100 protein-coding genes (2 of these 100 cut by a window edge) are annotated in these 115,343 nt (G+C 46.9%); 35 read left to right on the forward strand and 65 right to left on the reverse strand.

Going from position 1 to position 115,343, the window contains the following annotated elements; translation table 11 throughout:
• Nucleotides 1-495, reverse strand: the 5' portion of a protein-coding gene (gene rimK / locus B067_RS0106145; protein ID WP_026244461.1) for a 30S ribosomal protein S6--L-glutamate ligase. 411 nt of this gene lie to the left of the window's left edge; only the first 495 of its 906 coding nucleotides appear in the window; it begins with the start codon at nucleotides 493-495; its stop codon lies off the left edge, out of view.
• A gap of 188 nt (nucleotides 496-683) precedes the next feature.
• On the opposite strand from rimK, the gene B067_RS0106150 reads away from it, so the two are divergent.
• On the forward strand, nucleotides 684-902 hold the full coding sequence (locus B067_RS0106150; protein WP_019529194.1) for a hypothetical protein: 219 nt from the start codon (nucleotides 684-686) through the stop codon (nucleotides 900-902).
• Here B067_RS0106150 and B067_RS0106155 read toward each other — a convergent pair.
• Both B067_RS0106155 and B067_RS0106160 read right to left on the reverse strand, forming a co-directional pair.
• A complete protein-coding gene (locus B067_RS0106155) occupies nucleotides 886-1,722 on the reverse strand; it encodes a LysR family transcriptional regulator (protein ID WP_019529195.1) in 837 nt (278 codons plus the stop codon). The genes B067_RS0106150 and B067_RS0106155 overlap by 17 nt on opposite strands.
• Before the next feature lie 81 nt (nucleotides 1,723-1,803).
• Nucleotides 1,804-2,769: a hypothetical protein gene (locus B067_RS0106160; protein WP_019529196.1), complete on the reverse strand. Its 966-nt coding sequence runs from the start codon at nucleotides 2,767-2,769 to the stop codon at nucleotides 1,804-1,806.
• 297 nt (nucleotides 2,770-3,066) lie between these two features.
• Between B067_RS0106160 and B067_RS19770 the strand changes: the two genes are divergently transcribed.
• Nucleotides 3,067-4,410: a tetratricopeptide repeat protein gene (locus B067_RS19770; protein ID WP_019529198.1), complete on the forward strand. Its 1,344-nt coding sequence runs from the start codon at nucleotides 3,067-3,069 to the stop codon at nucleotides 4,408-4,410.
• A gap of 163 nt (nucleotides 4,411-4,573) precedes the next feature.
• Here the strand turns inward: B067_RS19770 and B067_RS19775 are convergent, their stop codons facing one another.
• From B067_RS19775 to B067_RS0106200, 6 genes are all read right to left on the reverse strand, one after another.
• A complete protein-coding gene (locus B067_RS19775; RefSeq protein WP_169335551.1) occupies nucleotides 4,574-4,963 on the reverse strand; it encodes a rhodanese-like domain-containing protein in 390 nt (129 codons plus the stop codon).
• A 190-nt stretch (nucleotides 4,964-5,153) separates the two neighbouring features.
• The gene (locus tag B067_RS0106180; protein ID WP_019529200.1) at nucleotides 5,154-6,506 is read right to left on the reverse strand and encodes an aminotransferase; all 1,353 of its coding nucleotides are present in this window, start codon (nucleotides 6,504-6,506) and stop codon (nucleotides 5,154-5,156) included.
• Between the two features lie 128 nt (nucleotides 6,507-6,634).
• A complete protein-coding gene (mmsA, locus tag B067_RS0106185) occupies nucleotides 6,635-8,170 on the reverse strand; it encodes a CoA-acylating methylmalonate-semialdehyde dehydrogenase (RefSeq protein ID WP_019529201.1) in 1,536 nt (511 codons plus the stop codon).
• Between the two features lie 296 nt (nucleotides 8,171-8,466).
• Nucleotides 8,467-9,936, reverse strand: coding sequence for a MocR-like pyridoxine biosynthesis transcription factor PdxR (gene pdxR / locus B067_RS0106190; RefSeq protein ID WP_019529202.1), 1,470 nt, complete (start codon nucleotides 9,934-9,936; stop codon nucleotides 8,467-8,469).
• Nucleotides 9,937-10,084: 148 nt separating this feature from the next.
• Nucleotides 10,085-10,432: a hypothetical protein gene (locus B067_RS0106195; RefSeq protein WP_019529203.1), complete on the reverse strand. Its 348-nt coding sequence runs from the start codon at nucleotides 10,430-10,432 to the stop codon at nucleotides 10,085-10,087.
• A gap of 1 nt (nucleotide 10,433) precedes the next feature.
• Nucleotides 10,434-11,771, reverse strand: coding sequence for a sulfite oxidase (locus tag B067_RS0106200; protein ID WP_019529204.1), 1,338 nt, complete (start codon nucleotides 11,769-11,771; stop codon nucleotides 10,434-10,436).
• A 319-nt stretch (nucleotides 11,772-12,090) separates the two neighbouring features.
• Between B067_RS0106200 and B067_RS19780 the strand changes: the two genes are divergently transcribed.
• The 4 genes from B067_RS19780 (at nucleotide 12,091) to B067_RS0106220 (ending at nucleotide 15,404) form a co-directional block, all read left to right on the forward strand.
• Nucleotides 12,091-12,753, forward strand: a complete 663-nt coding sequence (locus B067_RS19780; protein ID WP_019529205.1) for a glutathione S-transferase family protein — start codon at nucleotides 12,091-12,093, stop codon at nucleotides 12,751-12,753.
• A 114-nt stretch (nucleotides 12,754-12,867) separates the two neighbouring features.
• Complete coding sequence (locus B067_RS0106210; RefSeq protein ID WP_169335552.1) at nucleotides 12,868-13,974, forward strand: MFS transporter; 1,107 nt, start codon at nucleotides 12,868-12,870, stop codon at nucleotides 13,972-13,974.
• The gene (locus B067_RS0106215; RefSeq protein WP_019529207.1) at nucleotides 13,958-14,239 is read left to right on the forward strand and encodes a glutaredoxin domain-containing protein; all 282 of its coding nucleotides are present in this window, start codon (nucleotides 13,958-13,960) and stop codon (nucleotides 14,237-14,239) included. The genes B067_RS0106210 and B067_RS0106215 overlap by 17 nt, the downstream gene beginning before the upstream one ends.
• 133 nt (nucleotides 14,240-14,372) lie before the next feature.
• Nucleotides 14,373-15,404 carry a YeiH family protein gene (locus B067_RS0106220; RefSeq protein ID WP_019529208.1) on the forward strand — a complete coding sequence of 344 codons (1,032 nt, stop codon included), beginning with the start codon at nucleotides 14,373-14,375 and terminating at the stop codon, nucleotides 15,402-15,404.
• Nucleotides 15,405-15,549: 145 nt separating this feature from the next.
• Here the strand turns inward: B067_RS0106220 and B067_RS0106225 are convergent, their stop codons facing one another.
• The 3 genes from B067_RS0106225 to ald form a co-directional block, all read right to left on the reverse strand.
• Nucleotides 15,550-15,954 carry a rhodanese-like domain-containing protein gene (locus tag B067_RS0106225; protein ID WP_019529209.1) on the reverse strand — a complete coding sequence of 135 codons (405 nt, stop codon included), beginning with the start codon at nucleotides 15,952-15,954 and terminating at the stop codon, nucleotides 15,550-15,552.
• 40 nt (nucleotides 15,955-15,994) lie between these two features.
• Nucleotides 15,995-16,345, reverse strand: coding sequence for a rhodanese-like domain-containing protein (locus B067_RS0106230; protein WP_019529210.1), 351 nt, complete (start codon nucleotides 16,343-16,345; stop codon nucleotides 15,995-15,997).
• Nucleotides 16,346-16,982: 637 nt separating this feature from the next.
• Nucleotides 16,983-18,104, reverse strand: a complete 1,122-nt coding sequence (ald, locus tag B067_RS0106240) for an alanine dehydrogenase (RefSeq protein ID WP_026244465.1) — start codon at nucleotides 18,102-18,104, stop codon at nucleotides 16,983-16,985.
• Between the two features lie 140 nt (nucleotides 18,105-18,244).
• Here ald and B067_RS0106245 point away from each other — a divergent pair, with 140 nt between their 5' ends.
• The 3 genes from B067_RS0106245 to B067_RS19785 all read left to right on the forward strand — a co-directional run bounded on the left by B067_RS0106245 (nucleotide 18,245) and on the right by B067_RS19785 (nucleotide 20,826).
• A complete protein-coding gene (locus B067_RS0106245; protein ID WP_019529213.1) occupies nucleotides 18,245-18,727 on the forward strand; it encodes an Lrp/AsnC ligand binding domain-containing protein in 483 nt (160 codons plus the stop codon).
• A 10-nt stretch (nucleotides 18,728-18,737) separates the two neighbouring features.
• Nucleotides 18,738-19,697 (forward strand): AEC family transporter, encoded by a 960-nt coding sequence (locus B067_RS0106250; RefSeq protein ID WP_019529214.1) that lies wholly within the window; start codon nucleotides 18,738-18,740, stop codon nucleotides 19,695-19,697.
• 142 nt (nucleotides 19,698-19,839) lie between these two features.
• Nucleotides 19,840-20,826 carry a sensor domain-containing diguanylate cyclase gene (locus tag B067_RS19785; RefSeq protein WP_019529215.1) on the forward strand — a complete coding sequence of 329 codons (987 nt, stop codon included), beginning with the start codon at nucleotides 19,840-19,842 and terminating at the stop codon, nucleotides 20,824-20,826.
• Here the strand turns inward: B067_RS19785 and B067_RS0106260 are convergent.
• From B067_RS0106260 to htpG, 4 genes are all read right to left on the reverse strand, one after another.
• Nucleotides 20,808-21,665 carry an alpha/beta fold hydrolase gene (locus B067_RS0106260; RefSeq protein ID WP_019529216.1) on the reverse strand — a complete coding sequence of 286 codons (858 nt, stop codon included), beginning with the start codon at nucleotides 21,663-21,665 and terminating at the stop codon, nucleotides 20,808-20,810. The genes B067_RS19785 and B067_RS0106260 overlap by 19 nt on opposite strands.
• A gap of 2 nt (nucleotides 21,666-21,667) precedes the next feature.
• A complete protein-coding gene (sixA, locus tag B067_RS0106265; protein WP_019529217.1) occupies nucleotides 21,668-22,141 on the reverse strand; it encodes a phosphohistidine phosphatase SixA in 474 nt (157 codons plus the stop codon).
• Nucleotides 22,142-22,175: 34 nt separating this feature from the next.
• A complete protein-coding gene (locus B067_RS0106270; RefSeq protein WP_019529218.1) occupies nucleotides 22,176-23,192 on the reverse strand; it encodes an NAD(P)H-dependent glycerol-3-phosphate dehydrogenase in 1,017 nt (338 codons plus the stop codon).
• 135 nt (nucleotides 23,193-23,327) lie between these two features.
• On the reverse strand, nucleotides 23,328-25,250 hold the full coding sequence (htpG, locus tag B067_RS0106275) for a molecular chaperone HtpG (protein WP_019529219.1): 1,923 nt from the start codon (nucleotides 25,248-25,250) through the stop codon (nucleotides 23,328-23,330).
• 172 nt (nucleotides 25,251-25,422) lie between these two features.
• Between htpG and B067_RS0106280 the strand changes: the two genes are divergently transcribed.
• Entirely contained in the window at nucleotides 25,423-26,289 is an 867-nt protein-coding gene (locus B067_RS0106280) for a DMT family transporter (RefSeq protein WP_019529220.1), read from the forward strand.
• A gap of 48 nt (nucleotides 26,290-26,337) precedes the next feature.
• Nucleotides 26,338-26,694 (forward strand): HopJ type III effector protein, encoded by a 357-nt coding sequence (locus B067_RS0106285; RefSeq protein WP_019529221.1) that lies wholly within the window; start codon nucleotides 26,338-26,340, stop codon nucleotides 26,692-26,694.
• A gap of 42 nt (nucleotides 26,695-26,736) precedes the next feature.
• On the opposite strand, the gene B067_RS19790 is transcribed toward B067_RS0106285, so the two are convergent.
• The 4 genes from B067_RS19790 to B067_RS19795 all read right to left on the reverse strand — a co-directional run bounded on the left by B067_RS19790 (nucleotide 26,737) and on the right by B067_RS19795 (nucleotide 28,999).
• Nucleotides 26,737-27,726, reverse strand: a complete 990-nt coding sequence (locus B067_RS19790) for a PA2778 family cysteine peptidase (protein ID WP_019529222.1) — start codon at nucleotides 27,724-27,726, stop codon at nucleotides 26,737-26,739.
• Nucleotides 27,727-27,756: 30 nt separating this feature from the next.
• Nucleotides 27,757-28,155, reverse strand: a complete 399-nt coding sequence (locus tag B067_RS0106295) for a PA2779 family protein (protein ID WP_019529223.1) — start codon at nucleotides 28,153-28,155, stop codon at nucleotides 27,757-27,759.
• 93 nt (nucleotides 28,156-28,248) lie between these two features.
• Nucleotides 28,249-28,572 carry an ArsR/SmtB family transcription factor gene (locus tag B067_RS0106300; protein ID WP_019529224.1) on the reverse strand — a complete coding sequence of 108 codons (324 nt, stop codon included), beginning with the start codon at nucleotides 28,570-28,572 and terminating at the stop codon, nucleotides 28,249-28,251.
• 22 nt (nucleotides 28,573-28,594) lie between these two features.
• Nucleotides 28,595-28,999, reverse strand: coding sequence for an SRPBCC domain-containing protein (locus B067_RS19795; RefSeq protein ID WP_205619943.1), 405 nt, complete (start codon nucleotides 28,997-28,999; stop codon nucleotides 28,595-28,597).
• Nucleotides 29,000-29,304: 305 nt separating this feature from the next.
• Here B067_RS19795 and B067_RS0106310 point away from each other — a divergent pair, with 305 nt between their 5' ends.
• Nucleotides 29,305-31,416 (forward strand): TonB-dependent receptor, encoded by a 2,112-nt coding sequence (locus B067_RS0106310; RefSeq protein WP_019529225.1) that lies wholly within the window; start codon nucleotides 29,305-29,307, stop codon nucleotides 31,414-31,416.
• A gap of 11 nt (nucleotides 31,417-31,427) precedes the next feature.
• Nucleotides 31,428-32,534 carry a PepSY-associated TM helix domain-containing protein gene (locus B067_RS0106315; protein ID WP_083921369.1) on the forward strand — a complete coding sequence of 369 codons (1,107 nt, stop codon included), beginning with the start codon at nucleotides 31,428-31,430 and terminating at the stop codon, nucleotides 32,532-32,534.
• Nucleotides 32,535-32,642: 108 nt separating this feature from the next.
• Here the strand turns inward: B067_RS0106315 and B067_RS0106320 are convergent, their stop codons facing one another.
• On the reverse strand, nucleotides 32,643-33,815 hold the full coding sequence (locus B067_RS0106320) for an MFS transporter (protein ID WP_019529227.1): 1,173 nt from the start codon (nucleotides 33,813-33,815) through the stop codon (nucleotides 32,643-32,645).
• Nucleotides 33,816-34,095: 280 nt separating this feature from the next.
• Between B067_RS0106320 and B067_RS0106325 the strand changes: the two genes are divergently transcribed.
• The gene (locus tag B067_RS0106325) at nucleotides 34,096-34,779 is read left to right on the forward strand and encodes a spermidine synthase family protein (protein ID WP_019529228.1); all 684 of its coding nucleotides are present in this window, start codon (nucleotides 34,096-34,098) and stop codon (nucleotides 34,777-34,779) included.
• 108 nt (nucleotides 34,780-34,887) lie between these two features.
• Entirely contained in the window at nucleotides 34,888-35,604 is a 717-nt protein-coding gene (locus B067_RS0106330) for a YebC/PmpR family DNA-binding transcriptional regulator (protein WP_019529229.1), read from the forward strand.
• Between the two features lie 38 nt (nucleotides 35,605-35,642).
• Here B067_RS0106330 and B067_RS0106335 read toward each other — a convergent pair whose 3' ends face one another.
• The 4 genes from B067_RS0106335 to B067_RS0106350 all read right to left on the reverse strand — a co-directional run bounded on the left by B067_RS0106335 (nucleotide 35,643) and on the right by B067_RS0106350 (nucleotide 39,511).
• Nucleotides 35,643-36,503: a hypothetical protein gene (locus tag B067_RS0106335; protein ID WP_019529230.1), complete on the reverse strand. Its 861-nt coding sequence runs from the start codon at nucleotides 36,501-36,503 to the stop codon at nucleotides 35,643-35,645.
• A 629-nt stretch (nucleotides 36,504-37,132) separates the two neighbouring features.
• Nucleotides 37,133-37,321: a lipopolysaccharide assembly protein LapA domain-containing protein gene (locus B067_RS0106340; RefSeq protein WP_019529231.1), complete on the reverse strand. Its 189-nt coding sequence runs from the start codon at nucleotides 37,319-37,321 to the stop codon at nucleotides 37,133-37,135.
• A gap of 60 nt (nucleotides 37,322-37,381) precedes the next feature.
• Entirely contained in the window at nucleotides 37,382-38,803 is a 1,422-nt protein-coding gene (locus tag B067_RS0106345; protein WP_083921370.1) for an OmpA family protein, read from the reverse strand.
• An 87-nt stretch (nucleotides 38,804-38,890) separates the two neighbouring features.
• Nucleotides 38,891-39,511: an RNA polymerase sigma factor gene (locus tag B067_RS0106350; RefSeq protein WP_019529233.1), complete on the reverse strand. Its 621-nt coding sequence runs from the start codon at nucleotides 39,509-39,511 to the stop codon at nucleotides 38,891-38,893.
• Between the two features lie 130 nt (nucleotides 39,512-39,641).
• Between B067_RS0106350 and B067_RS0106355 the strand changes: the two genes are divergently transcribed.
• Entirely contained in the window at nucleotides 39,642-40,511 is an 870-nt protein-coding gene (locus B067_RS0106355) for a LysR family transcriptional regulator (protein WP_019529234.1), read from the forward strand.
• 238 nt (nucleotides 40,512-40,749) lie between these two features.
• Here the strand turns inward: B067_RS0106355 and B067_RS0106360 are convergent, their stop codons facing one another.
• From B067_RS0106360 to sdhC, 11 genes are all read right to left on the reverse strand, one after another.
• The gene (locus B067_RS0106360) at nucleotides 40,750-41,856 is read right to left on the reverse strand and encodes an OmpA family protein (RefSeq protein WP_019529235.1); all 1,107 of its coding nucleotides are present in this window, start codon (nucleotides 41,854-41,856) and stop codon (nucleotides 40,750-40,752) included.
• 237 nt (nucleotides 41,857-42,093) lie between these two features.
• Nucleotides 42,094-43,311: a cyclic di-GMP phosphodiesterase gene (locus tag B067_RS0106365; RefSeq protein ID WP_026244469.1), complete on the reverse strand. Its 1,218-nt coding sequence runs from the start codon at nucleotides 43,309-43,311 to the stop codon at nucleotides 42,094-42,096.
• Between the two features lie 186 nt (nucleotides 43,312-43,497).
• Nucleotides 43,498-44,370 (reverse strand): succinate--CoA ligase subunit alpha, encoded by an 873-nt coding sequence (sucD, locus tag B067_RS0106370; RefSeq protein WP_019529237.1) that lies wholly within the window; start codon nucleotides 44,368-44,370, stop codon nucleotides 43,498-43,500.
• Nucleotides 44,370-45,536 (reverse strand): ADP-forming succinate--CoA ligase subunit beta, encoded by a 1,167-nt coding sequence (gene sucC, locus B067_RS0106375; protein ID WP_019529238.1) that lies wholly within the window; start codon nucleotides 45,534-45,536, stop codon nucleotides 44,370-44,372. The genes sucD and sucC overlap by 1 nt, the downstream gene beginning before the upstream one ends.
• Nucleotides 45,537-45,753: 217 nt before the next feature.
• Entirely contained in the window at nucleotides 45,754-47,190 is a 1,437-nt protein-coding gene (lpdA, locus tag B067_RS0106380; protein ID WP_019529239.1) for a dihydrolipoyl dehydrogenase, read from the reverse strand.
• A 76-nt stretch (nucleotides 47,191-47,266) separates the two neighbouring features.
• Nucleotides 47,267-48,466, reverse strand: coding sequence for a 2-oxoglutarate dehydrogenase complex dihydrolipoyllysine-residue succinyltransferase (gene odhB, locus B067_RS0106385; protein WP_019529240.1), 1,200 nt, complete (start codon nucleotides 48,464-48,466; stop codon nucleotides 47,267-47,269).
• 54 nt (nucleotides 48,467-48,520) lie between these two features.
• Entirely contained in the window at nucleotides 48,521-51,355 is a 2,835-nt protein-coding gene (locus B067_RS0106390; protein ID WP_026244470.1) for a 2-oxoglutarate dehydrogenase E1 component, read from the reverse strand.
• Nucleotides 51,356-51,738: 383 nt separating this feature from the next.
• On the reverse strand, nucleotides 51,739-52,446 hold the full coding sequence (locus tag B067_RS0106395; RefSeq protein WP_019529242.1) for a succinate dehydrogenase iron-sulfur subunit: 708 nt from the start codon (nucleotides 52,444-52,446) through the stop codon (nucleotides 51,739-51,741).
• A gap of 13 nt (nucleotides 52,447-52,459) precedes the next feature.
• A complete protein-coding gene (sdhA, locus tag B067_RS0106400; protein WP_019529243.1) occupies nucleotides 52,460-54,232 on the reverse strand; it encodes a succinate dehydrogenase flavoprotein subunit in 1,773 nt (590 codons plus the stop codon).
• Between the two features lie 6 nt (nucleotides 54,233-54,238).
• A complete protein-coding gene (gene sdhD, locus B067_RS0106405) occupies nucleotides 54,239-54,601 on the reverse strand; it encodes a succinate dehydrogenase, hydrophobic membrane anchor protein (protein WP_019529244.1) in 363 nt (120 codons plus the stop codon).
• Nucleotides 54,595-54,969 (reverse strand): succinate dehydrogenase, cytochrome b556 subunit, encoded by a 375-nt coding sequence (sdhC, locus tag B067_RS0106410; RefSeq protein WP_026244471.1) that lies wholly within the window; start codon nucleotides 54,967-54,969, stop codon nucleotides 54,595-54,597. The genes sdhD and sdhC overlap by 7 nt, the downstream gene beginning before the upstream one ends.
• Before the next feature lie 472 nt (nucleotides 54,970-55,441).
• Between sdhC and B067_RS0106415 the strand changes: the two genes are divergently transcribed.
• Both B067_RS0106415 and B067_RS0106420 read left to right on the forward strand, forming a co-directional pair.
• Nucleotides 55,442-56,725 (forward strand): citrate synthase, encoded by a 1,284-nt coding sequence (locus B067_RS0106415; RefSeq protein WP_019529246.1) that lies wholly within the window; start codon nucleotides 55,442-55,444, stop codon nucleotides 56,723-56,725.
• Between the two features lie 110 nt (nucleotides 56,726-56,835).
• The gene (locus tag B067_RS0106420) at nucleotides 56,836-58,107 is read left to right on the forward strand and encodes a CinA family nicotinamide mononucleotide deamidase-related protein (RefSeq protein ID WP_019529247.1); all 1,272 of its coding nucleotides are present in this window, start codon (nucleotides 56,836-56,838) and stop codon (nucleotides 58,105-58,107) included.
• A gap of 372 nt (nucleotides 58,108-58,479) precedes the next feature.
• Here the strand turns inward: B067_RS0106420 and phoU are convergent, their stop codons facing one another.
• The 8 genes from phoU to phoB form a co-directional block, all read right to left on the reverse strand.
• Nucleotides 58,480-59,196, reverse strand: coding sequence for a phosphate signaling complex protein PhoU (phoU, locus tag B067_RS0106425; protein WP_019529248.1), 717 nt, complete (start codon nucleotides 59,194-59,196; stop codon nucleotides 58,480-58,482).
• Between the two features lie 14 nt (nucleotides 59,197-59,210).
• Nucleotides 59,211-60,005 (reverse strand): phosphate ABC transporter ATP-binding protein PstB, encoded by a 795-nt coding sequence (gene pstB, locus B067_RS0106430; RefSeq protein WP_019529249.1) that lies wholly within the window; start codon nucleotides 60,003-60,005, stop codon nucleotides 59,211-59,213.
• A gap of 56 nt (nucleotides 60,006-60,061) precedes the next feature.
• Nucleotides 60,062-61,759 (reverse strand): phosphate ABC transporter permease PstA, encoded by a 1,698-nt coding sequence (pstA, locus tag B067_RS0106435; RefSeq protein WP_019529250.1) that lies wholly within the window; start codon nucleotides 61,757-61,759, stop codon nucleotides 60,062-60,064.
• A gap of 38 nt (nucleotides 61,760-61,797) precedes the next feature.
• Nucleotides 61,798-64,050, reverse strand: a complete 2,253-nt coding sequence (locus B067_RS0106440) for an ABC transporter permease subunit (protein WP_019529251.1) — start codon at nucleotides 64,048-64,050, stop codon at nucleotides 61,798-61,800.
• Nucleotides 64,051-64,200: 150 nt separating this feature from the next.
• Nucleotides 64,201-65,037 (reverse strand): substrate-binding periplasmic protein, encoded by an 837-nt coding sequence (locus tag B067_RS0106445; protein WP_019529252.1) that lies wholly within the window; start codon nucleotides 65,035-65,037, stop codon nucleotides 64,201-64,203.
• A 344-nt stretch (nucleotides 65,038-65,381) separates the two neighbouring features.
• On the reverse strand, nucleotides 65,382-66,377 hold the full coding sequence (locus B067_RS0106450; RefSeq protein WP_276201897.1) for a PstS family phosphate ABC transporter substrate-binding protein: 996 nt from the start codon (nucleotides 66,375-66,377) through the stop codon (nucleotides 65,382-65,384).
• Between the two features lie 131 nt (nucleotides 66,378-66,508).
• Nucleotides 66,509-67,810 carry a phosphate regulon sensor histidine kinase PhoR gene (gene phoR, locus B067_RS0106455; protein ID WP_019529254.1) on the reverse strand — a complete coding sequence of 434 codons (1,302 nt, stop codon included), beginning with the start codon at nucleotides 67,808-67,810 and terminating at the stop codon, nucleotides 66,509-66,511.
• Nucleotides 67,811-67,816: 6 nt separating this feature from the next.
• On the reverse strand, nucleotides 67,817-68,515 hold the full coding sequence (gene phoB, locus B067_RS0106460; protein ID WP_019529255.1) for a phosphate regulon transcriptional regulator PhoB: 699 nt from the start codon (nucleotides 68,513-68,515) through the stop codon (nucleotides 67,817-67,819).
• Nucleotides 68,516-68,738: 223 nt separating this feature from the next.
• Between phoB and B067_RS0106465 the strand changes: the two genes are divergently transcribed.
• The gene (locus B067_RS0106465) at nucleotides 68,739-71,003 is read left to right on the forward strand and encodes a YgiQ family radical SAM protein (RefSeq protein ID WP_051083834.1); all 2,265 of its coding nucleotides are present in this window, start codon (nucleotides 68,739-68,741) and stop codon (nucleotides 71,001-71,003) included.
• A 558-nt stretch (nucleotides 71,004-71,561) separates the two neighbouring features.
• On the opposite strand, the gene B067_RS0106470 is transcribed toward B067_RS0106465, so the two are convergent.
• On the reverse strand, nucleotides 71,562-72,008 hold the full coding sequence (locus B067_RS0106470) for a hypothetical protein (protein ID WP_019529257.1): 447 nt from the start codon (nucleotides 72,006-72,008) through the stop codon (nucleotides 71,562-71,564).
• A 605-nt stretch (nucleotides 72,009-72,613) separates the two neighbouring features.
• Nucleotides 72,614-74,797: a bifunctional 23S rRNA (guanine(2069)-N(7))-methyltransferase RlmK/23S rRNA (guanine(2445)-N(2))-methyltransferase RlmL gene (rlmKL, locus tag B067_RS0106480; protein WP_019529259.1), complete on the reverse strand. Its 2,184-nt coding sequence runs from the start codon at nucleotides 74,795-74,797 to the stop codon at nucleotides 72,614-72,616.
• A 382-nt stretch (nucleotides 74,798-75,179) separates the two neighbouring features.
• On the opposite strand from rlmKL, the gene rmf reads away from it, so the two are divergent.
• Entirely contained in the window at nucleotides 75,180-75,389 is a 210-nt protein-coding gene (gene rmf, locus B067_RS0106485) for a ribosome modulation factor (RefSeq protein WP_026244473.1), read from the forward strand.
• 81 nt (nucleotides 75,390-75,470) lie between these two features.
• Here the strand turns inward: rmf and B067_RS0106490 are convergent, their stop codons facing one another.
• The 3 genes from B067_RS0106490 to B067_RS0106500 form a co-directional block, all read right to left on the reverse strand.
• Complete coding sequence (locus B067_RS0106490; protein ID WP_019529261.1) at nucleotides 75,471-76,172, reverse strand: glutamine amidotransferase-related protein; 702 nt, start codon at nucleotides 76,170-76,172, stop codon at nucleotides 75,471-75,473.
• Between the two features lie 179 nt (nucleotides 76,173-76,351).
• Nucleotides 76,352-77,371: a quinone-dependent dihydroorotate dehydrogenase gene (locus B067_RS0106495; RefSeq protein ID WP_026244475.1), complete on the reverse strand. Its 1,020-nt coding sequence runs from the start codon at nucleotides 77,369-77,371 to the stop codon at nucleotides 76,352-76,354.
• 98 nt (nucleotides 77,372-77,469) lie between these two features.
• Complete coding sequence (locus B067_RS0106500) at nucleotides 77,470-77,688, reverse strand: DUF2835 domain-containing protein (protein ID WP_019529263.1); 219 nt, start codon at nucleotides 77,686-77,688, stop codon at nucleotides 77,470-77,472.
• Nucleotides 77,689-77,993: 305 nt separating this feature from the next.
• On the opposite strand from B067_RS0106500, the gene B067_RS0106505 reads away from it, so the two are divergent.
• Genes B067_RS0106505 through B067_RS0106530 form a run of 6 tightly spaced genes read left to right on the forward strand, consistent with a single transcriptional unit; the run spans nucleotide 77,994 to nucleotide 85,092 of the window.
• Complete coding sequence (locus B067_RS0106505; protein WP_019529264.1) at nucleotides 77,994-78,959, forward strand: AAA family ATPase; 966 nt, start codon at nucleotides 77,994-77,996, stop codon at nucleotides 78,957-78,959.
• A gap of 6 nt (nucleotides 78,960-78,965) precedes the next feature.
• The gene (locus B067_RS0106510; protein ID WP_019529265.1) at nucleotides 78,966-79,925 is read left to right on the forward strand and encodes a DUF58 domain-containing protein; all 960 of its coding nucleotides are present in this window, start codon (nucleotides 78,966-78,968) and stop codon (nucleotides 79,923-79,925) included.
• 1 nt (nucleotide 79,926) lies between these two features.
• The gene (locus tag B067_RS19800; protein WP_019529266.1) at nucleotides 79,927-80,424 is read left to right on the forward strand and encodes a DUF4381 domain-containing protein; all 498 of its coding nucleotides are present in this window, start codon (nucleotides 79,927-79,929) and stop codon (nucleotides 80,422-80,424) included.
• Nucleotides 80,424-81,458 carry a vWA domain-containing protein gene (locus B067_RS0106520; RefSeq protein ID WP_019529267.1) on the forward strand — a complete coding sequence of 345 codons (1,035 nt, stop codon included), beginning with the start codon at nucleotides 80,424-80,426 and terminating at the stop codon, nucleotides 81,456-81,458. Before B067_RS19800 ends, B067_RS0106520 begins: the two co-directional genes overlap by 1 nt.
• The gene (locus tag B067_RS0106525) at nucleotides 81,458-83,419 is read left to right on the forward strand and encodes a vWA domain-containing protein (RefSeq protein WP_019529268.1); all 1,962 of its coding nucleotides are present in this window, start codon (nucleotides 81,458-81,460) and stop codon (nucleotides 83,417-83,419) included. The genes B067_RS0106520 and B067_RS0106525 overlap by 1 nt, the downstream gene beginning before the upstream one ends.
• Nucleotides 83,413-85,092 carry a BatD family protein gene (locus B067_RS0106530; RefSeq protein WP_019529269.1) on the forward strand — a complete coding sequence of 560 codons (1,680 nt, stop codon included), beginning with the start codon at nucleotides 83,413-83,415 and terminating at the stop codon, nucleotides 85,090-85,092. The genes B067_RS0106525 and B067_RS0106530 overlap by 7 nt, the downstream gene beginning before the upstream one ends.
• Before the next feature lie 470 nt (nucleotides 85,093-85,562).
• Here B067_RS0106530 and B067_RS0106535 read toward each other — a convergent pair whose 3' ends face one another.
• The 6 genes from B067_RS0106535 to B067_RS0106560 all read right to left on the reverse strand — a co-directional run bounded on the left by B067_RS0106535 (nucleotide 85,563) and on the right by B067_RS0106560 (nucleotide 92,366).
• Nucleotides 85,563-86,291 carry an RES family NAD+ phosphorylase gene (locus B067_RS0106535; RefSeq protein WP_019529270.1) on the reverse strand — a complete coding sequence of 243 codons (729 nt, stop codon included), beginning with the start codon at nucleotides 86,289-86,291 and terminating at the stop codon, nucleotides 85,563-85,565.
• Nucleotides 86,291-86,659, reverse strand: a complete 369-nt coding sequence (locus B067_RS0106540) for an MbcA/ParS/Xre antitoxin family protein (protein ID WP_026244476.1) — start codon at nucleotides 86,657-86,659, stop codon at nucleotides 86,291-86,293. Before B067_RS0106540 ends, B067_RS0106535 begins: the two co-directional genes overlap by 1 nt.
• A 169-nt stretch (nucleotides 86,660-86,828) precedes the next feature.
• Nucleotides 86,829-88,253 (reverse strand): NAD(P)/FAD-dependent oxidoreductase, encoded by a 1,425-nt coding sequence (locus tag B067_RS0106545; RefSeq protein WP_019529272.1) that lies wholly within the window; start codon nucleotides 88,251-88,253, stop codon nucleotides 86,829-86,831.
• Between the two features lie 55 nt (nucleotides 88,254-88,308).
• Nucleotides 88,309-89,058: a cupin domain-containing protein gene (locus B067_RS0106550; RefSeq protein WP_035801710.1), complete on the reverse strand. Its 750-nt coding sequence runs from the start codon at nucleotides 89,056-89,058 to the stop codon at nucleotides 88,309-88,311.
• 420 nt (nucleotides 89,059-89,478) lie between these two features.
• Nucleotides 89,479-90,945, reverse strand: a complete 1,467-nt coding sequence (locus tag B067_RS0106555) for an aldehyde dehydrogenase family protein (RefSeq protein ID WP_019529274.1) — start codon at nucleotides 90,943-90,945, stop codon at nucleotides 89,479-89,481.
• Between the two features lie 197 nt (nucleotides 90,946-91,142).
• Complete coding sequence (locus B067_RS0106560) at nucleotides 91,143-92,366, reverse strand: GGDEF domain-containing protein (RefSeq protein WP_019529275.1); 1,224 nt, start codon at nucleotides 92,364-92,366, stop codon at nucleotides 91,143-91,145.
• Between the two features lie 138 nt (nucleotides 92,367-92,504).
• On the opposite strand from B067_RS0106560, the gene B067_RS0106565 reads away from it, so the two are divergent.
• Complete coding sequence (locus B067_RS0106565) at nucleotides 92,505-92,912, forward strand: hypothetical protein (protein ID WP_019529276.1); 408 nt, start codon at nucleotides 92,505-92,507, stop codon at nucleotides 92,910-92,912.
• Between the two features lie 56 nt (nucleotides 92,913-92,968).
• Here the strand turns inward: B067_RS0106565 and B067_RS0106570 are convergent, their stop codons facing one another.
• From B067_RS0106570 to B067_RS0106585, 4 genes are all read right to left on the reverse strand, one after another.
• Nucleotides 92,969-93,601, reverse strand: a complete 633-nt coding sequence (locus B067_RS0106570) for a trimeric intracellular cation channel family protein (protein WP_019529277.1) — start codon at nucleotides 93,599-93,601, stop codon at nucleotides 92,969-92,971.
• Nucleotides 93,602-93,696: 95 nt separating this feature from the next.
• Nucleotides 93,697-94,455, reverse strand: a complete 759-nt coding sequence (locus B067_RS21180; RefSeq protein WP_083921371.1) for a substrate-binding periplasmic protein — start codon at nucleotides 94,453-94,455, stop codon at nucleotides 93,697-93,699.
• A gap of 141 nt (nucleotides 94,456-94,596) precedes the next feature.
• Nucleotides 94,597-95,946, reverse strand: coding sequence for a glutamine synthetase family protein (locus tag B067_RS0106580; RefSeq protein ID WP_240472831.1), 1,350 nt, complete (start codon nucleotides 95,944-95,946; stop codon nucleotides 94,597-94,599).
• A 9-nt stretch (nucleotides 95,947-95,955) separates the two neighbouring features.
• On the reverse strand, nucleotides 95,956-96,702 hold the full coding sequence (locus B067_RS0106585) for a gamma-glutamyl-gamma-aminobutyrate hydrolase family protein (RefSeq protein ID WP_019529280.1): 747 nt from the start codon (nucleotides 96,700-96,702) through the stop codon (nucleotides 95,956-95,958).
• 190 nt (nucleotides 96,703-96,892) lie between these two features.
• Between B067_RS0106585 and B067_RS0106590 the strand changes: the two genes are divergently transcribed.
• Nucleotides 96,893-98,179, forward strand: a complete 1,287-nt coding sequence (locus B067_RS0106590; RefSeq protein WP_019529281.1) for an NAD(P)/FAD-dependent oxidoreductase — start codon at nucleotides 96,893-96,895, stop codon at nucleotides 98,177-98,179.
• Between the two features lie 126 nt (nucleotides 98,180-98,305).
• Nucleotides 98,306-98,950 carry a TetR/AcrR family transcriptional regulator gene (locus B067_RS19810; protein WP_019529282.1) on the forward strand — a complete coding sequence of 215 codons (645 nt, stop codon included), beginning with the start codon at nucleotides 98,306-98,308 and terminating at the stop codon, nucleotides 98,948-98,950.
• A 24-nt stretch (nucleotides 98,951-98,974) separates the two neighbouring features.
• Here B067_RS19810 and B067_RS0106600 read toward each other — a convergent pair whose 3' ends face one another.
• From B067_RS0106600 to B067_RS19815, 4 genes are all read right to left on the reverse strand, one after another.
• Nucleotides 98,975-99,730 (reverse strand): SDR family NAD(P)-dependent oxidoreductase, encoded by a 756-nt coding sequence (locus tag B067_RS0106600; RefSeq protein WP_019529283.1) that lies wholly within the window; start codon nucleotides 99,728-99,730, stop codon nucleotides 98,975-98,977.
• Between the two features lie 49 nt (nucleotides 99,731-99,779).
• Nucleotides 99,780-101,048 (reverse strand): Na+/H+ antiporter NhaC family protein, encoded by a 1,269-nt coding sequence (locus tag B067_RS0106605; protein ID WP_019529284.1) that lies wholly within the window; start codon nucleotides 101,046-101,048, stop codon nucleotides 99,780-99,782.
• Nucleotides 101,049-101,291: 243 nt separating this feature from the next.
• Complete coding sequence (locus tag B067_RS0106610; protein ID WP_019529286.1) at nucleotides 101,292-102,665, reverse strand: aspartate aminotransferase family protein; 1,374 nt, start codon at nucleotides 102,663-102,665, stop codon at nucleotides 101,292-101,294.
• A gap of 207 nt (nucleotides 102,666-102,872) precedes the next feature.
• Nucleotides 102,873-103,562 carry a GntR family transcriptional regulator gene (locus B067_RS19815; RefSeq protein WP_019529287.1) on the reverse strand — a complete coding sequence of 230 codons (690 nt, stop codon included), beginning with the start codon at nucleotides 103,560-103,562 and terminating at the stop codon, nucleotides 102,873-102,875.
• Nucleotides 103,563-104,013: 451 nt separating this feature from the next.
• Here B067_RS19815 and B067_RS0106620 point away from each other — a divergent pair, with 451 nt between their 5' ends.
• The 5 genes from B067_RS0106620 (at nucleotide 104,014) to B067_RS0106640 (ending at nucleotide 111,377) form a co-directional block, all read left to right on the forward strand.
• Nucleotides 104,014-104,901, forward strand: coding sequence for a hypothetical protein (locus B067_RS0106620; RefSeq protein ID WP_019529288.1), 888 nt, complete (start codon nucleotides 104,014-104,016; stop codon nucleotides 104,899-104,901).
• Nucleotides 104,902-104,916: 15 nt separating this feature from the next.
• The gene (locus tag B067_RS0106625) at nucleotides 104,917-106,131 is read left to right on the forward strand and encodes a serine hydrolase domain-containing protein (RefSeq protein ID WP_019529289.1); all 1,215 of its coding nucleotides are present in this window, start codon (nucleotides 104,917-104,919) and stop codon (nucleotides 106,129-106,131) included.
• A gap of 27 nt (nucleotides 106,132-106,158) precedes the next feature.
• Nucleotides 106,159-107,004: a response regulator transcription factor gene (locus B067_RS0106630; RefSeq protein ID WP_019529290.1), complete on the forward strand. Its 846-nt coding sequence runs from the start codon at nucleotides 106,159-106,161 to the stop codon at nucleotides 107,002-107,004.
• A 13-nt stretch (nucleotides 107,005-107,017) separates the two neighbouring features.
• Nucleotides 107,018-108,622, forward strand: coding sequence for a tetratricopeptide repeat-containing sulfotransferase family protein (locus B067_RS0106635; protein ID WP_019529291.1), 1,605 nt, complete (start codon nucleotides 107,018-107,020; stop codon nucleotides 108,620-108,622).
• A 307-nt stretch (nucleotides 108,623-108,929) separates the two neighbouring features.
• Nucleotides 108,930-111,377 carry a TonB-dependent receptor gene (locus tag B067_RS0106640; RefSeq protein WP_019529292.1) on the forward strand — a complete coding sequence of 816 codons (2,448 nt, stop codon included), beginning with the start codon at nucleotides 108,930-108,932 and terminating at the stop codon, nucleotides 111,375-111,377.
• Between the two features lie 201 nt (nucleotides 111,378-111,578).
• Here the strand turns inward: B067_RS0106640 and B067_RS0106645 are convergent, their stop codons facing one another.
• Nucleotides 111,579-112,118, reverse strand: coding sequence for a hypothetical protein (locus tag B067_RS0106645; protein ID WP_019529293.1), 540 nt, complete (start codon nucleotides 112,116-112,118; stop codon nucleotides 111,579-111,581).
• Nucleotides 112,119-112,259: 141 nt separating this feature from the next.
• Entirely contained in the window at nucleotides 112,260-114,527 is a 2,268-nt protein-coding gene (locus tag B067_RS0106650; RefSeq protein ID WP_019529294.1) for a TonB-dependent receptor, read from the reverse strand.
• 373 nt (nucleotides 114,528-114,900) lie between these two features.
• Here B067_RS0106650 and B067_RS19820 point away from each other — a divergent pair, with 373 nt between their 5' ends.
• Nucleotides 114,901-115,343: the start of an APC family permease gene (locus tag B067_RS19820; protein ID WP_019529295.1), read on the forward strand. The gene runs 949 nt beyond the window's last position; the window shows 443 of its 1,392 coding nt (coding positions 1-443); it begins with the start codon at nucleotides 114,901-114,903; its stop codon lies beyond the right edge, outside the window.

Consider the following 115,343-nt stretch of genomic DNA (forward strand, 5'->3'; position numbering starts at 1 on the left):
TTCAATAATGCTTTCCGCAGCCTTTTGGCTATCCGCCAACACCACGCCTATGCCTTGGGTACCTTCCAGCAGTTTAATCACTACTGGCGCACCGCCGACATTTTTAATTAAGTCATTAATATTATCAGGGTGATGGGCAAAGCCAGTGCGTGGTAGGCCCACGCCTTTTCTGGATAGCAATTGCAAGGAGCGCAGCTTATCTCTAGAACGGCTAATAGCCACCGACTCATTAATTGAAAAAGTGCCCATCATTTCAAACTGCCTCACCACTGCCGTACCGTAAAAGGTAACCGAAGCCCCTATACGTGGGATAACCGCATCGTAGGCGGGCAATGACTTACCCTTGTATCTAACGCAGGGCTTGCTACTGGTGATATCCATATAACAATGCATGGTGTCTATCACATCCACTTGGTGTCCAAGCGCCGTTCCTGCCTCCACTAATCGGCGAGTAGAGTAAAGCTTTGAGTTCCTGCTGAGTATCGCTACACGCATAATTATTCTCCATTATAGGGGGCAAGTTAAAATTTTGCGGAGTCTAGGGTTAAGCGCACTCCGTGACTAGTATAATAGTCCGTTTTCCATCAATATTTTTTATTTAATACCACAAAAAATAATTGTTTTACAGGGCCAGCCTATATAGCGCATATTTCAGCCACTAAACCTGATTAAGAACTGAAATTATGAGTGATTATATCGATACCGATAGCACGAATGATGATGACTATAAAAACTACGAGCCCAAAAACGATAGCCATACAGACCCTCTCACCAATGCCGATCGTATGCGCCTGCTCACAGCCAGACGCCGCAGGGTTGAGGATATTCAGGAAGAGCGCAAACTTAGGGATGAATTAGGCCTATACGACGAGGCCTTTAATACCACTAAGATTGCAGTATAGGTAACAGCTGCTCTATCAACTCCAAACGCTCATTATTTGATCGGAAAATAATAGACACCTCTCGGCCAAAGCTGGGGGCGGCATCTACTAGCTGCATATTGGCTACGGTTGTCGCCTCCACCATGGTCTGCGGCAAAAACGCCGATGAGGGGCACTCCCGCATAAACGCCTCGGCAATAGACGCCATAGTGGTATAGAGTATCGCTGGCGCAGCCTCGCTAAAACGCTTGGCGTGAAACATGTTAAACGCCGTCCCCCAATCTACATAGATATAACTTTCTTTCAGGGCATTTTTGGCGCTGACTTCGGGAATAGTACTCGCCAACACCAGCTTCAACTTACCCGCTGAAGCCACCGTCAATTCAGGCATGCTAGGCGCATCAAACAATATCGCCACATCCAATGCACGCTCCATCACCATGCGTAACAAATCATCGGCGCCATGTACTTCTGAACGCAAAGACAGCTGCGGGAAAGCGCGGTAGATGGCCGCCAACTTATCCTGATATGCGTAATTCCATAAGCCCGCGGTGGCACCTATGCCTAGTTGATCCTTTTTGGTAGTTTTTAAAGCGACATCTTGGCGCGCGCGATTCCAAGCCAGCAACATGGTTTCAGCATGGGTGATCAGGCGCTCCCCCTCTGCCGTCAACTGTATATTGTTGCGCTTACGTATAAACAGCTGCACCCCAAAATACTCTTCCATTTGCTTCACGCGGGCGCTCACCGCCGCCTGAGTAATATAGAGATTATCGGCAGCCTTACCAAAATGGCGGGTATTTTTAACTTCTAAAAACGTTTTTAACAGCTCTATATCCATAAGGAACAACCAACCCCTCAGCTTATTATCTACTTTAGTGTGGCAATATACCGGCCTATAGCCAAGTTACAAGCCCGATGACTATTTTGCAGCCATCAGCCAGTGCCTGACGCTATGCTGCTCATGGCTATAAACCCAGCGCGCCAGCACAGCCATCACCAACAGCGAAAAAAACAAGCGCACCCACAGCACCACGGCGATATCAGCCCCCAGCAGCATAATTAATAAGGTATCTTCTATAAGGCTATGGCATAGCGCCAAAAAGCCAAAGGCTAGGAATATATCTCGCGGGCTGAGCCGGCCGCTAGCCGCTTCCCGTATCAATAGCGCACCACCAAAACTCAAGCCCAGGGTCACGCCTATAATGGTGGTGTCGGCAGCGCTGTTGTTTATTTTTAATAAGCGCAGTAACGGCGACATCAGCCAGTGCATTAAACGCTCTACCCCCAGCAGCCGCAGTATTTTTAACAGCGTCATTAAAGAAGCAATAACCACAAAAATCATCAGATAGGTTTTTAGCTGCTCTAGCAACCACAAGGCTAAGCTACTCTCTACCACCTCGGGCTGCCATAGCAGCACCGCAGCCTGCTGGCAACAATCACTGCGCTGATAAAACAGATTGAGCAACACCCCCAGTAGCATGGCGCCGCCTATACGCAGCAACAGTGTTGCCCACAACTTAACGCCCGCTTTTTTAGCAATGGCCGCCTCCACCGGCAGGCTATGCGCCAACAGCATCATCGCCCCCAGAGTGGACACCTGCGCCACGCTTAAGGGCTCGGGCCCCATCAGCTCATAAAACACTATCATGCCCGCATAAATATTGGTGCTCATGGTCGCCGCCCACACCAAGCCCATAGTGTCAGGCAAACCCACTAAGGCCATCAGCGGTGATAACAGCAAAGCCAGCCACTCTATAGCACCCACTATCGTTAAGGCCTTCACCACCAGCGTGACAGGAATCATGATTTTCATTAGAGTGAGGTAGACAGCGATAATATCTACCGCTAAGCGCTTAACTTCCGCAAAAAAACTCTCTGTACCCATCAATACCCCATGCCTATGCCCATTACATACATCAAAAAACGATCAACCAGTCTACTATACAGAGCCTAAGCAGCTCATATGGCGCTAAAAAAACCAAAACCCATCGTTTTTCACTACCAGCAAGCGCCATTAGTATCAGAGCTTCGTCATAACCATCGTATCTGGTCCTACTCTCCATTAGGCAGGTACGCTAATTTAGTAGGCAGGATACTCAACTACGCACACTTTCATACAAAGTATCCTAATTAAGAGAATTATAACGACTCTATATGCTATAAAAGTGGCTAAGGAACAAAGATGATGCTGAAAGATCAAAATGACCTAAATATAACAGCTAGCGACCCCAAATATGTTGCGCTATATGATGACGCTATAACTGAACTTGCCCATTTTAGAGATCCCTCTAACATTATTGAAGGCCTACTTGAGCAATCACCTCATTTCGCCATGGCCCATATACTTAGCGCCTACCTCTATTTACTCTCCACCGATGAAAATGATGCGGCCGCAGCCAAACAACACTTAGCCCTTGCCAACGCAGCAGCCCAAGACAGCGCCATCAATGAGCGCGAACAAAAGCATCTAGAAGCCTTAAGCGTTTGGTTAGATGGCAATATGGAAAAAGCCTCCTTTATATTGGACAGCTTATTAATTGACTACCCCCAAGATATGCTGGCCTTGCTTATTGGCCACCAGTTAGATTTTTTCCTGGGGCACGCCCAAAACCTAAAAAACCGAATAGCACGATCACTACCCAGCTGGGATAAATCCCACCCTTTGTACAGCTTTGTATTAGGTATGTATGGTTTCGGCTTAGAAGAAGCTAGAGAATATAATCGAGCTGAAGATATAGCTAAACAAGCGGTAGCCTTAAACCCCAAAGACGTCTGGGGCATACATGCCGTAGCGCACGCTTTAGAGATGCTAAACCGCTATGAAGAAGGCGCTAAGTACATGAAGCAACGCAAGCAAGACTGGGGCGAGAATAATTTTTTCATCCCTCATAACGCCTTGCACTTAGGCTTATTTGAATTAGAGATGGGCGACGTTAAAGAAATATTGGCACTCTCTGACACCATGATACATAACGCCTCTACCGGTGAAAATCCAATAGTGTTATTGGACGGTTCATCGTTAATTTGGCGCTTTTACTTAGATAACGTTGATGTCGGCAAAGTAAGGCTACAAGCACTAGCCAGCTCATGGCGAAAAATTGCTGATCAAAACTTCTATTCGTTTAACGACGTGCACGCAGTCATGGCCTTTGTTGCCGCCGATGACTTTAGCTCCGCTGAAAAAGTTATACAATCGCAAAAAACGTTTTTGAAAAACAATAAACCCGGCATTAGTTATTACCACATGACCAAAGAGATCGGCCTACCTATATCAGAAGCACTCTACGCATTCGGCAAAGGCAACTACCAAGAATGCATTAATAAACTTATGCCTATAAAAAATACTATCCACCACTTTGGTGGCAGCCATGCCCAGCGTGATGTTTTTGCCAGAACCTTAGTAGAAGCCGCATTCCGCTCTAAAAACAAACTACTGGCGCAAGCGCTACTGAGCGAAAGATTAGAAGAAAAGCCACAAAGCCCATACAACTTAATGAAAAAGGAAAACCTGGCATTAATGGCATAATATAACAGTGGAATTATAAGGTGATGTTACAAGGACGTAATACCACCCGCAGTATAAATACTATACTGGCGCCAACCAAGGGCAGCAGAGCATACAAAAACTTACATCATAAAATAGCGCTATTAACTTAGCTCACCAGCTTTAAAAAAATTACTGTAAATTTTTATAGATAGTAATCCAGCCAACCTGTATCAATAACAGCCCCCGTTTTATCACATCTAAGACCGAAGAATCCGCCGCGCATATTCACCACACCGCTAAAGCCGGCATTAAGCATAAGCTCACAAGCAGCTAAAGACCTAGCGCCAGACTTACAAGCTACCACTATTAAGCTATCTCTCTCAAATACAGCTGCTATATCAGCAATAAAATCGTCATTTAATTGCTCTTCAATTGTTATAGAAAAATATAGCGGGATATTAACTGAGCCACCAACATTACCTTCGGAGAACTCTTCACGGGTTCTAACATCCAAATAACTATAATCATGACTGTTAATAAGCGTTTTTGCCTGTACTGGTGTGACACTAGATACAACATGGGGATATTTCATGATCATAAATACCTGCGGTAATTAATGTAATGAAAAACTGGAGGATAAAAAGACGCACAAGCGGAATGAGTACACTTGTGCGTAAAAATTTGTGACCGCTCGCATAGAGCATAATCACAAAAGGGAACTAGTTAATAGCAAATGGTATTTGTATACCTATTGACCTGTCGTGTTAAAAAATTATCGAAAGCTATGCCGAAAGCAGCTTATTGCTGCTGACAAAATCCATAGTGTCGTCTAGAGCCTTGGTGAATTTCTCCATCATTTCATCAATTTGCGATTCAGTGATTATCATAGGCGGGCAGAAAGCGATAGCCGAACCCGCCACAGAGCGAATAATCAAGCCGTGATTTTGGCAAGCTTGTTGAGCAAAATTGCCAACAGCTCCGCCCTCAAAAGCCTGACCAGTAGTTTTATTGGCCACTAGCTCTACCGCGCCAATCAACCCCCTGCCTCTCACCTCACCCACTAAGGGGTGGCTATTGAACTGCTGTAATCTTTTTTGCATATAGTCACCCATAGCCGCAGCATGGCCAAAAATACCATCGCGCTGGTATATTTCTAAGGTTTTTAACGCTACCGCACAAGCGACCGGGTGACCGGTATAGGTGTAGCCGTGCGCAAACATGCCAGCCTCGGCACTAGCATCGACCATGGCATCGTATATATCACCACGAACTACAGCCGCGCTAATAGGGATGTAGGCAGACGACAACTGCTTTGCTAAGGTCATTAGCGCAGGTTTTTCAATATTCATGGTAGTTGAGCCAAAGTCATTACCTGTTCTACCAAAACCTGTAATGACTTCATCTGACCAAAACAAGATATCGTGTTTGTTTAAAACAGCCTGAACCTTTTCATAATAACCACTAGGAGGAACAATAACGCCACTACCACCTGTAATAGGTTCGGCAATAAAGGCAGCAATACTATCTGCCCCTTCCGCTATAATGAGTTTTTCTAAATTAGACACTATGCGGTTAACAAACTGTTCTTCGCTCTCACCAGGTTTTGCACCGCGATAATAATGCGGCGCATCTGTGCGAAGAATACCTAAGGCTTCCGTAGGCAAACTGAAATTTTGGTGGAACAAAGGCAGGCCTGTTAATGATGCCGACGCCACTGTCACCCCGTGATAGGATCTTTCCCTAGCAATAATTTTATATTTCTTAGGTTTACCAATAGCATTAAAATAATAGCGAATTATTTTGAACAAGCTATCGTTAGCATCACTACCCGAATTGCCAAAAAAAACTTTAGCATTATCTACCGGCACCATATCTGCTATTTTATCGGCAAGATCACGGCCTATTTTATGTGTTTTCCCTAAAAACATATGAGAAAACCCTAGCTTACTCATATATTCGTGTGCGGTATCCGCTAACTCTTTATTGCCATAACCCAGCGACGTACACCAAAGACCCGCCAGACCTTCCAGATACTTATTACCTTCATTATCATAGACATAAACGCCCTCACCACGCTCTATGCTAAGCTGCTCAATATTTTTAAGATTATTTTGAGGATAAAATACAGAACTCATTGACACACCCGCCCATAAAAAATATTAGGCCTAAATTAGTTATAATCGATGAATGGCTGTGATAAACACAGCCATTCATAGTGAATTGGCATCCATGCAATAGCGCATTATTCTGACACTAAGTCAGTTTAACTTGCCACACAGCTTCTCACAGAAGAGTCACCACTAGCCTTCGGTGAATTCTCACCTTTAGGGTTGACTGTGCGAATGGTAGCCACCTTATTTTGAGTAAAAAATTCAATGCCATCTTTACCCTGAACTTTATTAGTGCCCACTAGAGAGTCTTTAATGCCACCGAAAGGCAAGTATGGGTGAGGTGCACAAACACCCACGTTAACCCCTACCATTCCAACATCGGCTTCGTCGATAAACTTCTCAATGTAATACGCATTTTGGGTGAAAATAACAGCACCATTACCCATGGTTTGTTCACCGATTAACTTTAATGCACCATTAATACAGCCCACACGCATAACACTTAACACAGGGCCAAACACTTCCTCTTTGGCCAATGTCATACAAGGGGTTACATCGGTAAAAATGGTTGGCCCTACGTAGTAACCATCTTTATTTTTACTAGCGACAGATGGGTTTCTACCATCAAGCACCAAATTAGCGCCTTCTTTAATGCCAATCTCTATATAATCCTCAATACGCTTTTGGGCAGCTTGGTTAATAACAGGCCCCATAAAGACATCGGTATCAAAAGCATCACCAACCTGTAAATCTTTTGAGGCTGCAACTAAGCGCTCTACAAATTCATCGTAAATCTCATCAACAACAGCCAAGTTAGAAACAGCTAAACAACGCTGACCTGCTGACCCATAACCCGATATCAGAATATTTTCAATCATTAAGTCCATAGGTGCGTCTTCCATCGCTACCAAGTAGTTTTTAGCACCACCTAATAACATTACACGCTTACCATTACGGCCACAGGCTTCTGCAATAGCTTTTGCCGTTGGCGTAGATCCAACTAGGCAAACGCCAACTACCGCTGGATCCTCATACCATGCCTCACAAATACTACGGTCACCATGAACAACATTAACAACACCTTTAGGCAAACCTATTTCATTCAACAAAAACATCATTTCTTGCATGAACAACGGAGAATCTGTTGACGGTTTGTAAACAAAAGTATTGCCCGTAGCAATCGCATAAGGAATAAACCAGCCGAACACTAAGGCGGGGAAGTTAAAGGGTGCAACACCACAAAAAACACCCATAGACTGTTTAACAACACGACCATTAATATTATTAGCTATACCTTGTATAGTTTCACCTTGGATCAGCGCCGGCACAGAACAAGCCATTTGCACTATCTCTATTACCCGTCTCACTTCTCCGCGAGCTTCGGTAATATGCTTAGCTTGATCTATGGCAATAGAAACAGCTAAGTTCTCAAAATTCTCTTCCATCACATCACGTATTTTAAAGATAAAATCTATACGCTTAGGCAAAGGTGTTTTCGACCAGGTTTTATAGGCTTCAGCAGCACATTTTACCGCTTCTTTTGAAGCGTCCTGCGATGACATAGGCACTTCACCTATTTGCTCACCGGTCGATGGGTTAAACAGTGGCGCGTATTTCACATCACTCTCTACTACCCATTCACCATTGATATAGTTTTTCACTTTATGGTACTGATTAACAAATTTCATGGCTTAACACCTTTTTTTCAATGACCCACGCTTAATGAATTTAAGCGTGATGTGTACACTAAGATCGTTTTTGTAAACCTTAAGCATTAAAAAAATAGTATCGTTAATCCCCAGTAATCCATAGGACCAATTATTCAGTGTTTTTGAAAAAGCTGATACCACCCTTAGGAGCGACCCTAAGGGCTTAACCATTGCCAAGAAGGAAAATGATAGGTAGTACTACCTAAGCAAGTATCACACGTAAACAGAGCGCTAAGGATGCGAGAGGGGAAAGGTAAGAAAGGAGGTCTATTTTGCTAATAAGAAACACTGTTATTGATAATTTCGGCAAGTATTTTAATGCCTGATTCAATTTTATCTTCCGCGATAGACGAATAACCTAAGCGGAAATAGTTATGCTTTGGGCTATCATCTAAAAAAAACATATCGCCAGGCTCTATTAATACATCTTGTTTTTTGGCTTGCTCGAATAAGCGCTGACAATTTAGATTGTCAGGGCCTTTAACCCAATAAGATGTGCCTCCAAAAGTAGGTGGAACCGATGAGCCCGGCATATAGCGTCTTAACGCGTATTCCATGGTTTTCCAGCGGCCTTCATAGAGATCCCTTTGCTTTTTTACATGGGCATCGTAATAGCCACGCTCAAGAAATAGCGCAGCTGAGCGCTGGTTATTTCTGGGGGTATTACGTGAAATCAAGCGGCGCATGGCCTTCAATTCAACAATCATATCTCTAGAGGCAACCACATAGCCTAGGCGTAAGCCAGGGGCTAGTATCTTTGAAAAGCTGCCTACATAAATGACCCTGTCACATTCATCCATGCTTTTTAGTGAGGGTATAGGCCTGGATTGGAAGTTATATTCAGACTCGTAATCATCCTCGATAATAATAAAGTCATATTCATTCGCCATAGCCAATAGCTTTTTACGGCGCTCAATCGATAGCGTAACTGTCGTAGGAAACTGGTGACCAGGCGTAACATAGACACAGTCACAGTCTTTCAACTCATCGGATAAAATCAAGCCCCCATCATCTATAGCCAAGGTTTTAATGGTGGCACCATTAGTTTGCGCTATGTTTGCCGCATCAATATAGCCTGGGTTTTCTACACCAAATACCGAGTCATTATTTAATGCTAGGCTAGTAACCATATAAATGGCATTTTGCGCCCCCAAAGTAATCATTATTTCGTCAGGGTCGGCCCATACGCCACGCCTAGGTAAGATATGGGTATGCAGGTAATTAAGCAGTAGTGAGTCGTCTTCACCATGTATGTCAGGCGCCCATACTTTTAAAGACGAACTAGAAGAGGAGTCTTTTACACATTCCCTCCACTTAGCTAGAGGAAAACCCTCGGCATCAAACTGCCCATAAATAAAGGGGTATTTATATTTCTGCCAATCTAGAGGCTTAACAATATTGCGCTGCTTTGAAGGGGTGGAGTAAAGCCGCGTTTGCCAATCCACTTTACAGGGCGAAGCCGCGGGCTCTTTAGCCTCTAAAAAATTCCACTCTGTAATTTTAGGGTTGACGTAATAGCCACTGCGCTGCCTAGATACTATGTAATTATCGGAAGCCAGCTGCTCATAGGCCAAAATAACCGTATTTCTAGAAATCCCCAATAACTCTGACAACTTTCGACTGGAAGGTAGTGGCACATCTTCCGGAATATGGCCTTTAATAATAGCCTGCCCCAATTGCTCACAGATTTGCCGCTGTAGCGTTGTCTTACTATCGGGATCAAGTAATAAAAGGTGCATTGCCATACTGTTTTACCTATCAGTTATTGAAAACACTAAAGGCTTATTAAACCATATCCAGTGTAATGATAACGTTTTATACAAAAAGCATTGTTAACAAGTCCTTGCTTTTTAACTGCGATAACTAAGTTACAATAGCACGATCTAATAGCAATTAATCACTAGGCAATAATTCATCGGGGATCGGTTTACGCCTTCCTCCTACGACTGGGCTGTAGTTTTTTTCCAAATAGTTAAGTATGCCCTCTTCGGCCGGGCCTAAGGGCCAAAGATTTTGCGTTTGTTGCATCCATCGTATTGTTGCCAACCACGATTTTCGTGACATTCTATTTTGAGCAACGAGCTTTGCAGAGTGACAGGACGTGCAATGCATGGCAACCAACTCAACCCCTGCACCCATAATTAAACCCGTCTCTTTATAGAGGCTTTGCGCAAACAAGGATGAAGATTGAAACAGCAACGCAATTAATAATGCTAGTACAGGACTATAGCTTTTTTTCACCCTACACCACCTTAATAGCAATACGGTGGCAAGCGTTATTCAGATAGCCCTTGGGGTTCCAGCCTGGCAGCACCATGGGCTGGCTATGGCCATTAGTATCTGTAGCCCTAACCCATAATTCGTAATAGCCCTTTTTAGGAAACGACACTTGCTGCAACCAACGTTGCCAAGCATTGTGGTTCACCGCCGTATTGAGCTTAGCTTGCTGCCAACTTTGGCCAAAATCAATAGAGGTATAAACAGAGTCTATGGCGGCATCACCTGCCCATGCATGGCCACGCACAGCTAATGGTTTGTCAAGCTTATGGCTAATACCCGATTTTGGATAAGTCACTAAAGACTTAACCGGCATTTGATGAATAATACACATATCTTCATCAAGCACGGTGCTGCCAGGCGCAACGGGTTCACAGGGAACGCGATAGGCGTGGCCTAACATTTTCGCACCATCATGCACTTTATTGCGTATAGAGATACGCTCTAGCCATTTACCCGATGTAGATGCGGGCCAGCCACCGATGACCATACGCAGTGGGTAGCCATTCATTAAAGGTATATCTTCATCGTTTAGCGCCCATGCAATCATTGACTCTTGCTGCAAGGCTTTGGCTATAGGCACACCACGCGAAATGGGTTCTTTATCAGGCGCACCACTAATATGGGTATCCGCACCGTGATAGGCGACATACACCGCATCACTTTTTATACCGCAATCATTCAGCACATCGGCTAAACGAACGCCCGTCCATTTGGGGCAGCCTACGGCACCATTACCCCATTGATTACCTTTAGCTGGCGGATTGAATTCTGAGCGACCATTGCCCCCACACTCTAAAGTGAGCTGGTAACTAACTGTTTCAAACTTGGCCTTTAGCTCCGCTATGCTATAGGTTTTGCTCTTCAGCACAGACTCGCCATCAATGGTCAAAGACCAGCTTTGTGGGTCTGGGTTTACCGGAGGGATACCATTATTACGTACAAACAACTTATCTGCCGGCGTAATAGCGTCATCCAATAAATGCACCGGCGTTTCCGCATTGATAGGCCTATCATTAAGAATAGTCAAGCCAGGGTGCTTACCCGGGATGGTAAATGCCTCCGTCGTTTCAGCAAAAGCAGCAGGTATTAAACCGGCAGGCATATAACGGCCAAAGACTATTTCGCCACCGAGTAAAGCCCCCATGGCGCCCAAACCACTAAGAAACCCTCTACGTGTAAGCGGATCCGATCGACGGCCAAACACTTTTAGGTCCGCAGCCACTGCATCTTCAGCATAAAGCTCCCTGATACCTATTTGCTGACTGCCTTGCGTTATTGTTTTATCCGCTTGTTTTTTCATAGCCGCCTACCCATTTAATTAACACGATTTCAAGTAAGTAATCTGCAATTAGCTTATTTTCACTTTTAGATGCACTTATAAAACGATTACTAGTGATAAAAACCTATATAAATCGCAGGGTTAAGTTGCACACGACATAGACTAAACATCTTAATATTCAATGTGTAGAGCCAATTACCGCAAGCAACAGTTAGCAACTGGGCCTTCTGGAACACTTTTTAGCTAGCGTACTATGAGCTCACGTGATGGCTAACCAAGGAAAAGCTAATACCCCAGCCTAAACAGAGCCACTTAAACAATTATTAAAAGGCACGCAATAATGTATACGTTATATACCTGTAGTAAGGGCTATACCGATGAGCCTACCAGCCTAGCACCACAGATAGCATTAGAAGAGATTGGCGCGGACTATAACTTAGTAGAGGTCGATTTATTTGACGTGCCTGAGTGGTTTTATAAGCTGCACCCCCGCGGAAAAATCCCGGTATTAGCGGTTAGCCCTAGCGACCCTGCAGGCGAGCCCTTACTTATTTACCCCTCTACCGCCATATTGCTTTATTTGGCCGAGCAGCACCCTAGCTGCAAACTACTACCTGCTGCTGGCACTAACCAAAGAGCGTTAGCCTACAAATGGATGATTTATTTATCAGAAGAGCTGCAAGCATGGTTCATGATGGATTCATTTCCAGAAAGGTATTGTTTAGAAGAGTCACAAAAAACCATCATCGAGTCTAAAGCTGCGCTGCTTATCGATGAAGCTTGGCAAGAGATCGATAAAGAACTGGCTACACACCCTTACTTACTAGGCCAAAACTACTCCGTCATTGACCTTTTTCTGTATATGACGACTCGCTGGATACGACCAGAAATACATAAGCGCCTAAATCATTATCCTAATATTGCCCGCACCGTTTCCTTAATAGAGTCACGCGAGGCGGTTTTACGCACATTAAAAAATAATGATATGGCAGTTATTTCATAATAAAAAGGTCTAAACATGAGCATTGACTCAGTAATCAGTGATAAAAACTTAAGCATACCTAAACATAAAAACTTTTCTTGGGTGGCACAAACACTAAGCTACACCTTTTTAGGCATGGTGGGCTACTTTCCATTTATGGTATTGCCAGTAATAGTCACTGGCTTTATTGACCAACTACAGATATCGCAATCTTTTGCAGGCTTTATTGCCTCCGCAAATCTAGTAGGCGGCGCTATATCGGCTGTAGTCATGTCGCAAATTATTCATAAATACAGTTTGAAAAAAGTCGCTATTGTGGGCTTAAGCATTCTTGTTATTATGGATTTTTTATCATCTTTTATAGCCAATCCAGAGACATTACTCGTCATACGATTTTTTTCAGGTATAGGCATAGGTGTAGTTATATCAGCCGCGCTATCAGCCATTTCCAGAAGCCCTTATCCTGATGAAGGATTCAGTATATTTATAGGTACCTTGTTTGTTTTTAGTGGCGTGGGGATACTAGCATCGCCTTATCTACTTTCTGCTGGGGGGATGCAGGCTGTTTTTTTACTACTCTCCTTAATGGCTTTAATTGGATTACTCTTCACACCATCACTTTCCAAATTTAAACAAAAAAATGATTTCTGCCCATCATTTCTATCCTTTATAAAAAGAAAATCGGTATCTAAAGCCTTTGTTGGTTATGCCTTGTTTCAAGCAGCCAACGGCTCAATCTGGGCTTATGCCTTTGAGATAGGCTTAGCGGGAAACTTAACCGGATCCCAAGTAGGGATGGTACTAGCAGGTAGTTCTTTTTGCGGCATTGTAGGTATGGCTGCGGTACTATTTTTTCGAACCCGCTATGGCCGCGCAAAACCTATAGCCATTGCTATCATGATCCAAATAGCTAGCATCTCTCTTTTATTGAGTGAGTTTTCTTTCGCTACGTTTATTTTAGCTTTATTTTTATTTCAATCGGCATGGTCTAGCGTATCGCCTTATTTTAACGGCTTATTCTCTGACCTAGATCAAACCGGTCGCTGCGTTTCATTTGGCCTATCGCTAGAGCTAATTGGCCAGTCAATTGGGCCGGCCATCGCCGCCATTGTCATCATTGGCGGACTTAACGGGTCTATATACCTAAGTATCGTATTATATATAGCCACCATAATATTAATCACCCAAGCGGAAAGATCTTTGATTATCAAAAAGGCTATACCCGATGACACGCCCTTTTAAAAACCTTACACCAGGAAAAAAAATGACAGAGATATCCATTTACGGCAGGGCTGACTGCCCTTTTTGTGTTAAAGCCGTAACCCTAAGTAAAACCAAAGGCTATGATTATACTTTTTTTAATATCATTGAAAACAATCTTACTATGGACGACCTTAAAAAAATAACAGGCCGTGACGTTAGTACCGTCCCACAAATTTATAAAGATAAAGATTATATCGGCGGCTACAGTGAATTTGAAACATTAGAGATCGATAGCGACTCTTAATAAACTCTAGTTACAAAACACATCAGCACTTGGTGCAGTTAGCTATATTTATCAAAGCAATTGGCCCTAAGAGCTAAGTCCATTCAATGAGACAGTAGGCTTAGCATTTAACACGATTAATAGGGCTATCTTGATGTACACAAAAACTGTTTCAGCCATAAAACTTATTAGCTTTGATCGTGTAAAGCATCTTTTCCCAGGCATATTAATCAGTATAACTATTGCCATGGCGGCTCAGTTTCTAGCCAAAAACTACCAAGCACCTGTTATGTTGTTTGCTCTATTACTTGGCATTTCATTTAACTTCATTATGGAGTCGGATAAATGCCGAGCAGGGGTAGAGTTTAGTGCCAAGAAGTTATTGCGCATAGGTATTGTTTTACTAGGTATACGTATCACCTTAGAAGACATTATGTCCTTAGGCTACGCACCAATAGCTATGGTTGTTATAGGCGTTTTATGCACCATGATATTTGGCATAGTCATCGCTAGAGTGGCGGGTTTAAAAACTGAATTTGGCCTTTTATCTGGCGGCTCAGTAGCCATCTGCGGTGCGTCTGCGGCGTTAGCTATTTCCAGCATATTCCCCGAGAACGAGGAAAACAAACGCCTAACTATTTTTACGGTTATTTCTGTTACGGCGCTTAGCACCTTAGCAATGATAGTCTACCCACTTATTACCCAAGCCTTACATTATAACGATATTCAAAGCGGGGTGTTCTTGGGGGGAACCATTCATGATGTCGCACAGGTTGTCGGCGCCGGTTATAGCATCTCGGATAATGTTGGCGACCTATCGACCTTCGTGAAATTATTACGGGTAGCCACCTTAGTACCTGTGATCGTTATACTCAGCCTGTATATGCTACCCAGAAACAGCAGCAGCCAAGGTGCCGACATAAAAAGTATTTTCCCTTTATTTTTATTAGGCTTTGTTATTGTACTAACCGCTAACAGCCTAGGATTTATACCCAAAAGCTTACAGGAATTTATGACTACACTATCATCTTGGTTGTTAGTTATAGCCATTTCCGCACTAGGCGTTAAAACGTCATTGAAGGAAGTTTTCTCACTAGGCTGGGCACCCATTACCATGGTGTTAATGGAAACTATATTTCTTGCGGGGTTATTTATTGCCGGCATTTATTTTTTAGATATTCAGTAGTGTAAAAGCAGAGTAATACACAAGAGAATATTTAAACACCTATTTTATGATGCTCACAAGCGCATAAAATGATGGTAGCTTGCTACCCAAAAGGTCTTAAGCTGCCATCCCAATTACTATTCAATTTACGTTAAAGCCAATGACATTATACTTTTTCTTTACGCTGTGTAGGCGCACCCGCCTCTTTCCAGGCAGTTAATCCATCTACATATTGTTTAGCATTGATAAAACCCATTTCCACCAGCGTCTTAGTCGCCAGCGCTGAGCGCCAAGCTGCTGCACAATAAACTATCAACAGCTGTTCAGGGTTGGTAAAAACCTCTTTGTGGTAAGGGCTGTTAGGGTCAGCCCAAAACTCTAGCATACCCCGGGCACAATGATACGCCCCACTAATCATGCCATCACGCTCCAGCTCACGTACATCTCGAACATCTAAAAAAATGACACCACCTTGTTGATGCAATGCTATCGCCTGAGCCGTATTCACTTGCTCAATAACAGCTTCCGCCTCAGCAAGGTAGTCTTGGTAACCTTTAATTACATTATCCATACATCCCACACTCTGAATCAGCAATTATGCCTCAGTAGTTTTACAACTTAAGTTTTCTATATTTTAGAAACCCCCCGCTAATATACTGCGCATTAATATAGCCCATATCCTTTAAAGCACTTGCCGATAACGCGCCGCGATTATTAGCATTGCAATAACACATGATTAGGGTAGTTAAGTCGGGGATTTTACCCTCTATATCCATTTCTAACCTGCCTCGGCTAATATGCATAGAGCCATCTATATGGCCGCAGTCGCGCTCCTCTTTATCACGTATATCTAAAGCGACTGCGCCTTGCGCCACCAACTGGTCCACTTGCTCAGGCTGCACCGCCTGCACACGACCACAGGCGATGTCGGCCAGCTGTTGAAACTTTTCTGTATAAGCCATTGTTACTCTCTCATTAAAAATACGATGACCCATCACGTTACAACACAGCCTCTACAGCAACAACGTCCAGATCAAAGCAAATTTTGACCCATCTGGTTACATAGACATACTAGCTAGGCCTGCTATCAGCCAGCCAATAAACCCTAGACATCGCCGCTCCTGCGCAAAGCTGGCCCCGCGAGCATACGACCGCCAAGGACACCCAAGACACTCCTTGCAGTCGCGGGGTAGGCTCTGGCGGAAGTGCAGATTTTGCATCGTGACATGGATGTCACTTAGTAGAGCAACGCAGGAGCAGTTGCCGAGGAGCAAAAATCTGCCCGCACATCCTGAACATCGCCGCTCCTGCGCAGAGCCGGCCCCACGAGCAACGCGAGTGCACAGCGTGGCCCGCGTAGTGCTTTGGCCATTGGGTCTCCATACCCAAGACGTTTCGCAAAAAAATCCTGCTGCACGGGGCAAGCTTTGCGCCCGCGACAGGGCCTGCCCCGCGTAGCGCTTTGGGTATACTGTTCATCCTGAACATCGCCGCTCCTGCGCATCCATGCGCCCGCGGCATACAGCACATCCTGTGCATAAAAAAGCCGCCGTTACTTTCGTAACGGCGGCTCGAATAGACCTGAATGGCTAATCAGACTTATAAAGTCGCTAATGCGTCTTCAGGAGCAACGTAGTCGTAACCTAATACGTCAGCAACTGGCTTATAAGTAACTTTTCCACCTAGAACGTTCAAACCGTCCATTAGGTATTTGTCGTCTAACAAGGCTTGCTTAGCGCCTTTGTTCGCTAGAGTTACGGCGAAAGGCATAGTTGCGTTGGTTAACGCCATAGTAGCCGTACGAGCAACACCACCGGGCATGTTGGCAACACAGTAGTGAACTACGTCGTCTACAACATAAGTCGGATCTTGGTGAGTAGTGGCTTTAGACGTTTCGAAACAACCACCTTGGTCGATGGCAACGTCAACCACTACAGAACCTTTCTTCATCATTTTGATGTGCTTAGCAGAAACAAGCTTAGGAGCAGCAGCACCAGGGATAAGAACAGCACCGATAACTAAGTCAGCTTCAACAATCAACTGGTCCATGGCGTCAGCTGTTGAGTAAACAGTTTTCAAACGGCCACCGAATTCAGTGTCTAATTGACGTAGACGCGGCAATGAACGGTCTAGGATAGTAACGTCTGCACCCATGCCTATAGCCATATGAGCCGCTTGCGTACCCACAACACCACCACCAACGATTAATACTTTAGCAGGAGCAACACCAGGAACGCCGCCCAACAATGCGCCTAAACCACCTTGTGCTTTCTCTAAGTGGTGAGCACCTGCTTGGATAGACATACGGCCAGCAACTTCAGACATAGGAGCCAATAATGGTAGGCCACCGAAAGGAGAAGTAACTGTTTCATAAGCGATACAGGTAGCACCTGATTCGATTAATAATTTAGTTTGCTCTGGGTCTGGAGCCAAATGTAAGTAAGTGAACAATATTTGACCAGCGCGTAGCATTTTGCACTCAACAGGCTGTGGCTCTTTAACTTTAATAATCATGTCAGCAGCGGCAAAAATTTCAGCAGCTGTATCGATCATTTTAGCGCCAGCAGCTATGTATTGGTCATTATCAAAACCAATGGCTGCGCCGCCGTTGTTTTCAACCATAACTTCATGGCCGTTAACAACTAATTCTTTAACACCAGCAGGCGTTAAGCCTATGCGGTATTCGTGGTTTTTAATCTCTTTAGGTACGCCGATCAACATAAAAAATTCCTCAAAAATAGTAAACAGCAACGCACACATTGCATTGCGCCATGGTAATCGAAAATAATCAGTTGATTTATTATTAAATTACTATATTTTTAGTGCTTTCAACTAGCACATCTCAATGAAAAAGGTTTTTTATGGCTTCTAAGAATAACGACCCCCGGCCCTTAGACAAAATTGATAAAAACATACTGCGAGAACTGCAAAAAGACGGTCGAATCGCCTACGCTCAGCTCGCAAAGCGAGTGGGTTTAAGCCCCACTCCCTGTGTTGACAGGGTAAAACGCTTAGAGGCCGACGGCGTTATTCAAGGTTATAGCGCCATTATTAACCCCGAATCGGTCAACGCATCGCTAGTAGTGTTCGTACAAATCCGGCTCAGCCGCAGCTCCAAAGATGTCTTTGAAGACTTTAGTAAAGCTGCAGGCTTATTGCCAGAAATTCAGGAATGTCATTTGGTATCTGGCGCCTTTGATTACCTTATTAAGGCCCGGGTGGCGGATATGGGTTCTTACCGCGAGTTTTACGGCGACACCCTGCTGACGCTACCGGGCGTGGAGGTTTGCACCAGCTATGTCGCCATGGATCAGGTGAAAGAAAGCCTACACGTCGCCATATAGCGCCCCTCACATGACATCAAACTACCTGCAAGCCCTAGAATTCACCTTCTCGGTCACCGCCCCGGTATTCCTAATTGTATTCTTAGGGTTATACCTCAAGCGCAAACGCCATATTAATGATGAGTTTATAGGCATAGCCTCAAGGCTGGTCTTTAATATCTGCCTGCCCACACTGATGTTTTTGTCCATACTCAACAGCGGCATTAACTTAGCAGAGCAAGGCAAACTGGCTATTTTTGCCGCTCTGGCCGCTATTATTAGTTTCTATAGCTTTTGGTGGCTGTCTCCCCTACTCACCCAAAACCCGCAGGACCGCGGCGTAGCGGTACAGAGCGCCTTTAGAAGCAACCTAGGGATAGTGGGCATAGCCCTGTGCGCCAAAGCCTATGGTGACCCGGGACTAGCCGTGGGTGCTTTACTGCTGGCGGTAGTCACCCCGATTTACAACATACTCTCTATCTACGCACTCACCAAAAGCCTGCGCCAAGATGAAAAGTTGCAATGGCATAGGCTGTTACTGGATATCGTCAAAAACCCCTTAATTGTAAGCATAACCTGCGCACTTATAGGGCTAAGCATGGGCTGGCAATTACCCGCCATACTAGACGAAACCGGCCACTACCTAGGCAGCATGACTCTGCCGCTGGCCCTAATCACCATAGGTGGTAGCTTATCCATATCCGCCTTAAAAAAAGCCAGCACCCTCTCCGCCTACACGGTCTTTGCCAAACTGGTACTATTACCCACCGTCGTGACCAGTGCTGCGTGGTGGTATGGCTTGGATGGAGTAGAGTTGGGTTGCTTGGCACTGATGTTTGCTAGCCCCACCGCTGCGGCCGGCTTTGTGATGGTACGAGCCATAGGCGGCAATCATCAACTGGCCTCAAACACCATAGCCCTGAGCATGCTGGGCAGCGCGGTTAGTATTAGCGTATTACTGTATTTGCTGCGGCTACATGCTCTCGCCTAAGCAACACTCTAAAGCACAACACAAAACCACTAAACAAACTTGTTAGGCCGCCCCTAAGCCTTTATCATTCGCCCCCACTCTCTAGCACTAGGTGCCTATGCTTGCCTCCATAACACTAATAATAATCGGCTTTTGTTTAGGCATGACGGCCACCTTGCTTATCAGCAAGGGTAAAATTCGTCAGGCAACCACACTTAAAGAACAGAAAAAAGACGAGCTAGACCGTAACCGCAGAGCGCACTACTTTGCCCAAGTCGGCACTTGGGATTGGCAAATCAATGACGACATCCTGTACTGGTCCGATGAGATCTATGCCATTTTTGGCTATCAAACCGGTGAAATCACCCCTAGCTATCAAAAATTTATTAGCGCCGTACACCCCGACGATGTCGACAGCGTGCAAAGCGCAGAGCAGGCCTGTATGCAGGGCGACAAACACTATGAAATTGAATACCGCATAGTATGGCCCGACGACAGCATACACTGGCTGTTTGAATCAGGGGATGTGTTGTTTGACCGCGACGGCAAGCCGGAAAGGTTTACCGGCATAATACGAGAGATTACCCGCGCAAAAAAAACCAACGACTATTATCGCGAGCTGGCCCATTATGACAAATTAACCGGCCTGCCCAACCGCGAGCTCTTTGACCAGCGTATAGACGAAGCCATCACCAGAGCACAGCACCACAACAGCATGCTGGCACTGGTATTTATGGATTTAAATACCTTTAAACCTATTAATGATCAATACGGCCACAGCACCGGCGACCAAGTGCTACAGGCGCTGGGGCAAAGGCTCAAGCACTCCACCCGCAGCATCGATACTGTAGCGCGGGTAGGCGGTGACGAATTTGTCGCTATTTTAGAGGACGTTAAAAGCGATGAAGTATTAAAAATTGTCGAAAACCTGCGTTCGCTGTTTTTACAACCTATAGCTATTGATAAACAGCTTTTTCACTTAGGGATTAGCATAGGTATTAGCCTCTACCCCGACGATGCCAGTGATGCTGAAGCGTTAATACATGTAGCCGATATGGCCATGTATCAGGCCAAACAAAGTGGCGAAAACAACATACGCTTTGGCCATGCCGTGCCCACAGCTAAGCCTACTCAAGCTAAAGCGGAGTAAAACTGCTGAACGCGCTGGGCGATATCCGCCGCCTGCTGCTCCATATGAAAGTGATGGCCGCCCACTAGCAACTCACAAACAAACTGCGGGTACTGCCGCAAACGCTCAACACCGCCTTCGCGCACCACAAACCCCCGCTCCGCTAATAACACCAAAGCCGGCATGCTAATAGCCTTCATCATAGCTTCTACATGCTCATGGGATAATTTAATCGCCGAAGCCATACGCAGCCTAGGGTCCGCCACCCAAGTGTATAGCCCCGCCACCTTTTTCACCCCGCGCTCAACAATTTTTTGTGCTGCCGCCTCGCTCATATCGGCGGCTTTTAAGCGCGCCTGCACCGCTTCATTGATCGTGTTATAGCTGGGCATTTTTTTATCGGGTTTACGATAGCCCTTCAAAAAATCAGCCAACAACTGCGGGCTTTTTTGCAAATCAAACTTAGGCGGAAACACGCCGTCCAATAATAACAAAGACTGCACCCGCTCGGGCATGGCCGCCGCCAGCAACACACTCATAATGCCGCCACGGGAATGCCCCATCAAATGAAACTGCTGCCAACCCACGGCATCGGCCACCGCCAAAATATCCAGCAAATCATCCCAAATATTATAGGTAGCCTGCGCTTGTTTATGATCACTGTAACCGTGGCCGGGGGAATCCAAGGCGATAATATGGCACTGTGGTAAACGCGCTGCCAGCTCATCAAAGCTATTGGCATTATCTAACCAACCGTGCAGCGCTATTACTTTTATCGCCGCGCCTGCATGCCACTCTTTAGCCGCCAATTGATAACCGTTAACGTGAAAACGCTGTTCTTGCTCTTGTACAGCCGACATGACTACTCCCTGGAAAATTCTGGCGCATGGCGCAACCAACGCAATTCACCACAGCCAGGCAGGCCGTGCTTATTCTCAACACAGGCCATACTGGCGGGAGCCATGGCTGGGCCATAGTCACTAGGCTCAGTCATATAGGCGACTAAATCACTCACCAAGGGCTGGTGACTAATCAACAATACCCGCTGCAAGCCCGAGCGATGAATAAATTCGAAGACCTGCTTAGGATTAGATTCAGGCGTCAGTAACTCTTGGGTGCTGGGCTGTAAATCGGAAAAACTTTTTAACACTTGCTGCGCCGTTTGCTGGGTACGCAAATAGGGGCTAACCCATAGCGCGTCAAAACTAAAATCCAACTCCGCTAAACATTGGCCAGCCCGCAGGGCATCGGCTTCACCTTTGGCAGTTAATTTACGCTGAGCATCGGCGGTGGCATAACCTTCAGCCTGGCCGTGTCGTAGTATGACTATTTCCACATTATTATTTCCACAGAGTCAGTCCTAACACGCTTTACTGTACGGTAAATTCCACATCGCGGTTTTGCTCTGAAAACATCATCGCGCCCACCACTTCGTTAATGGTTTTTTTGTTATAAATTACGTCATATAAGGCCGAGACCAAGGGCATATAAATGCCCAACTCATCGGACTGTTGCTTAATAAGCTTTAAGGTATTTACCCCTTCCGCTACCTGCCCTAACTCAGCGACAATATCATCCAAAGCTTTGCCCTCACCCAACTGAAAGCCCACGCGATAATTACGGCTTAAGGGTGACATACAGGTGGCAATTAAATCACCCACGCCGGCCAAACCTAAAAAGGTCATAGGGTCGGCCCCTTTATGCACCGCAAAGCGGCTCATCTCAGCCAAGCTGCGGGTCATTAACATACTGAGAGTGTTTTGCCCGGTACCCATGGCAGCTGCCATACCAGAAATAATGGCGTAGATATTTTTTAGCGCGCCGCCCAGCTCCACCCCGAACACATCGTTACTGGCATACACTCGAAAAGTTCCGCTGTGCAATAAGGCTTGTATGGTTTCGTTTAGCGCATCATCTTCACTAGCGATGACCGTGCCGGTAATTTGGCCTGCGGCTATTTCTTTCGCCAGATTGGGGCCGCTTAATACCCCTATACGTGCCTGCGGAATTTCTTCCCCCAACACTTGGCTCATCAATTTAAAATTGGCGGGCTCTATACCCTTGGTAGTGCTGATTAAAATCGTTTGATCGGCAATATGGGCGTTCAGCTCTTTCGCCACATCTCTAGAGGAACTGCTAGGCACAGCCATAAAAATAACATCGCAGCCCTGTACCGCAGCAGCCAAATCAATACTGGCTCGCAGCTGCTCATTTAAGGGATAGTCAGGCAAATAGTTGTGGTTGATATGCTGCTGATTAATTTCATCGGCGCGCGCTTCATTACGCATCCACAAACACACAGAGTGGCCGTTGTTGGCCATGATATTAGCAATAGCAGTACCAAAACTACCACCGCCCAGCACGGCTACTTTAGAAGATTTAAGCATAGTTGTTATATTAAGCCTTTAGCTCTTATTTGATGGTCACCGTATTATAGCTGCTATCTAGGCCTTAACGGTATGACTGAGGCATAAAAAAACGGCGACCTATATAGGCCGCCGTTTCATTAACCAATGTGCTGCTTATTGGCTTAGTTCAAGAATCAACTTGTTTAAGCGATGTACAAACGAGGCGGGATCCTCTAATTGTGCGCCCTCTGCCAAGTGTGATTGATCAAACAGTATTTCAACCAAGTCGGCAAAACGATCTTCGTCCTGTTCGGCATCCAGCTTTTTAACCAGCGCATGTTCAGGGTTAAGCTCAAAGATAGGCTTAGACTCTGGCACGGCTTGGCCGGCCTGCTCTAATATGCGGCGCATTTGCGCACCCATATCTTGCTCACCTACCACCAAACAAGCGGGCGACTCAGTCAAGCGATTAGTCACACGTACCTCTGCAACCTTATCGGCCAATGCGGCTTTAACTCGCTCGATTAAATCTTTGTTTTCACCGGCTAGCTTCTCTTGCTCTTGCTTGTCGTTTTCGTCTTCCAAGTCGCCTAGATCTAGCTGGCCCTTGCCTACATCGTGGAATTTTTTGCCATCAAATTCCATTAAGTGGCCCATTAGCCACTCGTCTACGCGGTCAGACAATAACAACACCTCTATGCCCTTTTTACGGAACACTTCTAAGTGAGGACTGTTTTTAGCGGTAGTAAAATGATCGCCAGCCACGTAGTAAATATCTTTTTGGCCTTCTTTCATGCGGCCTATGTAATCTTCCAGCGATTGATCCTGGGCTTCAACATTGGTATGGGTAGTACTAAAGCGGAACAGCTTGGCCACTTTTTCTTTGTTGGCAAAGTCTTCTGCCGGGCCTTCTTTTAATACCTGACCAAATTCCTGCCAAAAACCAGCGTATTGTTCAGGATCTTTCTTAGCCATTTTAGCCAGCATATCTAAAACACGCTTGGTTAAGGCCGACTTCATAGAATCTACGGCAGGGTCTTGCTGTAAAATTTCGCGCGATACGTTTAATGACAAATCGTTGCTATCGACTACACCTTTAATAAAGCGTAGATACATAGGTAAGAACTGTTCAGCGTCATCCATAATAAAGGTGCGCTGTACGTAGAGCTTTAAGCCACGGTTGGCGTCACGGTTCCACATATCAAAGGGTGCACGCTTAGGCACATACAATAGGCTGTTATATTCTAACTTACCTTCAACCTTGTTATGGCTCCAGCTCAGCGGCTCTTCAAAGTCATGTGAAACTAATTTATAGAACTCTTTATATTCTTCGTCTTTAACATCAGCCCGTGAGCGCGTCCACAAAGCCGTGGCATTGTTAATAGTTTCGAATTCAGGCGCCGTATCTTCTTTTTTCTCTGCGTCGTCGCCTTCTTCAGGAGCCGACGTATCTTGCTTCTCCATCATCACCGGCAGGGCAATATGGTCAGAGTATTTTTTCACTATAGAGCGTATGCGCCAGTTATCAGCAAAATCGAGTTCTTCATCGCGCAGGTGCAAAATAATGGTGGTGCCTCTATCGGCTTTTTCTATAGTTTCTACGCTAAAGTCTGCTTCACCTTCCGACTCCCAACGCACACCGGCAGCGTGATCTAAACCGGCGCGACGCGTTAATACTTCTACTTTATCGGCGACGATAAAGGCTGAGTAAAAGCCCACACCAAATTGGCCTATCAAATGTGAATCTTTCTTTTGGTCACCGCTAAGCTTGCTTAAAAATTCAGCTGTGCCCGACTTGGCGATAGTGCCCAAGTGGTTAATCACATCTTCTTTCGACATGCCTATGCCGTTGTCGGCGATGGTGATGGTTTTGGCATCTTTATCAAAGCTGATGGTGATTTTTAGCTCGGGGTCATTCTCGTATAAGGCGCTATCGGCCAAAGCTTCAAAACGCAGCTTGTCGGCGGCGTCAGAGGCATTAGAGATTAGTTCACGCAGGAAGATCTCTTTATTGGAATAAAGAGAGTGAATCATCAACTGTAGTAATTGTTTGGCCTCGGTTTGAAAGCCTAAGGTTTCTTTTTCTGCTGTTGCCATGGTCAATATGCTCCTAAACCACTGATTATTTATTAAGCCACTCGCCGTGCAAGGGGCGTTTTAACATGCTTGCAAGGGATATGAGGGCGGGCTATGGGATTTCAAGGGGCGAGGCTTTAAGAAAAACGCTATAATCGCCGATCGACATGACTGCAACACCGCTAGGAAACACGTGACCGCTACCTCAGCCCCCAATAACAAATTAATGTTAGGCATCAGCTTAGGCATCATCACGGTGCTTATCGCCAGCACTGTGGGCGCAGCGGGCAAATACATAGGCGCTGAGGTCAATGCCTCTGCCATCGTCTTCTTTCAGTATTTTTTCTGCATGCTATGTTGCCTGCCCTGGCTATTAAAACACCGCCTCAAGGGCCTAAAAACCGAACACCCCTGGCTACACATCACCCGCAGCCTAGGCGGATTAGTAGGTTTTTATGTGTACTGGCAGGCCCTGCAACACATCCCGCTGGTGGATAGCACCCTACTCAGAAACTCGGCACCTTTGATGGTGCCCATTATTATCTTCTTTTGGCTGGGCTTAGGCATACCCAAGGTACGCTGGCTGCCGCTGGTCATAGGCTTTATCGGTATTAGTGTAATTTTACGAGCGGGCGAGCACGGTATTAGCACCTGGCATATTATCGGCCTGTTATCCGGGGCGGGGTTGGCGGTGTCTATGGTATCAACCAGCTTATTGAGTAAAACCGAGCCAGGCGGCCGTATTCTTTTTTATTATTTCTTTGTTTCGCTATTGGCGGTAACCCCCTATTTTATCTACGACTACCAAAGCATACCCGCCAACGCTTGGCCCTGGTTATTTTATATAGGCGTTGCCATGTATCTTAGCCTCAGGCTATACACCACCGCCTTCGCCTACGTTAAGCCCTCCATACTAGCCCCTACCAGTTATTTTTCGGTGGTGTTTGCCGGTATTTTAGAGTGGTTGATATGGGACCATATTCCCGACGGCTGGACGCTATTTGGCATCGCCCTAGTGGTACTGGGCGGGCTGCTGATTTTACGCTTTGGCAAAGAATAAATTGATACTGTAGAAAAGAATAAAATTTACAATTTAAAAGGAAGCTCCATGTCTATACCCGCATTAATAACCCAACTACAACAAACACCTAACAGCGTAGAATTTAACCAAGTAATGAACGCCATTGCCAACAACTTTGATTACAGCGCCACCCGCTTTAGCAATGGCCCAGAGCTTATTAATGAAGCCGGCACTAACGAAGGCTCTTGTAAAATATTTGCCTTTGCCCAATTAATGCAATTAGACCCAACGCAAACTCTGGCCTGCTTTGGCAGATACTATAGAGACGATGTATTGCTACATCCTGAAGGCAATGACCACGCCAATATACGCGCCTTTATAAAGCACGGCTGGCAAGGGATACAGTTTGAAGGGGTAGCGTTAGTTAATCGTGAAAACGCGTAAGCGCTTAGCGATAAAACTCAGCTTTTTTTATTAGCACAGTAATTATGGCAACACACAGGGGCTAAGCTTGCAACTAGCTTCAGCGGCCGCTGCGGGGTAGCGATTAATATCGTCAAAACTCTCCAGCAGCTGCTTATTACCCGGCTGCAACTGCACTGCGCAGTGTATGGCTTGTTTAGCAGCGCTAATACAGTGACGCTTAATTAGCGTGTAAGCAAGATTATTCCAACCCTGCGCCGCTTGCGGTTGCTGTGTTATGTAATCAGTGAAATGCTGTTCGGCATGCATGTAATTACCCAAAGCATACGCCGCATTACCCGCACCAAAAGCTGCCAGCGTCGTCTGCGGCCATCGTCCTAACACGGTTTGATATGCTGCATAAGCGGCCTGTACCTCGCCCACTTGTTCCAGCTGACTAGCAGCTTGCACTGCGGCCGCCGCAGTCGCGGTTACGGGTAAGGCGTCAGGGCGAGTTAACACCACCGCCCAAGAATTTGCTCGCCGCCAAGTTTTAGCAAATAAACTAAACCCTATCTCGTGCTTTAGCTCTGTACCGGAACGCAGGCCTATCGTTTGCCGCTTAAGGTCGTACGCCATAGCGACACTAAAATGCCAGCGCGGCAGCCAATTAAAGCCCAAGTTTTGCATCACCAACACGGGATTACCCGCGTTGATTTCGGCCAGCACATCTAGCAACTCAGGGGCCAAGGGATACACCAATAAACCATAGCGTCTAGCTCTGGCAACCATTTCGGTGGTAACCGTGCCTTCTTTGCCGGGGATATAAATTTTCTCGCGTAACTGCTCGGGGCTAACCACTATGCCCTGCACACCCAGCATAGTCGCTAATGAGCTAGGACCACATTGATCTTCTATCTGAGGGTAATAAGGTAAGTTCGCAATGTTATGAGAGGGCGCTAATTGCGCATAGCGATCGCTGTCACGGTTAAGAAGGTCGCGATTAATAGGCTGGCTACTGCAGGCCGTTAATATAAGCAGTAGCAACAGCCCAAAAAATTTTGCTACCTCCATCCTAGGTATTAACGATAGAGGCAGCGACACTTACTTATTAATACAATGAACAAAAGAAAATACGTCAGTAGCACACAACATATCGGTAATAATAAACACGACAAATATTGTTAACAGCACACCCACTATACCGCCAGCAGGTTGCTCAGCTAACTCAACATTAAGCTGTTGAATTTCCGCTGGTGTTAAACTCGCCACGCGATCATTTAACTGATCGGTATCAACCCCCAACGCCTCTAACTGCTGCTTAAGCTCAGTGGACGCTAAAGCCGATTGTAAATCTTGTTGGCTATAGTTAGCTCCCTCAGCCTGTATCATGGTGGAGGTAGCCACCATGCCAGCCTGGGAATAACTCGCTAATAAGCCGGTAAACACCATCAAAATAACTAACAGGGCTTTTATTCTTTTACTTTGCAATAAAGTATTCATTGATTACATCCCATTGCGTTGGCTACCTAGTGTAACGAACGAACGAAGGAGTATAGCAGACATCCACCATTAACCATAAAAGGCCCCCGCTTACTACTGCTTATCAGCCCCATCCTCCACGAAAACCTTCAACGCCTGTAATCTCTGATCCCACTGGCTCTCTAACTGAGCAATAAGCTGCCGCGCAGCTTTTAACTTTTCTATATCTAAGACCACCGCAGTTTCTCGCCCCTTAGGGATGAGCTGCACAAGCTTAGCCGACACCAACACCTGCAATTGCTTGCGCGCGCCTTGGCGAGTAAGGTCTAAGTTTTTTGATAACTCGCCTATGGTGTAAGTTGAGCCGCTGGCAAGCCGGGTGACTATCTCTAACCTAAGCGGATCACCCAGCGCCTTGTAGACTTCAGCCTGAGTCATTATGCCGCTTCAACATATTTTATTAACCGGCCCAGCATAAAGTCCCAACCGCCGGAGTTTTCTGTGTAAGCCTCGGCTGGCGCGCAGCAAAGCCTGACTCTATCAACGTTACCTTGCATTGCCCTTCGGGCTTTTCTTCAATAATAAATTCCACCAAGGTATTGGGCACAGTGAGCACATCACCTAAATAGTTGTTAGCGCCTGGAACCCAGCGATAAGCAAAATAATCGTGAGGCTTAGCATCAACAATACACACCTGGTTTTTAGCGTATTCACCAAAACCAAAAATCGGCTGTTCACCTACTTTATAATCGCCCTCTAGCGTTTCGGGAAACCACCGCACCAGCTGCTCAGCAATGGTTATCGCATTATAAATGCGCTCTTTGGTGGCTTTAATGGTAATTTCGCGCTTAATAACATCTTGCATGGCAACCTCCCTTTGTGGGCCAGCGTTTGAAGTGGGGGAAGTAAAGCATCACACGTTTAATATGCAACACATTGGTTGCGTATTGTTTTTTGCCTGCTCTTAAATTAGTGATCTTATCTGTCGCCACCGTATTAACTGTCCGCCTAGCCAACACTTCATACCCTTAGCCAGCCCAAAACTGCTAGAACAATAACCTATCTCACAAATGCTATTGATAATCGTTCTCATTAGCATTAACATGCACGCTCATTGCAGCACACCCTTAAACCTATAGCTAAAACGACCTAGCCCAGAGAGAATTTTTTATGCGCCACTCAGCCAGCCTGCCCACCACAGCGCTAGTCCTATCCATTGCCACCCCGTTTTCTGCATCCTTTGCCTCAGCCGCCGACAATACCCTAGTGGAAGAAATGGTGGTTACGGCCAGTCGTACGGCAAGGCCATTAAGCACCATACCCAATACTGTTACAGTAATTAATCAGGCCGACCTCAACCAGCAGTTAACAGTTAACAACGACCTCTCTACGATTTTGGGTAACCTCATACCCAGCTTTACCCCCAGCCGCCAAAAGCTCACCAGCGCCGGTGAAACCCTGCGCGGCCGCAGCCCTTTGTACATGGTGGATGGTATTCCGCAATCCAACCCCCTGCGCGACGGCGGCCGCGACGGCCACACCATAGACCCCTTGGTGCTTGAACGTATAGAAGTGATACACGGCGCCAATGCCATCCACGGCCTAGGTGCCTCGGGCGGCATTATTAATTTGATTACCAAAAAGCCCACCGAAGAATTGCAGCAAAGCATACGTCTAGAAACCTATTTTCAAGAAGATGATGTAGGCGACAGCTTGGGCTACGGGGTTAACTATGGCTTTTCTGGCAGCAGCGGCAACTTTGATATGATCGCCAGCCTAGGCTATCGCTCACAGGGTTTAGCTTATGATGCCAACGACGACATCATAGGTTTTGATAACACCCAAGGCGACACCATGGACTCGGAAACCCATAATGTCTTTTTCAAGATAGGCTACAACTGGGACGACCAACGCCTAGAGCTATCAGCCAACCGCTACAAAATTTCTGGCAATAACGACTGGACCTCCGTGCCAGGTAACGTAGCCGAAGGCATAGCCACAACGGCGATAGAGCAAGACATGCAAGGCGACGCACCCAGCAATGAAGTCACCCTATTCAGTCTCAATTATTCTAACGATGACATACTAGGCCATCAGCTGCGCGTGCAGGCCTTTAACCAAGACTTCTCCGGCACCTATGGCGGTGGAGTATTCTCCAGTTTTCAAGACCCCGCCTACGGCAGCGATATTTTTGATCAATCACAAAACAATTCAGAAAAATACGGCTTAAAAATTACCGCCATTAAAGACCAAGTGGCTGGCCTGCCTTTAAACCTGGTGTACGGCATAGACTTTTTTAGCGACTCCACCTACCAGCAATTAGTACAAACCAGCCGCAAGTGGGTGCCCGATACTGAATACCAAAACTACGCCCCCTATCTACAAATGGAATTTACTGGCATTGAACAATTAACCGTAACCGCCGGTATACGCCACGAAAAATCGGAGCTTAAGGTGGATGATTTCACCACCCTGTATAGCTATGGTAGCCAAGCGGTTGTAGGCGGTAACCCCGAGTTTTCCGAAACACTTTACAACCTAGGTGCTAAATACCGCATCACCGATCACTGGCGCGTATTTGCTAACTACTCCGAAGGTTTTTCTATGCCAGATGTGGGCCGTGTCTTGCGCGGCATCAATCTAGCCGATCAACGTGTTGATAGTTTTCTAGAGCTAGACCCCATCGTGGCGCAAAACCGGGAAGCGGGTGTGGAATATATCACTCAAGTTTTTTCAGCCCACTTAACTTACTACCAGTCGGAATCTGATTTCGGCCAGCGCTTACAATTGAATGCCGATGGCCAATATTTGGTTAAACGCGAGCGCACCGAAGTGGACGGGGTAGAAGCACGCCTGCAGTGGCTGGCCACTGATGTCGATACTTTTGGTTTGCGCTATGCCCATACCGAAGGCGAATACGATTCAGATGAAAGCGGTAGCGTAGACACCGAATTAGACGGCGCCAATATTTCGCCCAACCGCATTAACCTCAGCTGGGAAAGAAACTGGACCGCGGCCCTGAGCACGCGCCTGCAAATCAGCCACTTAAAAGATCTCACCTTTAAAAATAGTGATAGCAGTACTTATGCAGAATTTGAAGGCTATACCACCGCCGATCTCAGTGCCAACATAGAGTCATCCGTGGGTACCTTTACCGTAGGCGTACAGAACCTAACGAATGAAGATTACTTCAGCTACTACTCGCAAACTGTGGGTAGTGATGAGCGTAACTTTACCGGCCTGGGCCGTAGCTTTAGCCTCAGCTACCACCGCGTCTTTTAAGGTCTCCCCCTATGCGGAAAACAATGTTCAGCTTACATAAATACAGTGGTTTACTGCTGGGGATGATTGTCGCCCTAATAGGCTTGAGCGGCAGCCTATTAGTGTTCGACCATGCCTTGGATGAAGCCCTAACACCTGAGTTAAGGGGCTTAGGTTTGGATTTAGATTTGGACGTGGCCACTGAGCCCAGCGCCACACTGCAACAAGTACTTAGCGCATCAAAAGGCGCGGTGCCCGCAGGCTCGCACGCCACCCGCATTTACCTCGCTAGGCAAGCCGGCTCACCCCATACCATTAGGTTTAACGGCCCGCCGCCCGCACAGGCGCGGTTGGAAGTAAACGTAGCCGCCGACAGCGCACAAGTACTCACCGTACGCGAATGGGGCTACTACCCCATGAGCTGGCTATACCGTTTGCATTACACCTTACTGTCCGGCCACCGCGGTGAAACCTTAGTGGGCATACTTGGTTTTGTTTTATTGTTTTATTGTATTAGCGGTTTGGTTTTATGGTGGCCTCGCCGTCGCGGCCGCTGGCGTCAAGCCTTACGCATTAATAGGCAAGCCAGCAACGCACGGTTTTTATGGGATTTACACCGGGTAGTAGGCGTGGCCAGTATGCCGGTATTAAGCCTATGCGCCATTACCGGCATAGCCATGGTGTTTGCCAAACCCACAGCGGCCATTATCGATAGCGTGGCCCCACTTGCGACTAAACCCAGTTATAGCGTCGCGCCTAGTGGCCAACCACTGCCGTTAAATACGCTGATAGCAAAAGCAAAACTTGCCGTACCTAACAGCGAAATAAAACGTATCTTCCTACCCCAACAGCCTCAGCACAGCCTACGGTTAAGCGCCAATTTTGCCGGCGAGCCTTGGTCCAACCACGGTGCCAGCAGTATTTGGTTAAACCCCTATAGTGGCGAGGTGTTAGGCCTGTGGGATGCGAGCCAACAGCCCTGGGGGAATACGGTGTTAAGCTGGGTTTTTCCCCTGCATAATGCCGACGTCTTAGGCTTGCCTGGGCGCTGGCTGTGGCTAATCGTAGGCACTATACCGGCCTTATTATTTTTTACCGGCACTTATCTTTGGTGGCGAAAATGGCGTCGTCGCCGTTAAGTTGGGCGGAAGGTTTTGGTTTATCGAAACAGAGTAATTTTATTTTCAACCGGGCTAAAAAATAAAATAGTCGCCCTGGTTTTTTAGGCTCTGTTTTTATGCCCTGTTTTAGTTCCTGTCTTTAGGCCCTTTAGCCATCCACACAAAACAAAAACATAAGATACTGATTAATGCCAACACCCAAACAAACCCCTGCGGGTCTGACCACTTCATCGCGTAGCCAGAAATGCTGGGGCCTAATAAGGTGCCACCGGCATACATCATAATAAAACCGGAGTTAGCAGCGGCTAATTCATCGCCATTAAACCTATGGCCTATACCGATAATGCCGGCAGTATAAATCCCTATTGCCACCCCGCCCCACACAAACACCATGGGCCACAGCAACCAAGGGTTGTGTATGGTAAGTGGCAATAACATGGCAGCAGCGGCACACAAAAAAGTCACCATTAAAAACACGCCACGCAAGCTAAAGCGGTCAGCACAGCGGCCTATCACGGGTTGCAACACCACACTGCCTATGACAAAGACACTGAGCATCACCATAGCATCGTGCACCGGTAAATTGATGTGTATGCCGTAAATATGTAGCAAGGCATACACCGACACCTCCACAAAACCAGCGGTAAAACCAATCACATACAACAGCGGCGATCGCCTACCTATATGCCAAAAACCATAGCTGTCGTGGCCGTTAAAATCGATATCTATATTACCTAAGTAAAACAGCGGTATCGCCGAGACTAAAATAATGGCTATGGCGATATAAAACGGCAATAAACCTTCACTGCCCACCAAGGTTAAAATAATGGGGCCTAAGGCAAAACCCACCGCAAAAAAACAGCCATACAAACCCATAATCTTGCCGCGATTATGGGACTCAGCTAAGGCGTTAATACAGGTTTCGCTAATCACCCATACCAGGCATATACCCAAGCCTAAAAAATAACGATACAGAAACCAGCTAAGCATATCCTTGCTGTGGGCTAGGCTAAACAACGACAAGGCAATAAGCGCTATTCCCACATACATTAATATCACCGAGTTTATACGCGACATCAGCTTAGGCACAAAAGGCCCTAGCGTTAAAATCGCTACTGCAGTCATGGCTGAGTGTATGCCTATCATGTCAGTGCCATAGCCACGGGCATCCATAATCAGCGAGAGCAGCTGTAAGCTCATGCTAATAGTAATACCCACCACCATCACGCTAATCAAAATAGCGATTAAGTTGCGTTTATAAGTACTGTGTTGATTTTGTGTGATTTGCGTTGTCGACATAGCCTACTGCTTTTAAACCTAAGCGAAAAAACCGAAGTATACGTCAACTTTTAATAGCTTGTGATGACTTTTTGTAACGCAATGTCATGATAATTGAGCTATTAGCTGCACCCGCTTTAGTAGTATTCCCTCGTTCTCAAAGAGACAACCCCCACGTCCCCCCTCTTAATCAACAGTTTGCTAATTATTTATAACGACCATTATGCTAAAGTGCGCCACTGCAACGATATACAACGTTATACAACAACAGCACTCACTACCACCCACTCTGGATTCCCTCATGATACCTTGGATAGCCTTAGGCAGCGCTCAAATCCCCAATAACGGCGGAGAGTTAAAATTTTCGCGGCGCGGCGATGAGTTTTCTATACGTTTGTCCGGTATACGCGGTGAGCTCATGAATAGCCGGGTGTTTAACTCGGAAGAAGTGTTATCACAATTAGGCTGCGCCCATATTAAAACCGCCGATAAGGCGCAGGTGTTAGTCGGCGGCTTAGGCATGGGTTATACGCTGGCCTCTGCCCTTAACAACGTTAGCGCCACCGCAACGGTTACCGTTGCCGAGTTAATCCCTGAGGTGGTTACTTGGAATGAAGGCCCCTTGGGTGAGTGTGCGGGCAACCCCTTGCAAGATTCCCGCACCCACGTACATATAGGCGATGTGGCAGAATTGTTATCAGGTAAAGAGCTAGCTTACGACGCCATTTTATTAGATGTGGATAACGGCCCCGAAGGATTAACTCACGCCGATAATAATTGGATTTATTCCAGCCAGGGCCTAGAAGATATTTATAAAACCCTACGCCCAGAAGGTATGCTGGCAATATGGTCAGCCGGGCCAGACTCTTTATTTGTCATACGCCTCAAAAAAGCCGGCTTTAAAGTTGAGCTGCGCACCGTGCGTGCGCGGGTGGGCAAAGGCAGCCGCCACACCATTTTTCTAGCGAAAAAACCTTGGCGTTAACTAGGCCACAGAAACGCTAAACCGCTATAGCACTAAGCTTGCGTGAAATAATTCCATCTTCGCGCTATCTTCGTTAACATTACGCCTTTATTTCTCTGGAGCACACCCATGGGCAGAGCCTATCAAAACCGCAAAGAGTCTATGGCTAAGACCTCTGACGCCAAAGCCAAGGTTTACAGCCGTTACGGCCGTGAAATTTATGTATGCGCCAAAGCGGGAGGCTGCGAGCCTGACGGCAACCTCACCCTACGCGGCTTGATAGATCGTGCAAAAAAAGACCAGGTGCCCAGCCACGTTATAGAAAAAGCACTGCAAAAAGCCAAGGGCGGCGGCGGCGAAGACTTTGCCCCAGCGATATACGAAGGCTATGGCCCCGGCAGCACTATGGTGATGATAGAGTGCCTTACCGACAACCCCAACCGTACCTTCGGTGATGTGCGCCTGTGCTTTACCAAAACCAAATGCAAAATAGGCACCCAGGGTAGCGTCAGCCACATGTTTGACCACAGCGCCATTTTTGTTTTTAAAAACGACGATGAAGAAGCCGTGTTGGAAGCCTTGATGATGGAAGATGTAGACGTCAGCGACCTAGAACACGAAGACGGTTTGATGACGGTATTTGTGCCCCACACCGAATACTTTAAAGCCAAGCAGGCCTTAGAAAACACCTTTGGAGAAATTGACTTTGAAATTTCCGAGATTCAATACCTAGCGCAAAACACCACGCCTATAGATGCCGAAGCATTACCCATGTTCGAAAAGTTTATGGATATGATTAATGATTTAGACGATGTGCAAAACGTGTATCACAACGCTGAGTTGTAACACACAAATACATATCCCTAACAAAAAAAGCTTGGGGGCTATTTGCCCTGAAGTGCAAACTCCTCATCCAGCTCTGCCCATATTTCTTGCGCCCAGCGGCGCAGGGTCAAAGCCTCTTGCCACCTATCGGAAAGTTCATAACCCTTGGCATCGGTAATAGCATAGCTAGGCGGGCCTAACTCACAAAGAAAAATGCAGGTGGCATCATTAGCGTTGCGCTGACGCCACAAGCGCATGCCCTGCTGCCACCAAACTTTAAAAACATTGACCCACTCCTGATGCTGTGGAAAATCAATTTGTATTTGCACTTGTTCGCGGCAGGCAATACGGCCTTGAAAACAATCGGTGCGCTCTAAAATACGGCGAATTAAACTTTGATCCCTTAAGCTTAATGGCAGGCTAAACTCCCTATCGACCACAAAATGCGATAAATCACCGGTAAGTTCTAGCTCGGGAATATTATCGATAACTTCCAAGGTGTAAAAAAGATCGTTGAGTATACCGTCGCGGTGGGTTTCAAACAGTAAATTAATACCCATGTCGTCGGCCTCTTGCAGCCAGCGATAAATTACCGGTATAGCACCGACAACACCGATGGGCATCACTTGTCCTATAGTGTTGACCTTGGCAGGGTTAAAGCCTTTGGCAAATTCCAGCAGAGGCTTCATTTCGTTTACTTTTTTGGGGAATAGATTAAACATGCTTTTTAGCTTGTATTTATCGAATAACTCCCGTGTTTCATCATAAAACGCTAAAGTGTTTAACGAAGGGTCTAGGCACATACCGTGGTAACCAGCCTCTGCCACCATGGCAAAGTTTTGTTCATGGCTGCGCTCATCTTTATCGGGGTGGCGTAATCCCATGGCCCATAACGATTGAAACACTTCGAGTTTTTGCATACTAATCCTATATGTTTAATGCGACATTCAAGCGGTTGTTAAAAAGAGGTTAAAAACGAAGCTGTATTACAGCCTACTATTTTAGCCTGTTGAGCTGCAATTAAAAATCTTTGCCAGCAGCATTGGGTAAGTCTTCGCTTCCATAGAGTATACGAACGACACGGCATTTGTGAAAAATAGTTCAACATCTGAACGATCGATAGATCTACCTGCCATTTTGGCATTTAAACAGTGGCTATTTACAGAGTTTGAACATTAATTTTATTAATACCTATTTTCCGGTGCAACAAAGTAATGAAAAAAATATAACGCACCGCATAAAGTAAGGCTTAATAACCACGACCTAAATAATTGTTGTTTTTTATCACACACAATAAGCAATTAATTTACGGTATTAACCCACCACAGGAGCCGGCACCTGAGTGCGTCTAGCCATATCAAAAAAGGGACCTTACAGCAGTTTTACCGATACTTTGTCATCGACGTCTTTTCTATAGCTACCCATATCTTTATCTGCAAAGGCTATCTTGATTGGAGCGTTAGCAATAGTGCGGTGCAAACCGAATGGGTAAGACGTGGGGTCTGTAACAAGGCACTAAGGCAATACAAATTAGCGCTATAGAAAGCTATTATTTCGGCTTTTTAAGCCAATGCAAGCTATAACCAAATAGAACACCCATAGAAAAAATAAGTGTTAACAGCACTACCCTAGGTAAAGACAAGCTCCAAAATAAAAAACTCACCTCTACGGCCGCTAAGTTTTGCACCAACAACACCATAAATAGAACCAATAAAAACCCCATCAGTAAACGTGGCATAGTAACTCCTTAAGCGATTAAAAAAAGAACTGGGGCCTTACTGCCCCAGTTCTACCCAGCCTATAGACGAGGCTTTATTAACAAATCTATTCTTCTATTTTTCAAACGTCCATTATCCGTTTCATTACTAGCCACCGGGCGTGACTCACCAAAGCCGGTAGAACTAATAGTATCAATCGCCATGTTCGCTTTTATGTATTCCATAACGGCATCGGCACGTTGCTGAGAAATTCTCAAATTAAGCGCATCGCCACCAAAAGAATCAGTATGCCCTTCCACTACCACCTCGGCGCCGGGAAACACTTGTAAAGCCTCAATAACCTGCTTAAGCAAACTAAAGTATTTCGACTCTATAACAGATTGGCCCGTACTAAAGTTAAGCCCTACCATACGTATTAGCACATTTCCTGACTGTCTATAAACTTGGGCCTGCTCTGAACTAAACAGCGATTCAATTTTAGAGAACTTAAGCCGCATTTGCTCTTGCTGCTTTATACGATCTGATTGTATACCCAGTTTACTTTCCAGGCGAACGACCTCTTTCTCTAACCCTAATATATCCTCTCTACGCTGACTTAACTCATAAGAATCTTTACGCAGTATACTTAGCTTAGCTATGATTTGATCTATAGGCTTATCCAGACCCTCGTCAAAATCTACGGCTAAATCTAACTCATTAGCCACTCTATCAATAGCCCGCTCTGCCTTAATAATGAAATCCTCCAAGCTTAACTTATCATCATCAACCTCTTCAACAATATCACTTAGATACAATGCGTGTTTAGCTTCATATTTTGCATAACGAGCCAACGATCTAGCGCCATCAGTATCGTAACGGTTTTCTTCCAGTTCTTTTTCAGCTTTGGCTAAAAACTGCTTGGCTTGTAATAAGGTCTTAGGGGCATAATCTTTGACATCACCATCCTCAGCCTTATCAATTAACCGCTTAGCTTCTGACAAATAGTTTGTTTTAATAGCCTGTAACTCAGCACTACGATAAAACTTTAATGCATCCTCCCCTTTTTTTCTTGCTGAACTGACACTACCTGACTCTAATTTTTTAGCCGCTGAAGAAAAGCTTTTTTCTGCTTCATTCCACTCTTTTTTTGCATATTTCCCTGATTCGGCGGCTTCTGCATCATTGCGCGCCTGTATCACTTCGGCAAAAGTCACCTCAGCTAAGCGTGTCGCCTGGATGGCAGCATTTAAATATTGCACAACATCCTGTAAATCTTCATTGATAGCATCTATATTTCTTTTTCTTTCAAGCTTCTTCTCAGCTGATCGATAGTTATCGGCGGCCTTCTCATAATTTTCAGGTGCTAATATATTTGCCCTAGCAGCATTAGCCGCGCGTAAAGCATCATCAGCTTGTGAAAACAAGGATGCCCGTAGATCTTCATCATTGGCTACAGCTGACATAGACATAGCCGCTGTAATTGCTGCTGCCATTAGTATTTTTTTCGATGTTAGTTTCATCATACATTCCTTTTTAAATTTAACTATTTTATAAAATAGATTTTTAGTGCAGGTACCACCTAATAATCCTTCGCCTGCTATTCTTGGTCGCTAAGCAAATAGTCTTTGCTCACTACTTTCATGTGCATATATTTTTTTAAACTGATCAATAGATCTATATAACCGCATTTTGCAGGCGCTAAGGCCTATTCCCAACACAACACTTATCTCCTCTAAACTCATTTCACTAAAAAAACGCAACTGTAATATCTCGCTAACCTGTAGCGGCAGATTACTCAGCGCGTTACGGACATCGTCAATAGTTAAATCGGCTAAACCCGACAAATGTCTCTGATCCATTTCATACAAGGTGATCACAGCCTCCTGTTGACCTGTCATTTCGCTGCGCTGACGCTTACGAACTTGGCTAACACATTGGTTATGTACAATGGTATGCAGCCATGTACGCACGGAAGAACGGCCTTCAAATTTGGGTAATGCTCTATACATTAAAATCACCACATCTTGTGCAGCATCATGGGCGTTGGCCTCATTAGCTAAAATATGTAAACAACGCTGCTTAATCCAGCTGTAATGGTGCTTAATAAGCACACAGCGCGCCCTCTCACCCAAAACGCTATCTATACGGGCTAAACGCACTAGCGTGGTCTCCTCGCAGCCAATATTCATCGCTAGCGGTAAGCCTGTTGGTTTTGTTTGTTCATTATTCATGCTTATCTCTCCACATTGATAACCATTACTATCTCCTGTGATAGCAATAGCAGACAGTGTAAGAACACCTGCACGACAAATAAAACGGTATTTATTGGACACATTTGTAAAAATAATTTATCGTGCTCTCATGAATTTAGAGCTATTACGCACCTTTTTAGAAGTACACCGCCTACGCCACTTTGGCCAAGCAGGCGAAGCCTTACACCTCAGCCAGGCGGCCGTAAGCTCACGCATACGCCAATTGGAGGCCTTATTAGGGGTGGCTTTATTTAAACGCCAATATCACGATTTACAGCTAACCCCCGAGGGCCACCGCCTACTTCGCCACGCCGATAAGATTTTGTCGGATTGGCGCAAAGCTAGGCAAGAAGTAGCCTTAGGCGGGGCTCAGCAGCAAATATCCCTAGGGGGCAGCCTGCGGCTATGGGATGTAGCACTACAAGACTGGTTTCACAGCTTGCGGACACAACTACCCAAACTTGCCATTATTGCGGAAACACATACCCCCGAACTGTTAACCCGGCGTGTATTAGATGGCCATCTAGACATCGCTTTTATGCTAGAACCCGCACAACTAGAAACCCTGCAAATTCAAGAAGTGGCATTAATAGAATTAGTGATGGTAAGTGCCACAGCAAAGCTCACCGCGGAGCAGGCATTAAGCCAAGATTATATTATGGTGGATTGGGGCCTAAGCCATGCACTACAGCATCGCAGGCTATACCCCGACGCCCCCGAACCACAGCTGCGAGTTGCCCAAGCTAAAATGGCGCTCTCGCATATGTTGGCAATAGGAGGCAGCGCCTATTTACCCGCAAGAATGATCGCCACAGAGATAGCAGAAAAAAAATTACATATAGTGACCGACGCACAGCCTATAGAAAAGTATGCCTATGCGGTCTATCCGGTGAGAAGTGAAAAACAGGCGCTAATTGATAAAATTCTGCCGTTCTTTGAATACAGTAAACCTATCAATATAAGGTTACCGCCAACATAGTGATTAGCCCCTGCTGACTAGGCCATGGTTTTTTTCCTTTTAGCTCCTAGCTCCTAGCTCCTAGCCAATATTTTAGCGCCGCCATCATCACATCCACATAAAGCTTATTAGTGGTGTATTAATAATAAAGGGGCGTAGCACTTACGCACTACACCCCTATTTTATTTAACAACAATAGCTTAGTTCTATTTTATTTTTTCACTAACACTACCTGTTCTTGCACTACTTATTCCACCACTTATTGCACTACCGTTTTTGTTAGCGCCGCTATTACCCGACGATTTTCTTTACGACCTTCGGCAGTATCATTGCTAGCTATAGACATAGACTCACCATAACCTTTCACGGTGACACGTTTTTCGGCAATACCGTAACGCGAGACTAAAGCGTCTTTAATAGACTGCGCACGCTTAGTTGATAACGTTTGGTTAAAGGCTTCTGAGCCTGAGCTATCCGTGTGGCCTTCTATGATCACGTTTAAGTCGCTAAACTTTTTCATAAATTGCGCTAACTTCATAACTTCAGCATCATACACAGGTAAAAATTGGGCCGTGCCTGAATTAAAGCTTACCTTTAAGCGTATTTCTTCTACACGGGTGGCTTTCACTTTGCAGCCCACTTTATCAACCTTGTCGCCTTTAAGGGTATTAGGGCATTGGTCTATATTGTTCGCAACACCATCGCCGTCATTATCTAATGCACAACCTTTAGCATCTACCGGCGTAGCCGCTGGCGTATTAGGGCAAGCATCGACGCTATCAACAACACCGTCTCTATCTCTATCTCTATCAACAGGCTTGGGCGCTACAATCATAGCAAGCGTAGCCTTGCTCGCGCCAAAGCGATAAGAAACACCCATGCCTAAGGCGGTATCATTAGTTGAGTCATCAAAACCGTGTATACCGCGTACATCGGCCCATAAACTAAACTGCTTATTTATTGCATAGTTAACACCTACGCCAATATTGGCCTGTGTTTCTTGCTCATCAAAAAAATCACTTTCAAAATCAGCATGGCCGATACCCATAGAAAAATAAGGCTGTATTTTTGAACCCTGATTAAAATAAAGATATTGGTTGATATAGGCGCCATAAATATCGACATCATTACCGGCGCTCTCTGTTTCGCCATCATTACCCCATACCTGTAGCTCAGTACCCCAGCGACCGTATTGATATTCCAAACCCAAGGATCCGCCGACACTGTCTTCTTCTAATTGGCGTTTATTATCAAAATGTAATGCTTTAAGGCCAGGTTTAACCTGCCACGATGACTCTTCAGCATGAACCCCATTAACAGTTCCTAGCCCTGCAATAACCGATAGCGCTAATATTTTATTTCTCATAACTTACCTCTTAGTTTAGTTTTTTATAACTGGATGTTTTTCATTCATCGCATAACTCTGTGAATAAAAATACTGAGTCCTTATAAACTTAAGACGAAAGCAAGCCTCTAAGAGTCACATTTAATTATATAAACTAGTTATGAAGAGGGGGAGGTGTTTGACTACTATGGAGATTGCGCGATACACAACACGGTCATTAAACAATCAACTGAATTACCGTGCAGTATCACAATAAGGCTACTGAGGCTGCCATAAATCCTCTAAATTTTTAAAACCCCACTGCTCAGCATTTTCTAGGCCTACTATGCGATCTTTACAGCGTGGCGCAGCTAAATCGACTAGTTCTATGGCGATAGGGCCTTTGGGCTTGGTGGCAAAAAACACTTTAACTAGCGGGGCCAACAACCGCCCTGATGTTTGCTCCATCACTACCGCCAAGCGCCCAGTCTCCAACCTAACCAAAGCGCCTATAGGGTAAATACCAATAATTTTCACAAAGGCTTGTAATATCTGCGGGTCAAAATGGCCCTGCCAAGAAATCATACGCTTTAGCGATAAGGCTGGGTCCCAGCCTTCTTTGTACGGTCTGGTTGAGGTAATGGCATCATAAACATCGCAAACCGCAGCCATGCGCGACAGCAAGCTGATATCTTCGCCCTTTAAGCCTTGGGGATAGCCTGTGCCATCAAATTTTTCATGGTGGTGCAGCACTATATCCAACACCTCTAGCTGCTTTGTTTTGTTAGCTTGCAGTAATTTATAGCCTTCTGCCGGGTGTGTTTTCATCACACTAAATTCTAATTCGCTGAGCTTGCCGGGATTGTTCAGTATTTCCAGCGGCATCATGGCTTTACCTAAATCATGCATTAAGCCACCCACCCCCGCTAAACTTATCTGTTTTTCACTCAAGCCCAACTCCCGCGCCAGCGCTATCATCATGGCGCATACCGCCACGGAGTGCATATAGGTATAGTTGTCACAGGTTTTAAGCCTAGCCATGGTGATTAAGGTATCGGCACTACTACTCACGGACGATGATATTTCATCCACTAGTGGCTGCGCCGCATCCACGTTCACCACCTTGCCCATGCGCACATCCTGAAACATGCTAGTCATCGCCTCTTTCGAGGACTCACAAATCGCCTTTGCACGTCGCCATTCGGCCAATTTATTTTTCTGCTTGTTGGCAGTGGGCTTAGCAGGGTCGGTACTGGCAGCAGCTACCTTAGCTGGTGTATCGGGCTGAGTAGCGGGAGAAACTTCAAGCTGCACATCTAAGCCTTTATTGGTATCGATAATAACCTCAGCCACACCGCTATCGATAATCGTCTTAATATCTTTGGGGTTTTTCAGTAAAAAAGCACTGCGCCAAAAAGGGTGTTGCACCCATGAGCCACATAACTTGTGCAGGTACATGCCGGTAATCAGTTTTTTAACAGGGATTGTTTTTAACATCAAATTCATTATCTTTTTAAACGATAAAAACAGTGTAGCAAATCTTAGCCAAGGCGAAAGTTTCCACCCCTTGTCGTACATTTTATAACCAGAAAGTATTGCCGCTAAGCCTGATAAGTATGTATAGCCAGCCAAAAAAAAGGGCGCTAAATTAGCGCCCTTTTTTATTACTGCATTAAAGCAAGCTTACCAACCGGTAATCTCAGCCAATGCTTCACCTATGTCAGCCAAGCTGCGTACGGTTTTAACACCGGCATCTTGTAAGGCTGCAAACTTCTCGTCAGCAGTACCTTTACCACCAGAGATGATTGCACCGGCGTGACCCATGCGCTTACCGGCAGGCGCTGTTACGCCAGCTATGTAAGATACTACAGGCTTGGTTACGTTAGCTTTGATGTAAGCCGCTGCTTCTTCTTCTGCAGTACCGCCTATCTCACCAATCATAACAATCGCTTCAGTAGCAGGGTCTTCTTGGAACAACTTCAAGATATCGATGAAGTTAGAACCAGGAATCGGGTCGCCGCCTATACCTACACAAGTAGACTGACCAAAGCCAGCATCAGTAGTTTGCTTGACCGCTTCATAGGTCAACGTACCTGAACGCGATACTATGCCTACTTTACCTGGCAAGTGTATGTGGCCAGGCATGATGCCGATTTTACATTCACCCGGGGTGATAACACCTGGGCAGTTAGGGCCAATTAACACTACACCTAACTCATCGCACTTCACTTTACACTCAAGCATATCCAAAGTAGGAATGCCTTCGGTAATACAAACGATAAGTTTAATGCCGCTGTTAGCCGCTTCTAAGATAGAATCTTTACAGAAAGGCGCAGGTACGTAGATAACAGAGGCATCAGCACCGGTCACTTCTACTGCTTCAGCAACAGTGTTGAATACAGGCAAACCTAAATGCTCTTGGCCACCTTTGCCAGGTGTAACACCACCTACCATTTTAGTGCCGTATGCTATCGCTTGTTCTGAGTGGAAGGTACCCTGTGAACCAGTGAAACCTTGGCAGATAACTTTAGTGTCTTTATTAATTAGGACGCTCATTATTTGCCCTCCGCTGCTTTAACCGCTGCATCTGCAGCTTCTTTTAAGCTGTTAGCGGCAATAATATTTAAGCCGCTTTCCGCTAGTATTTTTGAACCTAGTTCTGCGTTGTTACCTTCTAGGCGTACAACAACAGGCACTGTAACGCCCACTTCTTCAACGGCGCCAATAATACCTTCAGCAATTAAGTCACAACGTACGATGCCGCCAAAGATGTTAACTAAAACCGCTTTAACTGAATCATCAGAAAGAATAATTTTGAATGCTTCAGATACACGCTCTTTAGTTGCACCGCCCCCTACATCTAGGAAGTTAGCAGGTTGGCCACCGTGTAGTTTAACAATGTCCATAGTACCCATAGCCAAGCCAGCGCCGTTAACCATGCAGCCGATGTTGCCATCGAGTGCTACGTAGTTAAGTTCCCACTGAGCTGCTTGTGCTTCGCGTGCATCTTCCTGTGAAGGATCGTGCATAGCGCGAACCGCTTCTTGACGGTATAGCGCGTTGCCATCCACACCAAGTTTGGCATCTAAGCAGTGCAAGTTACCTTCTTCAGTAATAACCAAAGGGTTAACTTCGATAAGGGCTAAATCTTTGTCTTGGAACAATTTTGCCAAGCCTAAGAAGATATGTACGAATTGCTTAACTTGTACGCCTTCTAAGCCCAGTTTAAAAGCAAGCTCACGGCCCTGATAAGGCTGTGCGCCTGTCATGGGGTCGATTTCGGCTTTCAGAATTTTCTCTGGGGTTTCTTCCGCAACTTTCTCAATCTCAACACCGCCTTCAGTAGAGGCCATGAATACGATACGACGCGTAGAGCGATCAACAACCGCACCTAAGTACAGCTCTTGCGCAATATCGGTGCAAGTTTCAACTAATATTTTAGAAACAGGCTGACCTTTTTCGTCAGTTTGGTAAGTCACTAAGTTTTTGCCCAACCAGTGTTGAGCAAAGGCTTTAATGTCTTCTTTGTTATCTAGCAACTTAACGCCACCCGCTTTACCGCGGCCACCGGCGTGCACTTGGGCTTTAACTACCCACTTGTCACCGCCTATGCGATCAGCTGCCTGAGCAGCTTCTTCGGGCGTATCACAGGCATAGCCTTTTGATACAGGTAACCCGTATTCAGCAAACAGTTGCTTGCCTTGATACTCGTGAAGGTTCATGTTGATTTACCATTTTGGTCTGTGGATTGATGCAGCTACCGGTCACTTAAAATAATTAAGCTCGGGCTACTCCAGTTATTGTACTGCCCTGCATTAATTAAGGTTAAAGCGCACAGTAGCAAAATTGGGGGGCGTATTTTGGCGAATTTTCATGCTTACCGCAAATGTTTTGCTTAGAGGGCTATTGTACGCTCGCCAATAGCCCTAAGCACATGAATTACTTACGCTTTTTCTTGTTTGGAATATGTATGGCGTGGCCAGAAACCGCTAGCGCCGCCTCATGCACGGCCTCAGACAAGGTAGGATGTCCGAAAACCGTCAGTGCAATATCCTCGGCACTGGAGCCAAACTCCATAGCGATAACGATTTGCTGCACTAAATCAGCCGCGCTGGGTCCTACGATGTGACAACCCAAAATGCGATCGGTTTCGGCGTGAGCAATCATTTTCACCATGCCTGCTGTTTCATTGGCTGCCATCGCTCTGCCGCTAGCGGCAAAGGGAAACACACCTATATTGTAAGCGACGCCATCAGCTTTTAATTGCTCTTCCGTTTTACCTACAGCCGCCACTTCCGGGTGAGTATAAATAACACCGGGTATGGTCTCGTAGTTCATCGCTGCTTTTTGGCCTACGATGCGCTCGGCAACCATAACACCTTCTTCCGAACCTTTGTGCGCCAACATGGGGCCACGCACCACGTCACCTATGGCATACACACCCGGCACGGCGGTTTCACAGTAATCGTTAACAAATATAAAGCCGCGCTCATCCAAGGACACGCCGCTGTCAGCAGCCAATAAGCTTTGGCTTTGTGGCCTGCGGCCTACACAAACAATCAACTTATCAAATACTTGTTGTTTTTCGCCTTCGGCATCGCTGTAAGTAACGGTAACTTCTTTACCTTTTACTTCTGTGCCGGTTACGCGGGCGCCCATACGAATATCTAGGCCCTGCTTCTTAAGAATTTTTTGGGTTTCTTTGGCGATTTGTTTATCCATAGCCGGTAAGAAGTCGTCCAACGCTTCTAACAGCACCACTTCTGAACCTAAACGGCCCCAAACACTGCCCAACTCTAAACCTATAACACCCGCACCTATCACACCTAGACGCTTAGGGGTTTCGCTAAAATCTAATGCGCCGGTAGAGTCTACAATAACCTTTTGGTCGACAGGCGCCGGTGGAATGGCTACGGGCAATGAGCCCGCAGCTATCACGATATTGTCGGCTTCTAACACCTCTACCGAACCATCGGCTTTAGTGACTTCAACTTTTTTACCGGCCAATACTTTACCAGTACCTTCTATCACATCGACACCATTGGCTTTAAACAAACCGCCTACACCCGTGGTCAGCTGCTTAACAATATCGTCTTTCCTAGCAATCATAGTAGGCACATCTATAGAAACGCCTTTAGCGCTAATACCGTGCAGATCAAAATCGTGCTTAGCTTCGTGGTATTTGTAGGTGCTATCCAATAAAGCCTTAGACGGTATACAGCCCACGTTTAGGCAAGTGCCACCTAGGCCAACTTTGCCTTGCTTACTCTTCTCTTTTTCTATGCACACTGTTTTTAAGCCCAGCTGTGCTGCGCGTATCGCTGCCACATAACCCGCGGGGCCTGAACCAATAACTACTACATCGTAATTAGCCATAATATTTCCCATTACTAGCGCTCTATAAAGAACGCTTAAAGTTTCAAACTATTGTATTACTGCCTATCGCCGCCACTTACAACTCTAAGAGTATGCGCGCAGGCTCTTCTAGCTGCTCTTTAATGGCCACTAAAAATTGCACAGCTTCTTTGCCGTCAATTAAGCGGTGATCATAAGACAGCGCCAGGTACATCATAGGGCGTATTTTAACTTCGCCGTTCACCGCCATAACACGCTCTTGGATTTTATGCATACCCAAGATAGCGGTTTGTGGCGGGTTTAAAATAGGTGTCGATAACAAGGAGCCAAATACGCCGCCATTAGTGATGGTAAAGGTACCGCCCTGCATTTCATCGATGCCCAGCTTGCCACCTTTAGCGCGCAAGCCAAAATCACGTATGGTGTCTTCTACTTTGGCAATACTCATTTGATCAGTGTCACGTAATACCGGTACCACTAAACCTTTCTCTGTAGACACGGCCACACCTATATCTTGATAGCCGTGGTAGACAATATCGTCACCGTCTAAGGAGGCGTTTACCGCAGGGAAGCGTTTTAGTGCTTCGGTGGCGGCTTTGACAAAAAAGCCCATAAAACCTAAGCGCACACCGTTGTGAGACTTTTCAAAAATATCTTTGTATTGCTTACGCAGCTCCATAATAGCGCCCATGTCTACCTCGTTAAAGGTGGTTAACATGGCGGTGGTATGAGTGGCCTCTAATAAACGCTCAGCTATGCGCTTGCGCAGCCTAGTCATGACTACGCGCTTTTCTGGGCGCTGGCCGGGGTCTAGTTCAACCAAAGGTGCAGGGTCAGCGGTGACCGGCTTCGCCACAGGGGCTGGCGCGGGTGCCGATTTTAAATGCGCAACGACATCTTCTTTAGTGACTAAGCCACCCTTACCGGTAGCCTTGATAGTGTCAGCGTTAAGGCTGTTTTCTTTAATCAGCTTTCTAGCCGCAGGGCTAACTTTATCGCTACCGCTAGCAGTTACGGTTTCTTCTGCTGCTGCAGGCGCAGCTTCGGCAGCAGCAACTTCACCGGCGACAAAACGACCAATCAATTCGTCACTTAAGACTGTTTCGCCTTCGCCTTTAATAATTTCTGTCATTGAACCATCGGCGGGGGCCAATACTTCCAAGACAACTTTGTCCGTTTCTATATCGACGATAATTTCGTCACGCGCTATCGCTTCGCCAGGTTGCTTATACCAAGTTGCTATGGTGCCGTCGGCTACCGATTCTGGAAAAGTTGGAGCTTTTATTTCTATGGTCATATTATGTCCTTACACCCATTAATACAGTATGAGTCTGATCTATAGGTTAAAAATTCAGTGTAAATCTAAGGCTTCGGCGATGAATTGGTTCTGCTGCGCCACATGCAGGGCTAAGTAACCTGCTGCTGGCGATGCAGACGCTTCACGCCCCGCATAATCTAAATAAATTTTAGGGTTAAGCTCATGAACAGCCCTGCGCATATGATGCTGGCTGGAATACCAAGCACCCTGATTCATAGGCTCTTCCTGACACCAGCTCACCTCTGTAGCATTAGGGTAGCGTAATAGTATTTCTATCAGGTCTTCATGAGGGAAAGGGTAAAGCTGTTCTATACGTACAATAGTTATATCCGTTTTACCGCTTTCCAGTAAGGTATCACGCAGGTCGTAGTAAATACGGCCACTGCACAATACGATGCGCTTCACTGCCGCCTTATCTTCTACATCGCTACCATCCATCACGGTGTGGAAATGACCCTCCGACAATTCTTCCAAGGTTGACGTCGCATCTTTATGCCGCAATAAACTTTTCGGTGACATCACAATTAACGGCTTGCGCAATGGCCGTATACCCTGCCGGCGTATCATATGAAACACCTGTGCCGGGGTACTGGGCACGCAAACTTGTATATTATGCTCGGCACATAATTGCAAAAAGCGTTCTAAACGGGCTGAGGAATGCTCTGGCCCCTGCCCTTCGTAACCGTGTGGCAACAACATAGTCAGGCCACATAAACGCTGCCATTTGTGTTCGCCGCTGGTAATAAACTGATCGATAACCACCTGCGCGCCATTGGCAAAATCACCGAACTGCGCCTCCCAAATTACTAAGCCTGCAGGTGCGGTGGTGGCGTAACCGTATTCAAACGCCAATACCGCTTCTTCCGATAGCAGTGAGTCAAAAATAGTAAACTCAGGCTGGTCTTCGGCTAGATTTTTTAGCGGTACATAGGCGCTGCCATCATTTTGATTGTGCAGCACGGCATGCCTGTGAGAGAACGTACCACGGCCTACATCCTGACCCGTTAGGCGCACCGGGTAACCGGCCTCCAACAAAGTACCGTAGGCTAAGGTTTCAGCAAACCCCCAGTTTATAGGCAAAGCACCGGCCAACATTTTGCGGCGGTCTTCATAAATTTTTGACACCTGCCGCTGTACCGGGAAACCTTCCGGTACAGTATTCACTCTGACGGCTATTTCTTGTAGCTGCTTTAAATCTATCGTGGTATCGGCAGGGCAATCCCAGTCGTGGCCTATATAAGGCGACCAGTCTACGAACAACTCTTTATCGGGTTCGTGCACCAAGCTTTTAACCACATGCTGGCCGCTCTCTAAGCTGGAGCGATACTCGTTCATTAACTGTTCGTCTAGCTCTTTGCTGAGTACGCCTTCGGTAATCAAGCGATCCGAGTATAAATCGCGGGTGGTGCGCTGCTTTTTAATAAGCTTATACATCAGCGGCTGCGTGCCCGAGGGCTCGTCCGCCTCGTTATGGCCGCGACGGCGATAGCAAACTAAATCGACTACCACGTCTTTTTTAAACTCCTGACGGAAATCAGTCGCTATTTGGCTGACAAATAGCACCGCTTCGGGGTCGTCACCGTTGACATGAAAAATCGGGGCCTGCACCATTTTCGCCACGTCGGTACAGTATTCGGTAGAGCGAGTATCTTCACGACGACTGGTGGTAAAGCCCACCTGGTTGTTAATCACTATATGTATGGTGCCGCCGGTTTTATAGGCGCGGGTTTGCGACATTTGGAACGTCTCCATCACCACACCCTGACCAGCAAAAGCAGCATCGCCGTGTATGACTATGGGAACAACCTTATCGCCAGCTTCGTCCTTACGTCGGTCTTGACGGGCACGTACTGAGCCTTCTACCACAGGTGAAACAATTTCCAAATGTGAAGGGTTAAACGCCATCGCTAGGTGCATTTCGCCACCTGCTGTCATCACGTTGGATGAAAATCCCTGATGGTATTTTACATCAGCTGAACCATGGTATTCGGCCTTACCTTCAAACTCGGCAAACAGCTCTGCCGGTTTTTTACCAAAGATATTAACCAACACATTAAGGCGACCACGGTGTGCCATGCCTATAACCATTTCTTTGGCGGCATAGGAGCCACTGCGCTGCACCATGCAATCCAACATGGGAATCAGGCTTTCCCCACCCTCTAAACCAAAACGTTTAACGCCAGGGTACTTAGAAGCCAGCGACTTCTCCATGCCTTCGGCGGCGATTAAACGCTCTAATATATGGGTTTTTACTTCTGAACTAAATTCGGGTTTGGAACGCACCGATTCCATGCGCTGCTGTATCCACTGACGCTCTTCGGTGTTCACTATGTGCATAAACTCAGCACCTATAGAGCTACAGTAAGTATGCTCTAGGGAGTCTATGATTTCTTTGAGTGTAGCCTGGTCTTTGCCTATAAACAGGCTACCGGTTTGGAATACGGTTTCATGATCAGCAGAGGAGAGTTGGTGGTAGTGTAAATCTAAATCGGGTATGGCTGGGCGCTGCTTTAAACCCAAAGGGTCCAGCTTGGCATGTTGATGGCCACGTTGGCGATACGCACTGCACAACTGGATAACTCTTACCTGTTTGCGCTCATGATCGCTTACTGCAGTATCAGATTCTACCGATAAAGGTTTTACCCGTGTTTTGGCTAACTGCGCAAAGTGTTCTCTAACGGTTGAATGCGGCACATCTTGTTTGCTGCCCTCGTTAACCCGCGGTAGCTTTTCAAAATATTCACGCCATTCTTCTGATACAGCATTGGGGTCGAAGAGGTATATTTCATACATATCCTCAACATAGGCCGCATTGCCACCAGAAATGTGGGAACTGCTCCATAGCAATTCCATTGGGCTTTCTTGCATTACTGTCCACCTTTTTTGAAGTGTGGGGACTGGTCGTGTAAACCATGACAATCAAATAAAGAAATAATGAAATATAACGACTGAAGCCCCCTTTTCAGTATGGATATACCACTATTCCCCAGTTAAGCAGCACGTCTTTTGAACGCACTACCTTGTAAAAGCGACACCCATCCACTTTTACCAATATTGCTGCGAAGAAGATAATACCGCTAGCAATAAAGTTACTGGCGTGTAAAAAACTTAATGGATTACATTCGGTTTTTTTACACGCCAGTAGTGTAGCTGTTATATAAAAAAATTCGTAGTCATTATTTAAACTTTCATTTTAAACACGGCCTGCTTATTAGCCGTGTTTAAAATTTATACCGTTTAATACAGGCAACTTAGGTTGCGCTGCGCAATAACATATTACGAATATGGCCTATGGCCTTAGTTGGGTTCAAGCCTTTAGGGCAAACATTGACACAGTTTTGGATACCGTGACAACGGAACACACTAAAGGGGTCATCCAAGTCGGCCAAACGCTCAGCGGTAGCCGTATCACGGCTATCAATTAAGAAGCGGTATGACTGCAACAAACCTGAAGGACCTATAAAGCGATCAGGGTTCCACCAGAAAGAAGGACAAGCCGAAGAACAGCAGGCACACAAGATACACTCGTATAAACCATCTAACTTTTCGCGCTCTTCCGGTGATTGCAAACGCTCAATTGCTGGCGCTGGCGTATCATTGATCAAGAATGGCTTAATTTTTTCGTATTGCTTATAGAACAAGCCCATATCAACCACTAAATCACGAACAACCGGTAAACCTGGCAACGGACGCAGAATTAAGGTGTCACCGCCTTTTAATGCCTCGGATAAAGACATAATACAAGCTAGGCCATTTTTACCGTTGATATTCATGCCATCAGAACCACACACACCCTCACGGCATGAACGACGGAATGAAACACTAGGGTCATTGCCCTTCATTAGCTCCAATACATCTAGAACCATTAAGTCTTTGCCACCCGTATCCACTTCCACAGCCTGCATATACGGCTCTTGGTCAGTCTCAGGGTTATAACGATAAATACTAACTTTCAACATTGCAGCAAACCCCTTAGTAAGTACGAATTTTTGGCTCGAATGGTTCAACAATATTCGGCTTGAAGTTTACCGCACGCTTGCCCACACGCTTGTCTTCTGGGAAGTACATAGAGTGGCACAACCAGTTTTCATCATCGCGATCCGGGAAGTCGTCACGCGCATGTGCACCGCGGCTTTCTTTGCGCTCTTCGGCGGCTATCGCTGTTGCTTCGGCCACTTCAAATAAGTTGTTCAACTCTAGGCGTTCGATACGCGCGGTGTTAAACGCATTACTCTTATCTTCCAGATGCGCATTTTCAATACGGCCACGTAGGTCAGCCAGCTTTTTAATGCCATCTTGCATAAAGTCGCCGCGACGGAATACGCCGAAGTGGTTTTGCATAACATTTTGTAGCTCTTTACGCAGGTCAGCCACTTTTTCGCCACCGGTACTTTCGTTGGCTTTGTTCAATCTAGCCATTGAAGCTTCGATGTCGCTCTCAGACGCATCACGTAAATCGATGCCTTCACGTAACGACTTCTCGATGTGCAGACCAGAAGCGCGACCAAACACAACAAGATCAAGCAGTGAGTTACCACCCAAACGGTTAGCACCATGTACCGATACACAAGCAACCTCACCACAGGCGTATAAGCCTTCGATGATTTTTTCATTGCCGTTAGCATCCAACGTTAAGGCCTGGCCATTAACATTGGTAGGCACGCCACCCATCATATAGTGACAGGTTGGCACAACAGGGATAGGCTCTTTAACAGGATCTGCATGGGCAAAGGTACGTGACAATTCACAAATGCCCGGCAAGCGGCTTTCTAATACTTCTTCGCCCAAGTGATCTAGTTTCAAGTAAACGTGATCACCATCGGGGCCACAACCGCGGCCTTCTAAAATTTCTAAGGTCATAGAGCGAGCAACAACATCACGGCCGGCCAAATCTTTGGCATTAGGCGCGTAACGTTCCATAAAACGTTCGCCGTCTTTATTGATCAAGTAACCACCTTCACCGCGACAACCTTCTGTAACCAATACACCTGCACCCGCAATACCGGTGGGGTGAAACTGCCACATTTCTATATCTTGTACCGGTACACCAGCACGTAGTGCCATGCCAATACCGTCGCCGGTGTTGATGTGGGCGTTAGTGGTAGAGGCGAATATACGGCCGGCACCACCGGTGGCGAGTACCGTAGCTTTTGATTTAACGTGTACGACTTCGCCAGTTTCTATGCAAATGGCGATAACACCGGTTACGGCACCGTCTTGGTTTTTAATTAAGTCTATGGCGTACCATTCGTTTAAAAAAACGGTTTCGTTTTTCATGTTGCCTTGATACAAAGTATGTAACAACGCATGGCCGGTACGGTCAGCCGCCGCACAAGTACGTGCAGCCTGGGTAGGATTATCAGGGCCTTTAGACTGGCCACCAAAAGGGCGCTGATAAATACGACCCTCTTCGGTGCGCGAGAAAGGCAAACCCATGTGATCTAATTCGTAGATGGCTTCTGGGCCTACGTTACACATGTACTCGATAGCGTCTTGGTCACCGATGTAATCGGAACCTTTAACGGTATCGTACATATGCCAGCGCCAATCATCATTGGGATCCGCAGAAGCAATTGCACAGGTAATACCACCTTGCGCTGATACTGTGTGCGAACGGGTAGGAAATACTTTAGTGATTACCGCAGTTTTATAACCCGACTGTGATAACTGCAGTGCTGCGCGCATACCCGCGCCGCCACCGCCGACGATAAGGCCGTCGTAGGTAATAGTTCTAATATTAGACATAATTTTTTAGCTCCACAAAATCTGGATGCCCCAGACTACATAAGTGAATAAGACGGCCGCGCATATCGCTTGAAAAGTAAGACGGATAAAGGTGGCCTTACAACCCAGAGTGCGCTCTGTTAAGTAATCGGTAGAGACTGACCACATACCTATCCAAGCATGCATGGCGATAGCCAAAATAGCCGCAGCGCTAAAAACACGCATAGCGGTATTTTCAAATAAGGACTTCCACTCTTGGTAATCAGGGCTGCACACTAGCAACACATAAGAGATGAAAATCACGTACGCCAACAACACCACAGCAGTGACGCGTTGCATTATCCAATCAGAAAGGCCACTGCGACCTAAATTGGTAACTGAAGTTACCATATACACACCCCCACTAAGGCTATTAATACAATAGATACGGCAAAGACAATTTTAGAGCCAGCAACACCGCCCTCAAAAGACTCACCTATACCCAAATCCATGATCAAGTGCTTAACACCTGCCACAGTGTGGTAAATCAAAGCAGATAACACTGCCCAGACGATTAATTTACAAAAGAAAGAGCCGGTACTGGCCTTAATTGCATTAAAGCTTTCTTCGCTGCTTAATGAAGCATCGAGTATCCACAGTAATACGGCAACTCCAGCAACGAGTATCACACCTGAGATACGGTGCAAAATCGATACGTAGGCAGTAATTGGCAGATCTATGCTGCCAATATCGAGATTTACAGGTCGTTTATCATTCACGGTTTTTATCACACTTGTCATGGCCCCAAGGGGCGGTTCAATGGAGTGAAGCGACATTCCAAACAGCCAACGTATGTAGATTGTTGTTACTATTTAAACACTTGAACTGATATTAGAATTCGCGCGGAATTATAGGCTGATACTTTTTGAAACACAAACAGCTATGCTTGCCAATTCATAAGCCACTACAGAATAGCCTATGCATGGCTAATACGACACCGTCACTAGCGAGCTTCTGGCTGTGCAAATAGTAAGCAGACGGAAGCAGCAACTGGCCATAGGCCAAAAAAGATATAACGACTATAAATAAAACAAATACGAAAGCAGGCCCCAGACTATGGGGGCGACTGCTACCATTCTACACCACTCCAGAAAATCCAATTGACAAGACTAGGCAAAACTCTATAGTGATCCGATATCTAAAAATGAACATAAGGCAGCAGCTACAACGCACTGCTTTCAGGAGTTTTGCATGTCAGATAAAAAAGCCACGCTAACCATAGCCGGTAAAGACCCTATTGAACTTCCTATCTATTCAGGCTCTTTAGGCCCTGACGTTGTTGACGTTAGCGCCCTCACTGCCCAAGGCATGTTTACCTATGACCCAGGCTTTGTTTCTACAGCGGCCTGCGAATCGAAAATTACCTATATAGATGGTAATAAAGGCATATTACTACATGGCGGCTACCCTATAGACGAGCTAGCCGAGCACTCAGACTACCTAGAAACCTGCTGGCTACTATGGAACGGCGAGCTGCCCACTAAAGAAGAAAAAGAACGCTTTGTTGAATTAGTCACCCAGCACACCATGGTGCATGAGCAACTATCTGCCTTCTTTAAAGGCTTTAGGCGCGACGCCCACCCCATGGCCATTATGTGTGGCGTAGTAGGCGCTCTTTCCGCCTTCTATCACGACTCTTTAGATATCACTAGCGACAAGCACCGCCAAAAATCAGCGATACGCTTAATTGCCAAAATGCCTACCATTGCGGCCATGGCTTACAAGTTCTCTATAGGCCAACCCTTTACCTATCCGCGCAATGACTTGAACTATGCTGAAAACTTTTTATATATGATGTTCAGCAATCCCTGTGAAGAGTTCCACGTCAGCCCCGTGCTGGCCGACGCCATGGATAAAATCTTTATACTCCATGCCGATCACGAGCAAAACGCCTCTACTTCTACTGTACGCTTAGCGGGCTCTACCGGCGCCAATCCTTTTGCCTGTATATCAGCGGGCATAGCCGCGCTATGGGGCCCCTCACACGGTGGAGCCAACGAAGCAGTACTTACTATGTTAGAGGAAATTGGCGATGTTTCGCGCATAGACGAGTTTGTCGCCAGAGCGAAAGACAAGAACGACCCCTTCCGCTTAATGGGCTTTGGCCACCGCGTATACAAAAACTTTGACCCACGGGCCAAGGTGATGAAAAAAGCCGCTGACGACGTGCTGAATGAGCTAGGCGTGCAAGACCCTCTACTGGCTGTCGCTAAGCGCCTAGAAGAGATAGCCCTAGAAGACCCCTACTTTATAGAGAAAAAGCTCTACCCCAACGTAGACTTTTACTCAGGCATTATTTTAAAAGCTATGGGCATACCTACCAGCATGTTCACGGTAATCTTTGCTGTAGGTCGCACCCCGGGCTGGATAGCGCACTGGAACGAAATGATAGCTGCCAACTCTAAAATTGGCCGCCCTCGTCAGTTATATGTTGGCCCAACACAGCGTAAGTTTGTACCGCTGGATAAGCGCTAATCATCAGCTAACTGTTAAAAGGCCGCATTTGCGGCCTTTTTTGTACCTCACTATTGCTGACTTTGCAGTAATATTAAGCCTACTCACAGCAACTAATAGAAACACACATCATGCGTATACAACTACTACTCACCGGCAATGAACTTATGTCGGGCCACACCGTAGACTCCAACTCCGCCATGATAGCCGAGCAGCTACACAGCAAGGCCTACGAGGTTTATCGCAAAGTTACCATAGGCGACGACTTTGACTTATTAGTGGCTGAGATACGCCACATCAGCGCCCACAGCGATGTGCTGATTATTAATGGCGGCCTAGGCCCTACCGTTGATGATCTCACCGCCCAAGCGCTGGCCGTCGCCAGTGGCCAAGATATAGTCAAACATGAGGCCGCGTTAAAGCATGTTACTGACTGGTATGATCGCCGCAAAATACGCTTTAGCGACTCAGCAAAAAAACAGGCACTACTACCCGAGCACTGCCAGATTATTGATAACCCCACCGGCAGCGCCGTGGGGTTTTATTACGACTACCAAGACTGCTTGATTATTTGCACCCCCGGCGTGCCCAGCGAACTGCGCCGCATGATGGACGAGAGCATACTGGCCTTAATCAGCCAGCGCTTTCCCAATCAACTCAGCCCCGTCACCCTACGCCTACAAACCTTTGGCCTGGGCGAATCTTTTGTGCAAGAGCTGGTCAACAAAAACTACCCACACTGGCCAGCAGAAGTAGAGCTAGGCTTTAGAGCCGGCATGCCACAGCTAGAATTAAAACTGGCCATACAACAGAGCCAATACCAAGACCTGCAACAGCAATGCTACCAGTGGCTGCAACAAGAAATGGGCGATAGCATCATAGGCTTTGATAATTGCACGCTGGCTGAGGCGGTGTTGGAACCACTCAAACAACAACAGCAAACCCTGTGCTGTGCCGAGTCCTGCACGGGCGGCTTAATCGCTTCCATGCTCACCGAAATACCCGGTTCTTCAGCCGTATTTACCGGCGGCGTAGTCAGCTACTCCAACCACTGCAAGCAGCAATTACTCGGTGTCGATGCAACATTATTAGAACAACACGGTGCCGTTAGCGAACCGGTGGTGCGCGCCATGGCCGAAGGCGCGCTAGCCAAAACCGGCGCCGATTACGCTATCGCCATTTCCGGCATAGCCGGCCCCGACGGTGGTAGCGACGATAAGCCAGTAGGCACAGTATTTATAGGCTGGGGCAAACGCGATGCCATTAGCGTGATTAAGCTGTGCTATCCACAGCCTCGTATTGCTTTTCAAAAAATGATGGCGGCAGTGGCTTTAGATATGTTGCGTAGGGAGTTGCTTAACCTCGACCTCAGCCCCTCTTTTATTAAGCGTTATAGGGTTTAAAAAGAAAGTTACGATTAAGCCGTTAGAACTAGGGAACGAGTAAGCTCTGGAAACAAAGCAGCTACTGACAAGACACGCAGAGAATGCCTCCCCGTACCCAAAACACTGGTGTTACTCGTGGGCCAGGCTCTAGGCTCAGAGCGTAGCATCCAGCGCAACTCACTTACCTAACCACGTCGCTTTTATAATATTTCGAAGCGCGGAGACTTAGGGAGTAAGGCGGCTTCTTGCAAGACAGTCGCTGGCATGGATGCCAGCGCCTAGCCTACATGGATGTATTCACGGCGTGTCTTGCAAGAAGATGCCTTGCTCACGACGTACAACACAATAGGGAAAATTTAACTCCCCCCACGTAAAACACCTCAACACCCCCTACTCCTCTACATGCTTAGCCATCTCGGTTAAACCCACATGGCGTACGTTTTTACCTTTCACCAAATAAATAACATGCTCGGCAATATTGCGGGCATGGTCACCCACCCGCTCTAAAGATCGCAAAGACCACAACACGTTTAACATAGAGCCTATGCTGCGCGGATCTTCCATCATATACGTGATAGTGCTGCGCATGGCGGTGCCGTATTCCGCATCCACTAATTTATCTTCGCGGGCAACTGCTAAGGCCTTCTCTACATCCAAACGGGCAAAAGCATCCAGCGCATCATGCACCATGCGGCCCACGTGCTCGCCTATCATGCGTATTTCTACACTGCCTTTGGTGGGCTCGCCGGATTCTGATAAAGCCAAAGCCTGAGTGGCAATCTTGCCCGCCTCATCGCCTATGCGCTCTAAATCGTTTACCGCTTTGCTGATGGCAATAACCAAGCGTAGGTCGCTGGCCGCCGGTTGCCGCCTGGCCAATATACGCGCGCATTCGTCATCAACCGACACTTCCATTTCATTAATCAGCTTATCACGCTGCTTAACCATTTCAGCCATGCCGCTATCAACATTTAAAATAGATTGCACCGCATCACTGACTTGTTTTTCAACTAAGCCACCCATTTCCATCATATGGGTTTTTACCGCGTCCAGCTCGGTGTTAAATTGCTGGGAGATGTGATGACTGTGTGCGTCTTTATCTATCATGGTGTAACACTCCCTTAACCGTAGCGGCCAGTAATATAATCTTCAGTTTGTTTTTTCGACGGATTGGTAAACAAGGTATCGGTATTGTCATACTCGATCAGCTTACCCATATATAAAAACGCCGTGTAGTCAGAAACTCGCGCCGCCTGCTGCATGTTGTGAGTAACAATAACAATCGTGTATTTTGATTTTAGCTCATTGATCAGCTCTTCGATTTTCAGCGTTGATATCGGGTCCAGTGCTGAGGCAGGCTCATCCAGCAATAACACCTCAGGCTCTACCGCGATGGTGCGGGCAATTACCAAACGCTGCTGCTGGCCGCCCGAAAGACCTAGGGCACTATCGTGCAGCCGATCTTTTACCTCGTCCCACAAAGCCGCCTGACGCAGCGATTTCTCTACCACTTCATCTAACACCCGAGCTTTATTAATACCCTGTATGCGCAAGCCATAAGCGACATTTTCGTAAATAGTTTTAGGGAAGGGGTTGGGTTTTTGAAACACCATGCCTATACGTCTACGCAACGAGGCTACATCGACAGCGCGATCATAGATATTGTGCTCATCTAAGCTAATCTCGCCCTTAATCTCGCAGCCATCCACTAAATCATTCATGCGATTAAAACAGCGCAACAAGGTAGATTTACCACAGCCACTGGGGCCTATAAATGCGGTAACTCGTTGCTTAGGTATGATTAAATTAATATCGTACAAGGCTTGCTTGCCGCCTTCGTAAAAAAGGTTTAAATCATTAACCGCCAGACTAGTCTCTTCATTGGCCAGCGACATTTCTCTATGGACGCGGCCCATTTTCTCTAAAGATATTGCTTGTGTTTTCACAGTGTCACCCGTATTCAATCTTGTCATTACATTTCTAAGGATTTGTATTTTTCACGCAAGTGATTGCGTAAGGCCACGGCGCTAAAATTTAATAGCGCAATAATCACCACCAGTAATAAAGCGGTGGCGTAAACCAGTGGTCTAGCGGCTTCAACATTAGGGCTTTGAAAACCTACATCGAAAATATGAAAGCCCAAGTGCATAAATTTTTGATCTAAATGTAAATAAGGATAATTAGCATCTAAGGGTAATGACGGTGCCAACTTTACCACCCCCACCAACATCAGCGGCGCCACTTCTCCCGCCGCCCTAGCTACCGCCAAGATCAAACCGGTCATCATCGCAGGGCTGGCCATAGGCAATACCACGCGCCATAGGGTCTCGGCCTTAGTTGCCCCTAAGGCCAGGCTACCTTCACGCAAGGCTTTGGGTATGCGCGACAAGCCCTCTTCGGTAGACACTATCACCACCGGCAAGGTTAATAAGGCCAAGGTTAACGAGGCCCACAACAAACCTGGGGTACCAAAGGTGGGCGCGGGCAAGGCATTTTGAAAAAACACTTGATCTAACTCAGCACCAATAAAATAAATAAAGAAACCTAAGCCAAACACCCCGTAAACAATAGAAGGCACGCCCGCTAAGTTATTGACCGCTATCCTAACGGTGCGGGTTAGCAGCCCTTGCTTGGCGTATTCACGCAAGTATATCGCGGCGATGACACCAAAGGGGGTCACCATTACCGACATTAGTAACACCATCATAATAGTGCCAAAAATAGCGGGGAAGATACCGCCTTCGGTATTGGCTTCGCGGGGCTCATCGGTGAGAAAGCCCCAAAATTTAAGCACATAAGCCCCGCTTTTTTCCAACACATTCATGGCATTGGGCTGGTAGGCATGGACCACTTGCGCCAAGGCAATTTCTACCTGCTCGCCACTCATGGTTTCAGCAACAAAACTATCGCGATTAATTTGTTCATACAGTGCTAATAACTGCACCTGTAACAATTGATAATGACTATTGAGGCTGGCACGCTCTGCGGCTATATCAGCCAGCTGTTGCGCACGCTGACTCGCCGCTAGGCTACGGTTTAAGGTCAAGCCGCGCTCTTGTAAACGCAAACGCTCTATCTGATAGTTAACCTTGCCTATATCATTTTTTTCTATGCGCTTAATTTGCTTATGCAGGGCTTCCGCCCGCTGTATACGCGCTGCAAACTGCTGCCATAGCACGCGGCCTTCGGCTTGCGGCAAGTCTACACCGGCCTCTTTCAGCCCTATTAAGTAACCGTAAAAATTACCCCACTCATAACGCTCTACCGCCATCAACTCGGGCGGGTAACTAATATTGCTAAGGTAATCATTCAACACCCAGCTAAAATCCACGCCGCTAACATCGCGATTACCTTGCTTTATTAAGCTGCGCTTCACAAAAGGCTGCTGCGTCTCTATGGCAAAACCAGCGCCGCGTATTTGCTCTACCGGCACCTGCTCACTCTCCACCACTTCGCCGATAACCCGTAGCGCAGCGCTATTGGATAATTGATACTGCGCCTGCATGATATCGGCGGGCCAAAAATGGCCAAAGCCGCGCACCGCTAGCAGCAGCAGTAAACCGATAACGGCAACCACACTCACACTCACCGCTGCGGCATTTAGCCAAATAAAAGCCTCGCCGTCTTTAAACCACCGCCGCAGGCTAATTTTTTTATCTTGTTCAAACATGTGTATTACAACCTATTAACATCTTTTGTCGGCAACGCTTATAGCGAACCGTATTTTTTACGCAGCCGCTGACGCACGATTTCAGCAATGGTATTCACCACAAAGGTAAACATAAATAAAACAAAAGCCGCTAAAAATAATATTCTAAAGTGCGAGCTGTTCACTTCGGTTTCGCCTATTTCTACCGCGATATTAGCCGCTAGGGTACGCATACCTTCAAAAATATTGGCATCCATAATCGGGGTGTTACCGGTGGCCATTAACACAATCATGGTTTCACCCACGGCGCGACCCATGCCTATCATTAGCGCCGAAAAAATACCGGGGCTGGCGGTAGGTAACACCACGCCTACTAAGGTTTGCCAGGGGGTGGCACCCAAGGCCAAAGAGCCATAACTTAAGGATTTAGGCACCGAGAAAATAGCATCTTCAGTAATAGAAAAAATGGTAGGCACCACCGCAAAGCCCATAGCCACCCCCACCACCATGGCGTTGCGCTGATCAAAGGAAATGCCTAAGTCGTGGGTTAACCAAGAGCGCATATCGCCTTTAAAAAACCACAGCTCTAATAAACCGCTACTGGCTATGCAGGCCCAAACTATCACTATCACCACGGGGATTAATAAAATCGCATGCCAGCCATCGGGCACCGCTAAGCGTATGCGTGCCGGTAACTGACTCCACAAATAACCAAATAACAAAATACCTATGGGGAAGACAATAAAGATGGAGAATACCCCCGGCAGGTGGCGCTCAAAAAACGGCGCCAACCATAAGCCCGCCAAAAAACCCAAAATAACGGTGGGCAGGGCTTCCATTAATTCGATCAGCGGTTTGACCTTACGGCGCACCGCTGGCGTCATAAAGTAGGCAGTGTATATCGCGCCACCTATAGCCAAAGGCGTGGCCAATAGCATGGCGTAAAATGCTGCTTTTAAGGTGCCAAAGGCTAAGGGGGTAAAACTATATTTAGGTTCAAAGTCATTATTAGACGCCGAAGACTGCCAAATATAATCCGGCTCAGGATAGCTTTCATACCACACCTTCTCCCACAACACCGACCACGATACTTCCGGATGTTCATTCTCTAACTGCCAATAACTAAACTGGCCATTATTGTCGCGGCTTAAGACGTGGTTAGCTCTGGGGGAAATCGCAATATCGGTAACCCTAGGGCCGCTAACCGGCTCAGACAATAACTGCCTGCCCGAGGTGGCGTAAAACACATCCAACTGCTGTTGCTGATTGACGGTAATAAAGCCTTTGCGCCTGTGCTCCACCACTAGCTGCTCTATCGCGCTGTCATCCCCTTGAAAAGAACGTATTTTTTCTAAGCGAGGTAACTTGCCATCTTCACGTACCATAAACCACTGGCTAACTTCGCCGCGATTATCGGCGGCTAATAAAGAAATACCGCCCAATAAAAACCGCACATCCATTAACTGGCCGCGCTCTATTAAACGGCCGCTGGCGGCGACGCTTTCATCGGGTATATTGATAACTCTATAAGCGCCCTCTTGGCTAACCACATACAACCAGCGTTGGTTGGGGCCTATCAATAACCACTGCGGCACTATATCCACTTCCGGTAAGCTAAAGTCCTGCTCTACTAGGCTGAGCTCTTCCGAAAGAAAATCTTCTTCTTTGTTAAACAGCCGGCCGGTGAGATGACCATTGGCTACCGCGACTATTAATAGTTGCTCTTCGGTATCACGCACCGCTACGAGGTTCAACGCCGTGTCGGCAATGGCTAAAGGCTGTTCGCCGAAGGGGTATGCTATAGAAGGGGTAATTAAACGCTGGTCACTGGGATAACTGACCCGGTATTGCGCCTGTGCCAATAACACCTGGCCGTTGGCCATGCCCAGCGCCTGTAGTGGTTCTTGCTCGGAGTTTAAACCCCAGCTAGTTACCGCTGCCGGCAAGGGCAATTGGCTTTGTTGTATTGTTTCGCCGGTCGCGGCGTTAAAGAAATGCGCCTGCCCGGCCCTATTCACCATTAGTGCCACTTCCGCTTGCTCTTCCATGGCTAAAAACAGGCTATCACTGCTATCCACATTGCTAAGCTCATAGCTAGACTGCTGCTGTAGCTGTGCCGACTTAAACAGCGGCATAATTTCATAAAACAAATAAAAGAAAATCAGCAAGATGGCCATAAGCACACCCATGCCACCGGCACTAATGACTAGGTTAGCTAGGGTATCTTTAGCTTTGCGCCAACCACTTAAACGCTCTAAGTGCAGGCTCTTGGGGGGAGTAACGGGGGCGGATGTAGAGGATGTCGTTTTCATGCTGGCAGTATAGGCAGGCTATATGACAATAATGTTACAGCCATGCCATAAATCAGCTACTTAGCGCTGAGCTTTGCTCCGCAGTTATCGCAGCAGCCCAGCCTTAATGACTAGCCGCAACAGCTGCGCCTTTATAACTTATATTAATGGCTACTCTTTAATAGCTAGAACGGCGCTATAGTCCTCACCAAAGCGCTGATAAAGCGCCGCTAACTCGCCACTCTTTAACATGGCCGCCATGCGCCTATCGTATAGTTCGCTAAACTGCTGGCCGCGCGGGCCATTGTGAAACAGAGGATAGAGTTTACGGGCAGCCACTAATTCCTTACGCCAGACAACGGCTTGTGCAGCCTCCGTTTGCTCCAGCGACCTCAGATCACTGCGATCATGCAAAAAGCTATCAATATTGCCGCTAAGCAACATCTTAAAGCCCTGCTCACCCTTGTTCAGCATAACCAACGAGTGTTCAGTCAAGCCCAGATGGATATCGTAGTTATAACCCCTAATCCATGCCAGACGCTTGCTTTTATCGGCTTTAATCTCGGCCCAACTAAGGGTGGAGCCAGGCTGAAACAACGCCTCCACATACTCAACAAAAATCGGGTATTGAGGGAAAATGATACGCTGTAAATCATACTGCGGGCTTTTCGCTAAGTGCGGGCGCCCCCAGTCGGCCAACATAACATCGGCATGCTCACCACTATGTATACTGGCTATGCCTCGTAATATAGGGTGTATGCGTATATTGACCGCTATGCCTTCGGGCTCAAACACCGCTTTTATCAATTCAAAATACAGGCCACTGCCATCGGCATTGGAATAGCCCGGCCACTGCTCAGATACCACGTAGAGGGTGCCGCCTTGCTTGGTATCGTCATCAGCAAACGAGCACAAACCTGCCGCCATTAACAGCAGCAAAGTCATAAATCTCAGCAAGCGCGAAGCGCATAAGGTTTTTAACCACGGTGCTTGAGTCACTTTATACATAGTTATAACGGCATCACCAAAATCATTGTTGTTTTTATTAATATCGTGTCAGTCATCGCCTGCCGACTGCTCGCGCCTACTGAGCTCTAGCGCCAACACAGCTTATCTTATTGCCGCGCTAACGCACTGTGCATAAATCACACAAGGTATTAAGATAACCATTCTAATCCCCTGAAATCTGAGCCCTATAAGGGATAATACCTATCAACACTACAGAATAGGGCCGCAAAAAACGTAATGCCTCATAATAAAAAAACCCCACACAATGGCGGGGATTTTGTCTGCAACCTGAGCCGGTAATCACCGGCCCTTAGTGGGTAGCGTGCTAAGAAAATATAGCCGGCTTATAAACCCAGCTTTTCTAAGGTTCTAGCCGCCACTTTAGCGGGCAGTGGGATATAGCCATCTTTCACTACCACTTGCTGGCCTGCTTTCGATAACACCAATTTAATAAACTCGCGCTCCATAGGGGCCAAGGGCTTATTGGGCGCTTTGTTCAAATACACATACAAGAAACGTGATAATGGGTAGGCACCGCTTACCGCATTTTCAGGGGTGGCCGCTACCGGCTGATCACCTACGTTTTTCGCTAAAGGGACCGCCCGCACACTAGAGGTTTTATACCCTATACCCGAGTAGCCTATGCCGTTAATTGAGGTAGCCACCGACTGCACCACGGAAGCCGAACCAGGCTGTTCGTTAACGGTGTTTTTAAAATCGCCCTTACACAGCGCTTTCTTTTTGAAGTAACCGTAGGTGCCCGATACTGAGTTGCGACCAAACAGTTGTATGTCACGGTTAGTCCATGCGCCGCTTAGGCCAGTCTTGCCCCAAGTGCTGATGTCGTTGTTAGAACCACATTTACGGGTAGACGAAAAAATTGCATCTACGTCGGTAATACTCAAACCGGTAATAGGGTTATCTTTGTGTACATAGACAGCCAAGGCATCTATAGCTACCGGAATGGCGGTAGGTTTGTAACCAAACCTAGACTCAAAGGCCGCCAGCTCTTTATCCTTCATTTTACGGCTCATGGGGCCTATGTTGGATGTCCCCTCGGTAAGCGCCGGAGGCGCAGTAGAAGAACCCGCCGCTTGAATTTGAATATTAACATTGGGGTAAAAGCGTTTGAAATCTTCGGCCCACATGGTCATTAGATTGGCCAAGGTATCTGAACCTACACTAGACAGGTTACCCGATACACCGCTGGCTTTTTGATAATCAGACAGGCCAGCATCTACCGCGGTAGCCGCCGTAGCTACAGTAGCTACCGTTGAAGCCAACACGCCGGCACTCACTGCTAGAGCGGCGCCTATTTTTTTAAAGTTGCTCATCGTCATTCGTTTTCTCCAAACAGGGTTTATCAACATGATGGTGTCACTGTAAAAAAACTTTGTTACAGCTGTGTGACATATTTTTGAAACATTTAAGACTATGCGCTTGAGGTAAGCACTGAAGGCAGCCTAAAGGCTTAGGTCGATGAGATCTGGCACTGACTCAGGGGAAAGCTGCAGGCAAAAGTACTACCCTCATCCAAGCTACTAGTAATTTGCAGCTCGCCGTGATGACGCAATAATACATGCTTAACAATCGCTAAGCCCAAACCTGTGCCGCCAGTTTGGGTAGAGCGGCTTTTATCCACGCGATAAAAACGTTCGGTTAAACGGGGAATATGGTGAGCCTCTATGCCCAAGCCATTGTCCTCTACCTGTAAGCGGGCCTGCTCACCATCGCGAAACCAGCGCACCTGTATTTTGCCCTGTTCGCCGGTATATTTAGCGGCATTCATTATCAGATTGGTAAAGGCGCTGCGCAGTGCCTCACCTTCACCGCGCAAGCCTAGGCTGGCATCACAGTCCAACACTATTTCACGCTGTTGATTAAACACCGCCAACACTTCTTCGCGTATTTGCCGTAATAAGGGGCACACCGCAACCACACTGTGCTCGCCTTCGTCGGGTACGGTTTCTAGGCGGGTTAATACGATTAAGTCTTTAATCAGGCTTTCCATACGCCGCACCTGTTCCAACATTTGCTGAAAGGCACGCTTATAACGGGGTTGCTCAGCTAACTCACTATCGACAAACGTTTCCAGATAACCATTTACCACGGTCAGCGGGGTACGCAACTCATGGGATACATTAGCCACAAAGTCTTTGCGCATTTCTTGCAGCCTATAGGTATGGGTAATATCTCTGGCAAATAATAAGCGGCTGCCTTGGCCAAAAAAGGTGAGCTGAAACTGCAATTGTTTTTCGGGCTGATGGGGTGACGCGCAATCTAAGGGGGTTTGGTAGCTATTGGCTTCGTAGTAATGGATAAACTCAGGGCTGCGTATCAAATTAACCAACTGCTGGCCTACATCTTCGGGATAGCGCAGGCCTAGTAAGCGGCGGGCAGCAAGATTACACCACTCGATATCACCGCTTTGATCGATCATCACCGCAGCATCGGATAGCGCCGCCAAAGAATCCCGCAAATAATCCACCGCGCCCTGTAAGCGCTGCCGCTCTTCCCGGTTTTGCCTTTGCAGACGGTAAATACCGTCTAGCATATCGCCCCACAGCCCTGAGGACTCAGGCGCGTCGCTGCCATCTTCAGCCACCAGCCAGCGCTGCACCCGCAGTAATTGCCTAAACGTACTGGCTATATACAGCAGCGCCGCCAACAACAGCACCAGCAATAGATGGCCCGTTAACCAACCCAAGACTAAGGCTACAGTAAACAACTGGGCCAACTGCTTGAGCTCTACCATCCAATTGATACGCTGCATTAATAATTAACTCGCGGTAGAAAAACGATAACCGGTACCGCGCACGGTTTGCACCATATTGGCGTAGTTTTCGCAATCCAGGCTTAGGGCTTTGCGCAGGCGGCGTATATGCACATCCACGGTACGCTCCTCCACATAGACATTGCCGCCCCAAACATGGTCCAGTAACTGGCCGCGGCTATAGGCGCGCTCTTGGTGGGTTAAAAAGAATTTTAATAGCCGAAACTCAGTAGGCCCCATATCCACCGGTTTTTTATCGATAAACACGCGGTGGCTGGCGGGGTCTAGCTGCAGGCCATCCACCGCTATGGTAGGTTCGGTTTCGCCGGCACCGGTACGACGCAATACCGCTTTAATCCGTGAGATTAACTCTCTAGGGGCAAAGGGCTTGCTGATGTAATCATCTGCTCCCACATCCAGGCCTTGGATTTTGTTGTCTTCCTCAACCTTGGCGGTCACCATAATCACCGGCAGGCTGGCGGTAAGCTCATCGCGGCGCAAGCGCCGTAACAGCTCTATGCCACTGCCACCGGGTAGCATCCAGTCTAACAAGATCAGGTCAGGCTTTTTATCGATCACTAGACTGTGGGCATCTTGAATATTACCCGCCTCTAAGCAGTTGAAGCCGGCCATTTCTAAGGACATGACTATCATTTCGCGTATGGCCATTTCATCGTCGACCACTAAAATGGTTTTCTCATTCATGTAACTATAAACCTTACGATTATTTTGCGTACATCAATTAAAACCAATAAACATGACATTTTTGTTACAGGCCGTTGTTTGTTCAGCCTCTGTTTGTTCCAGCGGCCAAAGAGTGGCGGCGATTATAACCACATCGCTCTCTGAATCCCAACACCGGCAAAGACCAAGTATTTATCTCAAGTTAATGTATAATGCTCGCTCATTTGTCTACTGTTATCACACCATGTCTAAACAAGCCCTCGCCAAGGCGATTAATAGCCAATCCCAAGCCGCCACCCCACTGTTCTCCTATCGCCAGTATTGGGCGGAGTGCTTTGGCGTAGCCCCCTTTCTACCTATGTCTAGAGCCGAAATGGATGTGCTGGGCTGGGATAGCTGTGACATTATCATTGTCACCGGCGACGCCTATGTCGATCACCCCAGCTTTGGCATGGCGGTAATAGGCCGCACGCTAGAGGCACAGGGCTTTAGAGTAGGCATTATTGCCCAGCCTGACTGGCGCTCGAAAGAGGCCTTTATGGAGTTGGGTAAACCCAATTTATTTTATGGCGTGGCCTCCGGCAACATGGACTCCATGATTAACCGCTACACCGCCGACCGTAAATTACGCCACGACGACGCCTATTCCCCCAATGATGAAGGTGGCTTGCGCCCCGACCGCGCCGTTAATGTGTACAGCCAGCGCTGTAAAGAAGCCTATAAAGGCGTGCCCGTAGTCATAGGTTCTATAGAAGCCAGCCTGCGCCGCATCGCCCATTACGACTACTGGAGCGACAAAGTACGCCGCTCAGTATTACTCGATTCCAAGGCCGATATACTGGTGTACGGCAATGCCGAACGCGCCATCGTCGATATCGCCCACCGCCTATCTCAGGGTGAAGCCATTAATGAGATACAGGATTTACGCGGCACCGCCTTTATGCGCACTAGCATACCCGGCGGCTGGACGGTTATAGATTCCAGCGAAGTCGATCAAATCGGCACCGTAGACGCCAAAATCAATCCCTACCAAGTCACCGAAGAAGGTGGCAACGAGGGCTGTGAAAAATCCACTCTCGCCGAAAAAAGGGCAGCGGAAGAAGCACTCAACGTTGACGTGCAAACCGTACGCATCATAGACCCGCTCACCGCCCGTAAAGAAAAAATCGGCCGCGAGCGCAGCGTGATACGCCTGCCCGCCTACGAAAAAGTTAAAAACGAACCCATGTATTACGCCCACGCCTCACGGGTATTACACTTGGAAACCAACCCCGGCAACGCCCGCGCCCTAGTGCAAGCCCACGGTAATAGAGAAGTGTGGCTAAACCCACCCCCTATTCCGCTGGAAACCGACGAGATGGACGCGGTGTTTGGCCTGCCTTACCAACGCGTGCCACACCCCAGCTACGGCGACGCCCGCATCCCCGCCTATGAAATGATACGTTTCTCAGTGAATATCATGCGCGGTTGTTTTGGCGGCTGTACTTTCTGTTCTATTACCGAGCATGAAGGCCGTATTATTCAAAGCCGCTCGAAAGAATCCATTATTCAAGAAGTAGAAGCCATACGCGATAAAACCCCCGGTTTTACCGGCATTATCTCTGACTTGGGCGGCCCCACCGCCAATATGTGGCGCCTAAACTGTAAGAGCAAAACCATAGAACAAAACTGCCGTCGCCTATCCTGTGTATACCCCGGCATTTGCAAAAGCCTCAACACCGACCAACTCCCCTTAGTGGAACTATACCGCGAAGCCCGTGAGCTACCCGGTGTTAAAAAGGTGCTTATCGCCTCAGGCCTACGTTACGACCTAGCGGTAGAAACCCCCGAATACGTGCAAGAGCTAGTTACCCACCATGTAGGCGGCTACTTAAAAATTGCCCCCGAGCACACCGAAGGTGGCCCGCTATCAAAAATGATGAAGCCGGGCATGGGCACCTATGACCGCTTCGCCAAAATGTTTGAGAAATACTCCAAGCTAGCGGGTAAAAAACAATACCTCATCCCCTACTTTATCGCCGCCCACCCCGGCACCAGCGATGAAGACATGATGAACCTAGCGCTGTGGCTAAAAGGCAACGGCTTTAGAGCCGACCAAGTACAAGCCTTTTACCCCTCGCCCATGGCCAGCGCCACCGCCATGTATTACTCCGAGAAAAACCCACTGAAAAAAGTCGGCCGCGACAGTGAAGTAGTCAAAAGCCCACGCGGCCTAAAACACCGCCGCTTACACAAAGCGTTTTTACGTTATCACGACGCCGACAACTGGCCTATGCTGCGCGAAGCCCTGCAGAAAATGGGCCGCTCTGATTTAATCGGTACCGGTAAGAAGCATTTAATACCGCCGCATCAGCCCCGCACCTGGGTAGCGAAAAAAGGCAATATGCTAACCCAGCATACCGGTTTACCGCCCCGTGATGATGGCAGCCGGCCGGGTAAGAAAGCACCTTATAAGAGTACCAATAATCGTAAGAATACAGTGGCGGGGAGTAAGAGGCGCGGTAAGTAGGTAGTTTGTTGGCCTTAGCGGCCTGCTGCTTGTCTTGCCGGACTTGACCCGGTATCCATACGACCTAGCTAGGCTCTGTCATGCCGGCCTCCGAGCCGGCATCTAGGTAGTTGGCTTTAAGTTCTCTGTATTATTTTTTAATTGTGGTAATTTCTGCCTTTCCGCCTTGCTGGGCGGGTTCATTATTTTGATTCAAAAATGCTCTTCGCATTTTTTCACCCTACGGGCGCCTTTAGACTACAGGCGTCCAAACTGCTGTGCAGTTTGTGTTTGCCCAAAGAAAACAGAACCAAAAGAAAGGGCACCCCTAGTCCGTCGTCGGCTACGCCGATCCCCTGTGCTACTCAGAAAATAACGGCCGCTGCGCAACTCGCATTTTTTGATACTCAATCAAAAAATACTCGGACAGTGCTCGCTACGTTGTGCCGTTATTTTCCTCCGTTGCTCGGCGACTACCAAGGGGAATTGGGTGCTTCGTAGTTGGTTATAGGGTAGAGCCAGAAAAAATTCTTTTAATTACTCTGACCATTTTACTCACTCTTTTATTCAAGTGATTGCTTAAAACTTATTTGGATCATGATTCATTTCCTGCATATATTGTTTTAACAATTTGGAATTAAGTGATTCTTGTATCTCTTTTAGTAGCGAATATCTATTTTTTTCTGTTCGAAAGTGCTCATCAAGTGAGAATTTTGTAACACGCACCGCAGTTTTCCTATTATTGTTGGAGGTTATTCTTATAGCCAATAAATGTAAGTTTTCGACATAAGTAATTTTTTGGCAAAACAATGATTGCTTTCTGGCTAGTTCCTCAATGTTTTTTGAGTCAGGAGGTATTTTATCAAGCTGTGACTCAATAACCCCTATTTCCAATAGTGATTTTTCTATATCAAAGAGAAGACCCCCTTCTTCTTTTAACTGAGCATATTTAAGCTGTACACGGTAAGTCAAAATTCCTCCACCCAAAGCTAGAACAGCACCTAAGATTATATAAAGAGCTTCCATATAATTTACTCACCTAGCAGCATCATTAAATCCAATAGTTATATTTAGAAATCACATCTAAATTCACAAAGATTGGCGCACATCTAAATACTTAACCCTAAATATACACAGCTTCGAACACCCACACCTAAACATTTTTATGCAAACTATTCACACCCCCACCATTTAAACTCAAACACCCAGCAAAACCAACTACGAAGCACCCAAACTCCCCTTGGGAGTCGCCGAGCAACGGAGAAAAGTAGCGGTATTTATAGCGAGGACTGTTTGAGTGTTTTGAAGATTGAGTATCTTCAAAATGCGAGTTCCGCAGCGGCCGCTAGTTTTGGAGTAGCGCAGGGGATCGGCGTAGCCGACGACGGACTAGGGGTGCCCTTTGCTTTGGTTACTTTCATTTGGGCATGCAAATGAAAGTAACACGCCCAGCAAGGCGGAAAGGCAGAAATCATCAACATAAAAAAATAATACAAAGAACTTAAGTCAACTACTTGGATACCGGGTCAAGCCCGGTAGAGCCTGCCCCGCGAGCAAAGCGAGTGCCTTGGGTATGACGGAATGCATACCGGCTCGGAGGCCGGCATGACCAAGCGGAAACACGACCAACCCTAGCCTTTATGCTTAATAAACCAACACTGATGAATCTTAGTAGAACGCTCAAAATCCTTATCCAATGACCAACGGGTCTTATCCTCCACCTGATACTTCTCACGAATACTGTCATCTAAAGTAAACTTACGATGATTGTTAGAGAATATCATCACCCCATCCCGTGCCAACACCGCCATGGTGGCGTCGATAAACTCTTCTTGGTCGCGCTGTATATCCAGGGTGCCGTCCATTTTTTTAGAGTTAGAAAAGGTAGGCGGGTCTAACAATATTAAATCGTAAACGTTCTCACAGGTTTTTAACCATTCGCGTACGTCGGCTCTATGAGTACGATGGCTAAGCTCACTTAAACCGTTTAACGCCAAGTTCTTTTTAGCCCAGTCTAAATAAGTGGCCGATAAATCGACGCTATCGGTAAAGGTAGCACCACCCACGGCGGCATGTACCGATGCTGTGGCGGTGTAACAAAATAGATTTAAGAAACGCTGGCCTTTGGCCATCTCGGCAATTTTTAAACGCACTAGGCGGTGATCTAAAAATAAACCGGTATCTAAGTAATCGGTTAAGTTAACCAGCAATTTAGTCTGGCCTTCGGTGATTTCTTTGTAGGTTTTTTCTTCTTTGTATTTCTGGTATTGATTAGTGCCTTTTTGGCGCAGGCGTTGTTTTAGCACGATGTCTTCAGGCCGCACTTCTAAAGCCACGGGTATCGCTGCCATCACCTCTTTTAAGCGGGTGGCGGCTGCTTCGGGATTAACTGAAGAAGGCGCTACATATTCTGCCACGTGTATCTGGCCGTTGTAGTCGTCTACCGCAACTGCGTACTCGGGCATGTCGGCATCGTATAGGCGATAACAAGTAATCTCGTTTTGTTTTTTCCACTTCGCTAATTGCTTGCGGTTTTTCTTTAAGCGGTTGGCAAACATTTGTGCGCCGCTGCTCAGTACCACATCGGTTAGGGTTTTGTTATCGACGGCAGCGCCCACTTGGCGACTTTTATCGTCAACAAAATATTGTTCTTCAATGGAAAACATCAACAATTTACTAGGAATGGGGCCATTATATAGCTGGTATTGTTTGCAGCTTTTAATACCCATTTGCTTGCCCAAATCGGGGTTGCCGGTAAACACACCTGCCTGCCAACCGGGAAACTCTTTGCGCATGGTTTGGCCTAGGTGGCGGTATAAATGCACCAGCGATTCCACCTCGCCTAAACGCTCGCCATAAGGCGGGTTAGTTAAAATTAAGCCGTAATCATTGGTAATGTGAGTAGGTTTAACAAAGTTAGCTAGCTCTTTGCGCAACACCCGCACCTTGCCTTCTAGGCCTGCGTTTTCAATATTGCGCATGGCAGCATCGACTGCCTTGGGGCTGGCATCGTAGCCGCGTATCTCTGGCCATTGGCGACTGAGCGCTTCGGTTTTAATCGCTTCGGCCTCAGCCACTATGGCCTGCCACACTTTCGGCTGGTGGCCCAGCCAGCGGTCGAAGCCCCAGTACAGGCGCAACAGGCCGGGGGCGATATTGGCCGACATCAGTGCCCCTTCTATTAATAGTGTGCCCGAGCCGCACATGGGGTCGTATAGCACGCCACCTCTGGCGGCCACCGCCGGCCAATCGGCGCGCAGTAATATCGCTGCCGCTAGGTTCTCTTTTAAAGGCGCTAGGCCGCCGCTTTCGCGGTAGCCACGTCTATGTAAGCTCTCGCCCGAGAGGTCTATAGCAACGGTTACCTTGCCTTTGGCGACACGGATATTAACCAGCAAATCGGGGTGGTTGGCATCGATATTGGGGCGGCGGCCTTCGCGCTCGGTGAAGTAATCGGCGATGGCGTCTTTGGCTTTGAGCGCACCAAAGTGGGTGTGTTTGATGTCGCTCATGCCGCCGGAAAAGTCTATGGCGAAGGTATTGTCTAAGCCCAAATGTTCAGCCCACTCTACCGCTTTGACGCCATTGTAATAATCTTCCAGGTTGCGGCAGTCGCTCACCGACAACACCAACAACACACGGTTAGCTAAGCGCGACCATAGGCAGCAACGGTAAGCCAGCTCCAAGGGGCCGGAAAAAAACACGCCCCCCACCGTTTCTTTGGCCTTTTCCGCTTGCAGCTGTTTTAGCTCATCCAGCAATAATGATTCCAAGCCCTTAGGGCAGCTGGCAAAAAACGATAATTTTTGGGACATGAATAATACCTAGAGGGGCTTTAGATGAAGTTGTGCTTAACCCCGTTGATGCAATAACTACGGGCTATCGAACTGTTTTTAGCCTGCGCCAAGCTATTGTAATACAAGCCGTTTTTTTGGTTATAGCCAAAATCACTTAAAGCGGCTTGGGATAGTCAAAATAGGCAGTCGACAAGGCTATAGTCGATTTGCTTAGATTGGGGTTCGCGCGATGAGCGCATTCTAGCATTCATCAGCGCTCGCTAGAACGATTGCTTAACAGAAACTCATAACAGGCAGTAATGTAGCAGTATGACGTTTTATCCCATCCCTCTTATTTCAACCCATTTTATTACCACAGTAGTGGTGTTAAACCGTGAGATTAACTGACGAGGCGTAATCTATGAGACGACAAAAACGTGACCCATCTGAACGCGCATTCCAAAAAGGGTATATGGCCGGCGTTAATGGTAAAAACAAAGAGCAATGCCCCCACGAACAAGCGACGATACGACAACAATGGCTAACCGGCTGGCGCGAAGGGCGCACCGATCAATGGGATGGTTATACCGGTGTTTCAGGTTTACACAAAGCTGAAAACAAGATGAGCTAGCGCATCGCGCAATAAAAAAGGCCCAAACGGGCCTTTTTTATTGCCTGCTGATTGCGGGCTTATTACTAATTTATTGCCCGACTATTGTTCCACAAAATCACACATCAACTTGGCAATTTTTTTGCCGTCATGACCCAGCTCTAAAGAAGCTAAAAAGCGGTTGTACTGCTCTTCGCTTAATGACGCCTTACGCTTGTTGATAACATACTCTGAGTAACCCTCAACAAACTCAGGGTGGCCCTGGAAGCAGATGATATTATCATCAACAGTAAACGCCGCTATGGGGCAAAACTCACTACTGGCAATAATGGTTGCGCCTTTAGGCTCGGTTAATACTTGATCCTGATGGCTAACCAATAAACTAAAACCTTCGCCCTCTAGCGCTATAGGTGCATTTTCCTTATTCCAAGTATAAGACATGCTACCCATGCCCCAGCCCTGTGGCGCACGGCCCATTTCAGCGCCTAAGATTAAGGCAATTAACTGGTGGCCAAAACACACGCCTATTAGTTTTTTCTTTTCTGCCATCAGCTGTTCGGTGCGTTTTTTAAGCTCTAAGACCCACTCTTCTTGGCCAAAGGCATCGCAACGGCTGCCCGATAATAAGACCGCGTCGTAATCGTCGAAACTTTCGGGATAGTGCATATTCATCGCATCGAAAACATCGACTTCTATATCGGGCCTTGCCGAACGAAACAGGTCGGTAAACAACGCGCCGTAGCTGGGGTAACGATCGGTTACAACTTCATCGATAACATCGTTTTCTAATACACACAACTTCATGCTTATACTCCAAATCTCGACTAACCCTTGCCGTAAGGATTAAGTCATAGGTCACAATAGATCAGCAATAGATCAATAACAGGGGCTTAATAATGGCGGCTAGCTTGCCCCATTCTGCAGCGAAAACATATACCCCTTTCTTGTATATAGGGAACAACAGCGTTTTGGCTGACGGATGCTTATTTCAGGGCCTTAATCGCCTTGGCGGCCGCGGCTATCAAGGCTGGGCCTTGGTATATAAAGCCAGAATAAATCTGTACTAGGGCTGCGCCAGCATTGATTTTGTCGGCGGCACTTTGGCCATCGACTATGCCACCCACGCCTATAATCGGCAGCTTGCCATCCAAGGCTAGTGCGAACTTGGCTATCACATCGGTGGAAGCCTCGGTAAGCGGCCCGCCACTTAAGCCACCGGCCTCATCACCGTGAGGCAAGTGCGCAACTTTATCGCGGGCTATGGTGGTGTTGGTGGCGATTACACCGTCTATGCCGTGCTTAACCAAAGCGGCGGCGACAGAGCAGACATCATCATCGGCCATATCGGGGGCAATTTTCACGGTGATAGGTACGTAGCGGCCGTGTTTATCGGCCAGCAATAACTGCTCGGCTTTCAGTTGCGATAGCAGCTGCTCTAAGGGCTCTCCAAATTGTAAGTCACGCAACCCTGGGGTGTTGGGCGAGGAAAGGTTCACCGTAATATAGCTGGCATGCTCGTACACTTTGCGCATGCAAATCAGGTAATCATCCACCGCGCGCTCGGCAGGGGTATCTTTATTTTTACCTATATTAATGCCTAACACGCCGGTATAGCGGCTCTTTTTGACCTGCTCTACCAAGTAATCCACACCTTCATTATTAAAACCCATGCGGTTAATAATGGCCTGGGCAGCGGGTAGCCGAAACAAACGCGGCGCCGGGTTACCGGGCTGCGGCAAAGGGGTGACGGTGCCCACCTCTATAAAACCAAAACCCAAGGCCGCTAGGCCATCGATATAATCGGCATTTTTATCCAGCCCCGCCGCCATACCTACAGGGTTGGGGAAGGTAATACCCATCACCTCTACCGGGTTAGCTTCAGGCCTAGCTGCCACCAAACCGCTAAGGCCGCACTTTTGCAGTGCCTTAATCGCCGCTAAGGCTAGGTGATGAGAGGTTTCGGTGGGTAAACAAAATAACAGGCCGCGCATTAGGCTATACATGGGGAGGACTCTAGCTAGGGGTTACAAATATGCGCGCATAATATAGCAAAGGGCTATGGCTATAAAGCGATGGCGGTAAGCCCTAGGCTGCTCTCACGTTAGCAGCGCTCTATAGCCTGATACTTACCCTTTTCATCAAAGCGTATGCAAAAGCGGCCATGCACACCATTGCGGCTAACAAAGGGCTGCAAAATATTGGCAGGGAAATGCACCCGACGACCATCCACACTGGTAGTGGACACATTGATCCTAGGGTTTTGGTAATTTTTTAGGTATTCATCGGCGCTAATGGCCAAGTTCACAATAATTTCTTGCATAGCTTTTTCATAAGTTCAAACAAGGCAGCTAAACAGAGCATCAGAAAATCCTTGCTCTGCTGCTGGTGATAATTGGCAGCTTAACCACTGTCTGTAGTGATTTCAACGGTTAGCCCTTGAAAAGCAGGGCTACGCCCGCACTAATAAACTGGTATTCTTAATTGCTATTATGAGCCGCGTATTTTAAAGGGAACTTAGCAGGTGATGATAGTCAAAGCATGGCTTATTATAAAAGCGCTTATATTGCATCTATTACAGCACCGCATAACAAAATCCAAACGACAACAACTGGCTAATAAATAACCATGACTTTATTTCAGCAATTTGAAACCTTACAACATTGGCTAGAAAGCCAAATCATAGGCCAAGAGAGCTTGGTACAGCGTTTACTGATAGCCCTGTTGGCCGATGGCCACTTATTAGTAGAGGGCGCGCCTGGCTTGGCCAAAACCAAGGCCATTAATAATTTATCCAAGGGTATAGAGGGCGACTTCCACCGGGTGCAGTTTACCCCCGACCTATTGCCTGGCGATGTTACCGGCACCGATATTTTTCGCCCCGAAGATGGCAGCTTTCAGTTTCAACAAGGCCCTATCTTTCACAACTTAGTGTTAGCCGATGAAATTAACCGCGCGCCTGCGAAAGTACAATCGGCCTTATTAGAAGCCATGGCCGAGCGACAAGTAAGTGTGGGGCGTAACACCTATCCCCTGCCCGAATTGTTTTTAGTAATGGCCACCCAAAACCCCATAGAACAAGAAGGCACCTATCCTCTGCCAGAAGCGCAGCTGGATAGATTTTTAATGCACGTAAAAGTGGATTACCCCGATGTTGTCGCTGAGCGCAAAATTTTGCAATTAGTGCGCGATGAAGCCAATAACAGCGCCGCAATTAGCGAGCGCCCTGCCCGCGTGAGCCAAGCGGTTATTTTTGCCGCCAGACAAGAGAGCATCAACCTGCACACCGCCCCTGCCATAGAGGAGTACATGGTGCAGCTCACCATGGCCACCCGCAACCCCGGCAACTACAGCGAACAACTGGCATCATGGATAGAGTTTGGCGCCAGCCCACGCGGCACTATCGCCCTCGACCGATGCGCCCGCGCTCACGCTTGGTTATCCGGTAGAGATTTTGTTAGCCCCGACGATGTACAAGCGGTAGCCCACGATGTATTCCGCCACCGTTTAATATTGAGCTTTGAAGCCGAAGCCAATGGCATTAAAGCCGACCAAGTTATTGATGAGCTATTAAACCTAGTTCCTATTGCTTAAGCCCGCATGAGCCAACAGCATAAAAACAATTTATTCGAACAACCCATCACTGGTGCGTATATCGCACTAGAGGATTTACTTAGCGCTAGATTTTCCGCCAAAGAGCTCAAGCTTAAACACCGGCGTAAAGCCCTAAGCCAATTAGCTGGCCCCAACAAAACTAACTTTCGCGGCCGCGGTATAGATTTTGAAGAAGTGCGCAGCTACCAAGCAGGCGACGATATACGCACCATAGACTGGCGCGTCACCGCCCGTTCGGGCAAACCCCACACCAAAGTGTTTAGCGAAGAACGCGAGCGCCCGTTACTAATAGTCAACGACCAACGCCAAGGCATGTTTTTTGGCAGCCAGTATTGTTTTAAATCTACCCTAGCCTGCTATTTAAGCGCATTAATCGCCTGGGCCGGCTTGCAACAGGGCGACAGAGTGGGCGGCTTAGTGTTTGGCAATGAAGGCCAACAAGAATTGAAACCCAAGCGCAGCCGGCAAGCGGTATTAGCCTTAATGAAACGCATGGGCGAATACAACCAGCTGCTCAACAGTAGCACCGGCATACACTTAGCCGACAGTGAACGCTTAAAAACCAGCCTCACCGAGCTACGTCGCATCGCCCGCCCCGGCAGTGCTATTTATTTTATTAGCGACTTTAGCGGCTACCAAGATGAAGACGTACAAAAGCAATTATTTTTGCTATCGCGGCACTGCGAAATTACCGCTATTTATATTTACGATCGTCTAGAACAAACCCTACCCAGTGCAGGCCAATACACTATTAGCGATGGCGAACAACGCCGCCCTATTTTTACCGGCGATGCCAAATTACGCCAGCACTACCAGCAACAGTTTCAAGATAACCTAGAAAACTTACAGGCTATGATGGCAAAACTCGGTATACCATTAATAGAAATTGCCACCCACCAAGCGCCACTAAAACGCTTGCTGCGTTACTTTGGTAAGGGCCGTTAACATGAACATACCCAGCCAAGACCCACTAGCCCAACTACGCGATATACACACACCCCCGCCCATAGACTTTTGGCCGCTGGCCCCAGGCTGGTGGCTATTGATTGTGTTAAGCCTAAGCGTGCTAGTGATATTGTTTTACAGCCTACGGCGCTACCGTCGCCGCAACGCCTTTAAACGCGTCGCCACACAACAAGTGCAGCAGCTTAGCCAACAGCACAGCGACGACAGTCTCTACATACAGCAACTCAATCGCTTATTAAAACAAACCGCGTTGGCGGTTAATCCGCGACAGGACATAGCCGCCCTGCACGGTGACGCGTGGTTACATTTTTTAGATCAACACAGCAGCAAAAACACGCAAGCCTTTAGCGACGGCGTAGGCCAAGTGTTAGGCCACGGCCCTTATCAAGCCACCGTAGCAAGCGTCGATCGCCCGGCCTTAAACCAACTGGTCAGCCTATGGATCAAGCAACAAAGCGCTAAGAGGTTGCAAGCATAATGCTGGAGTTTCAACTGCCCTGGGTTTTTTACTGCCTACCAATACCACTGCTAGCTTATTGGCTACTGCCCCGCGCCAAACAACAGCAAACCGCTGTGCGGGTGCCTTTTTATCACAGCCTCGATGCCATAGAGCAACAACACAGCCAAAAAAATCAACAGCGCCCGCTAAAAATGGCCAGCCTCATACTCAGCTGGCTATTACTGCTTACCGCCGCCGCCCAACCCACGTGGATAGGTGATCCTATACACCTACCCACCGAAGGCCGCGACTTAATGTTGGCAGTAGATTTATCGGAAAGTATGCGTATGGAAGATATGCAGGCCGGTGATGATTTAGTCAACCGCTTAGTCGCAGTGAAAGCCGTTATCAATGACTTTGTCGACAGGCGCGCAGGCGACCGCATAGGTTTAATTTTGTTTGGTAGCCAAGCTTATGTGCAAGCGCCACTCACTTTCGATAGAGAAACCGTTAAACGTTTTATGACCGAATCGCAAATCGGTTTCGCTGGCCCCGCCACCGCTATAGGCGATGCCATAGGTTTAGCGGTTAAACGTTTACGCAAACGCCCCGGCGACAAACACGTAGTCATTTTATTAACCGACGGCGCCAATACCGCCGGCGAAGTGCAACCTTTAGCGGCGGCTAAATTTGCCGCCAAACACAACATCAGCATCTACACCATAGGCGTAGGTGCCGACCAACTCACTACCCCCGGCTTTTTTGGCAGCAGCTTTGGCTCACGCACCATCAACCCGTCAAAAGATTTGGATGAAGACACCCTGCAAAAAATAGCAGCCTTAACCGGTGGCAAATATTTCCGCGCTAAAAACCCGCAACAGCTGTTAGAAATTTATCGTTTAGTGGATGAGCTAGAGCCCACCGAGGACGATGCCAAAACCTTTAGGCCCAGTATGCATTTATTTTACTGGCCCTTAGCCGCGGCACTGATAATTAGTTTTATTACCGCCCTACTACAGCTACCTTGGGCGCTGTGGTTTAACCGCAACCGCACTGCGCAGGAGCCTAGCTAATGGCAGAATACAGCGCACAACTGTTGAGCAGCTTAGCCCAATTCCATTTTTTGCGCCCGCTATGGTTACTCGCTATCCCCGCAGGGCTACTGTTGGTTATTATTTTTTGGCGGCGGAAAAGCAGCGCCTTAAACTGGGGCCAGGCCATTAACCCCAGCTTGCTTAGCCACTTAATTGCCGCCGGCCAAGACAAAATTAGCAGCCCCAACCGCTGGCCATGGCTAGTATTATTTTGCGCTTGGTTAATCGCCGCGTTGGCCATGGCCGGCCCCGCTTGGCAAAAATTACCGCAGCCGGTGCATGAGCGCCAAGATGCCTTAGCCATCGTGTTAGATTTATCGCTATCCATGTACAGCCAAGATATAAAACCCTCGCGCTTGGTACGGGCCCGCCATAAAGTGACGGATATTTTAAAAGTTCGCAGCGAAGGGCTTAGCGCCTTAATCGCCTATTCGCGTGATGCCCATGTGGTATCGCCGTTTACCGACGACAACAATACCGTAGCCAATTTAGTTCCCGCCCTTAGCCCCGAAATGATGCCAGCCTTAGGCAGCAACCCTGCCGCGGCTATAGCCACGGCGATAAAGCTGTTTAAAAATAGTGGCCTAAATGAAGGCCGCATCTTATTAATTAGCGACGGTATTAGCGAGCAAGACAGCGACGCGATTAGTGAGCTATTAGCAGGCAGCGCCGTAGAGCTATCGATTATGGCGGTGGCCACCCCCACCGGAGCGCCTATTCCACTATCACAGGGTTTTGTAAAAGATCGCAGTGGCAACATCGTCACGCCACAACTTGAACGCGGCCCCTTTCAACAATTGGCCGCCAACACCCAAGGCCGCTACATAGAAACCAGTTTGGATAATAGCGACATCAATTTTTTATTAGCCACCAGCAGCAGCGATTTAAATACCGCCACCCGTAAAACCGAACGCCAGTTTGACCAATGGCAGGATCAAGGGGCGTATTTATGCTTACTGCTATTACCGCTAGCGCTACTCGCCTTTAGGCGCGGTTGGTTATTATTACTGCCACTATTTATAGTGCTAGAGCCACAGCAAAGCCAAGCACTGGAATGGCAAGACCTATGGCAAACTCCCAACCAACAAGCTATGCAAATGCTGCAACAGGGTGATGCCGAGCAAGCCGCCAAAACTTTTCAAGACCCAAACTGGAAAGCTGCCGCGCACTATAAAGCCGAGCGCTATGAAGACGCCGCCAAACAATATGAGGCTAACCAACTCACCAGCGCCGACGATTATTACAACCACGGCAACGCCCTAGCCAAAGCCGGTAAGCTGGATGAAGCCATTAAACAATATGAACAAGCGCTAAAACTACAGCCCGATTTTGAAGACGCCGCCTTCAATAAGAAAGTCGTGGAAGATTCCAAACAACAGCAGCAAGAACAACAAAACGACGATCAAAATAATCAGCAAGATCAAGATCAACAAAAAGACAAAGAAAAGAACAAAGAAGAAAAAGATAAACAAGATCAACAAGGCGACAACAACGATCAGAGTGAGTCTGAGCAGCAAGACTCACAAGATCCTAGCAAAGATCAGCCGCAAGATAAGCAACAACAGCCTAGCGATAAAGATAAGAGCCAGAATCAAGACAGCGATAACAAGCCTGAGCAAGAAAAAGAGCAAGACGGCAAACCTGAACAAGAATCAGAGCCAGAGTCAGAGTCAGAACCACAAGACAAGCCCGAACAAGACGCGGACAAGCCTGAAGCTGGCGAACCAAAGGATGAAGAACAAACAGCACAAGAACAGCAGCAACAGGCCTTAAAAGCCGCTGCCGAGCAAGAAGCCAACAAGCAAGAAAAAGCCACCGAACAATGGCTGCGGCAAATACCCGACGACCCCAGCGGTTTGCTGCGTCGTAAATTTGATTATGAATATCGCCTACGTCAGGCGGAAAAAAACACTGACAATGAGGACCAGCCACTGTGGTAAGTCACATTAAATATTTTTTTATCTTGTTAGTTAGCCTATGGACGCTTAGCGGCCATAGCGCCAGCATCACCGCTAGCTCCTCGGTGGACAGGCAAACCATTACCATAGATGACAGCCTCACCCTCAGCATACGCATCAATGATACCGGCACCTATAAAACCCCAGACCTTAGCGCACTGGAAAAAGACTTCCAAGTTTCCGGCACCAGCCAAAGCAGCCGTCACTCACTCATAAATGGCCGCAGCAGTTCAGTCACCGAGTGGACCGTCAGCCTATACCCTAAGCGCGATGGCCTATTACTAATACCCGCCATAAAAATTAACGATGCCAAAACCAACCCCATAGCCGTACAAGTTAACAAGGCCACCGCCCTGCCCCCTGGCCAGCTGGACACGGTCTTTGTAGAAAGCAGTGTTAGCCATAGCAAAGCCTATGTGCAGCAACAGATTTTATTAAATCTCACTATTTACCACTCGGTGCAGTTAGATAACCTCAACATGAGTGAACTCACCCTGGAAAACGCTACCGTTAAGCGGGTGGGACAAAATTCTTTTTACCGCACAGTGCAGGGAGTACGCCATCGCGTGCATGAAATTAACTACGTCATCTTCCCCAATAAGGCGGGTGACTTAATAATTCCCGAGCTCACCTTTTCCGGCCAAGAACTTAGCCAAAACCGTTTTTATAACGGCGGCTCGATAATACGTCGTAAATCACAAGCGCATAAAATTAAAGTACTCCCTGCCGCCACGGATTATAATGGCGAGCTATGGCTGCCCGCCCAGCAATTAACCCTGCAAGAAACCTGGAGTAAGGACCCTGCACAGCTGCGTGTAGGCGACTCTATTACCCGCAGTATTACCACCACTGCCAACGGTGTAACCGCCGCGCAATTACCGCCTATCAAATTTCAGCCTATCTCTGGGCTAAAACTGTACCCCGACCAAGCCGAAACCAATAACAGCGAATCGGCCACTGGCATTAGCGCCACCCGTATAGACAGCACCGCAGTTATTCCTACTCGCCCCGGTAAAATAACCCTGCCAGCCATAAAGGTAACGTGGTGGGATACCGACAGCCAGAGCCAAAAAACAGCCAATATAGCCGCCAGAGAATTAACGATTTTGCCGCCACTGGAAGAAAACCAAAACCAGCGCAATGCCATCGATCATTCGCAAACAGCGGCAGCAGCAACCAACACAGCTACCGAAAAAATTGTCACCGTCAGCAATCCTTTTTGGATGGTAGTGAGCTTTATACTGCTAGGGCTATGGCTACTCACTTTGTTAGCGTATTGGCGTTTACCGCGTCGCGCCCAAAGCAGCGATACTGTGCCGCCCAAAAAAGACGCTAGCGCATCCGAAAAAATCGCCTATAAATATTTGCAACAGGTGTGCCGCAAACAACAAAGCGAGCAATTAAGACCGGCGTTAATTGCCTGGGCTAAACAATATTGGACTACACAAGAGATACACACACTGGATGATATTAGCCGCGTAAGTGAACACCCCGCGTTAAAAAATATGTTGCTGCAGTTTGATAATAATCGCTACGGTAAAACTGCCGATAGCAGTGACTGGAATGGCGAAAGCCTGCTCAGTATTGTTAATGAACTGCGCCAGCAAAAAGACAAAGCGGATAGCGATAGTACTCTACCCGCTTTGTATAAATAAGTTCAGCTAGTGATACCCATTGAGTTAGCACTGTTAAAAAACTATTGGCTTCTGGCCAGCGTCTATCACTATCGAACTAACATTCATCACCTGTCATGCTGGGCCCCGACCCGGCATCCAGACTATCTACATCATCAAGCTAAACTGCATCTATAATTTACATTCGTTAAAAAACAGTTTTTAAACAAACTAATATCTAAAACCATAGCGCGCACTTGGTAAGCCCTGGGTACCGGCTCAAGGCCGGTAGAGCCTGCCCCGCGAGCATTGCGAGTGCTTTGGGTACGACAGGATGAACATACCTTTCTCACCTAAGCGAAATACATTCCATTCGTTCTGATCTCTTTAATTGCTATTTACCCCTAGCGCTAACAACCCTACGCAGGAGTAACGTAAGCGCACTAAACGAAGTGGCTAGAAATAGAGAAGGACGTAACAAAAAAGCAGAGCGATAGTGAGCCAACAAAAAACTACGCCATAGGATGCAAGAGACGATTATCTTGTAAAAAATCTTTGCGATAAAACTCATGGCCGCTTCTGTGGCGGCCAAACCAACAACTCTCCGGCGTTAGCTTTAGCTGCCAATGCTGCTGCTCGCTGGGTTCTTTAGCCGCAAAAGCCTGTGGGCTAATCACGCCAGCATTAACCCCACCCTGTAAGCGCGCCGAGGGATACCAAAAACAGGCCACCTCTAACTCGCGCATCGCCCTACCCAAGCCTTGGCTGTAAGACCAATCACCGGGCTGGCTAATGGCTGCGTGATGAGCGGCCAACTCGGGGGAGCTAAAATCCACGGCTCTATCGCTAGCGATAGTAATCGCTAAAGCCGTGCGGTGATCGTTAATCGCAGCCAAAGGGCCCAGCTCGTGCAGGGCTGATTGAAACAACCACAGATAGACGGCGGTTTCTGCCAAGGCGGTGTTTAGTTCTTTCGCCCCGTAAAAAATCCCCCGTTCCAACGTCGTGCCAAAACGCGAGCCGTAATCTAAGGGCGGATAACGAAAAGGGGTGGCTAATAAATAGGACAGGCCCACGCAATCGGCAGGTAACCGTGGCTTGGATAACTCCAGTAGTTCCTCTAGCCGCGACTGCTCGCTAGCGGAGCGGGTGATGGCACGGGTGGCGGCTATCTCTTGGGTTTCTACTATGCGCCAAATCGTTCCTTCAGCTGGCGCTATCAATCCTTTTACGTCTAGCACTACACCCGCCCTCGCATGGCATCCAGATAACGTACCACTTGGGTAATGCCCTCTACTTTTTGAATGAGGTCTATAGGGGCTTGATCAGCCAAGTGGCTGTTAGCTGTTTTCAGCCAGTGCTGCATAGACTTTGGATCGCCGCCGATAATGGCGTACAGCGCTCTATAGGCCCGCAACAATAATAAGGCCAGCTCAAAAGGCTTACCTTGCGGCACTACCGAACTCTCATTACGTATGCGGCTCATGGTGGGCTCAGACACTCCTATCACCATCGCCAATTGCTGACGTTTAAGGCCCATCATGTCGGCCGCTTCACACAGGGCATGGCTAACTAGGCTTTGGTCATCGACTTTTTGTACGGCGTGCATATCGCCCTCCATAGGAATCATGTGATTCTTTAATTTACAAAAAGTATCACAAGAAACAATAATTGCAAGCACATATTCATAGCCGCGAATAATAGATATTGCCAGCCATAAAAAAAGCGCCCGGCTTAAGCACGGGCGCTTTTTACAAAATACATCTTAAGCTATTGATTTAGCAGGTAAAACCTAAACCTAGCATATCTAAAAACTTCAACCACAGGCCGCGCTTGCCGCCATTTTGATCGGCTTTTATTAAGGCGTTTTGGGTAAAGCGCACACCCAACCAACGGAAAGGCTCTGGGAACCAGGGTATGGCTCTTTTGGTGACAAACTGCATAGTAATAACATCACTAGGTTCATAGCCCAGTAACTCTATGCCTATGCGCGCACCAAAACGTGACGCCCCCACGCCATGGCCGGTATAACCGACAGCCCAAGCCAAACGGCCGTCATACATCACCCCGGGCACCATGCAAAAACGGGTAGAGGTGGCAATAATACCGCCCCAACGATGAGTGAACTTTATCTCGCCTTCTAACTGCGGGAACATCTCAAAAAACTCGATGGCTAATTGCTCATGCCTAGCGGGCGCATCCATTAACTGTGCATCTATGCCGCGATTAAAATAGTAACGCACGGCACCTCCGCCGCCCCAAGTAATACGATTATCCTTGGTTAAACGAAAGTAGTGGAACATATTATTGTAATCGGCCAAGGCATGGCGCGACTCGGGCTTACCCCAGTTAATTTTATCCAGTTGCTTATCGGTTAATGGCTGGGTGGCAATTTGATAATCCCATACCGGCACCACGGAGTTGCGTATGCGGCTGATTTTGCTGGTATAAGCATTGGTGGCCAGCAACACTTTTTTGCTGCTGATAACGGCACCGCCGGCGCAAGTCACCTTCATGCCATCACTGCCTATCGGTTCCACATCCAGCATTTCGGTGCCTTCAAAAATACGCACACCCAGCTGATTAACTAATACATCTTTTAAGCCCCAACATAAACGGCCGGGATGTATCACCCCATCTTGACCATCGCGATGCCATAGGCCAGCAAAGAATGTGGGCGAGTTAGCCTGTGCGCGTATGGCATCTTTATCAAACCACACCACATCTTCACCGGCTTCTTTACACTCTAAATACTCAGCGTATAAACGCTGGGCTGATTCTGGGTCTAGGGCCACATCGGTTTCACCGACATGCTCATATTGGGCATCAATATTGTAACGCTCAAGAGTTTCTAAAAACTCTTTCATGCTTTGCGTACCCAGCTCGTCTAATTTATCCGCCTCACCGGGAAACTGCGCCTCGGTATTGGTTTCACCATGGGCCACACTGGTACTTAAAAAACCGCCATTACGGCCCGAGGCACCATCACCTACAAAGGTTTTTTCAATTAAAATAATATCGGCATCTGGCTTACGCTCTTTGGCCTGCATAGCCGCCCAAAGCCCGGTAAAACCACCACCCACTATCAGCAACTCGCAGCTCTCATCTTTTACAATTGGCGGCAAAGGCTCTGGCATAATGGCAGGGTCATGCCAAAGCGGCTTTAATTCTGCGTCTTTTAGTGCGTCGTGGTGCTTATGCATAATAGTTACTCTTTATTACAATTTTTTTGGCGCGGCATTAATAGCTTAGTTGGCTTTACGCTGTAGCGATAACCGTAAAGAATAGCGTTACGCTAGCTCTCACTATGGCGTGACAAACCACTGACTCAGGAATGAAGAAGGCATCACCGGCATTAAAGCGCTGCTCGTTGCCAGCCTCGTCGTATAAGCTAATAGAACCCCCCTGCACATAAGCAAATGCATTATAGGGGAAGGCTTGCGGCGCAGATTCAAACGCCTCGCTAGCCCAAGTGCCGGCAATAAACTTGCCGGTAACATCGGTATAGCAAATATGCTCTTGCGGGGCAGCACCCTGGGTTACGGCAAAAGGTGCGGCTGTGCGCATAGCCGATAAAGGCGCATCGGCTTTAGGAATAATAATACCTGCAACCGTAGGTTGTGCCGGTATCGTTTCTTGCGGGTGCTCAGAAATCACAAAAAACTTACGCAAGTAACCCGTTTGCTGCCATTGGCAATCGTAGCCCTTGGGAATAATAAATGCTTCACCGGCCTTGGCTTTTTCCATAGCGCCGGTTTTGTTATTTTTAATTTCGCACTCACCTTCTAACAACCACATAAACTCATCACAGCCATAGGGGCCGGCAGCTTCTACCATGGTGTCGGTATCCCACACACCGATAAACAAGCCCAAGGCTTCATCTTCGTAGTAAATATGGGAGTGCTGTGCAGGGATTGCAGAGGCAAACATATCTTGGCTAAGTTCGTCGGCTACCTCGCCAAAACCTGCAGGGTTGGCGCTTAAACGAATAATACTTTTATCTGACATGGGAAAACCTTTACAAAAATAAAATAAGCACACGGGCCGCACCCGCGCTAAATAGCTAGCTGGGTCTGTAAACTAACAGCCCATAGCCCCAGCGGACTAGCACTATAGCCCAGTAAAAGGCGGAATATGATTGCCATTAACTCAAGGGTGTTTTGCGATAAACGCAGCAACACTCATTGCCAGCAAGGAATTATAGGCCGACCGTACAAAAATCTCAATGTTCACGCGAATATAATTTATAGCTTATATTACGGCAACGGCCTACAGCCTGCTACGCGGCTTTGGCCTAAGCTCAAACTATTAGCGATAGTGTGTGTTGGGAAAGCCAAAAATCGACTTGTTCATCCTGAACACAAAAAACCGCCAATTAATTGCTTAACCGGCGGTTTTTTATGCTTCTGAAACTAGCGATTTATCGCTTTATTTCATGTACCAACCCCAAGGTTTGGGGCTGATGAACTCTGTAACCTGCTTAGTTTCTAGGTAGTTGTACATGCCCCAGCGTCCCAGCTCACGGCCAAAGCCACTTTGCTTATAACCACCCCAAGGGGCTTCGGTGAAAGTAGGCTGTGAACAGTTAACCCAGATGATACCGGCGTGCATGGCATCGGCAACCCGTGAGCAGCGATCTTTGTCGGTAGACATAATGGCGGCAGCCAAACCAAAGATAGAATCGTTGGCTAGCTCTATACCCTCTTCCTCAGTGCCGAAAGAACGTACGGCTAATACTGGGCCAAAGATCTCATCGGTCCATAATTTGTCATCCAAAGGTGGATCAACAAAGATGGTAGGTTTAACGTAATAACCTTTAGCGAAATCGTCACAACGGCCACCCGTCAACATAGTTACACCGGTTTCAATGCCGTGGTCGATAAACGACAACACATCACGCATTTGGCCTGCACTAACTAATGGGCCCAATAAGGTGCCTTCAGTCATGCCATCACCTATGGTGATTTTTTCTGTTTCTTCTTTCAAACGTTTTAGGAATTTGTCGCGTATACCTTCTTGCACTAACAAGCGCGACGTACCAGAACAAACTTGGCCTTGGTTCCAGAAGATACCAAACATGACCCATTCAACTGCGCCTTCAATATCGGCGTCGTCAAAAACGATAACGGGCGACTTGCCGCCTAACTCTAAGCTAACATTTTTAATATCTTGCGCGCACATAGACATGATGCGGCTACCTATCGGTACGGAACCGGTAAAGGCGACTTTATTGACTAATTTGTGCTGCGTTAATGGATCACCAATCACCGAACCTAAGCCGGTAACAATGTTCAACACACCGGCAGGTAAACCGGCTTCTTGCGCGTAGCCGCCATATTCTAAGGCTGTCATAGGGGTAACGGTGGCTGGCTTTAATACACAGGTGGCACCGGCGGCAATCGCTGGCGCGATTTTCCAAGAAGCCATCAGCATGGGGTAGTTCCAAGGCGTGATTAACGCCGCTACACCTATGGGTGAGTAACGTACTTCCGACTTAAATCTGTCGTCACCTAACTCGGTGTTTTCTTTCTTATCATCTAGCTCTTCAGCAAGATTCGCGTAATAACGGAAACAACCTATAGCATCTTCTATATCCCATTCAGCTTCAGGGTAAGGTTTACCATTATCCATCACTTCTAATTCAGATAATTTGCGCAGATCGCGCTCCATGCCATCGGCCATTTTCCGTAAATAAACCGCACGCTCTTTACCGGTGGTTTTAGACCACGGGCCTTTAAAGGCGACGCTGGCAGCCTTAACCGCCTTATCAACATCATTAGCACTACCAGCAGGCGCGTTGTGAAACACCTCTTCGGTGGCAGGGTTAATGACAGGGAAGGTGGCGTTGTTTTCGGGGGCTACCCACTCACCATTAATAAAAAGTTTATCTCGCATTACTGCCTCCAAATTCTGTTATCAGGTCGCTAAAATTATGTTTATTGCTGCTATCGTTGCTTACAGCCTTCAAAATCATGCTGAATAGTAAAATTGGGCATGGCAAAAGTCTATACCCAAAATAGGGCTGCCGGCCAATTTTTTTGATCACAAAACAGCCAGTGACGCCATTTATTACGCCCACACTACCGACAGAACTAGGCCAGTACTAGGCAGTTTCTACCCTGTTTTTTCGCTTTATATAGCGCCTGATCTGAGGCCTTTAATACCTGCTCAGCCTTGCGCAGCTCAACGCCCCGCTCAGCCACACCGACACTAATGGTTACTGAAACGGTTTTAGCCTTAGCGGCTGCGCCACGCTGGCTCTGCCCCTGTTTTTGCGAGGGTGGACGACTAGCCAGATTGCGTAAACTTATCCCATAGCTGGCGACAGCCACTCTTACCTGCTCTAAAAAAACGGTGCAAGCTTCAGCCGATTGCCTACCGGTAAACACCACACAAAACTCTTCACCGCCGTACCTATAGGCCACGCCACCGCCAGCCACTTTGCCTATCTGGGCAGCGACCAAGCGCAACACATCATCACCCACCTCATGGCCATAGCGATCATTAAATTTTTTAAAATGATCGATATCCATGGTGGCGATAACGTAATGGCCCGCTAATGAGCGCAGCGTTTCATTAAAGGCACGACGATTGCGCAGACCCGTTAAATCATCCCTAAAAGCCATGTCATGCGAGTTTCTAACCAGGCAGTACATTAAACACAGCGCACAGCAGCTAAACAAAATGGCTGAAATATAGGCTGCAGAAAATAACTGCAGGGTTAAATACAGCGCAATTAAACACACTACTAGGGCGGCCTCAGTCTCCCCCTTACGTAGCACCAGTAGCCCCGCTGTAATCAGCAAGGCTAAAGCAAACAATAAATTGGCAGCATAAGATAATAAATAGCCCTGTGCCGGGTGCGAATCAAACAGATAACGGTAAGGAAAGGGCTGTTGCAAAGACGCTTCAGGCCACACACTCAAGCCTACCGCCTGCGCCAACAAACATAACAACAGTACAAAGCCATAGCGGCTCCATATGCCGCGTTCGGGCATAAGCGCTAGCAGCATCACATTAAGCGGCAACAATAGACTTAACGTCGTATATAAAAAAAAGGGTCTAGGCTCGGATAAGGGCTGCTGCAAGCCCAGCTGCACAGTGATGAATGCCAGCATAAAAAGTCCAGCAGCCGCAAACACCCGCAGGCGATTGAACTGCTGTGCCAACAGCATAGCCAATAACAGTAAGGGGTAAGGCAAGTAGGTCAATAAGGGCTGATATTGTGGCTGTATGCGGCCAATTTCAAACACTGAATACAGCGATAAAACCAACAGCAGAACGGGTATCAATAAGCGCCAGAAAATACTTAACATAGCTAGAGTGCCAACACGGTATTATTATGATTATAAAAAATACTGGCCAACAATAGCATAAGCTAATATTCACAAACAGGGCTTTACGCTACACTACCTACATTCGCTGCCAACTAACAATAATTATAGAGATATTACATGTCAGCACAGCCCAAACAAGCCCACCGCCCCCATAACAAAGCCGGCGGCAGCACCTTAGTCACCGCCCTCATTATTCTATTTTTACTATCAGCTGCGGTAGTCATTACGGTTATAGTCTTTGGCCCTAAGAATATAGAAAAAAAGTTTTTTGCTCGCAGCATAGGCGGCGCGGCAGATTCTTGCGAAGAAAAAATAAACGATTACTTTGGTGATCGCTTGGTCAGCAAATACTATGATGAAATTTCATCGCGACATGATAGCAGCCGCAAGCAATATACGATTTATTACCGCATCAGCCATAGCACGTCTACCGATGGCAGGCCCGGCATTGAAAACTCCATGGCCAAATGCGTAGTGTGGGAGAGCCTAGGCTATGTTTCTGATTTTAGGGTATTTAAACCCTAAACCAGGCACCTAAGCGTAATTGTATAAAGGTAACTACAGTAATACCCACTGTAATATTAGGGGTTAATCGAGTCTTTTAACTTAGGCAGCCGCCAATCCCAAATCATCGCCGCGGCACGCAACATAAAAGCCGCGGCTACGGCCAACACAATAGCCAGCACCTCATCAACGGCCAGCAGCCCTCGCAAAATAAAATAACCACTGCCACCCACCAACGCCGCCGTGACATAAATTTCTGGCTCTAATAACACCAGTTTATGACCCAGTAAAAGATCCCGCACCACCGAACCAAATGTCGGAGTGATCATACCCATAGTAATCGCCACTACAGGGTCTGCATGCATAGCCATAGCTTTTGCTGTGCCCAACACACTAAACAGGGCCAGCCCCACCGCGTCCATCCACAATAGTGAACGACCAATCGACACCAGTAAATGTGAAAAGAAATAAGTTAATATCGCTGCCGCTATTGTTGTGTATAGATATAAGGGATCTGCCACCCAAAACACCTGCGGCGCATTAAGAAATAAATCCCTCATGGTGCCACCACCGATGCCGGTTACCGTTGCGAAGAATACCAAACTTAGAATATCGAGCCGCTCTTCGGCCGCAGCCAGGGCGCCACTAATGGCAAACACGGCAACTCCGACCATGCCGGATAGATAAAGTACATTTTCAAAGCTGAACACTGCAGCGCACTCTTAATTAGTAAAATTAACGGCCATCATACAGGACAGCCATAAGTCAGTTATAGCTCAGTTATAGCCCAACATACCCACATAATTTATATACGGTGAAATCCGTATTGCTTATGCACATTTTTTACTACGCTTGTGCTTAGCCCACGCAATAAGCTTGTATTTAATAACTTAATGAGCTTTTTCCCTTTTTGAGGATCAGCCACACTCACGGCAAAAAATAGTTTTCTTAAGGGCTGACAACCGGAAATACGATAATTTAACACTATATCTTGGCTAGCCTTATAGTACTCTGCGACTTTGCGGTCATTGATAAATACATCTACCTCTCCGCTATGCAACGCCGAAAATAGCTGGCTCACATCCGCATAGGCTTTAGCCGTTCCTAATTTTAAGGCCGCCGCTATAAAGGCATCTATACCTGTGCCATAACTATAGCCATTAATTGTGCCTACAACTTTATGCTGTAAAGATTTAACACCTGAATAGTGCCAATCTGTTTTAACCGGGCTAAAAAAACAACTTTGGCTATAAGAAAAATGATAATCAGGAAATAATAGATCCGGCGTTTCTGTTTTAACCGTGCCTATCAATACATCAGCCTCACCCGAACGCACTAGGCGTATAGCCTCAGCCCAAGCGGCGGTACGATAAACAACCTGATACCCTCGAGCTTCAAAAAACTTCCGCGCCAAATCTACGCCTATTCCTTGCTGTTGATTTTCTGCACAAGTGAAAGGGCACCACTCATCAGCCACTAAAGTAATCGTTTCATCCGCGTGAACGACCACAGCAATCAGTAAACCATAAAGTACGCAAAGAGCCTTAATCATCGTTAGATTCATATTCCACACAGCATGACATGCACGTTATTGTTAAATAGGACATTAGCAGTAGTAGCCCCATTCAACAAACAAATATTCTGTGCGTAAAAAAGCCCCTATTAAATAATAGAGGCTTTTGCTTAAACGCTAATAAAACCGCAATTAAACATTAAGCAGTAGATGCTCTCGCTCCCAAGCTGTTACTACACAATTAGCCACTTCAAACTCTTTTAATTTAACCGCTTTATATGCCTGCACAAAAGGTTCACCCAACACCGCTACTACTTCGGGTAAAGCATCTAGCAAGTTTAAACTGCTCAGTAAATCACGGGACAGTTTAATGCCCTCTTCTGAGGCATCCCCCAGATGGGGCTCTGTAGCGGCTACCGCATGCTTAATACCCAAATAGCCACAGGCCAAGGAGGCAGCCAAGGCCAAATAGGGATTGGAGTCCGCACCGGGATAGCGATTTTCTACCCGCTTAGCAATAGCCGGGCTTTCCGGCACACGCAAGCCTACGTTCCGATTTTCATAACCCCACTCCATATTAGCCGGCGCGGAATGGCCGCTAGAATAACGCCTATAGGAATTAACATTAGGGGCATAAAGGCTAAGGCAATAAGGCGTATATTTTTGCATACCACCTATAAAGTGCAGAAAGCGGGCGTTTTCATTACCCTGTTCATCCACAAATATATTTTTGCCTTCTTTATCCAAGACGCTTTGGTGTATATGCATGGCACTACCCGGCTCATGCTGATAGGGCTTAGCCATAAAGGTGGCATACAGCTTATGCTGCAAGGCTACCTGCCTAACCGTGCGTTTAAACGCAAACACTTGGTCGGCTAAATACAAGGCATTGCCATGATTAAAATTAATCTCAAACTGCGCGGTACCGCATTCATGCACCAAGCCTTCAACGTCAATGTTTTGTTGATAGCAGCAATCGTATAAGTCCTTCACAAAATCACTATATTCGCTCATGGCCTCTATGCCAAAAGGCGGCGGCGCCGTTTCACGCCTACCACTTCTACCTACCGGTGGCTGTAATGCTTGTTTAGGATCTAGGTTTTGCTCGGTAATATAAAACTCCATCTCTGGCGCCACTACCGGCGTCCAACCCTCATCGGCATATAGCTTTAATACCTTTTTCAACACCGTACGTGAAGAGATGGGGTGCGGTATACCCTCTTTATTCACGCAATCATGTACCACTTGCGCAGTCGGCTTTTTGGCCCAAGGTACTAATCGCAGGGTGCTATTATCAGCCAACACAAACAAATCTATGTCTTTAGCATCCATATAATCAAAATGGGTATCGGCATATTCGCCGGTTACCGTCATCGCCAATAAGCTCTCCGGCATGCGGCTATTGTTCTGCAAAAAAACCTCTGGCGAGATGAATTTGCCTATGGCATTGCCCACCATATTAGGGATGATGCATTCCACCTCTTCTATGCTGTGTTTTTTTAGCCACTCTTCAACACTTGCTTCCATCGTACTACTACTCATAAGACACCTTTACGCCTTGTTATTTCTATATTGATTACAGGCCTGCTCAAACAATGTAAACAAGCTTAAATTAAACGGATTGTTTTTTACCTGCCATTCCGGATGCCATTGCGCACCGATGATAAAATGCTCAGGGTTATCGCTGGCATAGGCCTCTATCAAACCGTCGGCGGCTACGCCCTCGGCTTTTAAACCCGGCGCCAACTGCTGTATGCCCTGCTGATGTAAAGAATTAACCTGCGCCGTGGTTTTACCCCAGTGCGTGGCCAATAGGCCACCGGCCATTAAATCTATAGCATGCGCATCTTCATACTGCTGTTCCAAAGGCAGGCTTTTATCTTCGCGGTGATCGTTTATGCCCGCTACTGTTTGCAAGCGCTGGTATAAGCTGCCGCCCAAAGCCACATTCACTTCTTGAAAACCCCGGCATATGGCAAAGATAGGCAATCGTATGCGCTGCGCCTCTTTTATCACCGCAAAAGCAGTACTGTCGCGCGCGGGATCACGCAGTGGCTGGTCCTCCTCATTGACTTGCTGATAATGGCGGGGATCTATATTGGAATAAGAGCCCGGCAACAGCAGGCCATCGACATGCGCCAGCAAAGCAGGCACATTCAAATCATCAGCTAGCACCGGAATTAATACCGGCACCGCATCCATAGACTGCACAATAGCCCGTACATACTTATCGCCCACAAAATGAAAATGGTGTTCGCCTATTTGCTTGTCATCACATAACACACCTATCAATAACATCTACCCCACCCTCTTACATTAGCGCTGCCGTAAATAAGACTTGGATTATTATGGAAACCGAACTATTATTCAACTATTATTCCGAATTATTATTCGGTTTACGCCATCAACCCTAGCTATATACCCTTAACTACGGGGCCGGCGAGCACAGTAAACACACCCTTAACACAGCATAAACAGGTTAGTTAACATGACAGGCGAACGCAAAGGCTATATAGACTCCTACTACACAGCAACGGCCAACCAGCACCCAAGCTACCCTAGCCTAAGCGACGATATGCGCTGCGATGTGTGCATTATAGGCGGCGGTTATAGCGGCCTATCCACCGCCTTACACTTGGCAAAAAAAGGCCTGCAAGTGGTGTTATTAGAAGCTGAGCGCGTGGGCTGGGGCGCCTCTGGTCGCAACGGCGGCCATGTGGGTACAGGCCAGCGCCAAGGCCAGCAAGAGTTGGAAGCCATGCTAGGTAAAGACACGGCCAAAACCCTGTGGCAATACGGTTTAGAGGCGGTGCAAACTGTCGAAGGGCTGATTAATGAGTACAGCATCGCCTGCGATCTTAAAAAAGGTAACGCCCATGTCACCAGCAAGGCCAAAGAAGCCGACCATTACAAAAAAGACGTGGAATATATGCGCTCCGAGTATCAATACGATCAAATACGCTACTTAGACAAAGACGAGCTGGCCGGTTTATTTGGCACCAATAAATTTCAAGCGGGCGAAATGGACGATGGCGCTAGGCACTTACACCCGCTCAACTTTGCCCTGGGCTTGGCACAGGCTGCCCAACACGAAGGGGTAAAAATTTATGAATACAGCCGCGTTAACAACTATAGCAAAGGCAGCCCCAGCCGTATAAGCACCGAACAGGCCACCGTCACCGCCGACCATATGGTGATAGCCTGCAATGGCTACCTAGAAAAACTGGAACCCAAAGTCGCCGGTAAAATTATGCCCATTAATAATTTTATGCTGGCCACCGAGCCACTGCCGGAAGAGCTAGCCCGCAAAATCAACCGCGACGATGTCTCGGTTTCTGACAGCCTGTTCGTGATTAATTACTGGAAATTATCCGGCGACAATCGCCTGCTATGGGGCGGTGGCGAAAATTACACCAGCCGCTTCCCCGGCGACATTAAAAACTTTGTGCGCAAATACATGCTGCGTAATTACCCAGAGCTTAGCGACCTACGCATAGATTACGGCTGGGGCGGCACCTTGGCCGTTACCCTCAACCGCATGCCCCACTTTCAACGCCTAGAAAACAACTGCTACGTTATTCAAGGCTATAGCGGCCACGGTGTACCTACCGCCATCTTTGCCGGTAAAGTCTTAGCCGAAGCCATAGCCGGTGACGCTGGGCGCTTTGATACCTTTGCCAAAGTACCCAGCCCCACCTTCCCCGGCGGCACGCTGTTGCGCTGGCCAGGGCTGGTGGCGGGAATGTTATACTACTCGCTGCTAGATCGGCTATAAGCACTACTTGTTAGTAGCCCGACAGCTGCTAGTCCGACTGAAACATCGACTAGAAGCTCGGCAGCATCTGATAGGGCTGCTCAGTAGCCCTCAGGCTTATCGCCCGTTATAGGAAATACATACTGAATGAAAACGACTAATGCCGCTGGCAACGACGACAAACACAGCACCGCCGCCAGAAGAAAGCCGCGGCAAGCCAGAGCACAAAAACGTCACGACCAAATTTTAGATACCACCGCTGAATTGTTAGAAAGTGTAGGCATAGATGGCTTAACCACCATACTCATCGCCAAAGAACTGAACATCTCGGTGGGCTCGCTCTACCATTACTACCCCAATAAAGTCGCCATACTTTGCGCACTGGCCTCACGTTGGCTGGATGAAATGACCCATATCATTTCAGAGGTGGACAACAATATTGCAGAACATCGCGATATAGCCAGCTACGTGCAGGTTTATACCGATAAGATTAGTGATATGTATAAGCGCCAACGCGGCATACTGCCACTGGTGCAGGCTATGTATGCCATACCCGAGGTTAGGCAGCTGGACGAGCAGCACGACACCTTGATGATTCAATATTTGGTCACCGCGCTTAAGCACTTTGGCTGCAAAGCCAGCAAGCCAGAGCTAGAGCGTATTGCTAGGCTTTACCACGAAACAACCTATATCTGCTCTATGACCATAGTCGAGCAGCAAGGCAGCAAAGCCAGCAGGAGCCAAGCTGATTTAAATCAGATGTTAAACGCGCTGCTGGCTAACTATTTTTAAATCACGTGTTTAAACGCAAAAATATTACCCCGCGGTAGTGCCGCCATCGATAGCCAGCGCTATGCCGGTAATATTTTTGGCATCATCGGAAGCCAAATAAGCCACCGCTTTGGCAATCTCGCTGGGGGCCGCTATGCGCTGTAAGGGTGCCCTATCTTTCAACGCCTGCTCTGTAGCCGCTGGATTATCGGCTTTTTCAATAAAGTCCCGGCGCACCATGTCGGTATCCACATAGCCAGGGCATACGCTATTGACCCGTACCCTAGGTGCTAAATCCAGCGCCAAAGCGCGCCCCATATTGATCACCCCAGCCTTGGACGCACAGTAGGCGGGCATTAAACGCTCACCCTGCAACCCGGCATCAGAAGCAATATTCACAATATTACCGCCACTCTCTTTTAACGCAGACAAAGCCGCTCGGCAGCAAAAGAACACCCCTTTTAAATTGATATCTAGGGTGAGATCCCACAACTCCTCGGTGGTGTCTTCTATAGCCGTTGAATAGTCTACCCCAGCGGCATTAACCAATATATCCAGGCCACCCAGCGCCTGCACCGCTTGCGCAACTAGATCTTCACAACCTGCGGCGCTACCGACATCGCCTATCACCTTGATGACTCTTTCATGCTCGCCCAAAGCCAGATAGGCCGCCTGCACCGTGGCAGCACTACGACCATTAACAGCCACATAGGCACCACGATTTAATAATTCTTGCGCTATAGCAAAGCCTATACCGCGTGAACTACCTGTTACCAAAACACGTTTAGATTCAAAACTCATATTTACACCTCATCATTATTCTTAGCCTGCTTTGGTTTGACACTAACCATCAGGCTATTACATAAAAACCTATCGCGGCCAACGCAGCAGCGATTAACACATAGGGCAACTGACTGATTGCATGCTCGAATGTGCCACAGCCACTACCCTGCGCCGACAACACGGTCGAGTCGCTATAAAAACAGGCTTGGCTGCCAAAGCCGCTGGCGGATAACAACGCCCCCACCACTAAGGGTATGCTGACATCCATCGCTATCGCCAAAGGAATCACCACTGGAAAAGCAATCGCAAACACTCCCCAATTGGAGCCGGTCACAAAAGACACCAAAGCCATGGAAATAAACGTAACTACCGGCAACGTTTTCGCATTCATTAAGGGTGTAACATGTTCAATAATATAGGCGGTAAAACCTATATGGTTATTCGCCTCTATGAGCATAAATACCGCAACTAATATTACCAGCACCGGCAACATGGTTTTTAAACCGTCCATCATGGTGTCAAAAATTTCCGTTAGCTTTAACACTCCCGCCAGCCAATACTGCAACACTGTTGCCATAGTCGCCGCTATCACCCCCATTAATAAATCGATTTCAAACCACAGGGTGAAAAAAATTAAGGTAATAATAGGAATGAAAAATAATTCACTGTTGGGGTTATGCAACTCTTGCTCTACATAGGTATCACACACTTCACTGTGCTCACCATGTGATGGTGCCAGCTGGCCGGTAGTTTCGGCACGATGTTCCGCGGCTTTCATTTTACCCAGCAGTGGTATCACCCCCATAATAACCAGAGGCACCATTAACACCGCAATAATGGGGTAAAACATATAGGGCATAGATGCTATAAACAGCGCCATACCCTGGCCACTCTCGGCAAGGCCGTTTTTTTCTAATAAACCCGAGTAATACACTGCCCAAGTAGACAAGGGCACTAACAAGCAAACCGGTGCCGCCGTAGAGTCCACCACATAGGCCAGCATCTCTCTAGACACTTTAAATCTATCGGTGACTTTTTTCATGGAAGAACTGACGGTTAGCGAGTTGAGGTAATCGTCCAAAAAAATAGCTAGGCCTAATAGCCAGGTGCATATTAAGCTACCTTTTTTACTGCTAACCCGCTTGGCCATCAAATCCCCAAAGGCCTGAGTACCACCAGCGCGCACTAACAGGGCAATAAAGCTACCGTACATGGCGCAAACTAATAACACCCATACATTGGTGTCATTCTTAAAAGCTTCCTGCAAGGTATAGGAAAATTGGCTTAAGAAATCCCAGCCATCAACAATAATAAAAGCAGTGAGCGCGCCAGCCATTACAGACTCTATAGTCCTGTGACTAAGCAAGGTCATACACAACACAATAGCAGTCGGTAATAATGTTAACAGGCCATAGTGCTCCACATCGAATTCCTTATTTTTATTTTATAATTTTTATCATATCAGTTTTTTATAAAGATAAAAAAACCCTGCTAAATATAATATCTAGCAGGGTTTTATTAGCAAGCAATATCAACAGCACATGGTGCTGGTGCTGCTTGCAAGCTCACAGGCAAAAGCTTAACTGCCAAATTTAGCTTGTAGCTCTTCATAAGCTTGATCTAAAGCCGCTTTCGCTTTAGTCACTAGCTCATCGATTTGCTCTTTGCTTAATATTAACGGTGGCGAAATAATCATGGTGTCACCAGTAGCACGCATCACCAAGTCATTGGCGATAGAGGCATCTCTACAAAGACCACCGGCAGTGCCATCTGAGTCATAGCGCTCACGTGTTGCTTTGTTTTTAACCAGCTCAAGCGCACCCACCAACCCTAGCGTACGCACCTCACCCACTAACGGATGATCGCTTAACTCAGCCATACGTTGTTGGAAGTATGGGCCAGTGTTTTCAGCAATATTCTCAATAATCTTTTCATCTTTGATGATTTTGATTGTTGCCAACGCCGCGGCACAAGCAGCCGGGTGACCTGAGTACGTAAAGCCGTGAGCAAAATCGCCGCCATCTGATTTTAAGACATCAGCCACTTTATCACCGACAATAACGCCACCTAAAGGTTGAAAACCATTAGTAACCGCTTTTGCAAAGTTAATAAAATCAGGCTTAGTGCCGTAGTAGTCGCAGCCAAACCATTTGCCAGTACGGCCAAAGCCGAAAATAACTTCATCAGAAACAAATAGCACATCGTATTTGTTCAGTATGCGCTGTACTTCAGGCCAGTAAGTTTCGGGTGGAATAATAACACCACCGGCACCTTGAATGGGCTCGGCAATAAACGCGGCAACGTTTTCTTCTCCTAGCTCAAGAATTTTTTCCTCTAAAGCGCGAGCCGCTTGCAAACCAAACTCTTCACGGCTTAGGTCGCCACTTTCGCCATACCAATATGGTTGTGCGATGTGCTCAATGTTAGGTAGTGTTGCAAACTGCTTGTGCATAAAGCTCATGCCACCCAAGCTGGCTGCAGCAACTGTAGAGCCGTGGTAAGCGTTTTCGCGGCTGATCACTATGCGCTTGTTAGGCTGCTTTTTTAAATCCCAGTAGCGGGCAATAAAACGTAAAACCGTATCGTTACCTTCTGAGCCTGAGTTGGTGTAAAACACATTGTTCATGTGTGCAGGTGCTAAGTCGGCGATCACCTTAGACAACTCAATAGCTGCTGGGTGTGAACACTGGAAAAAGCTGTTGTAGTAAGGCAGCACTTTCATTTGCTCAGTAACGGCTTCAACAATAGCTGGCTGGGTATAACCCAAGTTACAACACCACAAACCCGACATGCCATCTAATAACTTTTGGCCTTCATTGGTATAAATATAAGCGCCTTCGGCCTTAGTAATAATACGACTGCCCTTGCTAGCCAAATCTTTAAAGTCGGTAAAGGGGTGCATAAAGTGTTGCGCATCGGCGGCTTGCAAATCTTTTGTTGAATGCTGTGTCATATCATTTCTCCTGCATTACATCGTTAGAGCCTAAGCTCATCGTGGGGTGTAGCTAATTTCACCTTAGCCTTGCTGCTTACAAACTGCTCACAGTGTAGACCAGATGTTTTGATCACATTTCAAGATGCAATGTGATCACATTATTCATAAGCCTGTCAATACGCAGTTTTACCTTTACAACAACAAAACCTCGCGACGGTTGCTGACTTAACTGGATATGGGCCAGCCCATAGCGGCTTGTAAACGTCTAACACCATCTAAAATATCGTCATGAATCAAATACTTAAGCTGGGTTACATTATTTTTCTCTATGGCTGAAAGTATCGCTTTGTGCTTATCTTCAGACTCATTAAAGCGATTTTCCGTTAAATACTGGCTGTGCACCATGCGCATAAAAGGGGCTATTTGCAGCCACAAGCTCTCTATCAAGGGCATCACCACTTCACACCGGCCGTGGCGATACAACTCTCTGTGAAACTCAAAATTGAGGTAGATATAGTTTTCTACATCGTCCTCCACTATGGACTGAGTATGTTTTTCATTGACTTCATAAAGATAGGCTAAGGCCTCAGGACTTATTTTTTGCATGGCTCGGCCAGCAGCATAAGACTCCAGCGATACCCTGGTCTGGTACAACTCCTCCAACTTGTCTGGGGTCATCATAGGCACGGTAATACGGCGGTTATTAAGCAGTTGCAAGGCGCGCTCAGTCGTTAAACGCCGCAGCGACTCCCGCACCGGCATTAGGCTCACCCCTAACATTTCAGCAATACCCCTTAGGGTCACGCTGTTGCCAGGCTCAAACTTACCTCGCAAAATCGCCTCACGCAGCTGCATATAAACTCTTTCCTGCTGAGTTTTAGGCCCCTGATTGTCGGACTTATCATCGGTCTTCATAAGAGATGTTTCGCTATAGGGCTAATTAGCCACAATATTGTGATCAAAATATCCAGTATGCCCATATTCAAGCGCATTACAAACTTATATTATTCAGCAATAGGCTTTACAATACTGCGCAAGCAAGCAACAACAGCCCCATTACAGCACCTAAACAGCTAGGTTATGGACTAACATATGATGTGATCACAATACAGTGATTAGCATCCCCTAATTTGGGTATTTTTATAATGTGGCAAACACTCTAAGTTAAGGGCTGTTCTAACAATTAGAATTTTTTCGTGAGAGCAGGAAAGCGTCGCGCGAAAAAGCGCCGTTTACACGGAGTAAATGAGGGTTTGAGCACGGAGCTGACGCGACTGTTGCCGGAAAAGGTGATTTTTAGAGCTACTCTAATCCTGTTACTTCCTATAATAAAATAATGACAAGGCCTCCCAACGCGATGACAGCCATGACCACAGCCACAGCGCCAGGCAAAAACAAAACCTTTAATGCACAGCTGTTTTTTCAGCTCTTTAAGTATGCTGTTTACTGCCTGCTATCCATGAATATTTATTACTTTTTTGTGGACGATTACAGTGCCAGCTCGCAAACCTTTGCCGGTGGCATAGCGTTAAGCCAGCTGATCGAAGCCTTTACCGCCACCATAGACACCGCAGCATGGGTTGTTTTATTACTGCTTTTCGAGTTAGAAACCTATGTCTTAGACGATGAAAAAATTAAAGGTGCCGTCAAATGGAGCATACACCTCACCCGCGCCGTCTGTTATCTGTTTATTATTTTCTCGTTTTACGGCTTTACTCAAAAATATTCCCTATTGCACAACCTCATCCCTTATTCGATACCTGATGCCTGCTCATTAATTGGCTCTAAATTTACCCATGTGGTCTCCATAGACGAATACATAGCTATCACCGCAGAAAGCTGCAAAATGTTAAATGCTCACAGCAGTGAATTAGTGCAAATAGCAGGCACCAATATTATTAGCGACCCCGCCAATTTGCTGGCCACACAGCGCCTGTCCTTGGTTGAAACGACTAACTCAGCCACTTGGCTAATGATAGTCGCCATACTTGAAGTTGACGTATTCCTGCAAGCCAGGAACAAACTCGCCGGCACCCTTATGTGGGTCAGCAAAGCCTTTAAGGCCGTACTCTATAGCGTGCTATTTTTATGCGCGGTGTACTGGGGCGTAAAAGGTAGCTTTTTGGATTTCTGGGATGCTTTTTTGTGGTTAGTCGCCTTTGTGTTTATTGAAATGAATATTTTTGAATGGCATGAAGAAAATCAAGAAGCTAAATCTCTGGCCGAAGAAAGCCATCATGTCGACCCCGTATAACTACGCGCTGCTGCTATGAAAATCATTACCGAGTGCCCCACCTATACTGTTAGCGAAAGCCTCGGTATTAACCAAAGCAACTGGGATCACCCCGAGCATTTGGGGCTAGGTCAGCTGCACATGGAACAGTTGTTTAAAACCGTCACTCTAGAACCCGGCAAGGCGCAGACCTTAAACCGGTCGGCACAAACCCTAGATATAGACGGCTTGCAACTTAACGACCCGCTCATGCCCGAGCGCAAGATTAGCGGCGAACAATTCCTCAATCGCCGACTATATAACGATGCCCTGCTAGTGATGCAGGGCACCGAAGTACTACACGAATCCTACCGTAACGGCATGACTGCGGATGACAGACACGTTATACATTCCTGCAGCAAATCGCTGTGCTCTATGGTCGTAGCCATCACCATAGAACAAGGGCTGCTGCAAAGCAGCGAATTAATTAGCCATTACATACCCGAGTTTCGCCAGCGCCCCGAATGGCAAGGGGTTACCTTACAGCATGTGCTAGATATGCAAGCAGGCATAGCCTACAGCGAAGATTACAGCGACCCCGATGCCCATTACTGGCACTACGCAAGGGCCGCAGGTTATTATCCACCTCTGGCGGGCGAGCATGCCATAGGGGCCAAAGCTTGGATTATCGACAACCTCAACAGCCGTAGTCACGCACCTGGCAGCAGCTTTGTTTACAACTCCTGCCTAGCTAACATTTTAGGCATGGCGCTAGAGGCGGTACATCGCAAACCACTAGCCGCAATTTTTGAACAACTGCTCTACCAAGTCGCTGGCACAGAATCCGCCGCCTACTTTAATACCGACCCTATGGGCTTTGCCATAGTCGAAGGACAGCTAAATATGCGCCTGCAAGACTTTGCCCGATGCGCTAGCATTATGCTCAACCAAGGTAAAAGCCTCAGCAATCAACAAATTATCGCACCATCATTCATCAGTGAAACGATTGCTCCCGACCTACACGCTAAGGCAATATACCAAGCTGTTGATTCAGATACAGTTTTTAAGCTAGGCCAGTATAAAAATCAATTCTGGATAGTCAGCCCTGAACAACAGCAATTTGCCATGCTGGGAATACACGGCCAATTTGCATGGTATGATCTACGGCGCGAGCTAATGATAGTCGGCTTTGGATCTTACCCTAGGCAGGATGGCCCTCTGATGACACAATCACTCAACACACTTTGGCAAGCCATTGCAGCCCAAGTGTAAAACAATAAAGGCCCCTCACTTATTGTTATGAATAGCACAAATAGCAACACACAATCCTTATTTAACCGCTTCAGCCACCATGCTGCCGAGCTAGTCGCGAGCACAGGTAATAACGACTTTTCCGGCAAGCTCATTAACATGCTTAAGGTGTTAACGGCAGCCAACGATGGCACTATCTTTGTCTATCTCGAGGGTAAAATGCCCACAGTTGAATACTTTGATCCGCCCGACAAAGGCGGCAGTATCAACTTAGACATATACAGCAAAGGTGCATTTTTACTAGACCCTTATTATCTGGCTGGTTTTGACAAACAATACGGCTGCTTTTCACTTAAAGAGCTAGCCCCCAACGCCTTTAAAAAAACCGAATACTACAACACCTATTTCCGGCTTTCTGGTGTCCATGATGAGTGTGGCTACGTACTACCGATAGGCGACAATAGCTTTGTTAACATCTCTTTAAATAAAACCACGAACAAAGATAAATTTTATAAAAAAGATGTGAACATCTTAAAAGATATATTGCCTTTCATACAGTCCATAACCACAAAGCACTGGGGCAATGGCAGCAATGACGCGCCGGCCAGCCACAAGAATTTACGCAAACCCTTGCAGTCAGCTTTAGATTGTTTTGGCAACAGCATACTCACCGAGCGCGAAAGCCAAGTCATCAATAAAGTTTTACGCGGTTACAGCACTAAAGCCATGGCTGAAAAGCTGTCCATCTCTAACGAAACCGTCAAGCTACATAAAAAACATGCTTACGCTAAATTAGACATCAATTCACAGTCAGAATTATTTCACCTCTTCCTCGACTCCCTAATGAGTGTGGACGAGTACAAAGGTGGCGACACCTTATCCGACTATTTATAAAAAGATTTTTTGTATGACTACACAAATAAAAATGAATGAACAACAAACGCTGCAAAAACTATTAAAGCAAGGGTTTGAGGCTTTAAAGAGAGGCGAAATACGTGAAGCTTCCGCCTATTGCCAACAGATTTTACATATCCAACCAGATTTAGTACAAGGGCATTTTTTAGTAGGGCTGGTTGCTCTAGAGGCCAAAGACAGAAAAATGGCTTACCACGCCTTTGGCTCTGTTACTAAGCTACAAAAAGATCACACGGCGGCATGGGCGCAACTAGCCAGGTTATATATGTCTGAAGGCCAGGTTAATATGGCCGATAACGCTCTAACAGAAGCCACCAAACACTCAACTCAAGACCCCATGATCCTAGATGTATTAGGCGCAGTTTACTCAAGGATTGATGAGCACCAAAAGTCGGCCGAGTGTTTCAAAAAAGCCTACGAACTTGCCCCCACTAATCCCAGCTACATGCTCAACTATGCCAATAACATGATTTTCAGAGGGGAGATAGAACAAGGTGCAAAGTTACTTGAAGAAGTTTTTAACGTTGACATCAATAACCCACAGGCTCACTGGACACTATCAGGCGCAAAAAAAGCAAAAAACACTGAGCACATCGAAGTCATGCAATCCCAGCTAAAAAAACACCAAGGCAAGTTACATCCTAGAGCTATCGCCTATTATCAATACGCCGTAGGTAAAGAGTCTGAAGACTTACAGCTATGGGATCAGGCCATTAACTCCATCAACATCGCCGCCAAAGCACGACGAGCCACAATAGAATACGACGAAAGGTCTGAAATAGAAGCATTCGATTTTCTAGAACAGGAATATACCCGCGAATGGTTTGACAACCTAGAAGACGGTAACCCCGACCCTTCTCCAATCTTTGTATTAGGACAGCCTCGCACCGGTACCACGCTGGTAGAGCGCATTATAACTAGCCACTCACAAGTACATTCAGCAGGTGAACTGCAACAATTTGCCCTCTCCGTGCGCAGGCTTGGTAAATTAGACGACCCCAGAAGATATTCAAAAAAACTATTCGAAAAAGCCATGCGCCTATCGCCAAAGCAATTAGGCAGCATGTACTTACACACCACCCAAAAATTAACAGGTGATTCGCCGCGCTTTGTCGATAAGCTGCCGCTTAACTACCTCATGCTACCTCTAATACTAAAAGCGCTACCCAATGCAAAAATAATTCACTTAACGCGTAACCCTATGGATGCCTGCTTTGCTAGCTACAAACAATTATTTGGCGATGCCTACATGCATTCATACGACCAAGCTGAAATGGCCAGGCACCACGCCCGCTATAGACGATTGATGGACGTATGGCGTGAGCGCTTCCCCGGCCAATTTTTTGATATATCCTATGAATCCACCGCTAGCGACCTAGAGCCCAACGCTAGAGCCTTAATCAACTTTTTAGAACTACCTTGGGAAGACGCCTGCTTGCACTTTCATGAGCAAAAAGCCGCCGTATCTACCGCTAGCTCGGTACAAGTGCGCGAGCCCGCACACACGCGCTCTATAGGCCGTTGGAAGCGCTATGAGCAACAACTTTCTACCATGATGAGTACACTACACGAGCAGGGGGTGCCTATTGATAACTAAAAAAAGCCAAATATTTACATAAACCTACACCCAAGGGGTATATAACCTTTAAGGGGTATTCGCTATCTTGGGCAGTTACTTATGCATGTTGATTTAGTGAGCTTCAACTAAATCAGGGGCTGCAGTGAGTATCACATTTAAAAGTCAGTCTCAGGGCACTTTTAAGTAAAACCAATAAATCAACGCCAATAATTACAACAATAAAATCCAAAAAAGGTCAGTGAGGATAATTATGTCTATGAAATCAGCTCCCCGAGTCATTCGGGCCAGGAAGTCAAAATTAGCCGCGGCAATTGCCGGGACAATTATGGCTACATCCCTTACCCCTTCTGCTTTTGCACAAGAGCTAGAAGAAGTAATGGTAACAGCAACCAAGCGTTCAGAATCCGTACAAGACGTCCCCTTAGCCATTACCGCGTTCTCTGGTAACTTCACCAAAGACGTCAACATGGACGACGTAAAAGACTTAGTCTCTTTTACCCCAGGTGTAACCGGTAACAGCCAAGACAGCTTTATCGATGCCATCAGCATCCGTGGTATTCGTACCCAAGACTTTGGTATCGGTGGTGATCCATCAGCTGCCTTCTTTAAAAATGACTTATACGAAGGCCGTAACGGTTCTGCGGTAACGTCATTGTTTGATATGGAACGCTCTGAGATCCTACGTGGCCCACAAGGCTTCCTATTTGGCCGTAACTCTATAGGTGGCGCATTCAGCGTACACACGCAAAAAGCCCAAATCGGCGGCACTGATGGTTATGTTGATGTAGATCTTGGTGAAAACGAGCACCGCACTATCGAAGCTGCGCAAAACGTACCCGTTAATGACAACTTTGCTATGCGGTTTGCAGGCTATTACTCACATGAAGGCGGCGTGATAGAAAACCAATACCGTGGCGATAGCCGTAGCAAACGCTCAAATCCTAACAGCTCTCCTGATGCGGTTGCAGATTCTGCCTTTCTTGATTATGACGGCGACGATTTAATTTCACACGAGAAAGCAGCGCTACGCTTCTCAACCACATACGAAAAAGACCAATTAATGGTTCAAACTTTCGTAGAATACGAAACTCGTAAACAATCGGGCTCTGTATACCGTGCAGTACAAGAAGGCGATACCTGGGACAAGCTAACAGCGGCTATTCCTGAGCTAGACCCATTAAAAGGCGGTGAATTCGATCTGGATAGTGATTTAGGCCAAGGCGATGATGATGACGCAGACATCTTAACCTTAGGTTTGAAAATCGAATATGATTTTGATTTTGCCACCTTAACCTCTAACACCGGCTACAAAGATCACGATTACTACTACAACGAAGATTATGACGGCACACCTCTATACTTGAGCAACTACGGCCAAGATCAGGAAGGCGACTACTTCCAACAAGAATTCCGTTTAACGTCTAACACCGATGGTGCGCTGTCGTGGTATGCAGGTGCTTCTTACTATAAAGAAGAAATTGAAACCACTTTTCTGCTGAATAGCTCTGAAGACCATATGTGTCAGATCTATGGCTACTTATACTCTGGTTATGAATATGATGGCTACGACGGCGACGGCTATAAAAACTACGTCTACGACGAAGATGGCAACTACATATTCCATGCTGACCAAGCTACTCAGTATGCCGGCTGTGCAGACTTGTACCCAAGCCCTGATTATGACTTTGCGCCCTCCTCTGATGGCTTATTAAAAGAGCAGGGCACCATCCGCGGTAAATACACGGGCTGGTCGACTTATGTAGATTTAACTTATCAGGTTAATGATCAGTTTGAAGTTGAAGTGGGCGCACGTTACACCTATGACGAAAAAGACTTCGATATCAATGTCAAGCAACCAGAAAGCTGGTTAGGCAACTACTGGGCATACGGCTTCTCAACTGATGGCTGGATAAAAAGCAATGCTGATTGGTCAGACACGCAAACTCGCATACTAGGTCGCTACCGTCCAAATGATGAAGCGCTCATTTATGCCAGTTATACAGAAGGCTTTAAAGCCGGTGGCTTTGCCAGCTTTGGTTTGGCCGATGCCAGCGGAACAGCTATCGGTTACGATGATGACCTGTACTCAAACGTAAAACAATCTGAGGGCTATCAAGCAGTTCCGTTTAACCCTGAAGTTGTTGACTCTTACGAGATAGGCTATAAAGATACGCTCTTTGATGGCACTGCTGACATTAGCTTAACTGCCTTCTACTATGAGTATGAAGACCTACAGGTTGTTGTTTCTACCGATTCAGGTGCAGCCTCTGTTGAAAATGTCGGCCAATCAGAAAGCTTTGGCTTGGAAGGTACGATCACAGCACCTATCAATGACAACTTCAGCATCTATATGGCGTTATCATACTTAGACAGCGAAGCAACCGACATCCAAAAAGCCTGTAACAACACCGATGCATGTGAAGGTAGCAGCTTATTCTGGGCACCAGAATACTCTGGCGCGGTTGTGTTAAATCACAGAATGGCCATAGACGGCGGTGAACTAAAAGGTAGCCTGGAAGTCTTCGGTGAATCTTCACGTGGCGGCGGCTGGGAAGGCCTGAAAGAAACTGAAATTGATGCGCAGTACGAAGCTGCCTTCCGTTACGGCTTCTTCTCGGATAACGGCTGGAACGTTGGTATGTACATAGAAAACTTAACCGATGAAGATGGTTGGGATGGCCAAAACAACAATGGCGGTATTTTACCCGCTCATTTCTTTGGTCAAAAACGTCCACGTACTTTCGGTCTTAACTTAGGTTACGAGTGGGAGTAAAAACCCAGTCACTAGTGGCTAGTCTTTAGTCGCTAGTAACCTCATAAAAAAGGGCAATAACCGCAAGGTTATCGCCCTTTTTCTTTTTTAAAAGCCCTTCGGGCAGTTACAAGCCTCAAGCAATAAGCTTCAAGAAAAGCATTATCTTTTTATTTTCATCTTGCCGCTTACAGCTTACAACTTGTAGCTTATCAATTACCGCTAACGCGGTAATTGATAATCCTGAGATACTAGAAACCCAAACTGAAACACAATTCTAGGCTGCGCCACATCCACCAGCTGTGTTGCATGCTGCGCCTCGCTGGGGAAAAACCCCCACACAGCCCGCTCGGGCACATCAACTATTTCCCCTTCGATAACCGGGTTACCACTGGCATTTTCTTTATCCACCATAATATTGCAGCGTAAATGCTTGGCTTTATGCTCATCGTGATAGGGGTATTTATCGTAATGCGGGTGCACTTGCCCGCCCTTTTCAATTAAAGAGATTATCCAACCCAGCTGCGGGTCCACCGGGCAACCTTGCAGCCCAAAGAACTCAATAATGCGCCCGCCTAATTGTTTAATAAACGGCGTGCAGTGCTCGGTATCCCATATTTTTGCTCGATACCTATGGGGGCCTTTAGGATTGCTTTCTAACACGCCCTGCTGCCAGTAGGCTAAGGCTATGCGTCGTAACTCATCTTGCTCTGTAACGCTAATAAAGCCTGTGGCGCACAGAAATTCAAATGACTTGCTCATTATGATGACTCTCTATTCTCATCTTGCAATAACTCGCAGTATCACAAAATAGCAGCACAAAAAAAAGCGACTCTCGTTAAAGCGTCGCTTTTTAATTAAAAATATAATATTGGCCTGTTTAACACAGGCCAAATCTGGTTTTTAGAACCTCATATCAAAAGTTACACCAGCCGTGCGAGGACGGTTTGGCCATACTAGAGTATTAGTCAAACCATAACCACCGCTGTTATTCGTGTCACGGTTTTCCCAACCACGTTCGAAGTATTCTTCGTTAGTGATGTTTTCTACCCACAGGGTAACACCCCAGTCATCATCACTGCTGTAGCCTAAGCGCAAATCAATTTGCTCCCACTCTTCGATTTTTGCTGACTCGAAGTTACCTGGGCCACCAAATACTTCACCTTGATAGATATAGGTGCCGGTAACATGCACTTCACCACCCTCAACAGGTACGGTATAAGTCGTCATCCAAGAACCTGAAAACTCAGGGGCAATTTGCAGTTTATTACCTTTAGTGCCATCACCCGCTTCAATTTCTTCGGTGATTTCGGTATCTAACCATGCGGCTGCAGCACGAATTTGCCAGTTCTCACCTGGCGTCCAGTTCATGTCTACCTCTACGCCATCGGCTTCGGCTTCACCTACGTTTTTAACCAAGGACGAGCCACTCTCAAATATCACTAACTGCAGATCAGTATAGGTATAGGTAAAGTAAGTAACATTTAACTGCATGCTGCCATCTAACAATCGAGCTTTAACGCCTATTTCATTGTTAGTGGTTTCTTCTGGGTCGAAAGCTACAGGCCTAGCGTTTATAGCAAACCCTTCATTATCAACACCGTCATTATCAACACCAAAAGTGGAGTAACCGCCGGTTTTGTAGCCTTTCGCTACGTTATAATAAACTGAAATCTCATCATTAACGTCAAAATTTACCGCTAGACGCGGGGTAAATTGGCTCCATTCATCATCATCTTTAACCGGCCCTGGGGTAATAAATTCAAAACCAAAATTATTGCCCAAAGCGCCGCCTGAATCTAGAAACTCAATTTCCATTTCTTTTTTATCAAGCGTATAGCGGCCACCTATGGTGACACCTAAGCGGCTATCCATAAACATCAGGTTTAAATCACCATAAACAGACCAACCTGTCGCTTTAATGCTATCGATGTTGGTTTCCGTTTTAGTGATAATGTCTGACTGAGGAATATCTTCAGCCGGATCTGGGTCAAACCAATATTCCTCAAAAACAGGATCACTACAACCTGTCACAGGTGTCGCGAAATCTTCAGTATCGGTTTGGCTAATACGGGCGCATAAATCATCTTCGTTATAGGTAGAGCCAAAAGTCGCGTCTATATCTTCTTGATAGGCGCTGATACCCGCAAACCACGTTATGTTACCTTCACCTTCGTACACCAAACGAAACTCTTGGCTAAGGTAATCGACTTCTTGCTCCTGACTGTAGTTATTAACCTGCAAAGGAATGGAGTCATAATCTTCCAGATAATCAAAGTCATAGGTTTTGTAAGCCGTAACCGATGTCATGCTGTAATCAGAGTTGATAAACCAACTAACGTTAGCTTGTAAGGTTAAAATTTCACTCTTATCGTGACCGCCATCTAGCAAATCAGAGTTGATTTTATCCTGAGGCACGCCACTATCGGCACTCCAGTACACCGAAGCATCCTGCTCTCTATCTTCATAACCTAAACGGAATACCGCTTCAACGTCTTCACCTGCATATTTCAAACCGAAACGGGTAGAAAGAATTTCACTTTTACCTACGTCATCACCACCCTGAACATTTTCCAGCCAACCATCAGCATCTTTGGTGTAGGCTGCCGCACGGAAAAACCAGTCATCCGTTAAGGGCACATTGACCATGCCGTCGGCATCATAACCATGCTCATCTATGGTTACAGCTATTGCGCCTTCTTCTAACTCGTTGGGCTCGTTAGTAATAACATTGATACCGCCAGCAATCGCATTACGACCAAACAATGTGCTTTGTGGGCCTTTAACCACCTCCGCACGGGCCATATCATAAAAAGCCATCTGCACACCGCCGTTACGGCCGGCCCACACATTATCCACAAATATGGCTACCGATGGATCACCACCAATACCGAAGTCATTGGTTACGATGCCGCGTATAGCCAAGGCATCAATAAAGCTATCTTCGGTTTTACCATTAAAGCCCGGTGTTAAATCTACCAAGCCACGTATATCGCCAACACCCATGTTGACCATCTCATCACCGTTAAACGCTGAAACGGCTACAGGGATATCCTGCAGGGTTTGCTCACGCTTTTGCACGGTTACAATCATCTCTTCCAAAACTGCGGAATAAGCTGAAGTGCTAGCCACGGCCAAGCTCAAAGCTGAAAGTTTAAAGAATTTTTTCATGGCTGGATCAGCCAATTTACGGGCTTTACTCACGAATGTGCTAGGAATCATAATCTGCCTCAAATATTACATTGGTATAATATGTCCACATGTCGCCATCACAGTAGCCTAACGCGGGTAATACCTGCATTAAATTACCTGTAAAAAGACTAATGTAGCTCCCCTAAGGTTTAACACCCTTATTTTTTTATGCGGTGTATCAACTCCATGCTGATACACCGGCATTATCACTGTAGCCGATGTAAGTGGAAATACGCACCACCCCTTTGGGGTAATTCATTTTTCCTGTAGCTATGCCAAGCTACGCTAGATAAGAGTAGAGCTTTTTTTTTGATAATCCAGTATTTACCATACCCACAAGGCTAGGAGCATTATGAGCAGCCCCCAACACACTAAAACACTGGGCCAGAAAGACTTGGTCCTGTTTACCGTCTCAGCCATTTTATTGCTAGAAACCTTGGCTGCCGCGGCCTCTATAGGCGCATCGAGTATCTTCTGGTGGATTTTTCTCTGCTGCATCTTTTTGATCCCTTTCGCCTTGATTTGCGCCGAAATGGGCTGTGCTTACCCCGAACAGGGCGGTATTTATGCCTGGATTAAGAAAGCCTTTGGTGGCCGTTGGGCTTCCAGAGCTACCTGGGGCTATTGGGTCAACACCGCCGTGTGGATGCCCGCTATCTTTATCTTGTTTGCCGGCATCTTTAAGCAGCTGTTTTACCCTGAGTTATCCCTTAATGGCCAGATTATGCTAGGGGTGGCACTCACTTGGATAGCGGTAGGGGTTAATGTAATGACCCTTAATATTGGCAAATGGGT

It is taken from the genome of Dasania marina DSM 21967 (assembly GCF_000373485.1).
Taxonomy (GTDB): domain Bacteria; phylum Pseudomonadota; class Gammaproteobacteria; order Pseudomonadales; family Dasaniaceae; genus Dasania; species Dasania marina.

What these genes read in the sequence shown, in the direction of transcription:
- ald (WP_026244465.1), bottom strand. Translation starts at nt 18,104, where the DNA reads ATGTTGATCGGCGTACCTAAAGAGATTAAAAACCACGAATACCGCATA.
- B067_RS19815 (WP_019529287.1), bottom strand. Translation starts at nt 103,562, where the DNA reads ATGAAGACCGATGATAAGTCCGACAATCAGGGGCCTAAAACTCAGCAG.
- B067_RS0106440 (WP_019529251.1), bottom strand. Translation starts at nt 64,050, where the DNA reads ATGAAAACGACATCCTCTACATCCGCCCCCGTTACTCCCCCCAAGAGC.
- B067_RS0106390 (WP_026244470.1), bottom strand. Translation starts at nt 51,355, where the DNA reads ATGCAAGAAAGCCCAATGGAATTGCTATGGAGCAGTTCCCACATTTCT.
- B067_RS19800 (WP_019529266.1), top strand. Translation starts at nt 79,927, where the DNA reads ATGAACATACCCAGCCAAGACCCACTAGCCCAACTACGCGATATACAC.
- B067_RS0106245 (WP_019529213.1), top strand. Translation starts at nt 18,245, where the DNA reads ATGGCTTCTAAGAATAACGACCCCCGGCCCTTAGACAAAATTGATAAA.
- B067_RS0106550 (WP_035801710.1), bottom strand. Translation starts at nt 89,058, where the DNA reads ATGTCAGATAAAAGTATTATTCGTTTAAGCGCCAACCCTGCAGGTTTT.
- sucC (WP_019529238.1), bottom strand. Translation starts at nt 45,536, where the DNA reads ATGAACCTTCACGAGTATCAAGGCAAGCAACTGTTTGCTGAATACGGG.
- B067_RS0106215 (WP_019529207.1), top strand. Translation starts at nt 13,958, where the DNA reads ATGACACGCCCTTTTAAAAACCTTACACCAGGAAAAAAAATGACAGAG.
- odhB (WP_019529240.1), bottom strand. Translation starts at nt 48,466, where the DNA reads ATGACCATAGAAATAAAAGCTCCAACTTTTCCAGAATCGGTAGCCGAC.
- B067_RS0106320 (WP_019529227.1), bottom strand. Translation starts at nt 33,815, where the DNA reads ATGTCGACAACGCAAATCACACAAAATCAACACAGTACTTATAAACGC.
- sdhA (WP_019529243.1), bottom strand. Translation starts at nt 54,232, where the DNA reads ATGTCTAATATTAGAACTATTACCTACGACGGCCTTATCGTCGGCGGT.
- B067_RS19795 (WP_205619943.1), bottom strand. Translation starts at nt 28,999, where the DNA reads ATGCAAGATGTTATTAAGCGCGAAATTACCATTAAAGCCACCAAAGAG.
- B067_RS0106450 (WP_276201897.1), bottom strand. Translation starts at nt 66,377, where the DNA reads ATGACGATGAGCAACTTTAAAAAAATAGGCGCCGCTCTAGCAGTGAGT.
- B067_RS0106340 (WP_019529231.1), bottom strand. Translation starts at nt 37,321, where the DNA reads ATGCCACGTTTACTGATGGGGTTTTTATTGGTTCTATTTATGGTGTTG.
- B067_RS0106495 (WP_026244475.1), bottom strand. Translation starts at nt 77,371, where the DNA reads ATGTATAGCCTAATGCGCGGCCTGTTATTTTGTTTACCCACCGAAACC.
- B067_RS0106150 (WP_019529194.1), top strand. Translation starts at nt 684, where the DNA reads ATGAGTGATTATATCGATACCGATAGCACGAATGATGATGACTATAAA.
- B067_RS0106230 (WP_019529210.1), bottom strand. Translation starts at nt 16,345, where the DNA reads ATGGCTTATACAGAAAAGTTTCAACAGCTGGCCGACATCGCCTGTGGT.
- B067_RS0106200 (WP_019529204.1), bottom strand. Translation starts at nt 11,771, where the DNA reads ATGAAAAAACAAGCGGATAAAACAATAACGCAAGGCAGTCAGCAAATA.
- B067_RS0106300 (WP_019529224.1), bottom strand. Translation starts at nt 28,572, where the DNA reads ATGACTCAGGCTGAAGTCTACAAGGCGCTGGGTGATCCGCTTAGGTTA.
- B067_RS0106350 (WP_019529233.1), bottom strand. Translation starts at nt 39,511, where the DNA reads ATGAATAATGAACAAACAAAACCAACAGGCTTACCGCTAGCGATGAAT.
- rlmKL (WP_019529259.1), bottom strand. Translation starts at nt 74,797, where the DNA reads ATGTCCCAAAAATTATCGTTTTTTGCCAGCTGCCCTAAGGGCTTGGAA.
- B067_RS0106620 (WP_019529288.1), top strand. Translation starts at nt 104,014, where the DNA reads ATGACCACAGCCACAGCGCCAGGCAAAAACAAAACCTTTAATGCACAG.
- B067_RS0106640 (WP_019529292.1), top strand. Translation starts at nt 108,930, where the DNA reads ATGGCTACATCCCTTACCCCTTCTGCTTTTGCACAAGAGCTAGAAGAA.
- B067_RS19810 (WP_019529282.1), top strand. Translation starts at nt 98,306, where the DNA reads ATGAAAACGACTAATGCCGCTGGCAACGACGACAAACACAGCACCGCC.
- B067_RS0106260 (WP_019529216.1), bottom strand. Translation starts at nt 21,665, where the DNA reads ATGTCGGCTGTACAAGAGCAAGAACAGCGTTTTCACGTTAACGGTTAT.
- sdhD (WP_019529244.1), bottom strand. Translation starts at nt 54,601, where the DNA reads ATGGTAACTTCAGTTACCAATTTAGGTCGCAGTGGCCTTTCTGATTGG.
- B067_RS0106250 (WP_019529214.1), top strand. Translation starts at nt 18,738, where the DNA reads ATGACATCAAACTACCTGCAAGCCCTAGAATTCACCTTCTCGGTCACC.
- B067_RS0106600 (WP_019529283.1), bottom strand. Translation starts at nt 99,730, where the DNA reads ATGAGTTTTGAATCTAAACGTGTTTTGGTAACAGGTAGTTCACGCGGT.
- B067_RS0106210 (WP_169335552.1), top strand. Translation starts at nt 12,868, where the DNA reads ATGGTGGGCTACTTTCCATTTATGGTATTGCCAGTAATAGTCACTGGC.
- B067_RS19780 (WP_019529205.1), top strand. Translation starts at nt 12,091, where the DNA reads ATGTATACGTTATATACCTGTAGTAAGGGCTATACCGATGAGCCTACC.
- phoB (WP_019529255.1), bottom strand. Translation starts at nt 68,515, where the DNA reads ATGAATGAGAAAACCATTTTAGTGGTCGACGATGAAATGGCCATACGC.
- B067_RS0106365 (WP_026244469.1), bottom strand. Translation starts at nt 43,311, where the DNA reads ATGTTAAAAACAATCCCTGTTAAAAAACTGATTACCGGCATGTACCTG.
- B067_RS19785 (WP_019529215.1), top strand. Translation starts at nt 19,840, where the DNA reads ATGACGGCCACCTTGCTTATCAGCAAGGGTAAAATTCGTCAGGCAACC.
- B067_RS0106510 (WP_019529265.1), top strand. Translation starts at nt 78,966, where the DNA reads ATGAGCCAACAGCATAAAAACAATTTATTCGAACAACCCATCACTGGT.
- mmsA (WP_019529201.1), bottom strand. Translation starts at nt 8,170, where the DNA reads ATGAAATTTGTTAATCAGTACCATAAAGTGAAAAACTATATCAATGGT.
- rmf (WP_026244473.1), top strand. Translation starts at nt 75,180, where the DNA reads ATGAGACGACAAAAACGTGACCCATCTGAACGCGCATTCCAAAAAGGG.
- B067_RS0106520 (WP_019529267.1), top strand. Translation starts at nt 80,424, where the DNA reads ATGCTGGAGTTTCAACTGCCCTGGGTTTTTTACTGCCTACCAATACCA.
- B067_RS0106270 (WP_019529218.1), bottom strand. Translation starts at nt 23,192, where the DNA reads ATGCTTAAATCTTCTAAAGTAGCCGTGCTGGGCGGTGGTAGTTTTGGT.
- pstB (WP_019529249.1), bottom strand. Translation starts at nt 60,005, where the DNA reads ATGGGCCGCGTCCATAGAGAAATGTCGCTGGCCAATGAAGAGACTAGT.
- B067_RS0106285 (WP_019529221.1), top strand. Translation starts at nt 26,338, where the DNA reads ATGTCTATACCCGCATTAATAACCCAACTACAACAAACACCTAACAGC.
- B067_RS0106490 (WP_019529261.1), bottom strand. Translation starts at nt 76,172, where the DNA reads ATGAAGTTGTGTGTATTAGAAAACGATGTTATCGATGAAGTTGTAACC.
- B067_RS0106505 (WP_019529264.1), top strand. Translation starts at nt 77,994, where the DNA reads ATGACTTTATTTCAGCAATTTGAAACCTTACAACATTGGCTAGAAAGC.
- B067_RS0106565 (WP_019529276.1), top strand. Translation starts at nt 92,505, where the DNA reads ATGTCAGCACAGCCCAAACAAGCCCACCGCCCCCATAACAAAGCCGGC.
- B067_RS0106360 (WP_019529235.1), bottom strand. Translation starts at nt 41,856, where the DNA reads ATGAGAAATAAAATATTAGCGCTATCGGTTATTGCAGGGCTAGGAACT.
- B067_RS0106325 (WP_019529228.1), top strand. Translation starts at nt 34,096, where the DNA reads ATGATACCTTGGATAGCCTTAGGCAGCGCTCAAATCCCCAATAACGGC.
- B067_RS0106220 (WP_019529208.1), top strand. Translation starts at nt 14,373, where the DNA reads ATGTACACAAAAACTGTTTCAGCCATAAAACTTATTAGCTTTGATCGT.
- B067_RS0106415 (WP_019529246.1), top strand. Translation starts at nt 55,442, where the DNA reads ATGTCAGATAAAAAAGCCACGCTAACCATAGCCGGTAAAGACCCTATT.
- B067_RS0106635 (WP_019529291.1), top strand. Translation starts at nt 107,018, where the DNA reads ATGACTACACAAATAAAAATGAATGAACAACAAACGCTGCAAAAACTA.
- B067_RS0106500 (WP_019529263.1), bottom strand. Translation starts at nt 77,688, where the DNA reads ATGCAAGAAATTATTGTGAACTTGGCCATTAGCGCCGATGAATACCTA.
- B067_RS19790 (WP_019529222.1), bottom strand. Translation starts at nt 27,726, where the DNA reads ATGGAGGTAGCAAAATTTTTTGGGCTGTTGCTACTGCTTATATTAACG.
- B067_RS0106560 (WP_019529275.1), bottom strand. Translation starts at nt 92,366, where the DNA reads ATGTTAAGTATTTTCTGGCGCTTATTGATACCCGTTCTGCTGTTGGTT.
- B067_RS0106630 (WP_019529290.1), top strand. Translation starts at nt 106,159, where the DNA reads ATGAATAGCACAAATAGCAACACACAATCCTTATTTAACCGCTTCAGC.
- B067_RS0106395 (WP_019529242.1), bottom strand. Translation starts at nt 52,446, where the DNA reads ATGTTGAAAGTTAGTATTTATCGTTATAACCCTGAGACTGACCAAGAG.
- B067_RS0106315 (WP_083921369.1), top strand. Translation starts at nt 31,428, where the DNA reads ATGCGGAAAACAATGTTCAGCTTACATAAATACAGTGGTTTACTGCTG.
- B067_RS0106345 (WP_083921370.1), bottom strand. Translation starts at nt 38,803, where the DNA reads ATGATGAAACTAACATCGAAAAAAATACTAATGGCAGCAGCAATTACA.
- B067_RS0106545 (WP_019529272.1), bottom strand. Translation starts at nt 88,253, where the DNA reads ATGCATAAGCACCACGACGCACTAAAAGACGCAGAATTAAAGCCGCTT.
- pstA (WP_019529250.1), bottom strand. Translation starts at nt 61,759, where the DNA reads ATGTTTGAACAAGATAAAAAAATTAGCCTGCGGCGGTGGTTTAAAGAC.
- B067_RS0106355 (WP_019529234.1), top strand. Translation starts at nt 39,642, where the DNA reads ATGAATTTAGAGCTATTACGCACCTTTTTAGAAGTACACCGCCTACGC.
- B067_RS0106555 (WP_019529274.1), bottom strand. Translation starts at nt 90,945, where the DNA reads ATGCGAGATAAACTTTTTATTAATGGTGAGTGGGTAGCCCCCGAAAAC.
- B067_RS0106295 (WP_019529223.1), bottom strand. Translation starts at nt 28,155, where the DNA reads ATGAATACTTTATTGCAAAGTAAAAGAATAAAAGCCCTGTTAGTTATT.
- B067_RS0106160 (WP_019529196.1), bottom strand. Translation starts at nt 2,769, where the DNA reads ATGGGTACAGAGAGTTTTTTTGCGGAAGTTAAGCGCTTAGCGGTAGAT.
- B067_RS0106330 (WP_019529229.1), top strand. Translation starts at nt 34,888, where the DNA reads ATGGGCAGAGCCTATCAAAACCGCAAAGAGTCTATGGCTAAGACCTCT.
- B067_RS0106180 (WP_019529200.1), bottom strand. Translation starts at nt 6,506, where the DNA reads ATGAGTTCTGTATTTTATCCTCAAAATAATCTTAAAAATATTGAGCAG.
- B067_RS0106445 (WP_019529252.1), bottom strand. Translation starts at nt 65,037, where the DNA reads ATGTATAAAGTGACTCAAGCACCGTGGTTAAAAACCTTATGCGCTTCG.
- B067_RS0106645 (WP_019529293.1), bottom strand. Translation starts at nt 112,118, where the DNA reads ATGAGCAAGTCATTTGAATTTCTGTGCGCCACAGGCTTTATTAGCGTT.
- B067_RS0106540 (WP_026244476.1), bottom strand. Translation starts at nt 86,659, where the DNA reads ATGCACGCCGTACAAAAAGTCGATGACCAAAGCCTAGTTAGCCATGCC.
- B067_RS0106585 (WP_019529280.1), bottom strand. Translation starts at nt 96,702, where the DNA reads ATGTTATTGATAGGTGTGTTATGTGATGACAAGCAAATAGGCGAACAC.
- B067_RS0106155 (WP_019529195.1), bottom strand. Translation starts at nt 1,722, where the DNA reads ATGGATATAGAGCTGTTAAAAACGTTTTTAGAAGTTAAAAATACCCGC.
- B067_RS0106650 (WP_019529294.1), bottom strand. Translation starts at nt 114,527, where the DNA reads ATGAAAAAATTCTTTAAACTTTCAGCTTTGAGCTTGGCCGTGGCTAGC.
- phoR (WP_019529254.1), bottom strand. Translation starts at nt 67,810, where the DNA reads ATGCAGCGTATCAATTGGATGGTAGAGCTCAAGCAGTTGGCCCAGTTG.
- B067_RS0106625 (WP_019529289.1), top strand. Translation starts at nt 104,917, where the DNA reads ATGAAAATCATTACCGAGTGCCCCACCTATACTGTTAGCGAAAGCCTC.
- B067_RS0106465 (WP_051083834.1), top strand. Translation starts at nt 68,739, where the DNA reads ATGTCTAAACAAGCCCTCGCCAAGGCGATTAATAGCCAATCCCAAGCC.
- htpG (WP_019529219.1), bottom strand. Translation starts at nt 25,250, where the DNA reads ATGGCAACAGCAGAAAAAGAAACCTTAGGCTTTCAAACCGAGGCCAAA.
- B067_RS19775 (WP_169335551.1), bottom strand. Translation starts at nt 4,963, where the DNA reads ATGAAATATCCCCATGTTGTATCTAGTGTCACACCAGTACAGGCAAAA.
- B067_RS0106420 (WP_019529247.1), top strand. Translation starts at nt 56,836, where the DNA reads ATGCGTATACAACTACTACTCACCGGCAATGAACTTATGTCGGGCCAC.
- B067_RS0106335 (WP_019529230.1), bottom strand. Translation starts at nt 36,503, where the DNA reads ATGCAAAAACTCGAAGTGTTTCAATCGTTATGGGCCATGGGATTACGC.
- B067_RS0106525 (WP_019529268.1), top strand. Translation starts at nt 81,458, where the DNA reads ATGGCAGAATACAGCGCACAACTGTTGAGCAGCTTAGCCCAATTCCAT.
- lpdA (WP_019529239.1), bottom strand. Translation starts at nt 47,190, where the DNA reads ATGGCTAATTACGATGTAGTAGTTATTGGTTCAGGCCCCGCGGGTTAT.
- B067_RS21180 (WP_083921371.1), bottom strand. Translation starts at nt 94,455, where the DNA reads ATGAATCTAACGATGATTAAGGCTCTTTGCGTACTTTATGGTTTACTG.
- phoU (WP_019529248.1), bottom strand. Translation starts at nt 59,196, where the DNA reads ATGATAGATAAAGACGCACACAGTCATCACATCTCCCAGCAATTTAAC.
- B067_RS0106225 (WP_019529209.1), bottom strand. Translation starts at nt 15,954, where the DNA reads ATGGATAATGTAATTAAAGGTTACCAAGACTACCTTGCTGAGGCGGAA.
- pdxR (WP_019529202.1), bottom strand. Translation starts at nt 9,936, where the DNA reads ATGGCAATGCACCTTTTATTACTTGATCCCGATAGTAAGACAACGCTA.
- B067_RS0106610 (WP_019529286.1), bottom strand. Translation starts at nt 102,665, where the DNA reads ATGACACAGCATTCAACAAAAGATTTGCAAGCCGCCGATGCGCAACAC.
- B067_RS0106590 (WP_019529281.1), top strand. Translation starts at nt 96,893, where the DNA reads ATGACAGGCGAACGCAAAGGCTATATAGACTCCTACTACACAGCAACG.
- B067_RS0106580 (WP_240472831.1), bottom strand. Translation starts at nt 95,946, where the DNA reads ATGAGTAGTAGTACGATGGAAGCAAGTGTTGAAGAGTGGCTAAAAAAA.
- B067_RS0106470 (WP_019529257.1), bottom strand. Translation starts at nt 72,008, where the DNA reads ATGGAAGCTCTTTATATAATCTTAGGTGCTGTTCTAGCTTTGGGTGGA.
- B067_RS0106310 (WP_019529225.1), top strand. Translation starts at nt 29,305, where the DNA reads ATGCGCCACTCAGCCAGCCTGCCCACCACAGCGCTAGTCCTATCCATT.
- B067_RS19770 (WP_019529198.1), top strand. Translation starts at nt 3,067, where the DNA reads ATGATGCTGAAAGATCAAAATGACCTAAATATAACAGCTAGCGACCCC.
- sucD (WP_019529237.1), bottom strand. Translation starts at nt 44,370, where the DNA reads ATGAGCGTCCTAATTAATAAAGACACTAAAGTTATCTGCCAAGGTTTC.
- B067_RS0106605 (WP_019529284.1), bottom strand. Translation starts at nt 101,048, where the DNA reads ATGGCTGGCGCGCTCACTGCTTTTATTATTGTTGATGGCTGGGATTTC.